Origin of the sequence: Sphingomonas sorbitolis (assembly GCF_036663875.1) — a bacterium.
GTDB lineage: Bacteria > Pseudomonadota > Alphaproteobacteria > Sphingomonadales > Sphingomonadaceae > Sphingomonas.
In genome coordinates this window covers 230,685-346,027 of record NZ_JAXOJS010000001.1, presented here as the reverse complement: position 1 = coordinate 346,027, position 115,343 = coordinate 230,685, and the positions used below count along the sequence as shown (strand labels likewise).

The window sequence follows — 115,343 nt, the reverse complement described above, 5'->3', positions numbered from 1 at the left end:
GGTCGACCCGCCATCGGGATCGGCCGCATCCGCCAGCATCCGCATGGCTGCGGCGCGCGCGAAACTCGCCTTGCCGACACCCTGCGGTCCGGCGATCAGCCATGCGTGATGCAACGACCCGCCGCGCATCGCCGCCATGAAGGCGGCCTGCGCGGCGGAGTTGCCGATGATTGGCGTCATGCCGGCAACGCCGTCGGCGCCGCGGTCATCAGCCGAAAAAGCCGGTCAGTCCTGCCCATGCACGCCCGAAGAAGCCGGCGACCGCAACGTCCTTCTCGGCGACCAGCGGCATCGTCTGCTGGAGACCGTCCGAGGTCGTCACGACGAGATCGGCGACATGCTGGCCCGCCTTGATCGGCGCCTTGATCGGCCCCTGATAGACGACCTTCGCGGTCATGGTCGGCGAGGTGCCGGCGGGCAACGTCACGGTCAGCGCCTTGGGTGCGACGAGGCCGACCGACGCGCTGTCGCCCATCTGGACGGCTGCGGTCTCAACCTTCTTGCCCTTCGCGACGATCGGCTTCGACTGCCACGCACGGAAGCCCCATTCCATGAACCGCACCGACTCTTCCGCACGCTGGCCCGCGCTCGTCAGGCCAGCGACGACCATCACCAGGCGACGGCCGTTCTGGATCGCGGAGCCGGTGAAGCCATAGCCGGCCTCCTCGGTGTGGCCGGTCTTCAGGCCATCGGCACCAGCGACGCGACCGAGGATCGGATCGCGGTTCGCCTGGGTGATGGCGCTGCCGCCCATCGTCTTGCCCCAGGTGAAGTCACGCTTCGAATAGAATTGCTTGTAAAGATCGGGATAGTTGGTGATTGTCGCCGCGGCGAGCTTGGCGAGATCGTGCGCGGTGACATAGGTGACGCCGTTGTCGGGCCAGCCGTTCGCGGTGCCGAAATGGCTGTCCTTGAGCCCCAGTTCGGCGGCCTTGCGGTTCATCCGCTCGGTGAACGCCTGCTCCGACCCCGAGATGCCCTCGGCGAGCACGATGCACGCGTCATTGCCCGACAGCGTGACGATCCCGTACAGCAGATTGGCAACGCTGACGTTCTCACCCGACGACAGGAACATCGTCGAACCCGCGGACGGACCATGCCATTTCGCCCAGGTCTCGGGACGTACCGGCATCATCTGGTCGAGCTTCAACTCGCCCTTCTTGACCATGTCGAACGCGACATAGACGGTCATCATCTTGGCGAGCGAGGCCGGCGGCATGCGGCGATCCGCATCGCGCGCGAACAGCACGGCGCCCGACGAGAGGTCCTCCATATAGGCGATCGGCGCCGCGGTCTGGAACTGCGGCGCGGCGGCGATGGACGGGTGCGCCAGCGCAATGGCGACGAGCGGTGCGACGATCAGCTTCTTCATGGGGTATTCCGTGAGCAAAAGGGCGGTCCGTGGGCAGGATGTGATGCAGGTCATAGCCGCGCCCGGCGACCGCGTCACGTATCCGTTGCGCGCAAATTCCTAGCGTTCGACAGCGTCGGCAAGCAGCCCGACCGACAGCGCGTAGAAATTCGAGCAGTTGTAATCGAGGATCACGCGGTAGTTGCTGGTCAGCAGATACGCGGTCGCCCCCTGCCCGTCCGGCTCGAGCAACGTCGCCATCACGCTGTCCGCGGGCAGGCCGCGACCCTGCGGCGAGATCCCCAGCGCACGCCATTCGGCGATCGTCCGCCAGCCGCTATGCCGCTCGAACACGCGCGGGCAGCGCGGCGAGACGAGCCGGTTACGCACCTGCGACCGGTCGAACCCCGCGGGCACGTTGACCGCGACACCCCAGGGCTGACCCGCACGCCAGCCCGCATCGACGAAATAATTGCCGATCGACGCCAGCGTGTCCGCCGGGCTGTTCCAGATATCCGCACGGCCGTCGCCATCGCCGTCGCGCGCCAGACGCAGATAGATCGACGGCAGGAATTGCGGGTTGCCGGTCGCCCCTGCCCAGCTCCCCTTCAGCTGGTCGCGCGTCACGCCGCGATCGAGCATTTTCAGCCCGGCGATGAACTCGCCCGCGAACAGCGATCGCCGCCGGCCTTCATAGGCAAGGCTGGCGAGCGAGCGGAGCAGATCGAAATTGCCGGTATAGCTACCGTAATTCGTCTCATGCCCCCAGATCGCGACCATGATCGATTCGGGCACGCCCGTCGTCTGCTCGATCCGCTGCAACCGCGAGCGCTGCGCCTGATAGGTCTGGCGACCGCGCGCGATCCGCGCCGCATCGACATGCTGCGTCCGATACGGTGCGAACGCCGGCACCGCGCTGGGGTTGGAAGCCCCCGGCTGCTGGCGATCGAGATCGATCACCCGCTGGTTGAGCGTCAGGCCGGGAAACACCGCATCCGCGGTCCGCGTGCTGACCCCCTCGGCAAGCGCCTGCTGCCGGAGCGCGATCATATAGGCCTGAAACCCGGCATCGTCCTGCGCCCGTGCCGGACTGCTGCCGGCCAGCATGGCGACGACGCCGATCACGAGATTGCGCAGCCGCACGGTTTTCGATGTCCCACCCATTCGAAGGCTCTGCCACAGACGTGCCGCGATCGGAACCTCGCATCGTCGCACCGGGCGCACGCACGACCGTACCGCCATCTTCCGTGATGCTTTGCCCTCGGTCTTTCATCACGAAGAACACGAAGCCGCTTGCCATCCGGCGAAGGCTGCGGCTAAGGGCCGTCGCAGTCGGGGAGTGGCGCAGGCTGGTAGCGCACCTGGTTTGGGACCAGGGGGTCGCAGGTTCGAATCCTGTCTCCCCGACCATCTGCCGGTGCGGTTTCGACCGCACCGGTATGGATATCGGTCTTTACACCGACACCCTCACCATTCGACACCGATCTTGCCGAAATGCTCGCCGCTCGTCTCGAACGCGAAGGCGTCCGCGAGCGTGTCGAGCGAGAAGCGACGATCGATGACCGGACGGATGCCGGTCGCGTCGAGCGCGCGGACGAACGCCTGTTGATCGGCGCGACTGCCGACGATCAGCCCTTGCAGCCGCGCCTGCTTCGCCATCAATGCCGCGGTCGGCACGTCGCCGCCACGCCCCGTCAGCACGCCGATCAGCGAAATATGTCCACCGATCCGTACCGCCGCGATCGATTGCGCCAGCGTCGCCGGTCCACCGACCTCGACCACGTGATCGACCCCGCGGCCACCGGTCCACGCGGCGACCTTGTGGCCCCAATCCTGGTTCTCGCGGTAGTTGAGCGTGAAGTCCGCACCGAGCGCCTTGGCTCGCGCCAGCTTGGCATCCGACGATGAGGTGATCGCGACGATCGCGCCCATCGCCTTGGCGATCTGCAATGCCCAGATCGAGACGCCGCCGGTGCCGAGCAGCAACACCGTGTCGCCCGCCTTCAACCCGCCGTCGACGACCAGCGCGCGCCACGCGGTGAGCCCCGCAGTCGTGATCGTCGCCGCCTCGACCGAGTCATAGCCGCGCGGCGCGAGCGTAAACGCGGTCGCGGGGAGGACGACATGCTCTTGCGCGAACCCGTCGATTCCATCGCCCGGCGTGCGGCTGAAGTCGCCGATCGTCGGCGGACCGGCCTGCCAATCGGGGAAGAAGCACGACACGACGTGATCACCGACCGCGAACTCGGTCACGCCGTCACCGACGCGCTCGACGATGCCGGCCCCGTCGGACAACGGCACACGGCCGTCCTCGCTCGGCATCTTGCCAGTGACGACGCCGAGATCGTGGAAATTGAGCGAACTGCCGTGGATCGCCACCCGGATCATGCCGGGGCCGGGATCGCCCGGATCGGCGCGCTCGTCCGACCGGAGCGTATCGAGGCCCACCGGGGACCGCAGCGTTATGACCTTCATCGCAAACTCCTCATCTGCGGATCACAACGCCCCGGTCCCCCAAACTCTCCCGTCCGGGCTTACTGCGCCTTCAGATACCGGTCGAACCATCCGACCGATCGTTTGCGGACGTCGGCGGCATTGGCGGGGGCGCGGATGCCGTGGCCTTCGTCGGGATAGATCACCAGGCTGGTCGGTACCCCCAACTCCTTCAGCGCGTGCCAATATTCGATCGACTGGGTCGGCGGCACCTCGATGTCGCGCTCCCCGACATAGATGAAGGTCGGCGTCTTCGCCTGCTTGATGAAGCTGATCGCGGACACCGCACGATAGGCCTCGGGATCGTCATAGGCGGACTTGCCGAAGAACGGGATCATCCACTGGTCGATGCCGTTGGTGCCGTAATAGCTGATCCAGTTCGACAGCCCGGCGCCCGCGACGATCGCCTTGAAGCGATTGGTCTGCGTGTTCGCCCACATCGACATGAACCCGCCATAGCTGCCTCCGGTAAGCCCGAGGCGCGCATCGTCGACCGGCGCGATCTTCTCGACCGCGTCGATCCCGGCGAGGATATCGCGCAGGTCGCCGCCGCCGAAATCGCGGCGGTTGGCGGCGGTGAACGCCTCGCCCTGGCCATAGCTGCCGCGCGGGTTGGGCATGAACACGTAATAGCCCGCGTCGAGCAGCGCCGCCGGCCCCGATCCGCTACCGACATAGCTGGGCGTATTCGCCGCCGACGGACCGCCATGGACGATCGTGACCATCGCCGCTTTCCGCGCAGGGGCGGCCGATTTGGGGGCGAGCAGCCAGCCCTGGACGTCGAGCCCGTCATTCTTCCACGTCACGCTGCGCGCGGACGCGTTCGCCGGGAGCGCATCATTGTCATGCGTGATCTGGCGGGGTTTCGCTATCGGGCCTGCGAAGATCGCCGGGCCGTGCGTGAAATCCTGCACGGCGGTGGCGACGATCCGGCCGTCCGCACTATAGGCGGCCTTGCCCTCGCCCGCCGCGAAGCTTGCCGGGCGGCTCCAGCTGACCAATGTCTTGCCGGTCGGATCGAGCGTCGCGATCTCGGCCGCGTCGCCGTGCAGGCGGACCGCGCGCAGGCCACCGCCGGTCCAGTCGAGCGAGGTCACCGTCGCCTTCGCGCCCTTGGTCCGGTTGACGGGCACGCCGCCGGCAACCGGCACGGTCCAGACATCGCCGCCGATCGAGCCGAAATCGCTCATGAGGCCACCGATATACGCGACCGTGCGGCCATCGGGCGACACGCGTGGCATGTTGAGCTGCGTCGTCGGCTTGGCGATCGTGCGGACGGTGCCGGTGTCCGCATCGACCGCGTCGAGCGTCGCCACCCACCAATTGTTGTCGCCATTGCCGGGTGCGCTCGTGACGACGAAGCCGCGCCCGTCGGGGGTCCAGTCATATTCGTAGATATAACGATCGGCCGGCGACACCGGCTTGACCGTGCCGGCCGCGAGATCGACGATCGCGAGACGTTGCTCGTCGCTAGTCTCGCCGATCTCGCCGACCTGACGCACGCCGGCCTGCGTCGCGCCGGCTTCCTTGGCCGCGCCGAAGGTCACGAGCAGCGCCAACCGCTTACCGTCGGGCGAGAAGCGCGGTGCCTGGGCGATGCCGTCGATCGCCGCGACCTGCCGTGCGCCGCTGGCATCCGCCAGCATCACCAGCGCGCGGGATTTGCCTGCCTCGCGCGCTAGGAAGGCGATCCGGCCATCGGTCGCAAAGGTCGGCGCGCCGTAGCTGCACGTCGCGCAAACATCGATCGTCTGGACGATGCCGCCGTCCGACACGCGCCGCACGACGATTGCTGCATGCGTGGGCGCGACGGGTTCGATGCTGGCGAGACGGTCCCCCTTCGGCGCGAGCGCGAGCGCACCATATTGATGCACCGGCGCCTGCGCGAACGCCGGCGTCGCGACGAGCAGCGCTGCGATGGCAAACCTGCGCATCACTTCGCGCCCGCCGTCAGACCACGATCTTCGAGCATCGGGCCGATATCCGGGTCCTTGCCGTAGAACGCCTTGAACATCGGACCGTAATCCTCGGTATGCCCCTTTGACAGGATCATGTCGCGGAAGCGCTGGCCGTTCGCGCGCGTCAGCCCGCCATGCGCCATGAACCACGCATACGCGTCGTTATCGAGCATCTGCGTCCACAGATACGCATAGTATCCCGCCGCATAGCCACCCGCCCAGATGTGCGCGAAATAGCTGGTGCGATAGCGCGGCGGCACGTCCTTCGTGTCGAGGCCCATCGAATTCAGCGCCTTGGTCTCGAACGCATCGACGTCCTGCAGCCCGGCCGAGGCTGGCAGCGAATGCCAGTCCTGATCGAGCGTCGCCGCCGCGACCAGTTCGCCCAGCTCATAGCCTTGGTTGAACTTCGCCGCGTTCTTGATCTTGGTGACGAGCGCCTGCGGCATCACCGCACCGGTGCGGTAATCCTTGGCATAGTTCGCGAAAACCTTGGGATCGAGCGCCCAATGCTCGTTGAACTGCGACGGGAACTCCACCCAGTCGCGCGCGGTGTTGGTGCCCGACACGAGCGGATAGGTCTGGTTCGCGAACAGCCCGTGCAGCGCATGGCCGAATTCGTGGAACATCGTCGTCACGTCGTCGAACGTGATCAGCGCGGGCTGGCCCGGCGCGGGCTTGGTGAAGTTGCCGACGTTATAGACGACCGGCTTGGTCTTCAGCAGCTTCGACTGGCCGACGAAGTTCGACATCCACGCGCCACCCGCCTTGTTGTCGCGCTTCCAGTAATCGAAATACATCAGGCCGAGCTCGGAGCCGTCCTTGTCGTAGACGGTGAACACGCGGATATCCGGCTGATAGGTCGGAATATCGCGGCGTTCCTTGAAGGTGACGCCGTAAAGCTGGTTCGCCGCGAAGAACACGCCGTCGGTCAGCACGCGCGAAATCTCGAAATACGGCTTCAGCTCATTCTGATCGAGGTCGTACTTGGCTTTGCGCACCTTGTCCGAATAGAAATCCCAGTCCGACGGCGCGAGCGGGAACGACGCGCCGGTCGCGTCGATCGTCTTCTGCAACTCGGCCGCCTCGCGACGCTGCTCCGCCGCGGTCGCGGGAACGAGCTGGGTCATGAACCCCTTCGCCGCCGCCGGGGTCTTCGCCATCTGGTCGTACAGCGAATAGGCGGCATAGTTCGGATAGCCGAGCAACTGCGCCTTCTGCGCGCGCAACTGCGCGATCGTCCGGATCAGCGTGCGCGTATCGTTCGCGTCGCCGCGCTGCGACCGGTTCCAGCTCTTCTCGAACAGCGCCGCTCGGGTCGCGCGATCGGAGAGCGAGGCGAGCGCGGGCTGCTGCGTCGTATTCTGGAGCGACAGCACGTACTTGCCGGGCATCCCCCGCTCCTTCGCGCCCTCCGCCGCCGCCGCGATCTCGGCATCGCTCAGCCCGGCGAGCTTGGCCTTGTCGTCGACCACGAGCGCGCCCGCCTTGGTCCCGGCAAGCAGCTTCTGCTGGAAGTCGGTCGTCGCGGTCGAGATCTGCGTGTTGAGCAGCCGCAGCTTCGCCTTGTCGGCGTCGTTCAACTGCGCGCCGGCGTGGAGGAAGTCGCTGTGGTAGATTTCGAGGACCTGCTTCTGCTCGGCATCGAGACCGAGCGAGTCCTTCTTCGCGTACAGCGCCTGGACGCGCGCGAAGAGCTTGGGATCGAGATAGATCGCATCGCTGTGCTGCGCGAGCTTGGGCGCCACCGCACTACGGACCTTGTCGAGTGCATCGTTGGTGTTCGCCTGCGACACGCCGAAGAACGCCTGGCTCGCGCGGTCGAGCGTCCGGCCCGAGCGCTCCATCGCCTCGATCGTGTTGGCGAAGGTCGGCGCCGCGGGGTTGTTCGCGATCGCCTTCATCTCGACGATCTGTTCCGCCATGCCCTGCTCGAGCGCGGGCTGGTAGTCGGTGTCCTTGATCTGGTCGAAGCGCGGCGCCTGGAACGGCAGCGTGCTGGGGACGGTCAGCGGATTGACGCGACCGCCCTGCGCCTGGGCGGCGGCGCTGACGAAGCAGCACAGAATGGCGGCGGAACGAAGCAAGGTGGAACGCGGCATCGGTGACTCTCTACGACAGGAGTGATGACGCTCTTGTTGCATGGAGCGCCAAGGCGTTACAATGTCTCATTATTGATTGTGCGGCGGCGCCCGTCGCAGCGTGATCCGTGTCATCTCGGCCGGGCGACCGAGCCGCAGCGCGAAGCCCGGCCACAAGCCGGTGCCGTTGCTGACGTACAGCGTCATGCGGTCGACGTCGTAGCGACCCGAGACGAAGCCGCCATTGGCCAGCGCGAAGATCCGATCGAAGCCGCGGATCATCCCGCCATGCGTGTGCCCCGACAATTGCAGCGCGACACCGCGCGCCGCCGCCTGCCGCGCCATCTTCGGCTGGTGATCGAGCAGCACGACGGGGGCGGACTTGGGAGCGCCGGCCAATGCGGCGCCAAGATCCGGTCCCGCCTGCCCGACCGCGGGCGCGGACAGATCGGTCACGCCGGCGATCACCAGCCGCGCATCGCCGCGCGCGAGCAGCATATGCGCGTTGGGCAGCATGCGGATGCCCATCCCCGTCAGATGCCGCATCCATGCGGCGTAATCGAAGAAATATTCGTGATTGCCGGGGATCGCGTAGACGCCGTCGGGCGCACGCAGCTCGGCGAGCGGCGCAACGTCCGCACGCCGCATCGCCACCGATCCGTCGATGAAGTCGCCGGTCACCACGATCAGATCGCCCTCCGACGCATTCGCCCGGTCGACGACCTTCCGCGCCCACGCCGCCGGAAACAGCCGGCTGATATGCAGATCGGTGAGCTGCAACAGCCGATAGCCATCGAACTGCGGCGGCAAGTCGCGGATCGCAACCTCGACATCCACCACCGGCGGCACGCGGATCGCGTTGGCGACGCCGATCGCCGCGAGCAAAGCGGCGAGTGCAGCGATCGCATAGCGCACACCGTCGGGGACGACCGTGCCGCGCTGGACGATCAGCATCACCAGCGTACCGAGATCGACGAGGATCTGCAGGAGCGCGAGCAACAGGATCGCCCCGAACGCCCAGTTGAATGCGATGACGATCGCGCGGGGGAATTCGGGTGCGAACACCGATCCTGACGAGAGCCGGCTCCACGAATGATATTGCGAGGCGAGCAGCAACAGCACCGCGACGCCGAGCTTGACCGGGATCGCCAGCGACAGCGGCCAGAGCCATCGGCCGATCACGTACAGGCACGGCAGCGAAAAGATCAGCTGAAAGATCGGATTGGTCCTTTGGCGGCGCGCCCCGTGGACCGAGGACGGCGCGCCTCGATAACGCCGGACAGCCGCCTTCGCTGCAACTTTCTGCTTACCAATCCTCCCCCGCAAGGGGGAGGTGGATCGGGTAGCGAGACAGAGGGGGAGGACACGGAACAGCGGTAAACCCTTACCGCCCCCTCCGTCTGGCAAGCGCCAGCCACCTCCCCCTAGCGGGGGAGGATGAAGACACTACCGAGAATACACCCCGATCAGCGCCCGCCGCAGCATCCGATCCTCCAGCGAGAAATACAGCGCGATTCGGTCGCCCTCGATCACCGTCGACGCGGCGAACGCGATATCGGTCGCCTCGCGGCTGAGCGCGGGCGGCGGCACCAGCATCGGCTCGATCCCGCGCCCGGTCACGTGCGTGAACGCCGGATCGAAGCTGATCCAGCCGATCCGCCAGCGCGCATCATGCGTCGCGCCGTTATAGAACATCACCGGATCCCGGTCGCCGACCTGGATGATCGGCCCGGTCGACAGATGCCAGTTATCCCAGCTGTCCTCGCGAATCCCGAACGGGTCGGGCAGGACGGTCCACGGGCCCTTCGCGGTCGGTGCGCTGGCCATGCCGATCCGAGACGCCTCGTTCGCGGCATATTCGTAGAACAGCCGCCAGTCGCCCGCCGCGGTCTGCGCCAGCGTCGCCTCCTTGATGTTACCCTCGCCCGGTGGCGCCTTGAGCACCAGGTCCTCCTTCGCCAGCGCGGTGAGCTCGCGCCCCGCCGCGAGGATCATCGAGCCCTGCGCACGCGCCGCATCGACGCCGGTATAATAGACCAGATATTCGCGACCGGTGACGAGCACGGTCGGATCCTCGCACCCGCCGAGATCGGCAGGCCCCGGTCCCGGCACTATCGCCAGCCCCGGATCCATCTGGAAATGCAGCCCGTCCCTGCTCGCCCCGCCGGCGATGATCCCGGTCGGATCATGCGCCCCAAGCGGATGCGGCACGCCGCGGATCATCACGCGGTACAGCTCGCCTTCCTTCCAGACGAACGGACTCATCAGGTCCATCCCGTCGATCGGCGACGCCGCCGAGATCGTCACGGTGTCGAGCTGCTCGACGACATAACTCAGCATCGGATCAGGCCCCCTGTGCGACGGTCAGCGACAGCGCACCGTCGATCGTCACGGTCGTACCGGTGATATAATCCGCCGCCGGCGACAGCAGGAACACGACCAGCGCAGCGACCTCGTCGGGCCGCCCCGCACGCTTCCACGGGATCGCCGCTTCCTTCGCCGCCAGTTCCTCCGGATGATCGAGCGCGGACTGGTTCATCGGCGTCAGGATCATCCCCGGCGCGACGCCGTTGACCGCGATCCCCTTCGGCGCGAGTTCGAGCGCGAGCGTCGCGGTCAGCTGCGACAGGCCACCCTTGGCCGAATCGTAATCGACCCCGCCGGGCCGCGGCGCGCGTTCGTGGATCGACGAGATGTTGACGATCCGCCCCTTCGCCGCCTTCGCCTCCAGAGCGCGCACCATCCGCCGGCAGGTCAGGAACGGCCCGTACAGATCCGATCGGATCACCCGGTCGAATTGCGCCAACTCCATATCGACCAGATTGACCCCGGTCATGTTGAGCCCCGCCGAATTCACCAGCAAGTCGACCGTGCCGAACGCCTTTTCGGCGGTGGCAAAGAGCTGTTCGACCGCCGCCTCGTCGCCGACATTGGTCTGCACTGCGATCGCGCGACCCTTACCGATCGATGCGCAGACCGCGTTCGCCGCCGCGACATCCTTGAAATAGGTGATCACGACGCGCGCACCGGCATCGCCCAACGCCTTGGCGCAGGCCGCGCCGATCCCCGATTCCCCACCCGTGACGATCGCGACCCGTTGCTCGAACATGGCTATTCCTGACGTCTGTTTTCTCACCCCGTCGCAAGCGCTCAACCGCGCCGCGGTGCAAATGAATTTGCTGTCAGGGCGACGACATGATGCCGCCCTCCGACAATCTGCAATTCAATTTGGCTTTTTCCGACGCCTGTGCTTGATGCGGCGCAGTTCGGCGGGGCGACCAAGATCCCGCTTTCCGGGAGGGTGAGAATGCGCAACCGTCTGTTCGCAAGCACGATTTCGATGCTGGCCTTGTGCGGCGCCACGGCGGCGACGGCGCAGACCTATGGCCCCTTCAACGTCGTCGCGCCTGCTGGCGGCGATAGCGTCAGGACCGCGATCGGCGGCGATCGTGCCGTCGCGATCGATGCGCAGAGTTGGACGATGTCGACCTGGCTCGAACCGAAAGCGATCCCGAACGGTACCGCTCTGGTTGCAGGATTTGGCGACGCCACGACCGGCGCGCGCCGCTATCTCGCGCTCGATCAAGGTCGCCCCAGCCTCGTCACCGAAGCCGGCGTGCTGGCCGCCAGCGCGCGCATCACGGCAGGCACATGGCATCACGTCGCCGCGACCTTCGACGGCACGCAAGCACGGCTGTTCGTCGACGGGCGGCAGGTGGCGCAGCGTCGCCTGACGGTGGCGCCGGTCGCTCCGGTCGCGACGATTGCCCCGCGGGGAGCCGGTCCGGTCTTCGTAGGCCGCGTCGCAGGCTTCGCGCTGCAGGCCGGCGCGCTCGATGCCGCCGCGGTACGCACGCAGGCGGGCACGACGCCCGACGCAGCGCTGACGCTCTATCAGAACGGCAGCCCCGACTGGCCGGTGCAGGTCCGCCAGTCGCTCGGCCAGACCGTCCAGCAGGATGCGTGGACACGCCCCGTCTCGAAGGCCCCCTTCCCGGCGCCGGTCGCTAAGCCCCTGCCGACGGGCCCGGCGATCGTCGCGGTCCGTCCCGGCGAATGGACCGTCGCCGGCTGGAAGCTGGCCGAGGCACCCAAGGTGACCGCGCCGGGCTCGACGCTCAGCCGCGCCGGGTTCGATGCCTCGCGCTGGTATGTCGCGACGGTGCCGGGCACGGTGCTGACGACCCTGGTCGACCGCGGCGTCTATGCCGACCCCGCCTACGGCCTCAACAACATGACGATCCCCGAAGGCCTAGCGCGGCAGGATTATTGGTATCGTACCGAGTTCGATGCGCCCGCCGAAACCACGGGCAAGCGTCAAATGCTGACCTTCGACGGCGTCAACTACAGCGCCGAAATCTGGCTGAACGGTGCGCCGATCGGCACGATGAAGGGCGCGTTCGTGCGTGGACAGTTCGACGTCACCGGCAAGCTGCGCCCCGGTCGCAACGCGATCGCGGTGAAGGTCTCGCCGCCGCCGCATCCCGGCATCGCGCACGAGGAGTCGCTGACCGCAGGGGTGGGCGAGAATGGCGGGATGATGATGCTCGACGGCCCGACCTTCGTCGCGACCGAGGGCTGGGACTGGATCCCCAGCATCCGCGATCGGAACACCGGCATGTGGCGCGGCGTGACGCTGACCACGAGCGGCGCGGCGACGCTCGGCGACGCGCAGGTCGTCACGACCTTGCCCAAGCCCGACAACAGCGTCGCGGAGATCGAGATCGGCGTCCCGGTCGCCAATCCCACCGACCGCGCCGTGACCGCGATCGTCCGCGCGGCGTTCGACGGCGTCTCGGTCGAGAAGCCGGTGACGCTCGCACCCGGCCAGACGACGACCGTGGTAATGAAGCCAGCCGACTTCCCGCAGCTGACGGTGCGCAATCCCAAGCTCTGGTGGCCCAACGGGTACGGCGACCCGGCGCTGCACGACCTGACTTTGACCGCAACCGTCGACGGCACGACCAGCGACACCAGGCATGTCCGCTTCGGCATCCGCCAGGTGACCTACGACATCTCGCTGATGGACCAGGACGGCGATCTCGACCGCGTCGGCATCGACCTGTCCAAGGCGCGCCAGCGTGGCGAGCGGATCGTCGACAGCACGCACACCGGCATCCGCAAGGTGTCGAACGGCTGGGCTGCAAGCCTCGTTCCCGGCGCGGAAAAATCGCCCGCGGTGACGCCGATCAAGGGCCAGGACGGGCTGTCCCCCTATCTCGTGATCCGCGTCAACGGCGTGAAGATCGCGGCGCGTGGCGGCAATATCGGCATGGACGACTTCATGAAGCGCGTCGACCGCGCACGCCTCGAGCCGTTCTTCCGCCTCCACAAGGACGCGCACCTCAACATCATCCGCAACTGGGTCGGCCAGAACACGGAGGACACTTTCTACGACCTCGCCGACGAATACGGGCTGATGATCCTCAACGATTTCTGGGAATCGACGCAGGATTACAATCTCGAGACGCAGGATCCCGCGTTGTTCATGACCAACGCGACCGACGTCGTGAAGCGCTATCGCAACCACCCGTCGATCGTCGCCTGGTTCGGCCGCAACGAGGGCGTGCCGCAGCCGATCCTCAACGAGGCGCTGGAGACGCTGATCGACAAGGAGGACGGCACGCGGCTCTATATGGGCTCGTCCAATCGCGTGAACCTGCAGAACTCCGGCCCGTATAACTGGCGCCCGCCAGTCGAGTATTTCACCGAACACGCCAAGGGCTTCTCGGTCGAGAGCGGCACGCCGTCGTTGCCGACGCTGGAGGCGTGGCAACGCGCGATCCCCGCGGCGGACCAGTGGCCGATCAGCGACAGCTGGGCGTATCATGACTGGCATCAGACCGGGAACGGCGCGGTGAAGACGTACATGGACGTGCTCGCCACGCGCTTCGGTGCTGGCACCAATCTCGCCGATTTCGAGCGCAAGGCGCAGATGATGCAGTATGAATCGTACCGCGCGATCTTCGAGGGGATGAACGCGCGGTTGTGGACCGAGCATAGCGGCCGGATACTGTGGATGACGCAACCCGCCTGGCCGTCCTCGGCGTGGCAGATCTTCTCGTCGGACTACGACACACAAGCGTCGTTCTACGGCGTCAAGAAGGCGTCGGAGCCGATCCATGTCCAGATGAACCTGCCCGACTGGAAGGTGGTACTGGTCAACAACCGGCTCGCCGACCTGCGCGGCGTCAAGGTCACCGCCAAGGTCGTCAGCCTCGACAACCGCACGCTCGCCGATCGCACCGCGACGATCGCCGCGCCGCGCGAGGCGACCACCGATGCCTTCACGCTCGATCTCGCGCCGCTGCTGCAACAGGGCATCGCACTGGTCCGGCTCGAAGCGACCGACGCTGCGGGCAAGCGGCTGTCGACCAACTTCTACTGGCAGGCGAAGGACGATGCCGCGTTCCAGGCGCTCAACACGCTGGCCGCGGTGACGCTCGGCAGCACCGCAACCACCCGGATCGACGGCGCGGAGACCGTCGCGACGGTGACGCTGACCAACGCCAGCCCGACGCCCGCGATCGAAACCAAGCTGACGGTGATGAACGCCGACGGCACGCAGGTCCTGCCGGCGTATTTCAGCGACAATTACGTCTCGCTGCTCCCCGGCGAGACCCGAAGTATCGAGATCCGCTACCCGACCGCGAAGGCACCGTCCCCCAGCGTCACCCTACGCGGCTGGAACGTCGCCGCGTCGCGCGTGGTGGCACGATGAAGGGCCTGATCCTCGCCGCAGCGTTGCTGTCGACTGTCTCGGCCACGGCTTCAGCACAGTCGCTTGCATCGCCGGACGGGCGCATCACCGTGACTTTGGGCACCAACGACCAGGACCAGCCGACCTACCGGCTCGATGTCGGCGGGCAGACGCTCTTGTCCCCGTCGACGCTCGGGCTCGAGTTCGAACATTATGCCAAGCTCGCGAACGGACTGAAGGTCGCGACCATCGATCGTCGGTCGGGCACCGATCGCTACACGCTGCCCGCGGGCAAGGTGTCGCGCGTCGACGATCGCTATAACGAGATCGTCGTCCATTATGCCGAGCCGCTCGCGACCGGCCGCAAGCTCGATATCGTTCTGCGCGCCTACGACAGCGGGATCGCATTCCGCTACGCCATCCCGCGCCAGCCGACCCTCACCTCGGTGCGGATCGCCAACGAACTGAGCCAGTTCGCCTTCCCCGCCGATTATGCCTGTCACGGTCTCAATCTCGGGAGCTTCGGCACCAGCCACGAGGGGGAATATGATCCGGTGCGCGCTTCGGCGATCCGCCCGCACAACCTCTACGAACTGCCGCTGGTCTGCGCGACCGGGAATGGCGGCCCGGCGCTGGCCTTCGCGGAAGCGGACGTAACCGACTGGCCCGCAATGTACCTGACCGGCACCGAGACCGGCGCGCTCGGCGTCGCCGCCAAGCTCGCCCGTCGCCCCGACGATCCCGATATCGCGGTGAAAGCCGAGGTCGGCGCCGGTCTGCGCTCGCCGTGGCGGGTCGTCATGGTCGGTGCGAACCCGGGTGCGCTCATCGAGAACACATTGCTCACCAGCCTCAACCCCGCGCCGGTCGGCGACTTCTCGTGGGTAAAGCCCGGCAAGACCGCCTGGGACTGGTGGTCCGGCCCGGTCCTCGCGGGCGTGCCCAACGCCGGCACCAACGACGCCACGATCAAGCGCTTCATCGATTTCGCCGCGCAGACCGCGCTGCCGTACATGATGATCGACGATGGCTGGTACGCGAACAGCGGCGACGGCGCGGCGCTGCGTCCCGGTGCCGATCCGACCAAGCCAATCGCCGCGATCGACCTGCCCGGACTGGTCACGTACGGACGCCAGCGCGGTGTCGGCCTGATCGTCTGGATCCATTGGAAGCTGCTCGACCAGGATATGGACCGGATCCTCGACCAGGTTGCGGCATGGGGCCTCAAGGGGATCAAGGTCGACTTCATGAACCGCGACGACCAGGTCATGATCGGCTTCTACCTTCGTCTCGCCGCGGCGACCGCCAGGCGCCATCTGCTGCTCGATCTGCACGGCGCGACGCATCCATGGGGCATGACGCGGACCTGGCCGAACTTCATCACCCAGGAGGGTGTGCTCGGCGCGGAATACAACAAATGGACGCGGCGGATCACCGCGCGGCACAACATCACGCTCGCCTATACGCGGATGCTCGCCGGGCCGATGGACTATACGCCGGGCGGGTATCGCAACCGCACACCCGCGACGTTCCGCATCACCGCGACCGCACCCGAGGTCCAGACGACGCGCGCCGCCGGCCTCGCCATGTACGTGGTGTATGAGAGCCCACTCGGCAGCGTCGCGGACTCGCCCGACGCGTATCGCGGCCAGCCCGGGCTCGATTTCCTCCGCGACGTGCCGGCGACCTGGGACGAGACGCGCTTCCTGGCGGGTGACATCGGCGACTATGTCGCGATTGCGCGCCGCAAGGGAAAGCGCTGGTATATCGGCGCCATGACCGATGCCGCGCGCACCGTGACGCTCCCGCTCGGCTTCCTCGGCACCGGCAGATATGTCGCGCGTCGCTGGACCGATGGCACCGCACCGACCGACTTGGTAACCGAGCGGACGACCGTAACCAAAGCAGACCGCCTGACCCTCGAACTGGCCGCGTCGGGTGGCGCCGCGGTGATCCTGGAGACCGAACGATGAAGTCCCTGCTCGTTGCCCTCTCGCTGGTTGCCATGGCCACGCCCGCCGTCGCGCAGACCGAAGACGCCAAGGCCAAGGCGGCGCGCGAAGCCGAAGACCGGCTGCACACCGACTGGGCCTGGCTCGGCCGCTATCAACAGGCCAATGCGGCGGTCTCTGCCAAGGGCGCACAGCCGCGCGTGGTGTTCATCGGCGACTCGATCACGCAAGGCTGGTTCGACATGGGCCCGGCGTTCTTTGCCGACAACAACCGCTTCGGTCGCGGCATCGGCGGGCAGACCACGCCGCAGATGGTGCTGCGCTTTCGCCAGGACGTGATCGACCTGAAGCCGGCCGTGGTACAGATCATGGCAGGCACCAACGACATCGCCGGTAATACCGGGCCGATGACGCCCGACCAGTCGAAGGCGAACATCATGACGATGGCCGAACTCGCGCGCGCGCACGGTATCCGCGTCATCCTCGCCTCGATCCCGCCGGCTGCTAACTTCCCTTGGCGTCCGGGTCTCGAAACCGCCGACAAGATCGCGGCGATGAATGCGTGGCTGAAGACCTACGCCGCGCAGACCAACTCGACCTATGCCGATTACTGGACCGCGCTGCACGACGGCAAGGCGTTGCGCGCGAGCCTGACCTATGACGGCGTCCACCCGAACAAGGCGGGGTACGCGGTGATGGGCCCGGTCGCCGAGGCCGCGATCCGCTCGGCGCTGGCAAAGCCTGCGCCAAAGGCGATCGCCCGGTGATCTTTGCGCTCGCGCTCGCCGCCGCTGCTCCGGCTGCTTCTGGCCCGGTGGTCCGTACCGACGACGGACCGGTCCGCGGTGCCGCGCTCACCGGTGGCGGCGCGGTGTTCCGTGGCATCCGGTTCGCCAAGCCGCCGGTCGGCCCGCTGCGCTGGCGTGCGCCCGAGCGCCCCGCACCCTGGACGAGTCCCGTCGACACGATCGCCGAGCACCCCGCCTGCGCGCAGCTGGTCTATGGCGACTGGAACCGCGCTGCGGCCCAGACCAGTGCCGAAGACTGCCTGTTCCTCGATGTCCGCACGCCGAAGCTGGCCGGTGCCGATACGGCTGACAAGCCCCTTCCCGTCCTCGTCTGGATCCACGGCGGTGCCAACCGCGCCGGCGCTGGCGGCGGCACGGTGGAATCGAAGATCACCGATGCCGGCATCGTGCTCGTCAGCGTCCAGTACCGCCTCGGTGCACTCGGCTTTCTATCGCACCCTGCGCTCAGCCGCGAACAAGGCGGCCATTCGGGCAACTACGCACTGATGGACCAGCAGGCCGCACTCGGCTGGGTCCAGCGCAACATCGCGCGGTTCGGTGGCGACCCACGCCGCGTCACGATCGCCGGTGAGTCCGCCGGCGCGCAGGACGTCGCGCTGCACCGCCTCGCCCCAGCCTCGCGCACGCTGTTCGCGCAGGCGATCCAGGAAAGCGGGACGGCCGGCTTCGGCGTCGCCCCGCGGAGCCTTGCACAGAACGAGCGTCTCGGCGCGCTGATCGCCACGACCGCCGGGCTACCCGCGGCGGCGACCGCGGCCCAGCTCCGCACGCTACCGGTGGACTCTATCCTCGCCGCGCAGGACGCGGTCGACGTCCCCAATCTCGACGACGACAGCTTCATCTGGTTGCAGGCGGTGGTCGATGGCCGCGTCCTGACCGATACGCCCGCGCATCTGCTCGCCACCGGCAAAGTCTCGCGCGCACCGCTGATCGCCGGCATAAACGCACGCGAACTGACGCTGCACGGCGGCCTGCCCGCGGCGGCCGCGACGATCCGCCGAGAATTCGGACCAAATGCCGATCGCGCAGCAGCGCTCTACGGGCTCCAGCCGGGCGGTAACCCGGTCACCGACCCGAGGCTCGGGGACGTCACCGTGCAGCTCGCCAACGACCTCACCTTCCGTTGCCCCACCGTCGCGCTCTCGAAAGCCCTCACGCGCGTCGGCGTCCCGGTCTGGCAATATCAGTTCGACTATGCGCCACCGGGCGGCACCGTCAGCCACGCAAGCGAGCTCGGTTACGTCTTCAACCCAGCCAAACCGGGCGAGCCGCCACTCTCCGCCTATTGGGCGAATTTCGTGAAGAACGGCGATCCCAACGGCGCCGGACTGCCGCACTGGCCGGCCTATTCGCTCGGCAAACGCGGCTATTTCGTGTTCGAACAGACCGGACCGATGGCGCGCACCGATCTTCGCGGCGCGATCTGCGGGTTACGCGACACGCCCTGATCGTCCCAGAGTTAGGACTTGATCAAGATCGCGTCGGAGGGGAGCATCCGGTCGAGGAACGGCAGGATCGCCGCGCCGACCGCCGGCGCATCGCGCGATAGCGTCGCACGGCGGATCGGTGCGGAGGCCGGGATATTGGGCGCCGCGGCGGTCAACTTGCGCGACGTTTCGGCCGCAAGACGATCGAGGATCGCATCGGGCAGGCGTCCGCCAAGCAGGATCGCGGCCGGATTGATCAGGCAGTTGATCGCGGTCAGCGCGGGCACGAGCGCGGTCGACGCCTCCTCGATCCAGGTCTCGAGATGCGGCGCGTGGGCCTCGGAGAACATCTGCGTCGGATCGAGTCCGGCGATCGACAGCCCCGCGGTTTCAAGTCGCTCGGCCAATGCCGACAGCGATACGACGTCCTGCAAGACACGCGACGGATCGTCCGCCAGCGGCAGGAAGCCGATCTCGCCGCTGCGCGCGTCGGCACCGCGATAATAGGTGCCGTCGATCACGATCCCGCCGCCGAGCCCGGCGCTGATCAGGATGTAGAAGACACTGGCGTGATCGAGGCCGCTGCCGAACTGCGCCTCGCCGATCGCGGCGGCGGCGGCGTCGTTGTCGATATGGATCGACCACGGCACGACGTCGGCGAGCAACGCCTGAAGATCGACCTCGCCCCAGCGCTCATACCCCTCGGGCCGGTGCGGCAGGACGACGCGACCGAGGTCGTCGGGCAGCGCGACACCGACGCCGAGCACGCGGTCGGCGCGGATCACGCCGCTCTGCTCGATCTCGGCAAGACCGGTCCGCACGATCGCGACGACGTCTTCGGGCATCGCGAACGCGATCTGCCGGGTGAATCGCGATCGGACCGTGCCCGCCAGATCGAGCGACACCAACGTCACATGGTCGCGGTCGATGTTGAGGCCGATCGCGAAGCAGCCATCGGGATTGATCCGCAACCGCACCGCGGGCTGGCCGCGGGCACCGGTGCGGCGACCGGCATCGACGATCAGCTCGGCGTCGAACAGCCTGGCCGTGATGTTGGCGATCGTCGGCGAGGTCAGGTTGGTCATCGCCGCGATTTCGCTGCGGGTGATGTCCGGATTGCGCCGGATCACCTGCAGCACGACGCGCTGGTTATAATCGCCCGCGCGTTCCAGGTTGGTGCCCGACAGGCTCGGCCCAAGCCGCACCGCACGCTCGTCCGCGGTAACCCCGCCTTGGACCGCCGGCTCGAAATCCGAAAAATTCAACCTCATCCCTCCGGCGATCTTGAAAGATCCCATTTTGGTATTGTCGATCGTCCCCCGTCACCGAACCCAAGTCAACATTCAAAAAATCATTTTGGTATTCTTCTGGAATGCCGTCAGCGCGTGGCGCCGCCAGCGGTGATCCAGCGGTCGATCTTCTTCTCCAGCACCGGCATAGGCAGCGCGCCGGTATCGAGCACCTGCGCATGGAAGCCGCGCGGATCGAACTTCGCACCCAGTGCCGCCTTCGCTTTCGCCTTGGTCCGCGCGATCGTCAGCTGGCCGACCTTGTACGCCAGCGCCTGCCCCGGAATCGCGATGTAGCGCTCGACCTCCGCGGTCGCGTCGGTCCGCGCCATCGGCGAATTCGCGAGCATGTATTCGATCGCCTGGTCGCGCGTCCAACCCTTGGCATGGATGCCGCTATCGACCACCAGCCGCATCGCGCGCAGCATCTCGTCGTTCAGCCCGCCCATCCGCTGATACGGATCGGTCTCGACGCCCAGTTCCTTCCACAGGCTCTCCGAATACAGCGCCCAGCCTTCGACATAAGCGGTATTCCCGCCGAACCGCATGAACGCGGGCAGCGCGGTGTTCTCCTGTGCGAGACTGATCTGGAAATGATGCCCCGGCACGCCCTCGTGCAGGAACAGCGTCTCCATCTCCCAGGTGTAGCGCGACGGCAGATCATAGGTGTTGTAATAGAAAACGCCCGGCCGCGTTCCGTCGGGCGTACCGCCCTGATACGAGCCGCCTGCCTCGGTCTTTTCCTTGAACGCCGGCACCGCGCGGATTTCGAGCTTGGTCTTGGGCACCAGCGAGAACTGCTCGGGGATCCGCTTGTAGATCTTCGTCTCGATCGCCTGATAGCCCTCGCGGAGCTTCTCGGCCGACGCAGGCGCGAACTTCGGATCGGTCCGCAGATAGGTGAAGAACTCGGGCAACGTCCCCTTGAAGCCGACCGCCCGCTTCTGCGTCTCCATGTCCTTCAGCAACCGCGCGACTTCGGACAGACCCAGCGAATGGACCGCGTCCGCGGACAGTGGCAGCGTCGTGTTCTGCTCGATCAGATACGCATACAGCTTCGCCCCGCCCGGGATCGCCGACAGCCCGACGCTGTCGCGCGCCTTGGCGCGGTATTCGTTGGCGAGGAAATCGCGCATCCGCTGTTCGGCCGGCAGGATCACGTCGCGGATCTGCGTCGCATACGCCGTCCGCCACCGCGCCTGATCCGCCGCGCCGACGCTCGCCGGGAACGTCTTGAGCGGCCCCGCGAAGGTCGAGCGCTCGACACCCTCCTTGATCAGATTGTCGAACTGGCCGATCATGTTGTCGACCACCAGCTGCGGCTGGACGATGCCGTCCTTCATCCCCTCGCGAAACAGCCTGATCGCGCGATCGAGCACCGCGGCATATTCGGCATTACGCTTCAGGTTGTTCTCGTAATCGACGAGCGTCTTGAACGGCGCGGCGCCCTGCCCCGACGCGAAATCGGGATAGAAGGTCTGGAACCCCGAGAAATGATCCATCGGCAGGTCGCGCTGGATCTTCAGCAGATCGGGCGCATAGCCGCGCAGCGTGATCCGCGTATTCGTCTCGAACACGTCATACGCGATCTGGTCGACCGCCGACAGCTTCGCGCGATCGATCCGGCCCAGCGCGGCGAGATCGGCCTCCGCCGCCGCCCGCTCGGCCGCAGTGTACGCGTCGGTGAGATAGTCGCCAAGATGATCCGCATAGCGCAGGTCGCCGCGGAAGATCGCCGACACCGGGTTGCGCTTCAGGCTCGCCTCGTCGCTCGCATAGAACAGCGCCTTGAGCCTGGTATCCTCGGCGCTGTCGCCGGCCTGCGCGGTCGGTGGCGGCAACGCCTGCCCGACCGCCGCGCTCGCGCCGGTGGTTGCAAGAAACGCAGCGAGCAGCAGCTTGATCGACACCGGCAAATTCCCCCACCGCAAACACGCGGCTATCGGCGAGGATTAGGCCGGGCGTCCAACCGCTGCAAGCAACGCTTTACCGCGGTTTGACGAACTTCAGCGTCATCCGGTCGCTCTCGCCGATCGCCGCATATTTGGCGCGGTCGACGTCCTTCAGCGCATAGCTCGGCGGCAACGTCCACACGCCGCCCGGCCAGTCCGCGCTGTCCTTCGGATTGGCGTTGACCTCGGACTTGCCCGCCAGCTTGAACCCGGCCGCGGTCGCGAAACCGATCACCGAACTCGGCTTCATATAGCCGCTCTTCTCCTCGGCAGCGACATCGCGCGTCTCGGGCAGGCGATGTTCGACGACCCCCAGCGTACCGCCCGGCTTGAGCATCTTGAACATCGCCGCGAACATCGCGCGCGCCTGATCCACGCCGCCGAAGCGCCAGTTATGGACGTTGCGGAACGTCAGCACGACATCGGCGCTGCCATCCGGCACGCCCGGCTTCCCCGCCTCGGCCGGGAACGCCGCCAGCCGAACCTTGCCATAGGTCGCGGCATTCTTGGCCTGCATCGCACGCACGCCGTTAAGGCCCTTCTCCCACGGGCCCGCCGCGTAATACGCACCCCCGCGCGCGGTCAGCGGCGCGAGAATCTCGGTATACCAGCCGCCCGACGGCCAGATCTCGACCACCGTATCGGTCGGCTTCACCCCGAAGAACGCGAGCGTCTGCGCCGGGTGGCGATAGCGGTCACGCGCGACATTGGCCGGCGTCCGCGTCGTCGCAGCCACCGCGGCGGCGATCGGCGCAGGTACGCGTTGCGCACTAGCCACGGTTGGCATGCCCGCAACGAGCAAGGCTGGGGCGGCACAAAGCATGAGACGGACAGAGCGGTTCATCGTCGACCTTTCGGAATGAGCTGACCCGAGCGTGGCCCGAATGCAGCCGATCCACAAGCCCACAGGCACAGCTCTGCTCCGTCCGCATCTGGAAAAGGACAGCAGGATTACCCATATTCCTAAAGAGGTTGAGCAAAGGACGAGGCAATGGCGGGCGGCTGGACACGTGACGGCGCGGTACAGGATCAGATCGACGACACGGTGATGGACGCCGTGCTCGCCGCGCGTGCACGCATGCCGACCGGCGAGAGCGAGCCATATTGCGCGCAGTGCGGCGACGACATCCCCGAAGGACGTCGGCTGGCCATCCCCGGCGTACGCACCTGTGTCGCCTGCCAGAGCGGCCGCGATCGCCCCGCCTCCGCCCTCTTCAACCGCCGCGGCAGCAAGGACAGCCAGCTTCGATAACGTGACGCAAGTCTTCGCCCCCCGATGCCGGGCGAGGATCAGCCCGTCTTTACTTGGCCCAGCTTGATCGTCAGGGCAGACCCATGAGCGACGTGACGCACAGCACTGCCCCACAAAATGACGCCCCCGATTTCGTCGTCATCGACGTCGAGACCGCCTGCTCGCGCGTCAGCAGCATCTGCCAGATCGGCATCGTCGGTTTCAAGAACGGCCGCGAGATCTTCGAGTACGAAACGCTTGTCGACCCGCGTGACATATTCGAGGTCTTCAACACCCGGATCCACGGCATCGCCGAGCATCACATCGTCGGCCAGCCGACCTTCGCCGACGTCCACGCGATCGTCCACGGCCATCTGTCGGGCCGCACCACCGTCGCGCACTCCTATTTCGACAAGGGCGCACTGGCTGCCGCCTGCCGCGTCCACGACCGCGCGATGATCGAGACGACCTGGCTCGACAGCGTCCGCGTCGCCAAGCGCGCCTGGCCCGATCTCGAAAGCCACCGCCTCGGGCTCCTCGCACGCTATCTCGGGATCACCCACAAGCATCACGACGCACTCAGCGACGCGCGCGCCGCCGGCTGGGTAATCGTCAAGGCGAGCGAGCATACCGGCCTGTCGCTCGACGACTGGCTAGCCCCGCCGCGCGTCGCCGGCCCCGCACCCGCGGCGGCAGCAGACGGACCGCTGAAAGGCGACCGCGTCGTGATCCTCGGCGAACCCCGCGACGGCCGGCTCGCGCACATCGCCGCCGGGCTAGGCGCGCGCGTAATGACCGGGGTCGGCAGTTCGACGACGCTACTGGTCGTCGCCGGTCGCGAGCCGTTCGGCCGCGCGACCCGGTCGAGCGTCGCCTATTCGAGGGCGCAGGCTCTCCGCACCGAGGGCTCACCAATCCGGATCATCGCCAGCGACGCGCTGAAAGCGATAGCCGCCAACCGCCGTCCCTGATCCTCCCCTATCGGCTCACGCCATCGCCATCAGGCTCGCATTGCCCCCTGCCGCGGTCGTGTTGATCGAGGTCGACACCTCCTCGACCAGCCAGTCGAGCCGGTAGCCACCCCCCGCCTGGGTCAGCACGATCGGCCCCGGCAGCGCGGCAATCGCCTGGTTGACCGAGCGAACCCGCTCCGCATCCCCCTCGATCAGCGCGCCCGCATACGGCCCAGCCGCTGCCCAATCCTCGACCCACCGCACGCGAGCGGCAACCGCCTTGGGAAGGTCCACCGTCAACGCCGCCGCATCACTGACCACGAGGTCGTTTCCGGAAGCAAGCCCCGCCGCAAGCTGCGCGACCAGACCCTCCCGCGTTGCCGGAAGTAGCAACACAGTGCCACGCGGATAAATCGCATAGACGTTGGTCTCGCCGACCGGACCGGCTAGTTCGGTCACACCGCCCAGCGGCGACGCCGTCGCACAATCCCGCACGGCCTGCGCAGCGCCAGCATCACCGCGACCCTCGAGCCACGATGCGAACTCCGTCGCTACCGGGTCGCCCGAACCGGCCGCCCCGACATCCGCCCCCGTCACCAACCGCCCGAGATACAGCGGCCCGCCCGCCTTAGGCCCGGTCCCCGACAACCCGCGCCCACCGAACGGCTGCACGCCGACCACCGCGCCGATCACGTTGCGGTTGATATACAGGTTCCCCGCCTGCACCCGCTGCGTGACGAACGCGATCGTCTCGTCGAGCCGCGTATGCAGCCCGAACGTCAGGCCATAGCCGGTCGCGTTGATCCGATCTATCAGCGTGCCCAGATCGGCACGCCGGAAGCGCACGACATGCAGCACCGGCCCAAACACCTCGCGTTCCAGATCGGCGAGATCGTCGAGCTCGATGATTGTCGGCGAGACGAACGTGCCGTGCGTCGTGTCCCCCGCCGGCGCGATCTGCTCGACCGGGCGGCCAAGCGACCGCATCCGCTCGATATGCCGCTCGATGTTCGTCTTCGCCTCGGCCGAGATCACCGGGCCGATATCGGTCGCCAGCGTATCGGTGCGGCCGATCCGCAGCTCGCGGAGCGCCCCCTTCAGCATCGCCAGCGTCCGGTCGGCGACATCCTCCTGCAAGCACAGGATGCGCAGCGCCGAACACCGCTGCCCCGCGCTGTCGAACGCCGAGGCGACCACGTCCGCGACCACCTGCTCGGCCAGCGCGGAGGAATCGACGATCATCGCATTCTGCCCGCCGGTCTCGGCGACCAGCGGGATCGGCGCCCCTGCCGGCGACACGCGCTTGGCGAGCTCGGCCTGAATGAGCCGCGCGACCTCGGTCGAACCGGTGAACATCACCCCCGACGTTTCGGTCGCCGCGACCAGCGCCGCACCGATCGCACCATCACCCGCTACCAGATGCAGCACGTCCGCGGGCACGCCCGCCTCGTGCAGGATCGCGACCCCCTGCGCGGCGATCAGCGGCGTTTCCTCGGCGGGCTTCGCCAGCACCGCATTGCCCGCGACCAGCGCCGCGGCGAGCTGCCCCGCGAAGATCGCGAGCGGGAAATTCCACGGGCTGATGCACGTCACCACCCCGAGCGGCTTCTGTCCCGCCGGGAGCAGCCGCGCCTGCTGCGCATAATAACGCAGGAAGTCGATCGCCTCGCGCACCTCGGCCACCGCATTCGCGAGCGACTTGCCCGCCTCGCGCATGACCAGCGGCAGCAACACGGGCATCCGCGCCTGCATCAGGTCCGCCGCGCGATCGAGACACGCCGCACGCTCGTCGACCGACACCGCCGCCCAGCGTGGCGCCGCCTCGGCCGCGGTCCGCGCCATTGCAAGCGCAGCATCCGGCGACAGTTCGCAAACCGAGCCGACGACGTCGCGGTGGTCCGCCGGATTGAGCACCGGCCGCGCGTCGCCCTCGGTCCCGGCCTGCACTGGTGCCAGCGCCCCACGGAACGTCTCGCTCAGCGTCGCCAGCACACCCTCGTCGCTTGCGTCGAGTCCTTCGGAATTGCGTCGCGTCCCATACAGATCGCGCGGCAAGGCGATCGCCGGATGCGGCTCGCCCGGCACCGGCATCGCGCGGACCGTCGCGACCGGGTCCGCCACCAGCTCGGCGATCTGCACCGCCGGGTCCGCGATCCGATTGACGAACGACGAATTCGCCCCGTTCTCGAGCAGCCGCCGGACCAGATACGCCAGCAGCGTCTCATGCGTCCCGACCGGCGCATAGATCCGGCACGGGCGGTTCAGCCGATTGCCGCCGACGACCTCCTCGTACAGCGGCTCGCCCATCCCGTAGAGGCACTGGAACTCGTAATCGCCGATTACGAAGTCGGGCCCGGCCATCGCGTGAATGGTGGCCAGCGTCTGCGCATTGTGCGTCGCGAATTGCGGGAACACCGCATCGCCCGCCGCCAGCAGCTTCCGCGCACACGCGATATACGCGACGTCGGTATGCACTTTCCGCGTGTAGACCGGGAAGTCGGCCAACCCGTCGACCTGCGCGCGCTTGATCTCGGCGTCCCAATACGCACCCTTGACCAGCCGCACCATGATCCGGCGATCGGCCCGCCGCGCCAGTTCGACGATCCAGTCGAGCACGAACGGACAGCGCTTGCCATACGCCTGCACCACGAAACCCAGCCCGTTCCAACCGCTCAGATCGGGGTCGGTCGCAAGGCTTTCGAGCAGGTCGAGCGACAGTTCGAGACGATCCGCCTCCTCCGCGTCGATGTTGAGACCAATGTCGTAGCGCTTCGCCAGCAGTGCGAGCGCCTTCACGTCGGGCAGCAGCTCGGCCATCACCCGGTCGGCCTGCGACCGGGCATAACGCGGATGCAGCGCCGACAGCTTGATCGAGATCCCCGGCCCGCCATAGATCCCGCGCCCAGCCGACGCCTTGCCGATCGCATGGATCGCCGCGACGTAATCGCCGTGATAGCGCCGCGCGTCCTCCGCGGTCGTCGCCGCCTCGCCAAGCATGTCGTAGCTATACTGGAAGCCCTCCGCCTCGGGGCCCTTGGCGTGCTTGAGCGCCTCGGCGATCGTCTGGCCGGCGACGAACTGCTCGCCCATCATCCGCATCGCCATCGCCACGCCGCCGCGGATGACAGGCTCGCCCGCGCGCGCGATCAGCCGGGTGAGCGCCGCGCCCAGCCCCTTGTCGTCGACGCTCCCGGTCAGCTTGCCCGTCAACGCCAACCCCCAGGTCGCCGCATTGACGAACAACGACCGCCCCTCGGCCAGATGCGACGTCCAATCGCCGCCCGCGATCTTGTCACGGATCAACGCATCACGCGTTTCCGCATCCGGAATCCGCAGCATCGCTTCGGCCAGGCACATCAGCGCGACGCCCTCCTGGCTCGACAGCGCATATTCCTGGACGATCCCCTCGACCCCGCCGCCGCGCTTTTTCGCCCGCAGCGCCGTAATCAGCGAGGTCGCGGTGCGCGTCGCATCCGCCGCGGTGGCGTCGTCGAGCGTCGCTTGATCGAGCAGCGGTGCAAGGCATTCGGCCTCGGGACGTCGATACGCGGCGGTAATCGCACGGCGCAGATCGCTCTGCGCGCGGATCGGCGGGGCGAAATCGGCAAACAATGGCAAAAGCGAAGATGTGTGCGGCATGCGGCGAGCCTCGTCTGGAACCTGACCAGACCGTAGCATGGACGCGATTGGCGATCCGCCTTATCGATGGCTTTATATCGGTCGGTTCGACCATTTTGAGAAGGCAGGAGCGGCGGAATGCCCGATAAAGTGGATCACGCCAGTGAGATCGACCAGTTCGACCGCCGCATCATCGACCTTCTGCGCGACGACGGCCGGATGTCCGTCGCCGAGCTCGCCCGCCGCGTCGGGCTCTCCAAGACACCCTGCCAGGTCCGGCTCAAACGCCTGCTCGACCAAGGCTATATCCGCGGCTTCCGCGCGGTGCTCGATCCAGTCAAGCTCGGGCTCAATCACATCGCCTTCACCGAGGTAAAGCTGTCCGACACGCGCGAGGCGGCGCTCGACGCGTTCCGCCGCGCGGTGCTCGCGATCCGCGAAGTCGAGGAATGCCACATGATCGCGAGCAGCTTCGACTATCTGCTGAAAGTCCGCACCCCCGACATCCGCCGCTACCGCGAGGTGCTCGGCGAGCGGATCTCAAGCCTGCCGCATGTCGCCAGCACCTCGACATTCGTCGCGATGGAAACCATCCGCGACGGCGCGATGTGATCCAGTTTTCAGATCCTCCCCCGCCAGGGGGAGGTGGCTGGCACTTGCCAGACGGAGGGGGAGGACACGGAGCAGCGGTTCCCTTTCCTCCCCCTCCGTCGCTTTCAGCGCCACCTCCCCCTAGCGGGGGAGGATGGAATTATCCCCGCTTGGCGGGAGCAACGACCCCATCGGTCTTCGACGCGACCAGATACCCGCCGACCACGAACACCAACGCGCCGATCGTGTTGCCGACCGTCACGATCGCGAGATTGCGGACCATTCCGGCGAGATCGATCGACGAATGCGGCACCAGCAGGCCGAGCGTCAGCGCAGTCATGTTGGCGACCGAATGCTCGAACCCGGCAGCGACGAACGCGAGCAGGATCCACGCCATCGCGATGCACTTGGCGGCATCGCCCGTCATCCGCGCCGCGGTCCAGATCGCCAGGCAGACCAGCCAGTTGCACAGGATCGCGCGTGCCAGCAGTGCGGTCGCGTCGACCGACACCTTGTGCAGCACATAGCCGTGGAACATCGCATCGGCGTTGGCGAAGATCGCGCCGCCACCGCCTGCCGCGAACACGAACGAGAGCACGACGCCGCCCATAAGATTGCCGATCCACACCACGACCGCCAGCTTGAGCGCGTCACCGATCGTGATCGTCCGTCGCGCGAGACCGAACCCGAGATACATCACATAGCCGGTGAACAGTTCCGCGCCGGCAAACACCGTCAGGATCAGCCCGAGCCCAAAGGTCGCACCCATCACCAGCGGCCGCACGCCGGGCTCGAGCCCCGACGCGGTGCTGAGCGCCAGAATCATCGCGATGCCGATATACGTGCCGGCGAGGATCGCGCCCGCGAAAAAGCCCGCGGGCGAGCGCCGCAGCGCCTCCGCCTTGGTCGCCGCGAGGGTCGCGTAGGTGTCGATCGTCGACGAATAACCAGTGCTCATGCGGGGACTTTGCTCTCGTAGCCGACGATCCCGGCGCGCACCACGCCGCGATCCGACCCCAGGTCGGCAGCAACGGGACGGACGGTCACCGGAATGGATTTATAGGAGGGGGTGAAGCTCTGCGGATCGTGATCCTCGAGCGCGATCAACGGCTGCGTCTCGGGATAATAGGAGGCGACGCAGCCATCGGGCAGCGCGTACCGCACCAGCATCAGCTTCTGCACGACCCGGTCGGGCCGCGCGAACTGGAGCGCGGTGGCGATATCGACGACATCGCCTTCCTTGTGCCCGAGCCGCGCCATGTCGCGCTCGTTCATGAACAGGATGTCGCGCCGCCCGAACACGCCCCGATAGCGATCATCGAGGCTGTAGACGGTGGTGTTGTACTGATCGTGCGCGCGTAGCGTGGTGAGCCGCAGCACGGTCGGATCGCCTGCGCCCTCGTCCTCCTCGACGCCCTTGGTGACGAGGAAGTTTGCCTTGCCGCTGTCCGTTTTCCACTCGCGCATCGCCGCGGAGTTCGGCAGGTGGAACCCACCCGGCTTGCGGATCCGCGCGTTGTAGTCGGCGAACGCGGGAAACACCGCCTCGATCTTGTCGCGGATCAGGCTGTAGTCGCCGACATACGCGTCCCAGTCGATCTCGACCGGCGCGCGGCCCTTGGCGGCGAAGGTCGCCTTGGCGATCTCGCCGACAATCCAGATCTCCGACTTCACGTTCTCGCCCGGCGGCATCAGGAACCCGCGCGAGGCGTGGACCATCGACATCGAATCCTCGACCGTCACCGACTGCTGGCCGGTCGCCTGCATATCGAGTTCTGTCCGGCCGAGACATGGCAGGACATAGGTCGCCTTCGCCATCAGCAACTGCGTGCGGTTGAGCTTCGTCGTGATGTGCACCGCCAGATCGAGATTGCGGAACCCTTCCGCACACGCTTGCGGATCGGACGAGGCGATTGCGAGATTGCCGCCGAGGCAGACGATCGCCTTGGCCTTGCCGTCACGCATCGCGGCGATGCTTTCGACCACCGAATGGCCATGGTCGCGCGGCGGCTCGAACCCGAACACATCGCGCATATTGTCGAGCAGCAAGGGCATCGGCCGCTCGGTAATGCCGACGGTGCGGTCGCCCTGGACGTTGCTGTGGCCGCGCAGAGGACAGATGCCCGCGCCCGGCTTGCCCATGTTGCCGCGCAGCAGCAGCAGATTGGCGATCTGCTGGACGTTGGTGGTGCCCGTGCGATGCTGCGTGACGCCCATCCCATAGCAGCAGATCGTCGACTTCGACTTGGAGTACGCCAGCGCGACCTCTTCGAGATCACTGCGCGAGAGCCCGCTGGAGCGCTCGATGTCCGCCCATTCGGTGGTCGCCAGATCGGCGACATAGTCGTCGAGGCCCGCGGTATGCTCGGCGATGAACGCATGATCGAGCGCGGGTTCGCCACCCGACACCTTGGCCGCCTCGTCGAGCGCGACCAGCGCCTTGGCGATCCCCTTCAGCGCCGCCGCATCGCCGCCGACCTTCACCTGGTAATAGCTGCTCGCGATCGGCGTTGCCGACATCGTCGCCATCTCGACCACCGACTGCGGCGATTCGAAGCGTTCGAGCGAGCGTTCCTTGAGCGGGTTGAAGACGATGATCTTGCCGCCGCGCTTCGAGACTTCGCGCAGTGTCGCCATCATCCGCGGATGGTTGGTGCCGGGGTTGTGGCCGATCGACAGGATCAGGTCGGCGTGATCGAAATCCTCGAGGCTGACGGTGCCCTTGCCGATGCCGATCGACTTGGGCAGCCCGACCGACGTCGCCTCGTGGCACATGTTCGAACAGTCGGGGAAATTGTTGGTGCCATACAACCGCACGAACAGCTGGAACAGGAACGCCGCCTCGTTCGAGCAGCGACCCGAGGTGTAGAACTCCGCCTGGTTGGGATCGGGCACGGCCGCCAGCCCCGCGCCGATCTCGCGCATCGCGTCCGCCCAGCTCACGACCTCATAGTGATCGGTCGCCGCATTGTAGCGGAGCGGTTCGGTGACGCGGCCCTGGTCCTCGATCCAGTGATCGCTCTGCTTCCAGATATCCGACACGCTATGCTGGGCGAAGAACTCTGCGTTGATCGTCTTCGCGGTCGACTCCCACGCGACGGCCTTGGCACCGTTCTCGCAGAATTCGAAGGACGAGGTATGCTTCGGGTCGGGCCAAGCGCAGCTCGGGCAGTCGAAGCCATCCGGCTGGTTGGACTTCAGCAGCGTCTGGCCGCCACGCACGACGATCTGTTGCGCCTTCAGCGAAACCGCGACCGCTTTCAGCGCACCCCAGCCCCCTGCCGGGCCGGTATAGTCGGCAATGCCGTCTGGACGTTTGGTCGCCATGTCGCTTCTCCCGCTGACAGTCGCGCTTCCGACAGCTAGGTCAGCGACGCATACATATCCTGCGCCCTACGAGCCTGGCCAACATGCGCTAAAGCAATAATTCCCCACTCCGTGATCGTGATATTTCGTCAGTGTTATCGCAGGTTACCCCGGCAGCCTGGCACGACGCGTCAGGCCTCGGTCATCACGCCCTGGTAAATCGGCTCTTCCATCGCCCGGCCCGCACCGATCGCGACGCAGGTCAACGCATTCTCCGCGACGATCACCGGCAGCCCGGTCGCATCCGCCAGCACCTCGTCGATCCGCGCCAGCAACGACCCGCCGCCGGTCATCACGATCCCCTGATCGCAGATGTCCGCCGCCAGTTCGGGCTCGGTCTTTTCCAACGCGGTCAGCACCGTCTCGACGATCTGGCCGATCAGGTCGCCCAGCGACCCGGCGATGTCGCCTTGCGTCACCTCGATCTCGCGCGGGACGCCGGCGCGCAGGTCGCGCCCCTTGACGCGCATGATCTCGCCGACCCCATCGTCGGGCATCCGCGCCATCCCGACCGCGAGCTTGACGCGTTCGGCGGTAGCCTCACCGATCATCAGGTTATGCTTACGGCGGATCATCGACGCGATCGCATCGTCCATCTTGTCGCCGCCGACCCGCGCCGACGTGCTGTATGCGAGCCCCCGCAACGACAAGACCGCGACCTCGGTCGTGCCGCCGCCGATATCGACGATCATCGCGCCGACCGGCTCGGTCACCGGCAACCCCGCGCCGATCGCCGCCGCCATCGGCTCCTCGATCAGGAACACTTTCCGCGCACCGGCATTGGACGCCGCCTGGCGGATCGCCCTGCGCTCGACCAGGGTCGCGCCCGACGGGATACAGATCGCGATCTCGGGATAGCGCGGCATCCGGCTATGCCCGCCATGCGCCTTGTCGATGAAGAACTTGATCATCTGCTCGGCGACGTCGAGATCGGCGATCACGCCGTCGCGCATCGGCCGGATCGTCTCGATCCCGTCGGGCGTCTTGCCCATCATCAGCTTGGCCTCGGCGCCGACCGCACGAACCTGTTTCACCCCGCCGCGCGTCTCGATCGCGACCACCGACGGCTCGTTGAGCACGATCCCCTGCCCGCGCAGATAGACGACGGTGTTCACCGTGCCGAGATCGATCGCCATGTCACTGGAAGCACGGCTGAACAGACGAGGAAGACGCATCGGCTTTGACATTCTGCAACAAGGGCGCGCGGTCATGCCGACCGTCGCCATAGAGACCATCAGCGCTGTGCGTACGCGCGATCCGCGTCAATCCGCCTGCGCCCGACCGGGCGATCCAGACGACGATTACGAAAAATGGCCCGGCAGAGGGGTTCTGCCGGGCCACGAGGATCCGTCCAGGGAGCTTCACTTCGCCTTGACGTTACTTCGGTCTAATACATACCAATTAAATAGGAATACAATTCTGCAAAGAGTACGACGAAGCGACCGTAAAATACGACCGAGTAAGTTCCCGATAAACTGCCGGCGTAGACTGTATACACAAACAGATAACGCCCCCCTTTTGATCGAGAGGCATTATCTGTTCGAGCTGCTCAGGGCGAAGTCTACCAATCTTGGCACGCCCTACGAGAACGCGCTACGACCGGTCGATCAGAACGTGTTTCCGGTCGTGTTGGTCTCGGTCGTATTGATCAGGTCGGTCGAGTTTTCGGTTGCGACGCCATCGACCGCTGAGAAGTTCGCATCCGATTCCTCGACGACCGTGTTGCTGTCGATAGCCGAAACGTTCGACGGCTCGGCAGTCTTCGAACAGGCCGCAAGACCAAGTGCCAGGACTGCAATCATGGGCACGATCGTGATTTTGTTCATGAACTGGTCTCCGTGGTGACGACGTCAGAACTGCAGTCGCATAGCGCAACATTGGCTCTGGAACCGAAAGCTACTGTCGATGATCGCCCGGCGCAATACCCTATCGTGGAGGTAGGATTTATCACCAGCTCAAGCCGGCGCGTGCATACAGATAGCGACCGTTGAACCCGAACGGCGAGTAATACGGGAAGCCGATCACCCCGGTGCTGTTGTTCGCGGGGATGGTCGCGTCGGGATACACGTCGAACAGGTTGCTGACGCCGAACCCCAACTGCGCGCCCTTGGTCGCCTGATAGCGGACTTCGATATCGGTGATGACGTGCTTGCCGCTATGGACGTCGGCGGCGGCCGTCGTGCCCGGCTGGTTGACGTCGCCGTAATAGGTCACGCGGGCAAGCGCGCCGAACTGTTCGAGCGACCAGTCGATCGATCCGGTCACCTTCTCGCCGGGGGTGCCGTCCTCCAGCGTCAGGATACGACTGCGCGCGAACAGCGTCGGCGCGGGATTGAGCGCCGACGTCGAGGTCGGCACGCGCGTGACCTTCGAATCGTTGATGTTGCCGGCGATCGTCAGGTCGAACGTCCCCACGGAGTCGGTCGGCATGCGGTAATGCGCGACCGCGTCGATGCCCTTGGTGGTCGAGGCAAGGCCGTTGAGGAAGAACCGCGCGGCGGTCGCGCCCGATCCCGCCAGAAGGTTGGCGATCTGCGTATTGACCGCGACGGACTGGGTCGGCGACGTCGATATATTCTCCGACAGGCCGATCTGGTTGCGGATGTGTATGCGATACGCATCGACGGTCAGATCGAACCGGCCGGCACGAATGACGGCACCAGCCGACAGGTTGGTCGACTTTTCCGGCTCGAGCGGAAGGCCGCCGAGCCGGCTGGCGACCGGGCTGATCGACGGAAAGGTGCCGGTCTGGATCGGATTGCCGTTCTGGATGACGGTCGCGATCGAGGTGAAATATTGCTGTTGCAGCGCCGGCGCGCGGAACCCGGTCGACGCGGTGCCGCGCAGCGCGAACCAGCGCGTGAAATCATAGCGTGCGGAAAGCTTGCCGGTCGCGGTCGAGCCGAAATCGGAATAATCCTCGCCGCGTCCGGCAAGGCCGACCAGGAACTTGTCGGTCACCTGCGCTTCGACATCGAGATAGACGCTGCCGTTGCGCCGGCTGCGCTCAATCGCGTTGGCGGGCGAGAAGCCGCCAAACCCCTGCGCGCCCGGCGCAGCGGTCGCGGCCGCCCCCGTCACCGTGCCGGCCGCGGGATAGCCATAGGAGGCGAGCTCACCCGCCTCGATCTTGAACCCCTCGCGGCGCCCTTCAAGACCGAACGCGACGTTGACGCCCTGCAACAGGTCGAACTTGCGGTCGACATCGAGCCCGACGATGTACTGGTCGTAGATCAACGCGCCGTCGGAAAAGTCCTTCGGCGTGGTGCTGCCGAACGCGTAATTCGCCGAATTGAGCGTGCGGAAGCCGATCTTGTTGCGGCCATAGCTCGCGTTCAGGTCGACGTTCCAGTCGGCGACCACACCCTTGATGCCGACCGCCGAATTGATGTCGCGTGACTTGGTGTTGATCAGCGGCAGGAAGCCATCCAGATAGCCGGCCAGCGCGGTCGTCGCATTCGCCAGGCGTGGGAACGCCGCACTGCGCGTGTCGCGGTCCTGATAGCCGAGCCAGCCATACAGCTTCCACGTCCCCGTCAGCGTCGTGCCGGCATTGGCGAAGATGCTGTATTGCTCGACCGCCGGATCACCGAACCGACCCGTCACGCGTGTTCCGGGGACGCGCGGATCGAAATCGGCGCGGTTGGTCGCCTGACGGTTCAAATACTCGCCCGACAGGGTCAGGAAGCCGTCTTCGCCGAAGCCGAGTCCCTGCCAGCCCGAGACGGTGACGGCATGTTCGCCGGTCCTGCTGCGGCTACCGCGCGCGGTGTCGATGTCGGTGTTGTAGAAGCCGTAATTGACCGTGGCGGCGCCGCCCGACCGCGCCTCGCGCAGGCGGAGGTTGATGACGCCGGCGATCGCATCGGAGCCATATTGCGCCGATGCGCCGTCGCGGAGCACTTCGATCCGGTCGAGCGCGACGGTCGGAATGGTGTTGAGATCGACCGCCGCCGAGCCGCGCCCGACCGAGCCGCCGACGTTGAGCAAGGCCGCGGTATGGCCGCGCACGCCGTTTACCAGCACGAGCGTCTGGTCGGGCGACAGGCCGCGCAGCGTCGCGGGACGGATCGCATCGGTGCCGTCGACCGCCGAGGGCCGTGGGAAGTCGATCGAGGGTGCGATCGCCGCCAGCGCCGCGCCGAGTTCGGTGGTGCCTTGGCGCTGGATCGCGGCCGAGCTCAGCACGTCGACCGGCGACGCGCTGTCGAGCCGCGACCGGCCAACCGCGCGCGTACCGGTGACGATGATGTCGTCCTGCGTGTCGGGCGCAGCCGCGACGGCAGGATCGGCCGAAGGATCGGCGGCAGTCTGGGCCGGCACGTCCTGGGCCCGAACGTCTTGGGCCGGAACGTCCTGGGCTAACGCGGCTTGCGCGCCGACGAGAGCGAAGGTCGAGGCGGCGAACGCCAACGCGGTACGGTAAGCAGTCATGTCTTGGTCCCTGATAGTGGATCGTTCTGCGACGACCTCTGCGTGTGTGGTACGAATGAGGGCGATCAACGGTCCCGACAGGTCCCGAGCGATCGCCCGATAAGCGAGAAAAAGGCCTGGCTCGCGGCGCTGGCGGCGACATCCCATTCGGGATGCCACTGCACCGCCAGCACATCGCCGCCGCACGGCCGTGCCGAGAACGCCTCGACCAAGCCGTCCGAGGTCGCCAGCGCCTCGATAGTGAGCCCGGACCCGAGCCGATCGATCCCCTGGCGGTGAACCGAGGTGACCGAGAGGCTGCGCCGTTGCGTTACCGTCGCGAGCATCCCGCCCGCCTGGAGATCGACGTCGTGGACGTGATCGAACAGCGTTTCATACGCGGTCGCGTCTTCGGTCGCCCGGTGGTGTCCCGCGTCGAGCGTATCGGTCAGCGTGCCGCCGAACAGGACGTTGAGTTCCTGCAATCCGCGGCAGATCCCGAACACCGGCCGCCCGCCCTCGATCATCCGCCCTGCGAGCTCCATCGCTACCGCATCGCGGTCGAGATCGAGCGCATCGTCCGCCGCGCCATCCGCTGCATCGGTCTTGCCATAGCGCGCGCCCGCGACGTTGGACCGCGACCCGGTTAGCAATAGCCCGTCGAGCCGCCCCGCCAGCGCGCGCGTATCCATCGCGTCCGCGACCGCGGGCACCAGCAGGACGGTCGCGCCGGCATAGCGGACCAGCGGCTCGACGAACCGCGTCGCGACCGCCTGGATCGGGCGGTCGGCGATTTCGTTGCAGCACAATACGCCGATCACGGGCTTGATCGGCCCGTCATCGCTACGGCAGCATGCAAAGCGCATCATGCGGCGTAGCCGCACATCGTCGAGCGTCGTTGTTTCCTTTGCATCGCGGTGGCCTTTCGCGATCAATATCCATCGATCGCGTCGGATATTGGAGCGCTATAAGCTTTGGCACGGCCAAAAATTCATTGTCCGCACCAAGCCGCTCGTAAGTGCTTACGAATTACCCAAATGAATTTCTATTTTCGCGGATATCCGCATAGACCGCACCCGTCTGATTCGGCAGATATCGCGATGCGTGCAGCAGACACGGCGTGGGATGGATGGGAGTATGATATGACGATGAACCGGCGCACGGCGCTTTTGACCGGGGCAGCGATCACCAGCGGTGCGCTTCTCACCGCCTGTGCAACCGTGACGCACCCAGTTGGTCGGGACCAGCCCTCGGCGTTCGTCACCGTCGTCGGGCATGGCTTCGAACGCAACGGCAAGCCGTATCGCTATGCGGGTGCGAACATCTGGTACGGCGCGTGGCTCGGCGCGGACACCGCCTATGGCAATCGTGCGCGGCTCGGGCGCGAACTCGATCGTCTGAAGGCGCTCGGCGTCCGCAACCTCCGCATCCTCGGCTCGGCCGAATTGTCGCCGCTCAAGAACTCGATCACCCCGGGATTTCGCGACCAAAGCGCGACGTACAACGAGGACCTGCTGAAGGGCCTCGACTGGACGCTCGCCGAAATGGCGAAGCGCGACATGACCGGCGTGATCTACCTGACCAACTTCTGGGAATGGTCGGGCGGGATGATGACGTATCTGTCGTGGGTCAACGGCGGCAAGTTCATCAACATGAACGACCCCGCGCACCCCTGGCCCGAGTTCGCCGACAGGAACGCCGCCTTCTATACGAACGGTCAGGCGCAGGCGATGTACCGCGATTACATCCGCGCGGTCGTCTCGCGCACCAACACCGTGACGGGCGTTGCCTATGCCGCGGATCCGACGATCATGGCATGGCAACTCGCGAACGAACCGCGCCCGGCCGGTGGCGACAAGGTCGCGGTGCCTAATCTCTCGCATTTCTATCGCTGGATCGACGAGACCGCGCGCTACATCAAGACGCTCGACCCCCATCACCTCGTCTCGACCGGCTCGGAGGGACTGAAGGGCTCGATCGAGCGCGAGGATGTCGTGCTCGCCGCCCACAAGTCGCCCTCGATCGACTACCTCACCACGCATATCTGGCCCAACAACTGGACCTGGATGGACGCAGGCAATCTCGCCGGCACTTATGACGCCGGTGCGGCGAAGGTGGCCACCTATATCGACGCGCATATCCGGCTCGCCACGACGCTCGGCAAGCCGCTGGTGATCGAGGAGTTCGGCTATCCGCGCGACGGCCAGGCCGCCTATGATCCGTTCATCACGACCGAATATAAGGACCGCTTCTACCGCCAGATCTACGCGGCGATCGAGGCCAATGCGAAGGCCGGCGGGCCGCTCGCAGGCTCGAACTTCTGGGCCTGGAACGGCGAGGCGCGGACGCCCCACGCCGACCACCGCTTCCAGCGCGGCGACCTCGGCTACATGGGCGATCCCCCGCACGAACCGCAGGGCTGGTACGGCGTGTTCGACAGCGATGCCTCGACCCAGGCCGTGATCCGCGCGCACGCCGCGGCGATGGCGGCGCTCTGATGCTCAACCGTCGCGAGACGCTCGGGATGACGGCGGCGCTTGGTCTGCTGCACGGCATGCCGGCGCTGGCAGCGGTGCCGAACCGCCGTCTGAGCAATCCGAAAGCCTCGCCCGCCGCGCGCCACCTCTACGCCTATCTGTGGAGCCAATACGGCAGGAAGACGCTGACCGGGCAACAGGAGCAGGGCTCCGGCCCGACCAACCCTAACGGCGAACTCGACTATCTCCAGCGGGTGACGGGCAAGCTCCCCGCGATCCTCGGGCTCGACTATATCGACCCGCGCGACAACGACGCGGTCAACGACCGGGCGACCGCCTGGGCGCGGTCGGGCGGGATCGTCACCCTGTGCTGGCATTGGGGCGCGCCCGACATCGGCACCGGCTACGAGAATTCGAAGAAGGATTTCGACGTCGTCGCCGCGCTGAAACCGGGGACGCCGCAGAACGTCGCGATGATGCGCCAGATGACCGAGATCGCGCGGCTGTTGAAGGTCCTGCAAGACCGCGGCGTCGCGGTGTTGTGGCGCCCGTTCCACGAATTCAGCGGCGACTGGTTCTGGTGGGGCATGCACGGCCCCGACGCGTTCAAGGCGCTCTGGGCGCTGATGCACGACCAATTTACGCGTGTTTTCGGTCTGAACAACCTGATCTGGATACTCGGCTGGGCCGGACAGAATGTCGACCCGGCTTGGTATCCGGGACGTGCGACAGTCGATGTCGCGGGCGCGGATATCTACGCCAACGACCACGGCAACCTCGCCCCGATGTTCGCGCAAGTGAAGGCGATCGTCGGCGACACGCTGCCGATCTGCCTGCACGAGAACGGCCCCGTCCCCGACCCGGCGTTGCTCGGCCCCACCGCGGACTGGCTCTGGTTCATGACCTGGCACACGCGCTGGCTGACCGGCGCCGACCAGAACACGCCCGACCAGCTACGCCGCGATTTCGCCGCGAACCGCTACGTCACCAAGGACGAACTCCCCGCATCGCTGAAGGTGAAGGCATGAAGACGATCCTCCGCCTGTTCACCGCCACACTCCTGTCGACATCGGCGATCGCCGCCCCGCCGACCGTGACACCGACGACCGCGAAAGCCGGTGCGCCCCTCCCCGTCCACATCGGCGGCCGCATCGAGCGGAGCGAAGACGGCTATAAGCGCCAATGGCCGGGCACCTATTTCGAGGCGGCGTTCCGCGGCCCGAGCGCGCTGTTCCGCATCGGCAAGGGCGACGTCATCCTCCGCGTGTCCGTCGACGGCGCGCTCTCCGCCAAGCTCGTCAAGCCGAAGCCCGCCCTCTACCGCGTCGCCGGCCTGTCGAACGGCCGCCACACGATCCGCGTCGACGTCGCCAGCGAAAGCCAAGCCGCCCCGACCGTCTTCGGCGGCTTCTACGCCGGCCCCGAAACACGCGCCCTCCCCGCACCCGCCCGCCCGCGCCAGATCGAGTTCATCGGCGACTCGCACACCGTCGGCTACGGCAACATCTCGACCAAGCGCGACTGCACGCAGGACGAAGTCTGGGCGACCACCGACACCGCCCAAGCCATGCCAGCGCTGACTGCCCGCCGCTACGGCGCCGACTATCAGGTCAACGCGATCTCGGGCCGCGGGATCGTCCGCAATTACGACGGCATGGCCGCCGACACATTACCCGTGGCATACCCCTTCACGCTGTTCGACAAGGCCAGGCGCTACGCCGACCCCGCCTGGCACCCGCGCCTGTTCGTGATCGCGCTCGGCACCAACGACTTCACCACAAAGCTCCACCCCGGCGAGCCATGGCAGACGCGCGACGCGCTCCACGCCGACTACGAACGACACTATGTCGAGTTCGTCAAACGCCTGCGCGCACGCGACCTCGACGCGCACGTCGTCCTGTGGGCGACCGACATGGCCGATGGCGAGATCGCCTCCGAAGCTGGCAAGGTCGCCGCGCGCCTCAAAGCCGAAGGCGAGCGCAACGTCGCCTTCGTCCCCGTCACCGGCCTCGCCTTCACCGGCTGCCACGCGCATCCGTCGACCGCGGACGACGCCCGGATCACGACCGCGCTGTCGACCTATATCGACGCGCATCCCGAGATCTGGGCGCAGAAATAAGCAAATGATTTGCACATTGTAGCGCTAGCCCGGTAGCAAGGATGCCAAGGTGCGGATCACGATCGCGCACCGACCGGGGAGAGTATGATGTCGGTAGGGTTTTCCACGTTCACGATCGCGCTTCTGCTGCAATCCGCAGCGACGCCGGTAGCGCAACCAGCGCCGCTATCTGCGGTCGCGCATCCCGAAATCTGGCCGACCGCCAACGCCCGCCCCTTGCGCGACCCGAAGGTCGAAGCGCGGATCGACGCGATCATGAAGCGCATGTCCGTGGAGGACAAGATCGGCCAGCTGATCCAGGTCGACATCGCCAGCATCGAGCCCTCCGACCTGCGCACCTACAAGCTTGGCTCGATCCTCAACGGCGGCAATGCCGGCCCGCACGGCAACGACCTCGCGCCGCCGGTCGAGTGGCTCAAACTCGCCGACGACTTCTACGACGCGTCGATGGCGCGCAGCGACGGCCGTCCCGCGATCCCGGTGATCTGGGGCACCGACGCGGTCCACGGCAACAACAACATTCCCGGCGCGACGCTCTTCCCGCATAATATCGGCCTCGGTGCTGCGCGCGACCGCGACCTGATGCGCGAGATCGGCCACGTCACCGCGATCGAGACCGCCGCCGCCGGCATCGACTGGACCTTCGCCCCAACGCTCGCCGTCGTCCGCGACGACCGCTGGGGCCGCACGTACGAGAGTTATTCCGAAGAGCCGCAGGTTCAGGCCGATTACGCCGGCGCGGTCATCGAAGGGGTTCAGGGCAAGGTCGGCGCCAAGGAATTCCTTGCACCCGACCACGTCATCGCGACCACCAAGCATTTCCTCGGCGATGGCGGCACCGGCGGGCGTGATCAAGGCGATGCACTCATCCCCGAAACCACGCTGCGCGATATCCACTTGGGCGGCTACCCCGCCGCGATCGAGGCCGGCACGCAGTCGGTGATGGCCAGCTTCTCGAGCTGGAACGGCGCCAAGATGCACGGCAACAAGAGCTTGCTGACCGGCGTGCTCAAAGACCGCCTTCACTTCGACGGCTTCGTGGTCGGCGACTGGAACGGCCACGGCCAGGTCGATGGCTGCTCGAACGAGAGTTGCGCCGCGGCGATCAACGCCGGGCTCGACATGTTCATGTATTCGGGCAGCGGGTGGAAGACGCTCTACGCCAACACGCTGAAGCAGGCGCAGTCGGGCGAGATCCCCGCCGCCCGCCTCGACGACGCCGTCCGCCGCATCCTGCGCGTGAAAATCCGCGCCGGCACGTTCGATCGCGGCCGCCCGTCATCGCGTGCACTCGCCGGCAAGATGAACCTCATTGGTGCCGCCGACCACCGCGCGATCGCCCGCCGCGCAGCACGCGAGTCGATGGTCCTGCTCAAGAACGAGGGCGGCCTGCTCCCGCTGAAACCCTCGGCGAACATCCTCGTCGCGGGCGGCGGTGCGGACAACATTCCGCAACAGGCCGGCGGCTGGTCACTGACCTGGCAGGGCGGCGGTACCACCAACGCCAACTTCCCCAATGCCGAGACGATCTGGTCCGGCATCAGCACCGCGGTCAAGGACGCCGGCGGGACCGCGACGCTGTCGACCGACGGCAGCTTCGCCAAGAAGCCCGACGCGGCGATCGTCGTGTTCGGCGAGCAGCCCTATGCCGAGTTCAAGGGCGACCGCCCGAACCTCGAATACAGCGCCGAGGACAAGTCCGACCTCGAACTACTGCGCAAACTGAAGGCCGCAGGCGTGCCGGTCGTGGCGGTATTCCTGTCGGGCCGCCCGCTCTGGGTGAACGCCGAACTAAACGCCTCCGATGCGTTCGTCGCGGCGTTCCTGCCGGGCAGCGAAGGCGGCGGCGTCGCCGACGTACTGTTCCGCAAGAAGGACGGCAGCGTCGCCAACGACTTCCGCGGCAAACTGAGCTTCTCCTGGCCAAAGCGCCCCGACCAGTATGTCCTGAACCGCTCCGATCCCGGCTACGACCCGCTGTTCGCGTTCGGCTATGGCCTGAGCTACGCCAAGCCGGGCAGCGTCCCCAAGCTCGACGAAACCCGCCCTGCCGGCATGGCCGCGTCGTCGAACGGCACGATCTTCGGCAAGGGCCGCGTGCCCGAGGGCTGGTCGCTCACCCTGGTCGAACAGGACCAGTCGAAGGTCCGCCTGCTCGGCGTCAACGCGACGACCGCGACCAAGCGCCTCACCGCCTCCGCGGTCGATCGCCGTCGCCAGGAGGACGCACGTGCGCTCGTCTGGGCCGGTGGCGCTGCGGACGCCCGCGTCGAGGCCTCGGGCCCGCTCGACCTCACGCGCGAGAGCAATGGCGAGCTGAGCCTCGTGGTCGACGTCCGCGTCGACCGTGCCGGCAGCGCACTCGTCGGTCTCGGTATGGTCAGCAACGACGGCAAAGCCGTGACGGTGCCGATCAGCAAGACGCTCGCGGCGGGCAAGCCCGGCGACTGGCAGCAGGTGATCGTCCCGCTGCAATGCTTTGCCAGGCGCGGCATCGATATGGCGCACGTCACCGCGCCGTTCGTGATTGCTACCGACGGCAAGCTCGGCCTCTCGATCTCCGACGTGAAGATCGACTCCGCACCCGTGCCGATGACGAAGTGCGGCGATTGAGCCGGCTCCTGCTCGGTGCGGCGGCCGTCCTGCTGACGACCGCCGCCACGCAAGCCCCGCCCGCACCGATCCGGATCGACCACGCGGGGTTCGAGACGACCGGCCCCAAGCTGGCGGTCCTGCCATCTGCGCAGACGAAACCGCTCGCCTGGACGCTCACCGACGCGCGCGGCAAGATCGTCGCGTCTGGGCAGACGATACCGGTCGGTCCCGACGCAGCCTCGGGCGAAAGCGTCCACCGGATCGACTTCGGCACGTTCCACACGCCCGGCACCGGCTATCGTTTCCACGTCGGCACGGACGCCAGCCACCCGTTCGCGATCGCCGACCGCCCGTTCGCGGCTGTGGCGACCGCGGCGATGGCCTTCTTCTACCAACAGCGCAGTGGCATCCCCATCCTGCCCGCCTTCGTCGAACGCAAAGACCTCGCCCGCCCCGCCGGCCACGCCCCCGACATCGCCACCTGCTTCGGCGGGCGCGACCAGAAGGGCGTCAAATGGCCCGGTTGCGACTACAAGATCGACGCGACCGGCGGCTGGTACGACGCGGGCGACCAAGGCAAATACGTCGTCAACGGCGGCGTCTCGACCTGGACCTTGCTCGACCTCCACGAGCGCCTGGCCGCGTTCGGTGACGCCGGCGCGTTCGCCGACGGTCGACTCGCGCTGCCCGAACGCGCCAACGGCAAGGACGACCTGCTCGACGAAGCGCGCGTCGAAGTCGCCTTCCTGCTCGCGATGCAGATTCCCGACGGCACCAAGCTGGCCATCGCGCCCGACGCAGGCGTCGCCGGCAAGGCGATCACCCGGTTCGAGACGATCGACGCGGGCGGGTTGGTTCATACCAAGATTGCCGACAAGAACTGGACGGGGATTCCGACCGCGCCGGCCGACGACCACGAGACCCGGTTTCTTTATCCGCCATCGACTGCGGCGACGCTCAACATGGTCGGGGTGGCCGCACAATGCGCGCGGATTTGGCGGACGATCGATCCGGCCTTCGCTACCAAGTGCCTCACCGCGGCGCGACGTGGCTGGGCGGCGGCACTGCGCCACCCCGCCCTCCTCACCAGTTCGGACTTCACCGGTAGCGGGGGCTATGGCGACCCGGATGTCCGCGACGAGTTCACCTTCGCCGCCGCGCAACTCTACGCGACCACCGGCGAGCCCGCGTTCCTCGATCGCCTGCACAAGGACGGCATCTTCACCGATCCCGGCACGGATATCGGCTGGGGTTCGCTCAGACTGGCCGGCGTACTGACGCTCGCCACCTTGCCCGACACGCTACCCGCGGACGACCGTGCCAAGCTCCGCACCCGGATCACCGCGCTCGCCGACGGCTTCGTCGCCGAGGGCAAGCGCAGCGGCTACGGCATCCCCTTTGGTGGCACCAAATATCCCTGGGGCTCGAGCAGTTCGATCCTCAACCGCGCGATCGTGCTCGGTGTCGCGTGGCAGATCGACCGCAAACCCGCCTATCGCGACGCGGTGGTATCGAGCCTCGACTACATCCTCGGCCGCAATCCGCTCGACCAATCCTACGTCACCGGTATCGGCACGCGCCCGATGCAGCACCCGCACCACCGCTTCTGGGCGGCCGCGGCGGACAAACGCTATCCCGCGCCACCCACCGGAGTCCTCTCCGGCGGCCCCAACTCGGCCGCCGCGAACGAGCCCGGCCCGATGAAAGGCTGCGCACCCCAAACCTGCTGGATCGACGACTATCGTGCCTTCACCGTCAACGAAGTCGCGATCAACTGGAACGCCCCGCTAGTATGGACCGCCGCCTTCCTCGACGCGACGCGAGGGCGCTAGAGCCGTTCTAGCGTCCGCGCGAGGTATCCGCGGATCGCGTCGGTCCGCTCCGGCGACGGGCTTCCAAGCACGCCGCGCATCGCGTCAGGCAGATGCGCGGCCGCGTCCTGCGCCGCGTCTCCGAACACGTATTGATCGAACCACCCCCGAACCGCCGCACGCTCGCCCTCTGGCAAGTCACGGATCGCCAGGATCGCGTGGATCAGCGCGGGGAACGGCGAGGCCGCGCCAGCTTGCCCCCACCAGTAATTGACCAGCACGTTGAACCGCCCAAGCGCCTTGACGTCATGCCACCACATCGACGGAATGAAGATCGCATCGCCCGGCTCCAGCACCGTCACCTGCATCTGCGCCCGCGCCTCGGCAAATCGCGGATACCGCTCCAGATCGGGCGCTTCGAGATCGACAAGGCTGACCGGCTGTCCGGCGATCGTGACATCGAGCGGACCGACATACAGGTTGGGCCCCTGCTCGGGCGGAAACAGGCAGAACCGCCGCCGCCCCGCCACCACGACAGCGACGTTGCTCGACACGTCGTAATGCGTCGACACCCGGCTCTCGTTTCCAATCCACACCCGCGGCACCGCATCGGGCGTGGGCAGCGGCAACACGTTCGCCTCAGCCCAGCCCGGCAGGAATTCCCCCGCCGCCGCCGCCCCGGCATAGATGGCCGGCGCGCCGGGCATCCCCTGCAACGCGATCAACTGGTCGACCAGCGTCGGGATCGGCGCCTTGGCGCGCTCGAAATTGAAGCCGCTCAGGTCGTCATTGTAGAAGAACCGCCCGCGTACGTCACTTTGCGCGACCATGACGTCGGCGGAGCGCCCGCCATCGAACGACACGATATGCTCGCCGATCGCGCGATCGGAGGCGCGGGCGGCGCGTACCGCCGGCCAGTCCGCGGCCAGCCCGCGCATGACGACCGGGCGATACCCGCGTGCGATCTCGGCTTCGAACCGTACTGCGTCGATCGCGCCGGTTTCGGCAACCGGGAGGCCAAGGATCTCACTCATCGCGTGCGTGTAATCCCTGGCCTCGTATCCCGCTACCTCAGAAGGTCATGCGTGCCGACAAGGTGTACGACCGGTCGTTCTTGAAGAAGCTGCGCGGGGCTTCGAGCCCTGCGCCGTTCAGCAGGAAGTTGGTCTTGGTCGTCTCGTCGAGCAAGTTCGACGCGGTCACGCCGAGCTTGAAATGCTCGTTCACCGTCACGAACGCCGAGGCATCGAGCTGTCCGGTCGGCAATGCGTAGACCGGCAGGAATGGGAAGCAGCAATCGCGGTTGGTCAGCAGGAACTTCGAGCGCCAGCTATACGCGACGCGGGCATAGAACGGACCCTTGTCGTAGAAGCCGGCGACGTTGACGGTATGCTTCGACAGGCCCTGGAGCGGCAGGTTGTCGTACAGACCGGCGACGTCCTGCGGCGGACGGCTGCCATCCGCGGCGCCGTTGGCAGGCACCGGGTTGGGAATCTTGCCCGCCTTCACATAGGTGTAGTTCGCCTGCAGGCCGAGGCCGCCGAGCGCACCGGGCAGGAAGTCGAAGGTCTGCTGGTACGCGATTTCCGCACCCTTGATCCGCGACTTGCCGTCGACATTGGCAGGACCGTTGACCTGGACGTCGAACGTCTGGCCGTTGTTGGTCAGCGTGCGCGTGTAGCCCAGATTGTCGACGATGATGTTCGACAGGGTCTTGTGGAACACCGTCGCGGTCAGCGAGCCGACCTTCGAGAAATACCATTCGCTGGTCAAGTCGAACTGCAACGCCTCGACCGGCCGCAGATACGGGTTCCGCGACGTCGCCGAGAACTGGTAGTTGCCCGCGGTGTTGCCCGACGACACACCGACGCCGACGAAGTTGCGCAGATCGCCGAAGTTCGGACGCGAGATCGCCTTCGATCCGGCGGCACGGAACAGCAAGGTCGGCGTGACCTGCAGCTTCACGTTGGCGCTCGGCAGCCAGAAGTTGAACTTTTGCTTGGCGACATCCGGGATCGATCCGGAGTTCGCATAGGCGAGGATCGCCGCCTGCTGGGCTGCGGGCACGGTGCAGATCGCGTTGATCGTCCCCGACGCCGGCGGCTTGTCACGCTGCGACTGGCAGAACCCGGCCAGCGTCTGGGGATACGCTCCACCGGTCGGGGTCGCCGGCAGGTTGGACGCATCGAAGATGCTGCTCTGATTCGGGAAGGTGATCGCGCCGTTGGAGCTGTCCTTGGTATTGACGAAGCGCACGCCGACGTTGCCGGTCAGGCTCATGCCGTTGCCGAAATCCTCAACGCCGAAATCGGCGCGGACATAGGCGGACTTGGTCTGCTCGCGGTTACGATAGAGTTCGCTGTTCAGGTACGCGCCATCGTTCAGCGGGCTGCCATCGCCGTTCTTGCGATCTTCGAGCGCGGTATACCCGCCGCCGCCCAGGGTCGTGATCTTGCGCAGCAGATCGGTGAAAGCGTCGTGATCGCGCAAAATGTCTTCGGAGACGAACGTCGCGCTCGGCGGCGTGTTGGTCTGACCACGGAAGAAATTGGTGAAATTGTGCAGGCTCTGCTCGTTCTGACCAAGTGCCGCATAGCTCACCGGCCCCTTTGCCGACCACGTCTCGGACAGATAGCCCCAATTGTTGTAATCCGCCGACCGCACGAGCTGCTTGCGATCCGCATACCGGCCACCGACGCGGACGTTGCGCAGGAACGCGGTGTCGCTGACGTCGAACTGCGCATCGCCGCGGAAGGCCCATTCGTGGCCATCGTTATCCTGGCGACCGTTGAAGGCGTCGCGGAAATAGATCGAGTTGGGGTTGGCGAAATAGCTGGTCGTATCGAAGCCCGGTGTGATCGACGTGATCTGCGGGATGCTGCCGCGCAGGTCGATCGCGGTCTGGCTGAACGTCGCGGTGTCGAGGATGTCGTCGCGAACCTTGACCTTCGAAGTGGCGTATTGCCCGTCGAAATTCAGGTGGAGGCGCTCGATCGGCTCGAACTTGATGTTGAGCGACTGATCCTGCGAGATCGACTTCGAGAAGAAGTGACGGTTGGATTCGGTCGTGAACACGCCGTTCGGCGAAAACTGGCTCAGCACGCCGTACCCGTTCGGGCCGTTGCCCTGCACCGCGCCGGTGCGCTTGCCGAGCGTGCCGCTCGTGAAGACGCCGTTGTCGTCGTAGGTGAAGTCCGAGCCACCGACCGGGAACACCGTGTTGGCATCGCCGTAATAGACGTTGGGCTCGACGGTGTGCTCGAGCCAGTCGTCGGTCGATTCGGCGCGGACGAACTGTGCGGTGACCAGCAGGTTGCCCGACGCGGTCTCATATTGCGCGGCGCCCGAATAGCCGATGCGTGTGCGGTCGAAATCCTGCGAGCGCGAACCGGCGCCCAGCGGTGCGTATACGACGTTGCGACCGGCCGGCAGCGGGAAGGTATCGAACAGCGTCGACTGGAACGGCGTACCCGCGTTCAGCACGCGGCCTTCGCCGGCATCCTGGACGCCGTTGCCGTTCTTGTCGTCGTTATAGCGCGGCAGCATCGACGAGATGAACACCGAGTCCGAACGGCTGTAGAGCTTCTGGTAGGTGCCGCTAGCGAGGATGCCGAACCGGCCTGCGCTGCCCAGGTCGAACTGCTTCGAGACGAGCCCGACGAACTGCGGCGCGCCGCGCTTCTCGAGATCGCCGAGGTTCATGCCCGCCGAGAGGAACAGCAGGTCCTTCTTCGAGTCGAACGGCTTGCGCGTGTTGATGTTGACGGTACCGGCGATGCCGCCCTCGACCAGATCGGCGGTGAGGTTCTTGAACACCTCGACCGAGCCGACGATTTCCGCAGGGATGTCGTTGAAGCCGATCTCGCGACCGCCGCCTGCGGCAAACGCGTCGCGGCCGTTGAACTCGCCGCGGACATAGCTGAGGCCGCGGATGACGACGCCCGAACCCTGTGCCGAGTAATGCGCCGAGTCGCTGGGGGCGGCGAAGCGGCTGATCGACACGCCGGGAACGCGCTGCAGCGCTTCGTTGACCGACCGATCGGGGAGCGCACCGATGTCTTCCGCGGTGATCGCGTCGACGACGGTGTCCGAATTACGCTTGATGTTCTGTGCGTTGGCCAGGCTCTGGCGAATGCCGGTGACGACGATCTCGCCGCGGTCGGTGTCCGGGGTCGGATTACCGGCGTCCTGCGACGCACCCGAGGTGCCGGTGGTGTTGCTAGCCGAGCCGGGGGCCGTACCCGCGGTTGCCGAGTCGAGACTGGCCGAACCCGACGTCGTGCTTGCGACGCCCGAACCGGCCGGCGCCGGCACTGCCTGCGGATCCGCTGCAGCAGGATCGGCGACCTGCGCGAGGGCTGAGGGTGCCATGACGGCAATTGCGATTACCGAAACGCTTGCGCCAATAAGACGCGACGCGCGAGCGATCGCCCGCGATGATGCAACACCAGCCATGATAAACCCCTAAGCATCCTTCAGCGCGATCGCCGCCGCTCTTCGAGCAGACGATCTAATCGCACATCTCCAGATCGACGAACGTCCTTCGTTCGCCTTACCAAGGTGTTAGGCAGCAAAATTACGGATCACAAGACGAATAAGACAATTTGAAAGACAGATGTGTCAGACGTTGCCGAGGTGTGGCCAAAGTGTAACAGGCTCGGAACGGTCCTACTGATAAGAAGCTGTCGGAAGAGACTGTGCAAACGGTGCTGGCGAGAGGATGAAGGCGGGGATGGAGACGGGCGGAACGCGGGTTGTCGTGGTCGGTGGCGGAACGGCGGGATGGATGACGGCCGCAGCGCTGGTCAGGCTGTTGCCGACAGGGTGTAGCGTCCATCTGATCGAGTCGGCAGAGATCGGCATCGTCGGCGTCGGCGAAGCGACGCTGCCCCATATCCGCGCCTTCGTGGAGCGACTGGGTCTCGACGAGGCCGACTTCATGCGGGCTACGCATGCGACCTTCAAACTGGGAATCGACTTCCGCGACTTCGGCGCGATCGGCGACAGTTATATCCACCCGTTCGGCACGTTCGGCCGACCGCTCGACGATGTCGGCTTCCACCATTACTGGCTTCGGCTCGCGGCGGAGGGACGCGCAGGGCCAATCGGCGACTATTCGGTCGCGGTCGCCGCTGCGAAGGCGCACCGCTTCGCGATTCCCGGTGGCCCGGCGGACGATCTCGCGGCGAGCTTCGGCTATGCCTATCAGTTCGATGCGACCTTGTTCGGCCCCTATCTCCGCCGCTTTGCCGAAGCGCACGGCGCACGCCGGACCGAAGCGCGGATCGTGTCGGTCGACCAGGATCCGATGAGCGGCGACGTCCGTGCGGTCCGCCTCGACAATGGGGAGACGGTCGAGGGCGACCTGTTCGTCGATTGCTCCGGCTTCCGCAGCCTGTTGCTCGGCAATGCGATGGCCGAGCCGTGGGAGGACTGGTCGCGCTGGCTGCCGTGCGACCGCGCGGTCGCGATGCCGTGCACCTCGCCCGAGGGGCCGATCGAACCCTATACGAGAGCGACCGCGAAACCGGCCGGGTGGCAGTGGCGGATCCCGCTCCAGCACCGCGTCGGCAACGGCTATGTCTATTCCAGCGCGCATATTGCGGATCAGGCCGCTGCGGATGCGCTGGTCGCGTCGGTCGAGGGCACGCCGCTCGCCGATCCCCGCTTCCTCAAATTTCGCGCCGGTCGTCGCAGCAACAGCTGGGTCGGCAACGTCGTCGCGATCGGCCTCGCCTCGGGCTTCCTCGAGCCGCTCGAATCGACCAGCATCTACCTCGCGCAGATGGCGATCACGCAGTTGATCGAACTGTTTCCGCAGCGCGCCGGATCGGAGGGTATTTCCGCGACCGACCGGACCGAGTTCAACCGGATGGTCGACATGGAATATGACCGCATCCGCGACTTCCTGATCCTGCACTACCACGCCACCACCCGCGACGATTCGGACTTCTGGAATCATGTCCGGACGATGGACGTGCCCACGACGCTCGCCGACAAGATGGAGCTGTTCCGCCGCGCCGGTCGCGTGACGCAGTATAGCGAGGGGCTGTTCCTCGAACCGAGCTGGATCGCGGTCTATCTCGGGCAAGGCATCATCCCGCAGGCTTGGGACCAGCGCGCCGATCGCCCCGGGCTCGACGGTCTCGACCGCGCGGTCGCCAGCCTGCGCGATCATGTCGCCGCCACTGCTTCGGCGATGCCCGACCATGCCGCGTTCATCGCCCGCCGCAACGCGACGATTGCCGCGTGACCAGCCGCACGCCGATCGCGAGCATTGCCGTGCTGGGTGCCGGGGTCGTCGGCCTGTCCGCGGCGATCGCGTTCGCACGCGCGCTGCCGGGGTTGGCGGTGACTCTGATCGAGACCCCGGACGATCCCACGGCGCTAACCGATCGCCTCTCGGGCACGCTGCCGTCGATCACTGCGTTTCACGATCGGATCGGCCTGCGCGAACGCGATCTGCTCGCGGCGGGCGCGACGCACCGGCTCGGCACGCGGCTGTCGGACTGGAGCGCGGACGGGGCGCCTGTCGTGCTGGCGCAGGGAGAGCGCGGCGGGGCGATCGCTCCCGGCGCATTCCACCAGCATTGGCTGAATGCACGCCGCGCGGGGAAGACAGCGGCGTTCGATGCCTTTTCGGTGGCGGCCGTGCTCGCGGGCGCCGACAAGTTCGTCCATCCGTCCGACGATCCAAACTCGCCGATCTCGGGCTTCGGCTATGCGTTGCGACTCGATCCGCCCCGCTACCGCGACCTGTTGCGCGCGCTCGCCCGGCATATCGGCATCGTCCCCGTTCCCGGCGCCTTTGCGGGTGTCGAGCGCTGCGAAGACGGGCGGGTATCGGCATTGTTGCTAGCCGATGGGCGTCGCGTGGTCGCCGATCTGTATGTTGACTGTTCCGGCCCCGCTGCTCCGTTGCGGTCGGCAATGGATACGCAGTGGGACGATTGGCGGCGCTGGCTTCCGGTCGATCGTCTGTTGCTGGGGACGGCGCCGGTGCAGACCCTGACACCGACCGACGATCTGGTCGCCGTGCCGGCCGGCTGGCGGTTCGCAAGCCGGTTGCGCGACCGCACGCTGGTCGGGCTCGCCTACGCGGCGGAGCAGACATCGGACTCCAGCGCGCGGCGGATTCTGCCGGCCGGCGACACCTTCGTACCGCTCACGCCGGGCGCCCGCCCTGAGCCATGGAAGCACAACGTCCTCGCGTTGGGCGATGCCGCGGTCGTGCTCGATCCGCTTGCCGACGCCAACCTGTACCTCGCCCATGCCGCGATCCTCCGCGCGATCGACCTGCTGCCGGGGCGCGACTGCGCGCCGACCGAGCTCGCCGAATATAATCAGCGCAGTTACCGCCAGGCCGCTCGGGTCCGCGACGTCCAGGCGGCGCATTACCTGCCGACCGGTCGCACGCGCGGTCCGTTCTGGAAGCATGCGTCCCGCCTCCCCCGCCCCGACAGCCTCGCACACACGCTCGAACACTTTGCGCATCGCGGTCGCCTGCCGTTCTACGAGGATGAAAGCTTCGACAAGGACGACTGGCACGGCTTGCTGCTCGGTCTTGGCATCATCCCCCGCATCGCCGATCCGATCGCCTCGGCCAGCCCGCCCGAAACGATCGCCGCGACGCTGAAACGGCTCGCCGAGGCAACCGCCGCGTTGCCGGCGCGCCTGCCCCCCTATCCCCTGTATCTCGCGCAACTGGAGCGTGCACGATGACCGATCCCAACCCTGGCCCCATCCGCAAAGTCGTCATCGTCGGCGGGGGGACCGCCGGCTGGATGGCCGCCGCGGCCGCCGCCCGCTATCTCGACGATGGCCAGCGCCAGGTCGTCCTGATCGAGTCCGACGCGATCGGCACGGTCGGCGTCGGCGAGGCTACGATCCCGCCGATCCTCGGCTTCAACGCGCTGCTCGGGATCGACGAACGCGACTTCCTCCGCGCGACCGGCGCCACCTTCAAGCTCGGCATCGAGTTCGTCGGCTGGGACACTGGCGACGATCGCTACATGCACGCTTTCGGCGGGCATGGCCGCGACATCCAGGGGCTCGCCTTCCACCAGCTCTGGCTGAAACTGCGCGATCGTCCCGGTATCGGCACGCTCGAGGAATATGCCCCCTCCGCGGTGGCGGCCTATCTACACAAGTTCGGCCAGCCTGGCGGCCAGCCACCGCTCGCCTACGCCTATCATTTCGACGCCGGGCTCTACGCGGCGTTCCTCCGCCGCCGTGCCGAGGCCGGTGGCGTCACCCGGATCGAAGGGCGGATCACCGGCACCGATCGCGATCCGCTGACCGGCCATGTCCGCGCCGTTCGCCTCGAAGGTGGCCAATCGGTCGACGGCGACCTGTTCATCGACTGTTCCGGCTTCCGCAGCTTGTTGCTCGGCGAGACGATGGGCGTGGCGTTCGAGGACTGGTCGCACTGGCTCCCCTGCGATCGCGCAGTCGCGGTGCCGACCGAACCGAGCACGCCGCTATTGCCCTATACGCGGGCGACCGCGCGCACCGCCGGCTGGCAATGGCGGATCCCGCTCCAGCATCGCACCGGCAATGGCCATGTCTATTCCAGCGCGCACATCTCGGATGACGAGGCGACCGCTACGTTGCTCGCCAACCTCGACTCGAAACCGACCGCCGAGCCGCGCCAGTTGCGGTTTAAGGCGGGGCGTCGGGAAAGGCTGTGGGAGGGCAACGTCGTCGCGCTTGGCCTCGCTGGAGGGTTTCTCGAGCCACTCGAATCGACCAGCATCCACCTGATCCAGACCGGTATCTCGAAGCTGTTCGCGCTGTTCCCCGACCGCGGTTTTGCCGATGTCGAACGCGACGAATACAACCGCCTGATGGGTGACGCCTATACCTCGGTCCGCGACTTCATCATCCTGCACTATCACGCCACCCGGCGCGACGATTCCGCGTTCTGGCGGCATGTCCGGACGATGCCGATCCCCGATAGCCTAACGCGCAAGCTCACGCTGTTCCGCAAAAACGCCCGCATCTTCCGCTACGACGATGAACTTTTCGGCATTTCGAGCTGGGTGCAGGTGCTGCTCGGCCAGGATGTCGTCCCGGTAGGTTATGACCCGATCGTCGATGCGCTCGACGCCGACCGCGTTGCGGACGCGGTCCGTCAGATCCGCGGGGCGACGTTGCGCACGGCGCAGGCATTGCCCGGCCATGGCGACTTCGTTGCGGCGCATGGCCGGTTTGAGGGCGTCCCGCCCATGCGGTCCCCAATTCGAACCTAACGCCCAAAACATTTCGGCCCCGAGGCGCGCCTAAGCGCCCCGGGGCCGATCAGGTTGTCGGTAACGCAGTAGCTCAGCCGTGCAGCGACCGGCGGAACGTCTCCGGCAGGAACACCAACCCGACCAAGGCCGTCACCGCGCAGGCGACGATCGGATACCAGAGCCCGTAATAGATATCCCCGGTCGCCGCGACCATCGCGAACGCCGCGGTCGGCAGGAACCCGCCGAACCAGCCATTGCCGATATGATAGGGCAGCGACATCGACGTGTAGCGGATCCGCGTCGGGAACAGCTCGACGAGCAGCGCGGCGATCGGCCCGTAGACCATCGTCACGTACAGCACGAGCAGGACGAGGATCGCGACGACCATCGGCTTGTTGATCTGCGCCGGGTTCGCTTTTTCAGGGTAGCCCACTGCGGTAAGGGCGGTCTTCACCTCGGTGCCGAACGTCTTGATCGCAGCAGCCTTCTCGGGCCCCGATACGACTGCCGGGCTGACGACCGGGATGGTCGTGCCGCCGATCTTGATCTGCGCGACGGTACCGGCGGGTGCGATCACGTTCGCGTAGGAGATACCCGCCTTCGCCAGATACGCCTTGGCGATGTCGCACGAGCTGCTGTCGAACTTGTTCTTGCCGACCGGATCGAACTGCACCGAGCACTCGTCGGGGTTGGCCACCACCGTCACCGGCGAATTGGCCTGTGCCGCATAGAGAGCGGGGTTGGCGGCCTTCGACAGCGCATGGAACAGCGGCATGTAGGTGAGTGCGGCAAGCGCGCAGCCGGTCAGGATGATGTATTTCCGCCCGATCTTGTCCGACAGCCAGCCGAAGAAGATGAACGCCGGCGTGGCGATCAACAGCGCGATCGCGATCAGAATGTTGGTGGTCGGCCCGTCGACGCGCAAATTCTTCTCGAGGAAGAACAGCGCGTAGAACTGGCTGGTGTAGAACACGACGCCCTGGCCGACGACCGCACCGAACAGCGCGATCAGCACGACCTTGAGGTTGCTCCACTGCCCGAACGCCTCGGTCAGCGGCGCCTTCGAGGTCTTTCCCTCGTCCTTCATCTTCTGGAAAACCGGGCTCTCTTCGAGCTGCATGCGGATCCAGAGCGACACGGCGAGCAATGCGATCGAGACGATGAACGGGATACGCCAGCCCCAGGCCGCGAACGCCTCTTCGCCCACCAGAGTCCGTACGCCGATGACGATCAGCAGCGCCGCGAACAGCCCGAGCGAGGCGGTGGTCTGGATGAAGCTGGTGAACAGCCCGCGCTTCTTGTCGGGGGCATGCTCTGCCACGTAGGTCGCGGCACCACCATATTCGCCGCCGAGCGCGAGGCCCTGCAACAGGCGCAATACCACCAGCGCGATCGGCGCGGCGACGCCGACCGAGGCATAGCTCGGGAGCAGGCCGACCAGGAAGGTCGACAGGCCCATGATCGCCATCGTCACGAGGAAGGTGTTCTTGCGCCCAACGACATCGCCGATCCGCCCGAACACCAGCGCGCCGAACGGCCGCACCGCGAACCCTGCTGCGAACGCCGCGAGCGCGAAGATGAACCCGGTAGTCTCGTTGACGCCCGAGAAGAACTGCGCGGTGATGATCGTCGCCAGCAGGCCGTAGAGATAGAAGTCATACCATTCGAACACCGCGCCGAGCGACGACGCGATGATGATGAGCGGCTGGCTCTGCTTCACATGCCCGAGGGGCGAAGCATTCCCTGTTGTAGTCGCCATGGCGGTATCCTCTCAGATGGAGCGATTATGTTTAGAACGAGTAGCGTGCGGCGAGTTCGCCGCGGTCGAGCTTGCCGACCTGGCCGTCGACCAACCGCCGTTCCGCGTGGCGGAACTCGACACCCAGATCGATGGCCTTGATCGGCGAGAAGAACAGGTTGGCGGACGTGCTCCACGCCGACGCACTCGCGCCGATCGGTTCGCCGCCGGTCGGATAATCGATCGACTGGACGCTGCCGATGAAGGTCGAGCGCAGCTTGTCGGTCCAGCCGAGCTTGAGCGCAGCGAAGCCAGCGGTGAGGCTGGGCGTCCGCAATTCCGCGCCCGGCACCGCCGCGAAGACGGCGTCGGGCGCAAGGTTCAGGCCGACATACCGGCCGATGCCGTCGCCGTGCGTGACCATGAAGCGGATATCGGAACGGCCCGACACGTCGAGTGGCACCTTGCCCGCGAACGACACGCCCCAGCCCGTCGCGCTCTCGTTCAGCGGTCCGGTATCGATGGTCAGCTTGCGCGCCAGACCCGCCAGCGAGAACTCGCCGAACGCGGTCTTGTAGTTCAGCCGAGCCGCGACGTCGGGCAGGCGATCGTCCGCATTCTCGACGATCGCGGCAGAGGTCAGGCCGGTCGACGCGGTTTCCGGGTTCTCGGCCGCGACCGATACCGTCAGCGTATCGCTCAACTTGCGCGTATACCGCACCTGAGCCTGCCGAACGAACACGCTACCCTCCGACGGTCCGATGAAGTCGGTCGTCTCGGGCAGCGCGCCGATATACTGGAAGGTCGTCCATTCCTGACCGAACAGCCAATTGTCGTAGGTGAAGAACGCGCGACGCAGGCCGGGGTTGTAGCCGCTGACGACGCGCTGGTTACCCTGCGATCCCGGCACGACCTGGAAATCGACTTCCAGCAGACCCTTCAGGCTGTGTCCCGCGATCGGCGTGTCGGTCGCCAGCACGATCCGCGTCTGCTTGGCGTGCGATTCCAGGCTGTTGCCCTCGTTGCGACCGCCGACCGGGATCATGCTCGGGAAATAGAAGTCGCGACCGACCGATTCCGGCGCGATGTTGCCGCCGCTGTAGCGACTGACCGATGCCCAGGTCTTGATGAAGCCGTTCAGCTTGACCGTCGTCCCCGCGACCTTGAACCCGTCGGTCGACGCTGCGGCGGGTGCTTTCGCTTCGGCAAGCGCGGTCGGCGCGGTCGGCCCGACGGGGGCCGTCGGGTGCAGGTCGTTCGGCGCGGACGCGACCGCGGTTGGTGCGGCGGTCGACGTCGCCGGAGCGGCAGGCTGCGGCGCGGCCGCAGCCGTCGCCCGCGCGGCGTTCAGTTCACCGCGCAGGTCCTGAACCGCAGCTTCCAGTGCCTTCAGCCGCGTTTCCAGCTCGACCTCGCGCGCAGTCTGCGCTTGCACCACGCCGGGTACCAGCGCGGTGCCCGCGAGCAGCGCCGTCAAGGCCAGCCGTTTCTTGAACGCCATAAATGTCATCCCCGTCTCCGCGCTTTTCCACAGGTCTTACGCGTGGAATTAGCGTGGTCATCATGGCGCATTGCGTCCCTCCGTCCACCCCTTACTTTGGTGCGGGATGATCGCCCGAACACGACCGCGTACAGCGTGGCAAAAGGAGAGCCAGATGACCGAGGCAAGCTATCCCGTCCCCGCGGAATGGGCGAAGGACGCCCTGATCGACGCCGCCGCCTATGACCGGATGTATGCCGAGGCCGCGACCGATCCCGATGCGTTCTGGGCGAAGGAGGCCAAGCGCCTCGACTGGATCGTGCCGCCGACCAAGATCAAGGATACGTCGTTCGACGAGAGCGATTTCCACATCCGCTGGTTCGAGGACGGGCAGCTCAACGTCGCCGCCAACTGCGTCGATCGCCACGCCGACGCGCGTCCCGACGCGACCGCGATCCTGTGGGAGGGCGACGACCCCGCCGACGACCGCAAGATCAGCTATGCCGAACTGCGCGACGAGGTCTCGAAGCTCGGCAATGCGCTGAAGGCGAAGGGCGTCAAGAAGGGCGACCGCGTCACCATCTATCTGCCGATGATCCCCGAGGCGGCGTTCGCGATGCTCGCCTGCGCGCGGATTGGCGCGATCCATTCGGTCGTGTTCGGCGGCTTCTCGCCCGAGAGCCTGTGCAACCGCATCCACGACTGCGACAGCCGCATCGTCATCACCGCCGACGAGGGTTTGCGCGGCGGCAAGACCGTCCCGTTGAAGGCAAACGTCGACGCCGCGCTCGACCACGGCGATCTCGCGGTCGAGACCGTCATCGTCGTCCGTCGCACCGGCGGCAAGGTGACGATGGCCGAAGGCCGCGACTGCTGGTATTCGGAGTGCGTCGAGGGCCAGTCGACCGACTGCGCACCCGAGCCGATGAACGCCGAGGACCCGCTGTTCATCCTCTACACCAGCGGCTCGACCGGCCAGCCCAAGGGCGTGCTCCACTCGACCGGCGGGTATCTGGTGTGGGCGTCGATGACGCACGAATACGTCTTCAACTACCGCCCCGGCGAGATTTTCTGGTGCGCCGCCGACGTCGGCTGGGTCACCGGCCACACCTATTCGCTGTACGGCGCGCTCGCCAATGGTGCGACGACGGTGATGTTTGAGGGCGTGCCGAACTATCCCGATCACAGCCGGTTCTGGCAGATCGTCGATAAGTACCAGGTCAACATCCTCTACACCGCACCGACCGCGCTGCGGTCGCTGATGCGCGAGGGCGACGACTGGGTCACGCGCACCAGCCGCAAGTCGCTGCGCCTGCTCGGCTCGGTCGGCGAACCGATCAATCCGGAGGCGTGGAACTGGTATCACAAGGTCGTCGGCGACGGGCGCTGCCCGATCGTCGACACCTGGTGGCAGACCGAAACCGGCGGCCACATGATCTCGCCACTGCCCGGGGCAACCGCACTCAAGCCCGGTAGTGCGACCAAACCCCTGTTCGGCGTGATGCCCGAACTGGTCGATGCCGACGGGAAGGTTTTGGAGGGCGCGGTCGAGGGCAATCTCGTCATCGCCGACAGCTGGCCCGGCCAGATGCGCACCGTGTGGAACGATCACGAGCGCTTCTTCCAGACGTATTTCTCGACCTATCCCGGCAAGTATTTCACCGGCGACGGCTGCCGCCGCGACGAGGACGGCTATTACTGGATCACCGGCCGTGTCGACGACGTCATCAACGTGAGCGGCCACCGGATGGGCACCGCCGAAGTCGAGAGCGCGCTCGTCGCGCATTCGAAGGTGGCCGAAGCCGCGGTCGTCGGCATGCCGCACGACGTGAAGGGCCAGGGCATCTACGCCTACGTCACGCTCAACGCGAACGCCGAGCCGAGCGAGGACCTGCGCAAGGAACTCGTCCAATGGGTCCGCCGCGAGATCGGCCCGATTGCGACGCCCGACATCCTCCAGTTCGCGCCGGCGCTGCCCAAGACGCGCTCGGGGAAGATCATGCGCCGCATCCTGCGGAAGATCGCGGAGAACCAGCTCGACCAGCTCGGCGACACCTCGACGCTCGCCGATCCCGCGGTGGTCGACGCGCTGATCGCCGGCCGCGAGGAGGCTATCCCCGTACCGGCATGACGCGCACGATCCTCATCGCCGACGACCATCCGCTGTTCCGCCAGGCGCTCAAACTGGCGGTCAGCCGCGCCGCGCCCGATGCGGTGGTGATCGAGGCGGGGCAGCTCTGCGAGGCGGTCGACGCGGTGCGCGGGGCGGAGCGGCTCGATTTGATCCTGCTCGACCTGCGCATGCCGGGGTCGGAAGGTTTTGCGGGTGTTGCGCTGCTCCACGCGGAACGCCCCGACACGCCGATCATGGTAATCTCCTCGGCCGACGAAGCCGAGGCGGCACCGCGTGCGAGGGCCTATGGCGCGATCGGCTTCGTCTCCAAGACCGCCGACCTGACCACGCTCGAAACCGCCGTAGCCCGAGCCCTCGCCGGCGAACGCGACACCCCAACCGAAGGCGCCCCGATCGACGCGATGGCGACACGCGTCGCCAGCCTCACCCCCACCGAACTCAAGGTCCTCCTCGGTGTCCTCGCCGGCCGTCTCAACAAGCAAGTCGCCTTCGACCTCGGCATTTCGGAAGGCACGGTGAAGGGTCACATGACCGCCATCCTGCGCAAGCTAGGCGTCCAGAACCGCACGCAAGCGGTCCTCGCGGCACGGGCAATGGACATCCACTTCGCCGACTAGCCGCGCACCGTCACTCCCCAACCGTCATCCTGACGAAGCGTGTCCGTGCCCTCAATCCTCCCCCGCCAGGGGGAGGTGGCGCCGAAGGCGACGGAGGGGGAGGAACACGCAACCGCAGTTCCCCTATCCTCCCCCTCCGTCTGGCAAGAGCCAGCCACCTCCCCCTTGCGGGGGAGGATCAAGGAACCTCACCCCCCAGCGCCGCGGCCGCAGACGCATCCTCGATAAACCGCCACAAATCCGCCGGCACCACCGGCTTAGTCAACACGACAAGCCCAACACACCGCACATCCTCTGCCACCGCACGATCCGCCGTCACCAGCGCAATCGCCGGCGCCGGCTCCATCGCCCGCAACCGTGCAACCACATCCAGTCCGTCCTCCACTTCATCCAGATGGAAGTCGACCAGCGCCACGTCAGGCTCCTCGTCCGCCGCCAGTTCCATCGCCTCGGCGATCGTCGCAGCCAGCAACGGCACACACCGCCGCGCCCGCAACGCCGCATTGAGCGCCGCCAGAATCGTCGCATCATTATCGAGACACAGCACCCGCAACCCCGGCACCAGCGCACGCGTCGCGGAGGGCGTCGGCAACGCCACGTCCAACCCCGCCGGCGCCAGCGGCACCCGCACCGCAAACGTCGTCCCCCGCCCCAGTTCCGACCGCAACTCCACCGCCACCCCGAGCAACCGCGCAGTCCGGCGGACGATCGCCAGCCCGAGCCCGACCCCGCCGCCCGCGCTCCCCTTGCTTTCCAGCCGCTCGAACTCCTCGAAGATCCGCTCGCGGTCCCCAGCCGCAATCCCCGGCCCAGCATCACGCACCTCGATCAGTACGTCATCACCTCTGCGCCGCGCCCCGATCCAGATCCGCCCATCCGCCGAATAGCGCACCGCATTCGACAGGAAATTCTGCAATATCGAGCGCAACAACGACCGATCCGTCGCCACGCTGAACGCGCCGGGATGCGCCGCCAGCACCAGCCCGCGCTCGCCCGCCAGCGGCCGGAACTGCACCGCCAGTTCCTCGATCAGCGTCCCAAGTGCAAACCGCTCGACCTTCGGCACCACGCCCCCCGCATCGAGCCGCGACACGTCAAGCAGCGCGCGCAGCAACGTGTCCGCAGACCCGATCGCGCCATCGATCGCGCGCACTAGCTCAGCCTGATGTGGCGCCCTGTCCTCGGCAAGCGCCGCGCAGAACAGCCGCGCCGCATGCAGCGGCTGCAACAAATCATGGCTCGCCGCCGCCAGGAACCGCGTCTTGTCGCGCGTCGCGGTCTCGGCAATCGCGCGCGCCTCGCCGAGCATATGGTTCGACCGCGCAAGATCCTGCGTCCGTGCCGCGACCCGCGCCTCGAGATCGGCCTGCGCCTCCTTCTCCGCCGTGATGTCGGTGAAGCTCTGGACGTACCCGCCACCCGGCATCGGCCGCCCGACCATCTTGATCCAGCGCCCAGACGGCCGCTGCCGCTCGAAACTATGCGGCGTGCCGCGCGCGAGATGCGCCACCCGCCGACCGACATGCGCCGCGATATCACCCGCGATGCCCTCGCGCTCGGCATTGTAGCGGATTAGATCGGCGATCGCGCGCCCGACCACGACATAGCCCTCGGGATAGTCGAACATCTCGACGTAACGCGGATTCCACGCGACCAGCCGCAGGTCCGCGTCGATCACGCTGACGCCCGGATCGATCGTCTCCAAGGTCGCAGACAACAGCGTGCGCGAAAACCGCAGCGAGCGCCCGCGCTGGTCGAGCAGGCGGACCACGTCGCTGACGTCGATCGCCGACCCGGCAATGCTCGACGCGACGATCTTCCGCGCCGACGGTGCGCCGATCACGCCCGCGATCAGCCGCTCGGCAGTACGTGCGGCGGGACCGTCGATAGGCGCGCGCAGATCGGGTGACGCCACACCGATCGCCTCCGCCTCGCCATCGCCGACGAACCGCGCGACCAGCATCCGCAATTCGCCGAGTGTCGTGACGTGATCGAGCGCCGCATTCCCCCGATGCCTCTCGCGCACATGCAGCCCGGCCATCAGCGCAACGTTGACGCCGAGGCTCCACACCGTGCCGTTGACCAAAGGCGAACCGATCCGCCAGCCGAGCAACGCATCGGGATCGAGCCACCCGCGCGTGAACTGCGCCAGCGCCGGGCCGACACCCTCGCCGATCGACGGCAGCAACAGGCAGTAGATCCAGACGATCACGCCGCCTACCAGCCCCGCGCGCGCGGCGGTGTGGTTGGCGAAGTTCCACCCGACGCTCGCGATCAGCGCAGGCGCGAACTGCGCGACGCCCGCGAACGCGATCAGCCCGATCGACGCGAGCGGCAGGTCCGCACCGAGGCTGCGGCCGTACACCAGCGCGACCGCGACGATCGCCGCGATGATGACGCGCCGCACGCGCAGCATCCGCCGCCCCAGCTCGCCTTCGCCCGCCTCGCCGTGCCGCCGGAGCAGCAGCGGCGCGAGCAGGTCGTTGGTCGCCATCGTCGACAGCGCGATCGTCTCGACCACCACCATCGCCGTCGCCGCCGAGAAGCCGCCGAGAAATGCGATCAGCGCGACGAGGTGATGCCCCTGCTGCAACGGCACTGCCAGCACGTAAAGATCGGGCTCGGCATCCCACGGCAACAGCGTCATCCCCGCGAGCGCCAGCGGCAGCACGAGCAGCGAGATCACCACCATGTACGCGATGAACGGGCCACGTGCCCGGGCGACCGCGTCGGGCCCGCGCGCCTCGATCACGCCGACATAGAATTGCCGTGGCAGACACAGGATCGCCAACGCCGACAGCAGCGTCCGCACCCAGAAATCGGACGTCAGCGCGCCCCAGGTGAAGCCGGACTGCAGCCGCGCTAGTGACGGTGCCAGTGTCTCAGCCGGTACGTCGACGAGCAGCATCACGGTCACCACTCCGAGGACGACGAAGCACAGCAGCTTGATCAGCGACTCCGCCGCGATGGCCGCGACCACGCCAGGGTTGCGCCCGGAGACCTCGTACCGGCGCGCGCCGAACACAATCGCGAAGACCGCGAGCAGCAACGCGACCAGCAAGCCGACCTCCGCTGAGCTGCCGACTCCGGCGATCGCGCCGAAGCTCAGCGTCACCGACCGCAACTGGAGCGCGATATACGGCACCGACGCGAGCAACGCCGTCCCCGCGACGATCGCCGCGGTGCCTCGACTGCGGCCATAGCGCGCCGAAATGAAGTCGGAGATCGAACTCGACCCCTCCTCGCGTGCCAGCCTAACCAGCCGCGCGAGAAACTTCGGCGCGAGCAGGAACACGAGCGCCGGCCCGAGATAGATGGCGAGGTAATCCCACCCCCGCGTCGCCGCAGTCCCGACCCCGCCGAAGAACGTCCAGCTGCTGCAATAGACCGCCAGCGACAACGGGTACGCGATCCGCCCTAGCCGCTGCGACAGCCCGCGCCGATCGACCACCCACGCAATCCCGAACAGCAGCGCGCCATAACCGAGAATGGCGAGGATGATCATCGGTCGGGTGATGGACGCGCTCCGGTCTGGCGCCGAAGCGCAGTGTCACGCCAGACATAGCGCCGATCCGCGCGGTCGGCGACAGCCACGCGGCGTAAACCGAGTGGTTGTCGCTCGCCTCGATCCTCCCGCCAGGAGGAGGATACGCAGGTGAGAAGCTAGAGCAGCTTGTCGAGCGTGATCGGCAGGTCGCGAACGCGTTTGCCGCAGGCATTGTAGACCGCATTGGCGACCGCCGCGGCGACGCCGGTGATGCCGATCTCGCCGATCCCGTGCGCGCCCATCGGCGTGTGCGGGTCGGCGATGTCGGTCCAGATCACATCGATCTCGGGCACGTCGAGATGCACCGGCACATGATATTCGGCGAGGCTCGGGTTCATGATCCGGCCGTTGCGCTCGTCGAACTGCGTCTCCTCCATCAGCGCCATGCCGAGCCCCATGATGATCCCGCCGCGGAACTGGCTGCGCGCCGTCTTGGGGTTGAGGATACGCCCGGTGTCGAACGAGCCCAGAAAGCGGCTGACGCGCGTCTCGCCGGTGACGCTGTTGACGCGCACCTCGCAGAACATCGCGCCATAGGAATGCATCGACCAGTGCATCATTTCGAGCGGCTGCGACGCTTCTTCAGTGACCGTCACGCTGTCCCGCTGCGCCCGACCCAGGATCGACGCATAGCTCTCGCGGCGCGTGGGATCGTCGAGCTTGGCGAGGCCCGCATCGTCGCTGCCAACCTCGTCCACCGACAGCCCGGCAAGCGGGGAGTCGTTCCCGGCAAGCTTGAGCAGCTCACTTACCAGCGCATTGTGCGCGGCGATCACCGCCGCACCAATCGCCGCGGTCTGCTGCGATCCGCCGGCGAGGATCGCGCCGGGAATGATCGAATCGCCATAGCGCACCTCGACCGCGTCCATCGGCAGCGCGAGCCGCTCGGCCGCGACCATCGCCGTGGTCGTCGCGGTGCCCATCCCCATTTCCTGCGCGGACACTTCGACGATCGCGATCGCGGTCGCGGCCCCCGTCCCCGGTGCCGACAGCGTGATCCGCGCCGCAGCACCCGGCATCCGGTAATAGGGATAGGTGGCGGTCGCGCAGCCCATCCCGATCAGCCACTCGCCGTCGCGGCGCAGGCCCGGCTCGGACGACCGCTGGTCCCAACCGAATTTCTCCGCGCCGGCACGCCAAGCCTCGACGACATGCCGCGACGAGAAGGGCAGCCCCGAAAGCGGATCGGTGTCCGGTTCGTTGCGGATGCGGAGGTCGATCGGATCGATACCGAGTTCTACCGCAAGTTCGTCGATGCCGGATTCGAGCGCGAAGGTGCCGACCGACTCGCCGGGCGCGCGCATGAACGTGTTGGCGAGCATGTTGAGCCGGACGACCTCGACCGACAGTTTCACGCTGTCCGCCGCATAACCCGATTTCGAGCCGACGATGAACGGCTCGGGCATGTCGTTGTGCGGCGTCGTCGCGGTCGTGCCCGCGTGGATCATTGCCTGGAAATGGCCATCGGCGGCAGCGCCGATCGCAACCCGCTGTTCGGTCAGCGTGCGGCCACCGACGATCCGGTAGACGCCCTCGCGACTGAGCGCGATCCTCACCGGCCGCTGCACGAGCTTGGCCGCAGCCGCGCCGAGGATCTGGTGATCCCACAAGCACTTTCCGCCAAAGCCGCCACCGACATAGGGCGACAGGACATGGACCTGGTCGGCGGCAAGATCGAACACGTCGGCGATCGTCGCGGCCTCCGCGGTGACCAGCTGGCTCGCATCGTGGATCGTCAGTCGATCACCCTCCCAGACCACCGTCGACGCGTGCGGTTCGATCGCATTGTGGTTGTGGCGCGGCGTCCGATAGACGTTATCGACCGCGTGCGGTGCCGCCTTGAGCATCGCCTCCGCATCACCGACCTCTGCCTGCAAAGCCTGTCCCATGAACGCGCCGGGTTCCGCCCCCGCGGCCTTGGCCTCGGCGAACGAGGTCAGTGCCGGTTCGGCGGCATAGTCCGCGACGATCAGCGACGCGGCATGATCCGCCTGCTCCTGCGTCTCGGCAAGGACGACCGCGATCGGCTGGCCGTTCCAGTGGATCCGGTCGTCCTGCATGATCGGCAGGTCGGCGGGGCCGGCAGCGGTCGGCGACGAGCCGAACACCGCAGGCCGGTTCATCCGTGGCGCGTTGCGATGCGTCATCACCAGCACGACGCCGGTCGCGGCCTCGGCAGCTTCCGTATCCAGCCGCGCAATCCGCCCGCGCGGGATCGTCGCATAGGCCAGCGCGGCATAGACCATCCCCGGCAGCGGCACCTCGGCGGCAAAGCGCGCCGCACCCTGCACCTTGGCCGCGCCATCGAGACGCGACACCGGCGTCCCGATCAGCCCGTGCTGGCGGCGGATCAACGGATCGGGAACGCCCCCTGGAATCCAGCTGTCGGGTGCCAGCGGCACGAGTTTCTCCATCGCGCCCTGCACCACGGCTTGCGTTGCGCCCTTGACGCTGTCGACGATGCTCATGCGCTTGCTCCTGCGAGATCGCCGAGCACGGCGACCAGCGTCCGCTTGACGAGTTCGATCTTGAAGCCGTTGTCGCGCAGGGGATGCGCGTCGGCCAGTTCGGCCAGCGCCGCCTCGCGGAACAGCGCCGCGCTCGGTACCGCACCGCGGAGGATCGCTTCCGCCTTCAGCGCGCGCCACGGCTTGTGCGCGACGCCGCCCAGCGCGATCCGCACGTTGCCTACCCGGCCATCGTCGATCCGCAACGCAGCGGCCACCGAAACCAGCGCGAACGCATAGCTCGCCCGGTCGCGAACTTTGCGGTAGGTCGAGTTGGTCGCGAACGGCATCGGCGGCACTGTGATCGCGGTGATCAGTTCGCCAGGTGCGAGCACCGTGTCGCGGTCGGGATGGTCACCGGGCAGGCGGTGAAGCTCGGCGAACGGCAGCGTGCGCGCCCCTGCGACGCCATCGATGTGCACGATCGCATCGAGCGCGGTGAGCGCGACGCACATGTCCGAAGGATGCGTCGCGACGCAGGCGGGCGAGGCGCCAAGGATCGCGTGGATTCGATTGAACCCGCCCGCCGCATCGCACCCCGACCCAGGCTGGCGCTTATTGCAGTTCGAGCCGTCGGTATCGTAGAAATAGGTGCACCGTGTGCGTTGCAGCAAATTGCCGCCGACCGTCGCCATGTTGCGGATCTGCGGTGACGCCCCCGCCAGGATCGCGCGCGTCAGCACGGGATAGCGTTCGCGTACCACCGGATGCTCGGCGAGCGCGGTGTTGCGGACCGCGGCGCCGATCGACAGCCCGCCGTCCTCGGTTTCGGCGATCTCGGCGGACAGGCCGGTGACGTCGATCACGCGATCGGGCCGGGCGATCGTCTCGCGCATCAGGTCGACCAGGTTGGTGCCGCCGCCAAGATAGGCCGTGGCCGGGTCAGCCCCGAGCGTGATCGCATCGGCAATGCCGTCGGCGCGTGCGTAGGTGAACGGCGTCATGCCACGTCCTCCGCGACACCGGTTCGATCCGCGTCGACGGTCTGCGCGATCGCATCGATGATGCCGTTATGCGCACCGCAGCGACACAGATTGCCGCTCATCCGCTCCTGGAGTTCCTCACGCGTCAGCGTGACGAAGGCGGACAGGTCGGCGGTGACGTTACTCGGCAAACCCCGCTTGGCCTCGTTCGCCATGCCGATCGCCGAACAGATCTGCCCCGGCGTGCAATAGCCGCACTGGAAGCCGTCATGATCGATGAACGCCTGCTGCAACGGATGCAGCGCGCCGTCGGTCGAGAGCCCTTCGATCGTGGTGATGCTCCGGCCGGTATATTGGACCGCCAGCGCAAGGCAGGACAGGATCCGCTCACCATCGACGAGGACGGTGCAGGCGCCGCACGCCCCCTGGTTACAGCCCTTCTTCGTACCCGTCAGATCAAGATGTTCGCGCAGGAAATCGAGCAGCGAGACACGTGGATCGGCCGGCGGTTCGGCCGTCGTGCCGTTGATAATCATCGACATCGCGATCTCCTGACTTCTGGTATTTTCTCGTTCGTGCCGGTCTATCCGAAGCCGCGTGCCACCACCATAGATTGAGGGTCGTGACGGCCGGACCCCGCCAAATAAAAAGGACCGGGGCGCATGGTCTGCACCCCGGTCCTTTTTCACTTAGTCAGCCGTCACGTTGGCAATCAGGCCAGCGTGCGGACGTTGGGTTCGCGATCCCAATAGCGCTTCGTGCCCGCGGTCGCGATGTTGCCGAGATCGACGACGCCGGCATCCGGCTCGACGCCAGCCTTGTCGAGCAACGGCTTCGACGCGGCGTTGGCCGCAACCGCCTTCAGATGCCCGAAGGCGTCCATGACCCACTGAACCGCGGCGCCTTCCTTGAGCAGCGTCTTGCATCCGTCCTCGGAGAGCACCACCGCGACCGCGTCGAAGATTTGCGACGGGCTGCCCGCGAGCTGGCCGTGCGCCTTCTTCTTGCTGCCGTCGGCTAGCTTGGCGCCACCGACCTTTGGCGCGACCAGCACGGCCTTGCCGCCTGCTGCCTCGACCGCGCTGACGACCGCATCGATCTCGGCGCCATCGGAGCCATCCGCGATCAAGATGCCGACCTGACGACCCTCGAGCGTCTCCTTCATCGACTTCTGGATCGACAGGGCGTCGCTTGGCTTCATGTCGACCGGCTCGCGGAAGGCAGGGTTAGCTGCCGGCAGGTCGATCCCGAGACCGTCGGCAACCCGCGATGCCAGTTCTTCGTTCACGTTGCGCAGGTTCGCAACGGTGCGCTCCTGGACGTGCGCGAGGCCGACCTTCGACAGTTCGAACGTGAACGCCGAGGCGATGTGCGCCTTCTCGTTGTCGGTTGCCGACACCCAGAACAGCCGCGCCTGGCTGTAATGATCGCCGAACAATTCGGCGCGCATCCGCAGCTTTTCGCCCTGCTCGTCCGCCCCGGTCGGGTTAGTCGTCGTCACGAAGCCGTTAGGCGACTCGCGCGGACCACCATCCTCGCCCACGACTGACAGGCTGTTCGGCTCGTAATTCGCCCGGCCCTTCGGCACCTTGGTCTGCATCATCCCATCGCGCTGGAAGTTCTGCGCGTCGTTGCGCGGCGCGTTGACCGGGATCTGGTGGAAGTTGGTCGTCCCGAGACGCGACTTTTGCGTATCGAGATAGCTGAACAACCGCCCCTGAAGCAGCGGATCGTTCGAGAAATCGATCCCCGGCACGATGTTGGTCGGCAGGAACGCAACCTGCTCGGTCTCCGCGAAGAAATTATCGACGTTCCGGTCGAGCACCATCCGGCCGATGATCCGGACGGGGACGTCCTCCTCGGGGATCAGCTTGGTCGAATCGAGCACGTCATAAGGCTGTGCTTCGGCGAATGCCTTGTCGAACACCTGGATGCCCAGCTCCCACTCGGGGAAGTCGCCGGTATCGATCGCTTCCCACAGGTCGCGACGATGATAGTCGTTGTCGGCGGCCTGCAACTTGAGCGTCTCGTCCCAGATCGTTGACTGGAGCCCGAGCTTGGGCTTCCAGTGGAACTTCACGAAGCTCGACTTGCCCTCGTCATTGACGAGCTGGAACGTGTGGACGCCGAAGCCCTCCATCATCCGCAGCGAGCGCGGCAGCGTGCGGTCGGACATCGCCCACATCTGCATGTGCGTCGATTCCGGGGTCAGCGACGCCCAGTCCCAGAAGGTATCATGGGCTGACCCCGCCTGCGGATAGGCGCGGTCGGCCTCCATCTTCACCGAATGGATCAGATCGGGGAACTTGATCGCATCCTGAATGAAGAACACCGGGATGTTGTTGCCCACAAGATCCCAATTGCCCTCGGTGGTGTAGAACTTCACCGCGAAGCCACGCACGTCGCGCGGGGTGTCGACCGAACCGGCACCGCCGGCGACCGTCGAGAAGCGCGTGAACAGTTCGGTCCGGGTTCCCTTCTTGAACACTGCCGCCTTGGTCAGGTCGGAGATGTCGTCGGTCGCCTCGAAGTAACCATGCGCACCCGAGCCACGCGCGTGGACGATCCGCTCGGGGATCCGCTCGTGATCGAAGTGGAAGATCTTCTCGCGCAGCACGAAATCCTCGAGCAGCGTGGGACCACGCGCGCCGGACTTAAGGCTGTTCTGGTTGTCGGAAACGGGCACGCCGTGGTTGGTCGTGAGCACGGGCACGTCGCCGCCGGCGCGCTGATGGGTTTCACCACCATTGCCGGGATTGCGCTCTGCGGGGTCGCTCATTGCAAATCCTTGTTTATCAGTCGGAGTTCTGCGTTGTTAACGAACGCTTCGCTGGCCTGGGTCCACACACGCGAAAGAATTCCTGACCTATTGCCCGCCCCGACTGGCTCACCGATCGCCGCCCGGTTGCATGGACAGGATGTCACAGTGACAGCAATGGGCATGCCGTCTACCGGTACGCGGTGTCCGCCTTGCGCCGCCTCATATTGTCCCGTCCGCTGCTGATGGGATGGCTGTGCGTGGCGGTGCTCGCGATGAAGCTGCTGGTGCCGTCGGGCTACATGATCTCCGGCGAAGGCGGCCGCGTTGCGATCATCCTGTGCTCGGGCGTCGCTCCGTCGATGGCTGCCCCGTCGATGATCGGGACGTCGACAACCGGCCCGTCGTCAACCGGCACATCGATGGCTGCGTCGCCGAACATGGTCATGGGCGATCACGTCATGTCCGGCCATGCCATGCCGGAGCACGATCCTTCCACCAGCCACGGCAAGATGGAGATGCCCTGCGCGTTCTCGGGGCTCTCGGCGCAGGCGCTCGCGAGCGTCGACGCGACGCTGCTGGTGGCGGCGATCGCGTTCGTCATGGCGATCGGCATCCGCCCCGCCCGCCGGTTGGTGCCAGCCCGCGCGTCCTATCTGCGCCCACCTCTACGCGGCCCACCGATCGCCCTCTAGACCCTCTGACCCGAGCCGCCCGTCCCGAGGGGACGCGGCTCGCCACATTTGCCGGCGCGTGCCGTCACGGTCGCGCGCCTGTCGAAGGCTCCTGCATATGTTTCGTACTCCGCCTCCATTCGGGGCAGCGATGGCCGTCGTCCTCGCCGTTCCCGCCGGCCTCGTCGCACCTCCCGCCGTCGCTCAGACAACCGCCCCTACCCCCGCCCCTACCGACACCGACACGCGCTTCACGATCGGCGAGGTCGTCGTCACCGCGCGGAGCATGGCGCGCTCGACCGAGACGATCCTCACGTCGGTCGACATCCTCGGCGGCGACATCGCGCAGCGCCAGTCGGTCGACAACACATGGGAGCTGTTCGCCCGGCTGCCCGGCGTCGTGCTGACCGATTTCAACCAGGGTACCACCTCGGGCCGCTTCTCGATCCGTGGGTTCAACGGCGAAGGTGAGATCAACGCGGTCAAGCTGATGATCGACGGCATTCCCAGCAACGACAATGCCGGCGGGATGACCGGAATCGACATGGTCTCGCCGCTCGATATCGCCGCGATCGAGCTGGTCCGCGGCACCGCCGATCCGCGCTGGGGGCTGAACGCGATCGCCGGCAGCGCCAACATCCTGACCCGGATCGGCGGAAATTACCTCGACGCGCGGCTGATCGGCGGCGCGTTCGGGACGGTCGACGGCCAGGTCTCGGCCGGGCTCGAACGCGGCGGGTTCAGTCAGAATTACCTGGTCGGATACCGCCGGACCGATGCCTATCGCGATCATGCCGATCTCGACCGCCTCAACCTGGCGGGCAAATGGTTCTATGATTTCGGGTCGACCCGCCTGGGCGCGATCGTCCGCTACTCGACCGCGACCGCCGACGAACCCGGCTATCTGACCGACGCAGACGCCTATACCGACCGCACCCGCTCCTACGCCGTGTCCGCCACCGATGGCGGAACGCGAAGGATCGGCCAATACAGCCTGCATCTCGATTCCGACCTCGCCGACACGCTTGCGTTCAGCGCCAAGGGCTATGCCAGCAGCCTCCACGACGATCGCTATGTCCGCTTTTCCACGAGCGTCCCGCAGCAGCGGCGCCTGACCGAGGAATGGCAATATGGCGCGACCGCCGCGCTGCATTATCATCCCCAGGTCGATTTCCTCCACGGACTGATGATCGAGGCGGGCGGCGACGTGCAGGTGCAGGACAACAAAAGCCTGCGCTGGCTGACCGATCGTCGCACGCTATCCAGCCAGACGCGCGATCAGGATTTCGGGCTGACCGTCTATGGCACCTATCTCCAGGCGGTGATCGAGCCGACCGACTGGCTCAAGATCACGCCCGCCTGGCGGCTCGACCGCGTCGCCGGCGATTTCACCAATCGCCTCGCGGGCACGACCGCGCCGATCAACGATTACGGCACGATCAGCCAGCCCAAGCTGAGCGTCGCGATCACGCCCGTGACCGGCGTCACCGCCTATGCCAATTACGGGCGGACGTTCCAGATCGGTGCAGGCTCGGGTGCCTATCTGGTGCCACCAAGGACCACCGACGTCGCGCCCTCGATCAACGAAGGCTATGAGGCGGGCCTGAAGCTGACCCGCGGCCGCTGGCTCGAAGCCCGCATCGCGCTGTGGCAACAGACTGCGAGCGGCGAACTGAAGCGGCGGCTGAACGATCCGTCGGGCGATGTCGACAATCTCGGCCGGACGCGCCGCCGCGGCATCGATCTGCAGCTCGACCTGAAACCGGTCCGCACCGTCACGCTCTGGGGCAGCTATTCGCACCAGACCGCGCGGATCGTCACGCCCGACCCGGCCACCCCATCACAGGCGGGGAATGCGATCGACCACGTCCCGCAGAACGTCTTTTCGGGCGGGCTCGACGTCACGCCCAACTCGAAGCTCCGGCTGTCGGCGTGGGGCAACGGCCAGTCGAGTTACGAACTCAACCCCGCCAATACCGAGGGACGCTACGGCGATTACGTCGTGCTCAACGCGGAGGTGGCGTACAAGCTGACGCCGACGATCGAGATTTCCGCACAACTGAAGAACCTTGCCAACGCGCGGTACGAATATGTCTGGTACGACGGCACGCAGCGGCTCCACGCACCGGCGGATCCAAGATCGCTGTTCGGTGCGGTCCGGTTGACGCTCTGATGACACGCCGGCCACCGCTGCGCGTGATCGTGCGGCGCATCCACCTCTGGCTGGGGCTGTCGATCGGCGCGCTGTTCGCGTTCGCCGGGCTGACCGGCAGCATCCTCGTCTTCTATCCGGAGATCGACGCGGCGCTCAGCCCGACGTTGCGCGCGATACCGAACGGTGCGCGGCCGGTATCGTGGCAATCGGTCGTCGACACGCTCCACCGCGAGCATCCGGGTCGCACCGGCGCGTGGCGGATCGAAGTCACGACGGATGGCGGCGCGATCCCGGTCCGCTATTATAAGCCCAAGGAAACCACCGGTCGCGACTTCGCGCCCCTGCTTGCCTGGATCGACCCGGTGCGGCTGACGACGATCCGCACCGGCTTCTGGGGCGATACCATCGTCACCTGGATCTACGACCTCCATTACCGGCTGCTACTGGAGAAACCCGGTGGCATCGTCATGGGGATCGCAGGAATCGTCATGCTGCTGATGATCGCCAGCGGGATCTGGGCGTGGTGGCCGCGCCCCGGCGGCTGGTGGCGCGCGCTCCGCTTCAAGCGCGACGCCGCCCCGATCCGGCGGCTGTACGACTGGCACAAGCTGATCGGCGTGGCCGGCGCGATCCTGCTGCTCGTCGTCACCGCGACCGGGGTGATGCTCGACCTCCCCGACCAGACGCGCTCCGTAATCGCCCGCGCCTCACCGCTATATCAGATGCCGCCGCTGATGGTCTTTCCGAACGGAGACCGCCTTCCCGTCGACCAGCTGGTCACTGTCGCCGAGCACCGCTTTCCAGGTGCCGCACTCGCCTGGATCGAAACCCCCGCCTCACCGACCGGCACCACGCGGATCAATCTCGCGCAGGACGGCGAGCCAAGCCGCCGCTTTCCGCGCACCAACGTCTGGCTCGATCCTTATACCGGCGCCATCCTCGCGACCCGCGACGGCCTCGCCAAGACACGCGGCGACATCGTGATGAACTGGCTCCACCCGCTGCACGGCGGCGAGGCGTTCGGGCTGGCAGGGCGCATCCTCGCCTTCATCGCCGGCATCGTGCCGATCGCGCTGTTCGTGACCGGACTATTGCGCTGGCAACGACGGCGACACCCGCAAAGGGCGATTGGCACCCGGCACGAACCCGGCTAGCACAACGCCCGAGCGGCCGGTTCGACCGGTGGCTCGCTAGATCGCGTCGGTGCCCGGAAGGGCTTGATTGGGAATGCGGTGCGGACGGTTCGCCGTCCTATGCCGCGGCTGTCCCTGCAACTGTAAGCGGCGAGCGAAGCGCACGAGCCCTTTTCGCGAGGGCAGCCACTGGGCCGAAAGGCCTGGGAAGGCGGTGCGCCGAGCCTTGACCCGCGAGCCAGGAGACCTGCCGGCGTCTGGTCGCTCTTGTCCCGGTCCAGGGGGTGACCGAGGCACGGTGAACGCCGCTTGCGTGACACTGGCTGAGCGACGACCATGTGGCGGGGGCCGCATCGGCGTCGTGCGTCGGCCGCTCATGGCGTCCGGTCGTCGCATGGCCCGGCCGTTCGCGGCAGGTCCCCGTCCTCGTCGGACGCTGCGGGGCTATTGCATGACGACTTTAACGATTGAGCGACCGACGCGAGTTTCGACACGCAAGCGCATCGGCTGGATGTTCATTGGGCTAATCGTGGCCAACATCGCAGCGTGGTGCTGGGCGTTCTCGCTGTTCCACGCTCAGCCGCTGATGCTCGGCACCGCGCTACTCGCCTGGGGACTCGGCCTGCGCCACGCGGTCGATGCGGACCACATCGCCGCGATCGACAACGTGACACGCAAGCTCATGCAGGACGGCCAGCGGCCGATCGCGGTCGGCTTTTGGTTCGCGATCGGCCATTCGGGGATCGTGCTGATCGCCGCCGTCGCGATCGCGCTCACCGCCAGCGCGCTGTCGCAGTTCGAGGCGTTCAAGCAGGTCGGCGGCGTGGTCGCGACGATGATCTCCGCGCTGTTCCTCTTCACGATCGCCGCGATGAACCTGATCATCCTGCGATCGGTCTGGCGCACCTTCGGCCATGTCCGCGGCGGCGGGACCTATGTCGAGGAGGATCTCGACCTGCTGCTCGGCAACCGCGGGCTGCTTGCGCGGCTGTTCCGGCCAATGTTCCGGCTCGTTACGCGCAGCTGGCACATGGCCCCGCTCGGCTTCCTGTTCGGGCTGGGCTTCGACACCGCCACGGAGGTCGCGATCCTGGGCCTTTCTGCGAGCCAAGCCGCCGACGGTCTCTCGATCGGCATCGTCCTCGTCCTCCCGGTGCTGTTCGCAACCGGCATGGCGCTGGTCGACACCGCGGACGGCGTCGTCATGCTCGGTGCCTATGAATGGGCGTTCGTGAAGCCGATCCGCAAGCTCTACTACAACATCACGATCACGCTGATCTCCGCGATCGTCGCGATAGCGATCGGCGGGATCGAGACGCTCGCGCTGCTTGGCGCAAAGCTCGGCCTGACGGGCGGCATCTGGGATCTGGCAGCCGCACTCGGCGAGAACTTCAACGGCCTGGGCTTCGCGATCATCGGCCTGTTCGTGCTGTGCTGGGTCCTGAGCTTCGCCATCTACCGCTGGAAGCGCTTCGACCAGATCGAGGTCGTGCACGGATAGCTGGCGGCGTGGCGGAAAGTCCTCTAACCCACCCCCGAGGCTCGGTTGCACCGAACCTCATAGATCGCGCCGGTGCCCGAAAGGGCTTGAATGGGAATGCGGTGCGGGAGGAGTCCTCCCAATGCCGCGGCTGTCCCTGCAACTGTAAGCGGTGAGCGAGACGCACACGCCCTTCACGCAAGGGCAGCCACTGGGGAAACCTGGGAAGGCGTACGTCGAGCCTCGACCCGCGAGCCAGGAGACCTGCCAGCGTTATGGTCGCTCTTGCTACGATCCAGGGGATGGTCGCGGCACGGTACTCCGTCTGAGCGACGAACGCGTGCGGCCGAAAGGTCGTGCGTGCGTGTGCTTTAGACGTCGAGGAGAATAGCAATGTCAGACCTGTCGAAGGTCCCCGTCACCATCGTCACCGGCTTCCTGGGCGCCGGCAAGACCACGCTCATCAGCCACCTGATCCGCAACGCCAACGGCCGCCGGCTCGCCGTCGTCGTCAACGAGTTCGGCACTCTGGGGATCGACGGTGACATCCTCAAGGGTTGTGCGATCCCCGATTGCCCGGCCGAAAACGTCGTCGAACTGGCCAATGGCTGCATCTGCTGCACCGTCGCCGACGACTTCATCCCGACCGTCGAGACCCTGCTCGCGCTCGACCCACGGCCCGACCACATCCTGATCGAGACGTCCGGCCTCGCGCTGCCCAAGCCATTGCTGAAGGCGTTCGACTGGCCCGCAATCCGCTCGCGCATCACCGTCGACGGCGTCATCGCGCTCGCCGATGCCGAGGCCGTCGCCGCGGGTCGCTTCGCGCCGGACGTCGCCGCGCTCGACGCCCAGCGCGCCGCCGACCCTAGCGTCGATCACGAAACGCCCCTGTCTGAGGTGTTCGAGGACCAGCTCGCCTGCGCCGATCTCGTGCTCCTGACCAAGGTCGATCTCGCCGGCCCCGAAGGCGTCGCCAAGGCGCGCGCGGTAATCGCCGCAGAGTCCGCACGGCCGCTCCCCGTCATCGACCTTACCGATGGCATCATCGATCCCCGCGTGATCCTCGGCCTCAACGCCGCTGCCGAAGACGACATCGCCAGCCGCCCCTCGCATCACGATGGCGAGGACGATCACGAGCATGACGATTTCGACAGCGTCGTCGTCGAACTGGGCGAGATCGCCGACCCCGCCGACCTGACCGCGAAGATCGAGGCGCTCGCCCGCAGCGCCGACATCCTTCGCGTGAAGGGATACGCAGCCGTCACCGGCAAGCCGATGCGCCTGCTCGTCCAGGCTGTCGGCGCGCGTGTCCGCACGCAATACGATCGCCCGTGGCGCGCAGGCGAACCCCGCCGCACGCAACTCGTGGTCATCGCCGAGCACGACCGCATCGACGAGGCCCGCATCAAGGCCGCGCTGGACGCCTGAGCCGCAATGCACGTCGTCTTCCGCGAGACCCACGGACTGGAGGAAAGCGCGGTCCCGCAGGACCTCGCCCAATCGCCTGCGGACCTCGTCGTCCTGTCCTTCTCCGATGGCGACCTCGGCGCGTTCGCCGCGGGCTGGAGACGTGCGGACGCCGCCGGAAGCCGATTGCCCTCGCTGCGCCTCGCCAACCTGACCGCGCTCCAGCACCCGCTGTCGGTCGATACCTATGTCGAGCAGACATTGGCCGGCGCGAAAGGCATCCTGATCCGGCTGATCGGCGGACGATCCTACTGGAGCTATGGCCTGCAACAGGTCGAAAACCTTTCGCGGGAAAAGGGCATCGCGCTCGCCGTTCTCGCTGCGGACGGCCGCATCGACACACGCCTCGACGCCGCCTCGACGATCCCGCTGTCGACGCTCCGCCGCCTGACCCACCTCTGCGACACCGGCGGTGCGGTTGCGGCGCAAGCAGCGCTGGCCCAGTTCGCGCTGGCCGCCGGCTGCTATGCCGGCCCCGTCACCGGCGTCCGCGCGATCGCCGATGTCGGCGGCTGGCAACCGCACGACGGCGTGACATGCCCGGCCGCGTTCGCCCTGAACGCAACACGCCCCCGCATCCTGATCGTCTTCTACCGCTCCTATTTGACCGCCGCAGACCTCCACCCGATCGAAGCCCTGCACGCTGAACTGACCGCGCGAGGCTTCGACGTCGTCGGCCTCTTCGCGCCGTCCTTGAAAGGCCCAGACGCAGCCGGTTGGCTATCTCGCTGGGTCGCAGCCCTGAAGCCCGCTGCGATCGTCAACGCCACCGCGTTCTCCGCTCGCGGCGCGACCGACACCACACCGCTCGACGGCGCGGACGTTCCCGTCTTCCAGATCGCGCTGGCCACCTCCGACCGCGCAGCCTGGGCCGGCGCCACCCGCGGCCTGTCGCCCGCCGACCTCGCCATGCACGTCGTGCTTCCCGAAGTGGACGGCCGCCTCTTCGCCGGCGTCGCCAGCTTCAAGGAATGCGCGGCGAGGGACGGCGACCTCGAATACACCCGCCGCGAACACCGCGCTGACCCAGCACGCATCACCGCCATCGCCGCGCGGATCGAAGCCTGGACGAACCTCGCCAGCAAACCCGTCGCCGACCACCGCATCGCGATCGTCCTATCGACCTATCCCGGCAAGACGTACCAGATAGCGCACGCCGTCGGCCTCGACGCGCTCGCCTCCACGCAAGCGATCCTCGCCGACCTCACCGAAGCCGGCTACGCGATCACGCCCGACGCAGCCGATCTGGCTACCTCGCGCGTTCACTGGCCGCTCGCCAAGTACCGCAAAGCCCTCACGGATCTCCCCGATGCCCTCCGCAAGGACCTCCGGGAAACTTGGGGCGATCCAACGGAAGATTTCGCTTTCACCGCGATCGACCACGGCGGCGCGCTTGTCGCCCTCCAGCCCGAACGCGGTCGCTCCGAGCAACGCGCCGAGGAGTATCACGACCTCTCGCGCTGCCCCTGCCACGCCTATGTCGCCTTCTACCTGTGGCTCCGCACGCGCGGCACCGATGCGCTGGTCCATGTCGGCGCGCACGGCACACTCGAATGGCTCCCCGGCAAGTCGGTCGCGCTGTCCGACGCCTGCTGGCCCGAAGCGCTCACCGGAGCGATGCCCGTCATCTACCCGTTCATCGTCAACGACCCCGGCGAAGCAGCCCAAGCCAAGCGTCGCATCGGTGCGGTGACACTCGGCCACGTCCCGCCGCCGCTCGAACGAACCCGTACCGGCGCAGGTCTCGGCCGCCTCGAAGCCTTGCTCGACGAATTCTCCAACGCGGACGGCCTTGATCCCGCACGCCGCGACCGCCTGCAACGTGACATCCGCGACGAAGCCACCGCCACCGGCCTCGCCGCAACGCTGGGCCTCGACGACGCGCAATCCCAGTCGGAAGCGATCACCCGCATCGACACGTTCGTGTGCGACGTGAAGGAAAGCCAGTACGGCGACGGCCTCCATATCTACGGCCGCGGCGAGCACGGCGACGCCGAACGCGCCGGATTGCTGTCGGCTCTCCAGGGCAAACGCGTCGCACCCGGCCCCTCCGGCTCCCCGTGGCGAGGCCGCGCCGACGTCCTCCCGACCGGCCGCAATCTCTACACCACCGATCCCAGAGCAGTCCCCTCGCGCGCCGCCCACACCCAAGGCGTCAAACTCGCCAACGAGTTAGTCCGCCGTCATTTGCAGGACCACGGCGACTACCCCCGCAACCTCGTCGTCGATCTCTGGGCTTCCGCGACGATGCGGACAGCCGGCGAGGAGTTCGCGATGGCGCTTCACCTGCTCGGCGCAGAGCCCGTCTGGGACCCGCAGTCCGACCGCGTCACGGGCGTCGAGATCCTGCCGCTGGCGAACTTCGATCGCCCCCGCATCGACGTCACCTTGCGCGTATCCGGCCTTTTCCGCGACGCCTTCCCGACGCTCTGCACGATGTTCGGCCAAGCCGTCCGCGCGCTTACCGCACGCGACGAACCGCAAGACTGGAATCCCTTCGTCGGCAAGGCGGTCAGCGCTCGCGTCTACGGCCCCGAACCCGGCCGCTACGGCCTGAGCATGGGCGACGCCGCCGAAACCTACACGCCAGCAGCGCGAATCGAAGCTGGCAACGCGTGGCTATCTGCCTCCAGCCACGCGCTCGACGACGGCGTCGACAGCTTCGACCCGACCGGCATTCGCGACCGCGTCGCTGCCGCCGATGCCTTCGTCCACGTCCAGGACCTGCCCGAAACCGACCTCCTTCTCGCCGCGGACTATGCCGCGCACGAAGCCGGCTTCGCCGCCGCGCAATCGGTCGCCGGAGGGAGCGCCACGCTCTACCATCTCGACGCCCGCGACCAGAACCAGGCCAAGGCCCGCCCACTCAAGGAAGAGATCGCCCGCGTCGTCCATGCCCGCGCCGCCAACCCTGCATGGGTCGACGGCATGATGCGCCACGGCTTCCGCGGCGGTGCCGAGATCGCCGCCACGCTCGATCACCTCGGCGCCTTCGCGCATCTGGCCAGCGCGGTCCGCCCAGAACTGATCGACCTCTATTACGACGCGACGCTAGGCCGCGACGACGTCCACGCCTTCCTCGCCGAAGCCAACCCCGGCGCACTCGCGGCGATGCAGGCCCGTTTCGCGGCGCTCCATGCCGCGGACCTCTGGCCGACCCGCCGCAACTCGATCCTCGCGCGCCTGGATTTGCCGTCGTGAGCGCATTCGAGGTCAAAGGCTGGTGCCCCGATGCCTGGCGCCCGATGATGGCTGGCGACGGTCTGTTGGTACGCGTTCGCCCTCCGCTCGGTCGCCTGACGCGCGTTCAGGTGCTCGGCCTGTGCAAAGCGGCAACGGAGCACGGCAACAGCCAGATCGACGCCACCACCCGCGCCAACCTCCAGATCCGCGGCGTGCGCGAGGACAGTTGGCGCCCGCTGATCGACGCGCTTCTCGATCTCGGCCTGATCGATCCCGATCCGACCCATGAAACCCGTGCCAACATCCTCGTCGCACCCGACTGGCACGCAGGCGACGACACCTACCGCATCGCCGAAGAATTGCGCGCTCGCTTGTCCGAACTGCCCGACCTCCCCGGCAAAGTCGGTTTCTCGATCGACGCAGGCGCTGCGCCGATGCTGCAAGACGCGCCCGCGGACTTCCGCATAGAACGCGCCGCGTCCGGCCAACTGATCCTTCGCGCCGACGGTCGCGATCTCGGTGCGCAGCTGTCTTCCAGGACCGAAGTCGACCAGCTGATCGCGCTGGCCCACTGGTTCGTCGAGAGCGGCGGCGCGGTGAGCGGTCGCATGGCACGACACGACGCGCCGCTTCCGGACTGGGCCGTTGGCAGAATACCCCCTGCGGCATCGGCGTACAGGCTCCAGCCCGGCGGGCACCCGTTCGGCATCGCGCTCGGCCTGCCATTCGGTCGGGTCGCAGCAACCGCGTTGAGCCGCTTCGTCGAAGCCGAAACCGTGATTGAAGCGATCCGCCTGGCTCCTTGGCACATGGCGATCTGCGAGACGGATGTGCCGCTCGCGGGGTATCCCGACCCGGCCGACTTCATCACCGATCCATCCGCGCCGATCCTCCGCGTGGATGCCTGCGTTGGCGCGCCGGCGTGTCCGCAGGCCAGCGTCCAAACCCGTGACCTCGCTTATCGGCTCGCCCCTCATATCGCCGGTCGGCTCCACGTCTCCGGATGCGCCAAGGGATGCGCGCGCGCCGCTCTGGCCGACGTGACGCTGACCGGGCGCGACGGTCGCTACGACCTCGCCTTCGACGCGCGTGCCGGCGCGCCACCCTCTTGCGCGGGCCTCGACGCCGCGCAGATCCTCGCTCATTTTGGAGCCGCCTGAATGCCGTACGCCTATGAAACCGACGGCGCGGCGATCTACCGCCAATCCTTCGCGATGATCCGCGCCGAAGCCGACCTCGCCCGCTTCTCGCCCGAGGAAGAACCGGTCGCCGTCCGCATGATCCACGCCGCCGGACTGGTCGGCCTCGCCCAGCACCTCCGCTTCTCGCCGACATTCGCAGTCGAGGCTCGGCGCGCGCTGCAGGCCGGCGCGCCAATCCTCTGCGACGCACGCATGGTCACCGAGGGCATCACCCGCGCCAGATTGCCTGCCGATAACCGCATCGTCTGCACGCTCCACGCCCCCGAAACGCCTGAGCTCGCCCGGACGATGGGCAACACGCGATCGGCCGCCGCCCTCGAACTCTGGCGCCCGCATCTCGCCGGTGCGGTCGTGGCGATCGGCAATGCGCCCACCGCCTTGTTCCACCTGCTCAACATGCTCGAGGACCCCGATTGTCCGCGCCCGGCGGCGATAATCGGCTGCCCTGTCGGCTTCGTCGGCGCGGTCGAATCGAAGGCGGCGCTTTGGACCGACCAGCCAGTCCCCTGCGTCGTCGTCGAAGGCCGGATGGGCGGCAGCGCGATAACCGTCGCGGCGATCAACGCGCTAGCGAGCGGTACCGAGTGATACCCGGCACGATCCACGGCGTAGGCCTAGGCCCTGGCGCGCAGGACCTGATGAGCGTCCGCTCGGATCGCCTTGTTCGCGGCGCGCGTCATGTCGCCTATTTCCGCAAGGCAGGTCGGGCCGGGCAGGCGCGGAAGATCGTCGACGGGATGCTTCGCGCCGACGTGATCGAGTTCCCGATGGAATACCCGGTCACTACCGAGATTCCGGTCTCCGATCCGCGCTACAACGACTGCTTGTCGGTATTCTACGAGGGCTGCATCGAACATTTGGCCTCGCTGGCCCGCAACGGCGAGGATATCGTCGTGCTCTGCGAAGGCGACCCGTTCTTCTACGGCTCGTTCATGCACCTCTACACACGCCTCCAGACGATCGCGCCGGTGCAGGTCGTGCCCGGCATCACCGGCATGTCCGGCGCCTGGACTGCGAGCGGCGCGCCGATCACGTGGGGCGACGATGTGCTGACGGTCCTGATGGGCACGCTCCCCGAGGAGGATCTGGTCCGCCGCATCCGCGATACCGACGCGCTGGTGGTGATGAAGATCGGTCGCCACCTCGACAAACTCCGCCGTGCCGTCACCGCTGCGGGGCGCGAAACCGAGGCATGGCTGGTGGAATACGCCGCAATGGCCGATCAGCGCGTCACGCGGCTCTGTGAAGCGGACGCGATCACGCCCTATTTCTCGATCCTGTTAATCCACGGCCAGGGGCGTCGCCCATGACCGGGTGGCTCACCATCGCAGGCCTCGGACCGGGCGATCCGAACCTGGTGACGCCCGAGGTCACCGCCGCGCTGGCCGAAGCGACCGATGTGATCGGCTACATTCCGTATGTCGCTCGCATCGCGCCCCGTGATGGCCTGACGCTCCATCCGACCGACAACCGCGTCGAACTCGATCGCGCCACGCATGCGCTCCAACTGACGGCACAAGGCCACCGCGTCGTTGTCGTCTCCTCGGGCGACCCCGGTGTGTTTGCGATGGCGGCCGCGGTCTTCGAAGCGCTAGAAGCAGGCCCGCAGGCATGGCGCGAACTCGACCTCCGCGTGCTCCCCGGCATCACCGCGATGCTTGCCGCGAGCGCGCGTGCCGGTGCGCCGCTCGGCCATGATTTCTGCGCGATCAACCTATCGGACAATCTGAAACCCTGGCCGCTGATCGAACGCCGCGTGCGTCTCGCTGCCGAGGCCGACTTCGCGATCGCCTTCTACAACCCGCGATCGAAGGCTCGCCCCGACGCACTGGTCCGCATCTTCGAGATCCTCCGCGAGACCTGTGGCGACGACCGCCCGGTCCTGTTTGCCCGCGCCGTCTCCACGCCTGAGGAGACCCTCCGCATCGTCCCGCTCCCCGAAGCCCGCGCGGAGATGGCCGACATGCGGACGATGGTCATCATCGGCTCCAGCCTGACGCGGATCATCGACTGTGCGGCCGGGCCGATCCTCTATACGCCGCGGTCGGCGCCATGATCGAGCCAGCGCAGCACATCTTCCGCGGCATACGCTTCCAACCGCGCAGGCAGGACGGGACGATCGATCATGATCACCGGCAGCCCGAGCGCACGCGCCGCGCCCAGCTTGGCCTGCGCGCCCGACCCGCCGGCATTCTTGCAGACCACGACCTCGATCCCGTGCGTTGCCATCAAGCGCCGGTCGCCCTCGACATCGAACGGTCCGCGATCGACCACCAGATGATGCCGCGGCAACCCCGGCGGACGATCGGGCGTATCGACGAATCGCAGCAGATAGTCATGCTGAGGCTGCACCGCGAATGCGTCGACATGCATCCGCCCGAGCGCCAGCATGACCCGTCGCGCGGGGCCGACCAGGGCCGCGACCGCAGCTTCGATATCGGCCACGCACGTCCATCGATCGCCCATAACGGGGGCCCAAGCCGACCGCGTCAAGGCGATGTGGGCAACGCCCGCGCATGCCGCAGCAACGACGGCATTCGCGCTCATCCGCGCCGCGAACGGGTGCGTCGCGTCGACCAGATGCGTGACGCGGTGATCGCGCAGATACGTGACCAGCCCCTCGACGCCGCCGAAGCCACCGACGCGTACCGCGATCGGCTGCGCCTTCGGACTTGCCACACGCCCGGCATAGCTCAGCACCGCCGCATCCCCGCGCGCCGCCAGCAAGCCCGCAAGCGCACTGGCCTCGGTTGTGCCTCCGAGCACCAGGATGTTCGACATGGCTGACACTCCCTGGCTGACGATCGTCGGCATTGGCGAAGACGGTGCGGCCGGCCTGTCCGCCTTGGCGAAGGCGGCGCTGGCGAATGCCGAGATGGTGACGGGCGCGACCCGGCATCTGGCGCTCCTCCCCGAGCTTACGGGCGAGGTCGTGCCGTGGCCAGTCCCGTTCGACTTGGGCATTCCCCGCCTGCTCGATCGCCGCGGCCGAAATACCGTCATGCTGGTCTCCGGCGATCCGTTCTGGTTCGGCGCAGGCACGTCCGTCACCCGCCATCTCGCGTCGACCGAGTGGATCGCGTACTCCGTGCCCTCGACCTTCGCCCTCGCCGCGGCACGCCTCGGCTGGCCGCTCGACGACACCGCCTGCCTCGGGCTACACGCAGCGCCGCTCGCACGCCTGCGTCGATACATTGCCCCTACCCGCCGTGCCCTCGTTCTGGTCCGCGACGGCGAAGCGGTTGCCGCACTGGCGCGGTATCTGACCGAACTCGGCTTCGGCGGGTCGCGATTGCATGTCCTCGAAGCGCTCGGTGGCCCCCGTGAAAGGATCCGCGATATGGTTGCCGCTGCCACCAAATTCGAAGACATCGCACACCCGGTGGCAGTCGGCATCGCCTTCGCAGGAACCGGCGCAGTTCTCCCGCGGACGTCCGGCCTGCCCGATGCGTGGTTCGAGCATGACGGCCAGATCACCAAGCGCCCGATCCGCGCGCTGACGCTGTCCGCGCTCGCGCCGAAGGCGGGCGAAACGCTGTGGGATATCGGCGCAGGCTCCGGCTCGATCGGCATCGAATGGCTGCTGGCCCATCCATCAATGCACGCAATCGCGTTCGAAGCCGATCCAGTTCGCGCCGGTCGCATCCAAGGCAACGCCGCGGCCCTCGGTGTCGATCGCCTGCGGGTGGTCGAAGGCCGCGCGCCCGACGTCTGCGAAGGTCAGCCCCCACCGGACGCAATCTTCATCGGTGGTGGACTGTCGGACGCGCTGCTCGAACGGCTCTGGTCCGAGCGCGCGTCCGGTACCCGTCTAGTCGCGAACGCCGTCACGCTCGAGTCCGAAGCGCTCCTCACCCGCTGGCACGCCACAAAGGGTGGCAGCCTCCTGCGCGTCGACCTGTCCGAGACCGTCCCGCTCGGCACGCGGCGGGGCTGGCGGGCGAGCTATCCGGTCGTGCAGTGGAGTGTCGTGCTGTGATCGTCGCCGGCTTCGGATTTCGCCGCGGCGCAGACGTCGCCGCGCTGCGTGCCGCGCTTGCTAGTGCGCAGGCGGGGCACCCTCCGGTCACGGCGCTGGCGGCGCCGGACGACAAACTCGCATTGGTCGCGGAGCTTGCCGCGGCGATGGCCCTGCCCGCGATCGCGGTATCGGCCGACGCGCTGCAAGGACAGCAGACACCGACCCGGTCGATCGCCAGCCTGTCCGCGCGCGCGACCGGCAGCGTCGCCGAAGCCTGCGCGCTCGCCGCCGCCGGCTCCGGCGCGCGGTTGCTCGTCACCCGCCACATCTCCCCCGACCGGATGGCGACCTGCGCCATTGCTCAAGGACCTGCCACATGACCGTCCACTTCATCGGCGCAGGCCCCGGCGCGCCCGACCTGCTCACGCTGCGAGGACGCGACCGGATCGCAGGATCGCCCGTCTGCCTCTACGCCGGGTCGCTGATCCCAGCGGCGATGCTCGATCACTGCCCGCCCGGCGCGCGGATCGTCAACACGGCACCCTTGTCGCTCAACGACATCATCGCCGAGATCCAAAGCGCGCACGATGCTGGCCACGACATCGCGCGGCTTCATTCGGGCGACCTGTCGATCTGGTCGGCGATGGGCGAGCAGCTCCGCCGCCTGCGTGCGCTCGACATCCCGTTCACGATTACGCCGGGCGTGCCCGCCTTCGCCGCCGCCGCCGCCGCGCTGGAGGTCGAACTGACGCTGCCCGAACTCGCGCAGTCGGTGGTGCTGACGCGTACGCCCGGTCGTGCCAGCACGATGCCGCCCGCCGAGACGCTGACCGCGTTCGCCGCGACCGGTGCGACGCTCGCGATCCATCTGTCGGTGCATAATCTCGCGCAGGTCGTGGCGGACCTGACGCCGCATTACGGTCCCGAGTGCCCGATCGCGATCGTCTGGCGCGCGAGCTGGCCCGACCAGCAGATCGCGCGCGGCACGCTGGCGACGATTGCGGATGCGATTGCAGGCAAACCCGAACGCACCGCGCTGATCCTCGTCGGGCAAGCACTCGCCGCGCAGGACTTCGCCGAAAGCAGCCTCTACGCAGCAGGCTATGACCGCCGCTTCCGCCCGCAATCGGCGGACTCGAAGTTCGCAGGACACGACATATGACACCGGATATGACCCCGGGCCTCCTCATCGCCGCGCCCGCCTCGGGCACCGGCAAGACCACCGTCATGCTCGGCCTCCTTCGCGCGCTTCGCGACGATGGCCTCGTGGTGCAGCCGTTCAAGAGCGGCCCCGACTATATCGACCCTGCCTTTCACCGCGCCGCCAGTGGTCGCGCCTCGTTCAACCTCGACAGCTGGTCGATGGCGGCGGCGATGCTCGACACGCTCGCCGCCAAGGCGGACGACGCCGACTTCGCGCTTGCGGAAGGCTCGATGGGGCTGTTCGACGGCGTCGCGAAGCCCGGCGCGACGGGCAATGGCGCCAGTGCCGACATCGCGCGGCGGATGGGCTGGCCGGTGGTGCTGGTGATCGACGTCTCGGGCCAGGCACAGTCCGCCGCCGCCACCGCGCTCGGCTTCAGCCGCTACGACCCGAGCGTCCCGATCGCCGGCGTCATCCTCAACCGCGTCGCCAGCCCGCGTCACGAACGGCTCGCGCGTAGCGGGATGGAGGCGGTCGGCATCCGCGTGCTCGGGTCGCTGCCACGGCGCGGCGACCTGAAGCTGCCCGAACGCCACCTGGGACTGGTGCAAGCCGCCGAGCACCCCGATCTCGACGCCCGCATCGACGAGTATGCGACGTTCCTGCGCGCGCATGTCGACATTCCTGCGCTCCGCGACGCCGCCTCGGCCGTCGCGCGTCCGGTCAATGCTCATACCTGGATCCGACCGCCCGCCCAGCGGATCGCACTCGCGCAGGACGCAGCGTTTTCATTCACGTATGCGCATGTTCTCGAAGGCTGGCGCAAAGCCGGCGTCGAGATCCTGCCGTTCTCGCCGCTCGCCGACGAAGCCCCGGCCGCACACGCCGATCTGGTCTGGCTTCCCGGCGGCTATCCCGAACTCCACGCCGGCAAGCTCGCCGCCGCCGCAACGTTCCGCGCAGGTCTGGCCGAGCACGCGCGCACACGCCCCGTCCACGGCGAGTGCGGCGGCTATATGGCGCTCGGCGAAGGCCTGATCGATGCCGACGGCACGCGTCACCGGATGGCGGGACTGCTCGGCCTTGTGACCAGTTACGCCCAGCGGAAAATGCATCTCGGCTATCGTCGCGCGACGCTCTACGCGTCGATGGGTGGCTTCACCGCTGACACAGCGCTGACCGGGCACGAGTTTCATTATTCGACGATCATCGACCAGCCCGACGCGCCGCTCGCGCACGTCACCGATGCCGAGGGCAACGTGGTACCCGAGACCGGCTCGTATCGCGGGCACGTCAGCGGCAGCTTCTTCCACATGATCGCCGCCGCGTCATGACCGGGTTCGTCTCGTTCGTCGGCTCGGGGCCGGGCGATCCCGAACTGCTGACGCTGAAGGCCGTCGCGCGGTTGCAGGCGGCGGACGCCGTGCTGTTCGACGACCTGTCCTCGGCCGTGCTCGGTCATGCGCGCGCCGGCGCCGATCTCGTCGCGGTCGGCAAGCGTGCTGGGCGCCCGTCGCCTAGCCAGGCGCACGTCTCGCAACTGCTGGTCGAATACGCGCAGTCCGGTCTACGCGTCGTCCGCCTCAAGTCGGGCGACGCGGGCATCTTCGGCCGCCTCGAAGAGGAGATCGTCGCACTGAGGGCGGCGGGTATCGCGTTCGAGATCATCCCCGGCGTCAGCGCCGCAAGCGCCGCCGCGGCCGCCGCGAATATTCCGCTGACCCGGCGCCTAAGTGCGCGCCGCGTCCAGTTTCTGACCGGTCACGACGTCACCGGCGACCTGCCCGAACAGCGCAACATGGCCGCGCTCGCCGATCCTGACGCGACCACGGTCGTGTTCATGCCCAAGCGCACCTTCCCCGCGCTGGCGGCGTCACTGATCGCGCATGGCCTGTCGCCCGACACGCCCGCGCTGATCGCCGAGAATGTCGGCCACCCCGATCAGACGCTGACCCGTTCGACGATCGCCGAGCTTGCCGCCCGGTTGCAGGACGGCTTCTCCGGCAAGCCCGCCCTGATCCTCTACGGTCCGCTGATGGAGGCGGAATGATCGACCTCCAGCTGATCGGCATCGGTACCGGCAATCCCGATCACCTCACGCGCGCCGCGATCAAGGCGATGAATGCCGCCGACCTGATCCTCCTGCCCCGCAAGGGCGACGCCAAGTCCGACCTGATCGACCTTCGCCGCACCATCTGTGCCGACGTGCTGACCGGCTCCACGCGCGTCGTCGAATTCGACCTTCCCGTACGCGATGCCGACGCGCCCTATCGCGAGGCCGTCGACCGATGGCACGACGCGATCGCCGAGGCTTGGGCCGAGCAGATCGCACGGCATCTTCCGAACGGCGGTCGTCTCGCGCTGCTCGTCTGGGGCGATCCCTCGCTCTACGACAGCACGCTGAGGATCGCCGACCGCCTGCGTGCCGACGGACTGCCGATGACGGTGACGGTCGTCCCCGGCATTACCAGCCTCCAGGCGCTAACCGCCGCGCATACGATCCCGCTCAACGATCTCGCCGCGCCGGTGCTCATCACCACCGGCCGCCGCCTGCGCGAGAGCGGCTGGCCGGACGCGGTCGATACGCTCGCGGTCATGCTCGACGGCCATTGTACGTTCGAGACGCTGAGCCCGGCCGGCGTCTCGATCTGGTGGGGCGCCTATCTCGGCATGCCGCACGAAGCGCTCGTCGCCGGCCCCCTCGCGGATGTCGCCGCGCGCATCGTCGGCGAGCGCGCGAGACTGCGTGCTGCTCATGGATGGATCATGGACATCTATCTCCTGCGCCGGACGCCGGTCCGCGGATGACCGCCGACACACCGCCGGTGTTCAAGGCCGACTTCGCCGCGCAGTTCGACATGCTGCTTCGCTGGCGGCGCGACGTCCGCCATTTCCTGCCGACGCCGATCACCGACGCCGACCTCCGCGCCTTGCTTGAAACCGCTGCGCTGGCGCCGTCTGTCGGCAATGCGCAGCCATGGCGCTTCGTACGCGTCCGCTCGCCAAGTATCCGCGCGCACCTAGCCGATCACGTCGATACCGCGAACGCCGTCGCCGCCGAAGCGCAGCTCGACCTCGATCGCCGTGCGCACTATCGCTCGTTGAAGCTCCATGGCCTTCGTGAAGCGCCGGAGGTCGTTGCCGTCTTCTCGGACGAGGCGCCGCTCGCCGGCCACGGCCTGGGCCGGACGACGATGCACGACACGCTGCGCTATTCGACGGTGATGGCGATCCACACCCTCTGGTTGGCCGCAAGGCTGCGCGGGATCGGCCTCGGCTGGGTTTCGATCCTCGATCCGGCCGCCGTCGCCACGATGCTCGACGTCCCGCGCGACTGGACGCTGATCGCAGTCCTCTGCCTCGGCTATCCCGAGCATCCCTCGACCATACCCGAACTCGAACGCCGCGACTGGCAGCACCGCGAACCCGTAGCCGATCGGATCATCGAACGCTGACCCAGCGCCCGATGATCCGCTTTCGTCAGGTCAGAACGCGACCTTGAACTGCCCGCCGATGATCCGCGGTTCGTTGATCATGCCGGTCAGATTGTTGAAGTCGATCGCCGAAATGCTGCGATATTGGTTGGTGATGTTGCGGACGAACGCGCCGACCTCATACCCCTGCGGCGATTTATAGCCGACCTTGAGACCGCCTTCGAGCGACGACTTGCCGGTGAACTCGACGGCTTCGTACAGGAAGAAGTTGACGCGGCTGCGGTAAACCCAGTCGGTATAGGCATAGACCTCGCCGCCATTGCCGAGCGGAACGCCGTAGCGCGCGGTCCAGTTGGCGATCCAGCGTGGCGCCTGGGGAAGGTCGTTGCCGTCGATGATCGCGAACCCGTTCACGATCGGGTCGAGTACGGTGCAGGTCGCGCAGACCCCGACGCCGATGTTCCGATCGCGAATTTCGGTGAAGTTGTAGCTTCCGCTCGCAGTCAGCGTCAGTTCGGGGAGCGGACGTGCCTCGAACTCGCCCTCGACGCCGTAGCCAATTGCCTTGTTCGCACTGATCAGCCGTGCCGAGTTGCTGCTGCCGCCGACCGCGGTGATCTGCAGGTCCTTGGTGCTGTACCAATAGGCGTCGAGCGAGAAGTTCACTTTCCGGTCGAGCAGCGTACCCTTGAAGCCGCTCTCGCCCGAGAAGGTGGTCTGCTTGGGCGCGGTGCTCTGGACGCTGCCGAATGTCACGCGGTCCTGGATTGCCGGGCCCTGATAGCCGGTCGCGAGCCGCGAATAGACGTTGATCGCGGGCGTCAGTTCATAGGTCGCGCTAGCATCCCAGGTGACGTTCGATCCACGCACGACCGCACGCGCCGGCAACGTGTCGCTGATCCCGCTGCCCGGAATCGGTGCGGTGACGAGGTCGTTGCGATAATCGTGCGAATAGCGGACGCCTGCGCGCAGCGTCAGCAACTCGGTCGGCTTGGCCTCGATCGACGCGAACACGCCGTAATTCTCGTTGCGATTGTCGTGGAAGATATCCTGCGTCAGGTCGGTCACGCGCGATCCGCTACCGCCGAACGCATAGTCGTACTGGTGATAGCGCAGCGTCTGGTGGAAATAATACAGCCCGCCCTGGAGGCGGATGCCGTTCATGTCCTCGCTGGCATACCGAAGCTCTTGGCTGAACTCCTTCGGCTTTGTCAGGCCACCGGTGTTCGACGGGAACAGCCCGACGCCGATCGCACCGATCGTCCCGCCGAGGAACGTGTAGTTGTTGCCGCCGTCGACGTCGCCGGTGCTCTCGACCTTGGCCTGCTCGTAGCCGGTGACCGAGTAGAAGGTGCCGATGCCGTCGAGATGATAGTCGAGCCGGAGGTTGGTGCCCCACTGCGTCAGGCTCTGACTGGTATAGCCGTCGAGCGTGGCGTGCTTAGGGTCGAACCCAGTGTTGAAGTCGTTCGTGCCCGGCTTGAACAATCCGGCGCGGAAGATGCGCGGCGATCCGGTGAGGTCGCGAACATGGACGTTCAGCAACGCGTTGAAGTCGCTGCTGGTATAGCCAAGCTGGAAGCGGCCGGCGACGTCGCGATAGCCCTCGAGCTTGCGGTCGGCGTTGCCCGTCGTGGAGTCGTTCTTAACCCAATCGTCGCGCGACTGGATGATACCCGAGGCGCGGAACGCGAACCCGTTGCCGATCGGCAGATTGAGCGCAGCCTCGCCGTTGATCGTGTTGTAGGTCGCCCAGGATCCAGTCGTATAGCCCGAGACCTTGTCGGGGTTCGGCTTGGCGGAATCGATCTTCACCACGCCGGCCGGCGTGTTGCGCCCGAACAGCGTGCCCTGCGGCCCGCGCAGCACTTCGACGCTTTGCAGATCGAAGACGGGGAACGACTTCAACATCGGGTTCTCGAGTGCGACGTCGTCGTACACGACAGAGACCGGCTGCGCGGCGTTGGGATCGAAATCGGTGTTGCCGAGGCCGCGGATATAGAAGCGCGGGAACGTGCGGCCGAACGACGATTCGACCTGGAGGCTCGGCGTGCGGCCAGCGAGGAAGCGGATGTCGAGACCGCTCGAATTGAGCACGTCGAGCTTTTCGCCGCTGATCGCGGTGACCGCGAGCGGCACGTCCTTCGACGATTCCTGACGGCGTGTCGCGGTGACGACGATCTCGCCAAGTCCCTGATCGCCGGCCGGATCGCTGGCAGTCTGGCCAGTTGGCGCTTGTTGCTGCGCGACGGCTGGCGCGGCGAAGACGAGGAGTGGCGCGCTGGCGGCCAACAACCGGGCGATGGCAGACGTACGAACGGGCAAGCGAATCATGGATGGTCCCCCCTTGGGCTTCGAACATCCTCCGGCGTCGATCCGTGTGACCCGGATCCGTCCCCGATCGGTAACACCGCTGTAACGTGCTGCAATAGGCGCGATCGGGCACGATGCATTTTTGCCGGGCACCGCGACATCTTTGCCCCAGTCGGCGCTGCCGACGCGGTGATGGTCAACGTCGGCGCTGCCGACGCGGTGACGGTCATCGCCGCGGAGGTCGGGTATACAGCGTTCGCATGGCCGCCTCCATCTTCGCGCGGTCGACTTGCAAGACGACGGTCTGCGCGCGTTCGCCAAGGTGGGGCCGGTACGCATCGTGCCACGACAGCGTATCGCCGTATCCGGCGGTCTGGCTCGTGTCGAAATCGATGTAGAGCGTCTCGGCGCGCGTGACGATGGCTGGCTCCAGCCAGGCCATCGCCGCAATCTCGTCCCACATCGGAAACCCCGGTTCGAGCCCGGTCTGAAGTGCGTCGGTGAGCGGGGTATGCGCCGGTTTCACACTGTCCAGAAAGCCGCGCGTCCACTGCGTCCCCGTGGACGGATCAATCGGCACCATCGTCACCTTCGGCCACGCCCCGTGCGCCATGATCCGCGCCGCTTCGGGATCCCAACGGATGTTGAATTCGCGGCGCGGCGTGTTGACGAACTCACGCGCAAATTCCGCAGCCGCCGGCGTGTCGAGCGTCTGCTTCGGATTGAGACTGCCCCCCATGTAGACCAGTTCCTTCACGTTCGCAGCAAAGCCCGGATCGAGGCTCTGCGCGATCGCGATGTTGGTCATCGGTCCCGTCGCGAACAGCGTGATCTGGTGCGGATGCGCGCGCACCATCCGGACGAGAAACGCGGCGGCGATTTCACCCGTCGGCTTGGTCACCGGATCGCCGATCGGCAAGCTCGGCACGATTGCGGGCGACGGCGTACCGGGGGACGACTGGCTCTTTGCGCCGGATGCAGGCTCGGTCCACGGTCCTTTGAATTCGAGCCGACCATATTGCCCCTCCCACCGCCTGGTCGCTTCCTGCGTGTTGAGGAGCGGAAAGGTCGCGCCCGGCACCACCGGCACATCGGTACGCCCGAGGATCTCGACCGTTCGTAAGGCATAGGCGGTCGCGGTATCGCGCCAAACCGAGCCACTGGTCGTGGTGATCCCCAGCACGGCGACATCGGGCGCCTGGAGCAGCAGCGCGGGGGCACCGTTCAGTCCCACCACGTCGTCGTCGATCAGGACAAGACGCTTGGCCGGCATATCCTTAGCCACGCCCGCGATGGGAAAGGCCAGCGCCATGAGCGACGCGAGACAAGAGGCCGAAACTGTTCGCATGGGCACGCTACACTCTTCTCTGCGGATGGTGTCTACGGATGATCGGCGTGAACATCCCCTGCCCGCATCGCAGCCGTCAATTGCAAAGCGGCAGCTCCCCTTTTCAGTCGCTATCGAGGGTGCACGATCAAGGCATGGGCGACATGTGCGTCGGCGGCCTCTTGAATTCGTTTCGATGCCCGTCCAACTCTCCGCCACGAATATTCAGCGAAGGTCGTTCCGTACCATGACTCCAGACACCGCTTCCATCGAACCCCAGACGACGACGCCCCACACTCATGCCTTCGAGGCGGATGTCGCGCGGCTGCTGCACATGATGGTGCACTCGGTCTATTCGGATAAGACCGTGTTCCTGCGCGAGCTGATCTCGAATGCTGCCGACGCGTGCGAGAAGCTGCGCTACGAGGCGTTGAGCGCGCCCGAACTGCTCGGCGACGAGACCCGCACGCAGATCGCGATCACGCTCGATCCCGAAGCGCGCACGCTCACGATCGAGGACAACGGCATCGGCATGACCGCCGACGACATGGGCGAGGCGCTCGGCACGATCGCGCGCTCGGGCACCAAGGCGTTCATGGACCGCATCGCCGCCAGCTCGGGCAGCGAAGGCGCACAGCTGATCGGCCAGTTCGGCGTCGGCTTCTATTCTGCGTTCATGGTCGCCGAAAAGGTCGACGTCGTCTCGCGTCGCGCTGGCGCCGACACTGCCTCGGTCTGGTCGTCGGACGGCCTCGGGACCTACACGATCACACCCGTCGACACCGCCGAAGCGCCTTCGCGTGGCACCCGCGTCGTGCTCCATCTGCTCGAGGACGCGACGTCGTTCACCGAGCGCTACACCGTCGAGCGGCTGATCAAGGACCAGTCGGGGCATGTCCCGGTCCCGATCACGCTGCGCGAAAAGCCCGATGCCGAACCGGTCGATATCGCAGATGGCGCCGCCTTGTGGACCAAGCCCAAGTCCGAGATCAGCACCGAAGACTATGCCGATTTCTATCGCAGCGTGTCCGGCCAGTTCGACGAGCCGGCGCTGACGCTCCACTATCGCGCGGAAGGGATGCACGAATATTCGGTGCTCGCCTTCGTGCCGGGCGCCAAGCCGTTCGACCTGTTCGATCCCGACCGCAACGGCCGGATGAAGCTGTACGTCAAGCGTGTCTTCATCACGGACGATGCTGAGGTCCTGCCGCGCTATCTGCGCTTCATGCGCGGGCTGGTGGACTCGTCCGACCTGCCGCTCAACGTCTCGCGCGAGATGATTCAGGAAAGCCCGATGCTCGCCGCGATCCGCAAGGGCGTGACCGGCCGCGTGCTGAGCGAACTCGACAAGCTCGCGACACGCGATGCCGACGCGTATGCGAAGATCTGGGAGAATTTCGGCGCGGTCCTGAAGGAAGGACTGTACGAGGATTTCGAACGCCGCGAGGCTCTGCTCAAGCTCGCGCGCTTCAAGACCACGACGTCCGGCGGCGCATGGCGTTCGGTCGCCGACTATGTCGGCGCGATGAAGGAGAACCAGACCGCGATCTATTATGCGGTCGGCACCGATCTCGACCGCCTCGAAGCCTCGCCGCAGCTCGAAGGGTTCCGCGCGCGGGGGATCGAAGTGTTGCTGCTGCCGGACTCGGTCGACGGGTTCTGGGTGACGGCGGGCATCGATTCCGACGGCAAGCCATTCAAGTCGGTCACGCAGGGCGCCGCTGATCTCGGGCTGATCCCGCTGGTCGATGGCGCGGAGGCCCCCACCGCCGATGCCACGCCCGAAGTCGCGGACTTCATCGCGTTCGTGAAGACCACGCTCGGCGACGCGGTATCCGAGGTTCGCGCGTCCGAACGGCTTACCGACAGCGCGGTCTGCCTGGTCGCGGCGGATAGCGGGATGGACCGCCAGCTCGAACGCATCCTGGCGGCCAGCGGTCAGGCGATGCCGGCCGCCAAGCCGGTGCTGGAGATCAACCCGCGCTCGGCGTTGATCGCCAAGCTGGCAGCGCTCGGCGAGGACGAGACGGCTCTGCGCGAGGATGCCGCACACCTGCTGTTCGACGAAGCGCAGATCGCCGATGGCGAGCGGCCGCTCGATGCGCGGGCGTTTTCGGCGCGGCTGAGCCGGCTGTTCACGCGGGCGCTCGGGTAACCGGTTTGCGTTCTCCCCACCCTGTGAGGTGGGGAGAAGGCCGGCCTCACATCCGGACCACGCGCGTCCCGATCCGTTCCGCTTCGGCCGGGTCATGCGTCACCATCAGGATCGGCAGCTTCAGCACGTCGCGGACGTGTTCGATCGCAACGAGGACTTCCTCGCGTCGCGCGCGATCCAGCGAGGACAGCGGTTCGTCGAGGAGCAGAAAGCGCGGGTGGCTAAGCAACGCGCGACCGATCGCGACGCGCTGCGCTTCGCCGCCCGACAAGGTGCGCGGCCAGCGATCCAGAAGGTGACCGATGCCGAGAAATGCGATTTGCTGCTCGAACGCGTCATGATCGCGGCCGGCGCCGTAGAGGAGGTTCTCCCGAACGCGCATGTGCGGGAAGAGGCGTGCGTCCTGAAATACATAGCCGGCGCGGCGACGTTCGGGGGGGACGTCGATGCCGTTCCCGAACAGCGTTTCGCCGTCGACCGCGATGCGGCCGCGGTCGGGGCGGAGCAACCCGGCGATCATGTTGAGCACGCTCGACTTGCCGATGCCGGACGGACCGAACAGCACCGTCGCGCCTTCCCCTGCGTCCAGCGTCAGCGCAACCTGTGCGTCGCCGAGACGCTTCTCGATATCGATCTCAAAGGACATGAAGGCCTCGCCCTGCGCGGCGTGTCAGCAGTTCGGACGCGATCAAAGCAATCAGCGACAACCCCACCGATACACACGATAATCGCCAGACCAACGCATCGGCACCGGGCTGCTGGAGCGCCGAATAGATCGCGAGCGGCAGCGTCTGTGTTTCGCCGGGCACATTGGAGACAAACGTGATCGTTGCCCCGAACTCGCCGATCGATCGCGCAAAGCCGAGCACCGCACCCGCCAATACGCCCGGCACGCTGAGCGGCAGCGTGAGCGTCCAGAATACGCGCCACGGCCCCGCCCCCAGTGTCCGCGCGGCATTTTCAAGTCGCCTATCCACCGCCTCGATCGAGATGCGCATCGCGCGCACCATCAGCGGCAACGCCATCACGCCCGCCGCAATTGCCGCGCCGGTCCAGCGGAATAACACCGTGACGCCGAACCAGTCCTGCAGCCAGGCGCCGATCGGGCCATTGGGACCAAATGCGAGCAGCAGCAACCAACCGGTCACGACCGGCGGCACCACCAGCGGCAAATGGATCGCCGCGTCGACCACGACTTTACCCGGAAAGCGGACCCGTGCGAGCAGCCACGCCAGCGCGAACGCAACCGGCAGGGTAACCGCCATCGCCACGCCGCCGACCTTCAACGACAGCGCGACGATCTCCCATTCGGCTGCATCAAGCATCTAGCGCGCGGAGAATCCGTAGCGAACGAAGATCGCCTTGCCCGCGGGCGAGACGAGGAAGCGGCGGAAGCCCTCTGCCTCCGGGTTCGTCGACGTCTTCAGCCGCGCGATCGGATAGGTGATCGCGGGATGCGTTGCGTCAGGGAAGACGCCAGCGATACGAACCTTGGCCGATGCCTTGGCATCGGTTGCGTAGACGATCGCGAGCGGCGCCAAGCCGCGCTCGACCAGTGCCAGCGTCGCGCGGACATTCTCCGCACGCACCACCTTCGGCAAAACCTGCGCCCAAACGCCGAGCTTTTCCAGCGACGCCTGCCCGTAATTGCCGGCCGGGACTGCGGTATCTGCCATCGCCAATGGCCCGGCCGTGAGGACGCGAACAAGGGCTGCGGGCGGGCGCACCGGGATACGGACCTTGCTGCCCGCCGGCGCCGCCACGACGAGGCGGTTCCCGAGGAACGTCACGCGGGTACTGGCGACGATTAGATTCTTCGTAGCGAGCGCGTTCATCCAGTCCTCGTCCGCCGACACGAACAGATCCGCGGACGCGCCGGCCTCGACCTGCCGTGCGAGCGCCGACGACGCCGCGAACGAGATTGTCGGCTTCACATGCCCGCTCCTCGCCCATGCGTCGGCAGCGGCGGTAAGCGACTCCTGTAGCGAGGCGGCAGCAAGCACCAGCGGCGGGCGCTGCTGTGCCTGGGCACCCGTCGCGCCAAGGGCGACCGTCATCACCAGCGCCGACGTCAGATACCGCATGCTGCTTGCCCCCTCGAACTTTGCGCATACCGATATATAGCGCGGGACCATAACGCTAGCCGGTTCGGTATGTTGCGCGCTTAGTTCGCCGTGACGCGTCCGGTCCGCGCGAGCTTGCCCCAGCCGACCAGCGGCCCCCGCAGAGCCTGCGCGATCGCCTTCAGCACGACGTAGTACATCACCTGACGGTAGCCGATCCGCTGCGGGATCAGCAACCAGAGCAACCGCCAGCGTTCCTTACGCTCAAGCGCAAACGCGATCGTCGCGGCGAGCAGGTCGATCGCGGTGAAGATCAGCCAATAGGCCAGCATCGTATAGACGTCGTGGCTGGTCTGTTCCCAGCCATGCGCCTGCACCGCGAGATAGGTCGAGGCGAAGCTGACCAGCAGCGCGAGGTCGATGATCGGCGAGATCGAGGCGAGCACGATCTGGAACACGATCGCCTGCGGCAATCCGACCCAGCCGAGCCCGCGCGGATGCGAACTGCCGATCGCCGAGCGGTGCTTGTAGAGGCACTGCAACGTCCCGAACGCCCAGCGGAAGCGCTGTTTGGCGAGCGCGCGCATCGTCTCGGGCGCCTCGGTCCAGGCGATCGCGAACTGGTCGTACTGCACCTTCCAACCATGGCGCTGGATCGCGATCGTGAGGTCCTGGTCCTCAGCGAGCGTGTCGTCGGGATAGCCGCCGACGCTGCGAATCGCCTCGAGCCGCCACGCGCCGACCGCGCCCGGCACGACCGTCATCGCGTTCAGCCGGGCGAGCGCGCGGCGTTCGAGGTTCTGCGCGGTGATGTATTCGAGCGCCTGCCATTTGGTGATCAGGTTGACGCGGTTGCCGACCTTCGCATTGCCCGCGACCGCACCGAGCTTCGGATCGTCGAACCAACGGGCCAGACGCGCGATGGTCATCGGTTCGAACTGCGTATCGGCGTCGAGCGCAATCACGATCTCGCCACGTGCCAGTTCGAGCCCGCGGTTGAGCGCGCGCGCTTTCCCTCCATTCTCCAGCGTCAGCAGGCGCACGCGGTCGTCGCTTGCGAACGCCTCGGACACGACGCGGCTGGTGCCGTCGCTCGAACCGTCGTCGATCACGATCACCTCGATGGCAACCTCTGCAGAGGCGAGCACGCCTTGTACGGCGCGAACGATCACGCGCTCCTCGTTGAACGCCGGGATCATCACGGTGACGAACCGCGACGGATCGATCGCCGGGAACACCGTCTTCAACTCGCGCCGCGCCTGGATGAGGGCGAGCGCCGACAGCGCCAAGGCGCGGATGATACCTATCGTGATCGCGATGCCGAAAATCCAGCGCAGCGCTACGACGATACCGCCAAGCGTGCTGAACAGCGCCAGATCGGCGACGGCGGCGACGCGGTCGCTCGACGAGATCACCGGCATCGACTGGTTGCGCGAAAGCCCGGCGAGCGTGGAGACGGGGACGAAGCTGTAGCCCATCGCGCGCAGCCGCTCGATAATCACCGGCAGCGCTGCGACGGTCTCCGCGCGGTTGCCGCCGGCGTCGTGGAGCAGGATGACGTTGCCGCTGCGTTCCGGATTGCCGGCCTCGACGCCGGCAATGGTCCGGTCGATGATCGCCTGCACGCCGGGGCGCTTCCAATCGTCGGGATCGACGTGGAGGCCGACCGAGATATAGCCGCGCTGCTGCGCTTCGAGCGCGGGGAGGATTTCGTCCGCGGTGCTCGGCTCGGCATCGCCGAAATAGGGCGCGCGGAACAGGCGCAATGACCGCCCGGTGAACGCTTGGAACAGCCGCTGCGTCGCGTTCAGCTCGTACTTCACCTGCCGCTGCGAGACGTTGGCGAGGTTGGGATGCGTATAGGTGTGGCTGCCGATCTCATGACCTTCATCGACCATGCGTTCGAGCAGCGGCCGCTCAGTCAGCGCGTTCTCGCCGATCACGAAGAACGTCGCCGGGGCATGCTCGCGCTTGAGCACGTCGAGGATCTGCGGCGTCCATTCGGGATCGGGGCCGTCGTCGAAGGTCAGCGCGAGTTGTTTCGGACGATAGCCGGTCCGCACCACGACATAGGGCGACGGCATCCGCGTGAAGACGACATCGGCGAGTGTGCCGTCCTTGGCCGGGACCGCGTCGCGGATGCCGGTGACGGGCTCGGCGGCGATCTTGAGGATCTCGCCGCTGCCCTCGATATCGACGTTGGTGCCGGCGGGCATCGCGTCGATCGCATCGGGGATCGGCAGTTTGCGATGTTCGCGACCCCAGATGGACCAGAGTCCGGGGTCCTCCGAGCCCAGACGCCAGAGCGCGACGCTGCCGAGGCCCGCCTTTTGCAGGAACGCGATCTGGTTGTAGGCCGACGCCGCATCGAGCAGCCAGACCTGATGCTGCACGCCGCCTTCGGAATAAGCGAAGCTGCTGTTGCCGCTCGCCTTGTCGAAGGTCGGCATCGTGCCCGAGTCCGCCGCGTTCTGCCACGCTTCCTCGACATCGAGTGCATCGCCGTTGCCCGCATCGGCGCCCGCGTGCCAGTCATACGCGTACGAGCCGATCGCGACGACCAGCTTCGACGGGGGGATACCGCGCGCTGCGTCGGCGACCATGCGCGCGAACCAGCGCTGCGAGGCGATCGGGCCGGGCGCGCCGCTGGTCTCGTGCTCGTCATACGCCATCAGGAAGACTTTGTCGGTCACCTTGGCGTAGGCGGGCAGGTTCCAGTCGGGGTTGCCGACCGGCGCAGCGATCGCGACCACCCAGCCGCGGGTAGCGAACCGCGCTCGCGTCTCGGCGAGGAACGTGCGGTAGTTGGGCTGCGCCGATGCGGGCAAATCCTCGAAATCGTAGAACACGCCGCCGGCATGGTTCGCGCTCAGGAACGGCACGAGTTTGTCTAGGAACGCCGCGCGTGCCTTCGGATCGGCGAACAGTGCGGCGCTGCCGGCGCCGTCCCAGTTCCCGTCGACCGCGTTCTGCACCATCGGCAGGATCACCGGGCGATGGACCGCCTTGTTGAGGATGTCGCGCCCGGCCTGGTCGCGGAACACGGTGATGTGGTGATCCTTGCCGGTGATCGAGACCCAGCCGGGGATCAGCCAGTCGAGTTGTTCGACGTGCCGCGCGAGGCTGGCGGTGCTCGCCTCGTCCCACGGCGCGTGGAAGGCGATCGCGAGTGCGGGGTTGGCGCCGTTGCCGATACCGGGCTTGGCGGCGCTCGTCCCGAAGAGCTGCTTGGCGTAGTAATTGAGGTCGCGGCGGGTCTCGCGAAGGATACCGCCCCGCGGCGCGGGCAGCTTGTGGAGTGCGGGGTGCTCGGGCTCGATCGGCAGCAGCGGCGCGGTCGGCACCGCGCCGATCGAGACGGCGAACACCGCGATCGACAGCAGCAGCAGCGCGATGAACGCCGCGACGCCGAAGGTGAACCGCCGCCGACGACGGCCGCTTGCATCATAGAATACGGGATTGAGCGACATGGTGCGAGTATCAACCGGCCGAAGGAAAACGGCAACTCGCCGCAATAATTCGCTACAATGCCGTTTGCGTGAGCGCTGCTGAAAAATGCGTCACGCATAGTTTAGGTAACGACGCGGTTACTACTGCATCCCCTCCCGCAAGCGGGAGGGGACCGAGGGGTGGGCACCCGGCTCGAACACACGCCGCGCTTGACGATAGCGCGAGCCCACCCCCACCCCCTCCCGCTTACGGGAGAGGGGAAGAAATCAGCGGAACTTGCCGCTGAGCGAGACGCCGATGATCCGCGGCTCGTTGAACACCGCCGCCATGTAGTTCTCGATCACGCCCTTAAGGTTCTTCTCGCCAGTGATGTTGCGCGCGAATACCGCCAACTCATACGCATCGTCCGGCGCCGCGTAGCCGATCTTCAGGCCACCCTCGAAGTTGCCGTTCGCGGTGAACTCCTTGGTCTTGTACAGCACGAACTGCGTGTAGCCCTGGATGTTGAAGTCGCCCGCGATGAACGCGCGACCGCCATTGCCCAGCGGCTGGTCGTAGCGCGCGGTGAGGTCGACGTTGTATTCCGGCGCATTCGGCAGCGGCTCGCCGTCGATCTTGACCAGAAACGTCGTCCCGAACGCGCCGGGAACTGCGCGGGGCACGCGCGACGGCGTGCAGACCACGACGTTGTTGAGCGCGCACACCTGCACCTCGGTCGTCTTGTCGCGGATCGCGCTGTGCAACAGGCTCAGGCCCGCCCCCAGGGTAAGGTTCGGGACCGGCTTCCAGTTCGCCTCGGCCTCCATGCCGTAGGCCCCGGCCTTGTTGCCGTTGAACAGGATGCCGTTGCCGTTCACATCGTTGCCATTGAGCTGGATGTCGTTGACGCGGTAGCCGAACACCGTAGCGTTGAGGCTCAGCGTGTTGTCGAGCAGACGCGTCTTGATCCCCGTCTCCCACGACAGGATCGTCTCCGAGTTCGCGGTCGAGAAGTCGGAGTTGAACACCGCCGAACGACCCTGAATCGTCGGTCCGCGGAAGCCCTGAGCTACGCGCGAATACAAGCTAATGTCGGGGTTCGCCTGATACAGGATGCTCGCATCCCAGCTTGGCTTGGTCGACTTCAGCGTGACGTCGCGACGGAAGCCTGCCGGGTACTGGTTGACGCCCGCCGCATTCTGCACGGTCTTGAGAAGCTGCGTACGCTTCTTGTCCTCGGTGACGCGGCCGCCGAGCGTGACCGTCAGCTTGTCCATCAACTCGTAGCTGACCTGGCCGAACCCGGACCACGACGTGTTCACATCGTGCAGGCGCACCCAGTTGTTGGGGTTCGGTCGCGTGCCGTTCACGTCCGGCGCGGTCAGGAAGAACGTCCGCTGGTAGAAATCGGTGATGTCGCGGTTATCGAAATACAGCCCACCGAACTGCCAGTTGAACCGGCCGCCGGGCTTGCCGGCGATCCGCAATTCCTGCGACCATTGGTCGAGATCGCGGATCTGCCCCTGCGACTCGCCAAAGCCGTTCGCGCGCCCGCCGACCGGGAAGTTCACCGCTGCACCACCATCGGTATCGCCGCGGCTGAAACCCGAGGTCGTCTCGTATGCGGTGATCGAGGTCAGCGTGGCCGGGCCGAAGTCGTAGGATGCGCGCGCCGAGCCGCCATAGGTGTTGTAGCTCTGCGGATTGTCGTTGCCCTCGTCGAGCGACACGGTGTTGCGAGGCTCGGCCGAGACGTCGTTCGAGCCCTTCTTGAGCGCACCGCGGTGGAACAGCGTCGAGGTGCCGTCATACCAGCGCGCGTGGCCCGACAGGTCGAGCGTGAAGCGCTCGCCGGGGGTCAGCATCAGCTGGACGCGGACGTTGCGGTCGTCGAAGCCGCCCATCGCGTCCTTGCGCGGGGTTCCCGTGCTGTCCGCGCTGAAGCCGGCGAACCGGTTGTCGACATAATTCTCACGGTGCTGGATCAGCGTCGAGAGACGAATCGCCAGCAGGTCCTTGATCAGCGGGCCACCGACACCGGCGTCGAGGCTGACGCTGTTGTACGAGCCGACCGAGGCCGAGGCGCGGCTCTCGAAATCGTTGGTCGGCTTGTTGGTGTCGAACTTGATGATGCCCGCAGTGGTATTGCGCCCGAACAGCGAGCCTTGCGGACCGCGCAGCACTTCGACCTGGCGGACGTCGTAGACCGGATTCGACTTCAGCACGACATGCTCGAGGATCACGTCGTCCTGGATGATCGTGACCGGCTGCGATGCGCCGAGGTAGAAATCGATGTTGCCGAGGCCGCGGATGTAGAAGCGCGGGAAGATGCGGCCGGTCGTCGATTCGACGTACAGACCGGGGACGCGACCCGACAGCGCGAGCAGCGTGTCGTCGCCGCCAGCGGTATAGGCGCGCAGTGCGTCACCCGATGCGACGCCGACCGAGAGCGGCACCTTCTGGAGGTTCTCGGAGCGACGCTCCGCGGTGACGACGATATCGCCGAGCCCTTCCTCGGGAGCAGCCTGCTCCTGGACCGGCGCTGCCTGCGCGAACGCGGCCGAGCCAGCCACAACCGAACCAAACGCGACGCTAAGCATCAGCGCCGACTTAACGACCGAAATCTTCAAGATGATATTCCCCAATCGTGCGACGCCGTCCCTGACGACAAGCCGCACATCCCAAAATACAACGTCGTTGATCGTCCTCGACCGCCCTCCCCGGACGGCACGACGACGCCTCGCGACGCTCACTCCCCAGGTCGGCGGTTAGGCGGGGATTGTGTTAGGATGATGACAGTTGGTTGCGGCGCTTTGGGGCTGGCGCCGGTCTGCAACACGGTGCGATATTTTTGCCGATGGCAGGGAGCGGGAACGCCATGCTAGCTTCGCCCTATGGGCTTGGTGATGCGATTTTGGCTGACCATTCGGCGTTCGGGTTGGTTCGAGCCCAGTGCGACCGGCGGCCTCTTCCCGTTCCCTTTCGCCTGGCAGGCCTGGGCGATTATGGCGGCGTTTATCGCGGCGATCGCGGCGAGCGTCGTACTGCACGGCGAAGCGGCCTGGCTGACCCGGATTATCCTGTGCGTCGGCTACATCGCGTTTGGAATCGCGACGTACGAGTGACGGCGACGGGCAGATATTGAGAGAGCGGCTTGGGCGTAAACGATACCTACCCCCGTCGTGCCAGCGAACGCTGGTATCTCCCGGTTCGAGCCGGACGCGCCCCCCGGAGATACCCCAGCGTTCGCTGGGGTGACGGCGGTTGGCGATGGGAGAACAAGAGCGGACTGTCGTTCGAACGCGGCCTCAGTCGCGCCGCGGCGAAAGCCGCGCCGTCGAACGACACGACCGAGTACGAGCTCGGCCGGTCGCCGTCCGGCTAGACGCTTATCCTCGTCCAAGCAAAGCTTGGCCTCAGGCGTCGTCGCCCATCCGGAGCGCCGCGATAAACGCTTCCTGCGGGATGCTGACAGACCCGTATTCGCGCATCTTCAGCTTGCCCTTCTTCTGCTTCTCCAGAAGCTTCTTCTTGCGGCTCGCGTCGCCGCCATAGCATTTGGCGGTCACGTCCTTGCGCATCGCGCTGATCGTCTCGCGCGCGATCACCTTGCCGCCGATCGCCGCCTGGATCGGGATCTTGAACAGGTGGCGAGGGATCAGTTCCTTCAGCCGCTCGACCATCCCGCGGCCGCGCACTTCAGCGGTGCCGCGGTGGACGATCATGCTCAGCGCGTCGACCGGCTCCTCGTTGACCAGGATACCCATCTTCACAAGGTCGCCCTCGCGGTAGCCGATCTGGTGATAATCGAAGCTCGCATAGCCCTTCGACATCGACTTCAACCGATCGTAGAAATCGAACACGACCTCGTTCAGCGGCAGCTCGTAGGTCGCCTGCGCGCGACCGCCGACATAGGTCAGGTTCTTCTGGATGCCGCGGCGGTCCTGACAGAGCTTCAGAACGCTGCCGAGATACTCGTCGGGGACGTAGATCGTCGCCTCGATCCACGGCTCGCTGATCGTCGCGATCTTGTTCGGCTCGGGCATGTCGGCAGGGTTGTGCAGCTCGATATGCGTCGTACCGGACGGATCGGGGTGGGTCAGCTCGATCTCATAGACGACGGACGGCGCGGTGGTGATCAGGTCCAGATCATATTCGCGCGTCAGCCGCTCCTGGATGATCTCCAGATGCAGCAGCCCGAGGAACCCGCAGCGGAAGCCGAAGCCCAGTGCGGCCGACGTCTCCATCTCGAACGAGAAGCTCGCATCGTTGAGCCGCAGCTTCGAGATGCTCTCGCGCAGCTTCTCGAACTCGGCGGCATCGACCGGGAACATCCCGCAGAACACGACCGGCTGGACTTCCTTGAAGCCCGCGAGGGCCTCCAATGCAGGCCGCTTCGCATCGGTGATCGTGTCGCCGACGCGCGTTTGCGCGACCTCTTTGATCTGCGCGGTGATGAAGCCCATCTCGCCCGTGCCGAGCTCGGTCAGCTGCTCGATCTTCGGACGGAAACAGCCGACCCGGTCGACCAGGTGCATCGTCCCCGTCTGCATGAACTTGATCTGCTGGCCCTTCTTCAGGACCCCGTCGATCACGCGCACGAGGATGACGACACCGAGATACGGGTCGTACCAGCTGTCGACGAGCATCGCCTTCAGCGGCGCCTCCGGGTCGCCGCTGGGCGGCGGGATCTTGGTGACGATCGCCTCGAGGATCTCGACGATGCCGATCCCCGACTTCGCCGACGCGAGCACCGCCTCGGATGCATCGATGCCGATCACGTCCTCGATCTCCTTGCGCACCTTCTCAGGCTCCGCGGCAGGCAGATCGATCTTGTTGATCACCGGCACGATCTCGTGGTCGTGCTCGATCGACTGGTAGACGTTGGCGAGCGTCTGCGCCTCGACGCCCTGTGCGGCATCGACCACCAGCAGCGCGCCCTCGCATGCGGCGAGGCTGCGGCTCACTTCATAGGCGAAATCGACATGGCCCGGCGTGTCCATCAGGTTGAGGACGTAGTCGAGACCGTCCTTGGCGTGATACGCAAGCCGCACTGTCTGCGCCTTGATCGTGATCCCGCGCTCCTTCTCGATGTCCATGTTGTCGAGCACCTGCTCGGACATTTCGCGCGCGGTGAGGCCGCCAGTTTCCTGGATCAGCCGATCGGCGAGCGTCGACTTGCCGTGGTCGATATGGGCGATGATGGAAAAATTGCGGATGCGGTCGAGCGGAGTCATGCCGCGCTCCTAGCAGTGCCGTTCCGTGTGCGATAGATCGCACCAACACTCGACAGGGAGCAGCTGATATTTGTCTTGCCCGGACTTGCTGTCGCGGCTAGGGGGCTCACCGGCAATGTTGTCGGGGCGTGGCGCAGTCTGGTAGCGCACTGGTCTCGGGGTCCAGGGGTCGTAGGTTCGAATCCTATCGCCCCGACCATTGCCGATTTTTCGGGGCAAGTGCCCCCTTCCCCGAGCTGAATTTCCGATCGACGTGTCGCACGCCCCCTAGGGGCCCCGTGGTCGGACATCCGCGTCGATCTCGATCCATGCGCCGAACCGTATCGACCCTCCCCCGCCAAGGGGAGGATCGTAGGAAGGGCATCGTCGGCGGGCTCAGGCGATTTTTTCGAGCGGCGCGTCGGGACGGTTCGCATGTGCACGGAAGCGCGCGGCGGTGGCTTGCGTGTAGGGCTTGGCCATTACCGTCGACACAGTCACCGAGTCCGCCGTGGCATGGTCCGGCGTGAGGGTGAGCAGCGTGAACCCCTTGCCGTCCTGGTCGCAGAAGCGGACTTCGCCCTTGTTGGCGTCGGCAATGAGCGTGCCGATACCGGGTAGCAGCGAGCCATAGGACGGGCTGGTGATCGCGGTGCAGCCGAATTCTGCGGCGACCAGCTTGCCCGACGCGTTGTGCAGGTCGTTCGCCCACGCCGCGTGGCTGTCGCCCGAGAGCACGATCGGCCGCGACTTCGCGCGCTGGAACGCCGCATACAGCCGCTCGCGGGCGGGCGGATACCCGTCCCAGCTGTCGAACCCGAACGGCAGGCCGGCACGATACGAGGCGATGCTCGCGGTCAGCCGCTCGCGCCAGATCGCGGGCAGCTTCGCCATCGTCTCGGCGAACTTTACCGGCCCGAGCTGGCGCTCCATGTCGGGGCCCGCGACCTTCGCCATCACCACCTGGTTGCCGAGCACCTGCCACGGCTTGCCCGCCGCGACCGAGGTCGCCATCGTCTTCTCGACCCAGGCCAATTGCGCCGGTCCGAGCAGTTCGCGATCGGTGCGCGCGCGCTCGGCGAGCATCGGTGCATATTCGGCGGGTGTGATCTCCTCGCCCTTCGACACGACCTGATGGCTGCGCGCGAGCAGCCGCGTCTCGACCATCACCAGCGTCGCGAGATCGCCGAAGTCGAAGCTGCGGTTGATCGCGGCCCAGGGCTGGCCGGGCTTGGGATCGCGGATCGGCATCCACTCGAAGTACGCCTGCATCGCCGCCGCCTTCCGCGCGTCCCAGTCGCCTTCGGTCTTCGGATCGTGATTCTCGGCACCGTGCATCCAGTCGTCGTTGGCGACCTCGTGATCGTCCCACACGCAGATGAAGGCGGCGCGGGCGTGGGCGGCCTGCATGTCGACGTCTCGCTTCACCTGCGCGTGGCGCATACGATAATCGGCGAGGCTGACGATCTCGTGGCGTGGCTCGACCAGGCGGCCGATCTTCTTGGCGATGTCTGCGCCATAGCCGTCGACGCCATATTCGTAGATGTAGTCGCCAAGGTGGAGCACCGCGTCGAGCCGATCGAGCTTGGCGATCGCGTCATAGGCGTTGAACAGCCCGCCCGCGTAGAGCTGGCACGAGACGACGGCCATCACGACATCGGCGACCTTGCCCTTCGGCAGCGTGCGGAACCGGCCGACCGGCGAGCGCGTGCCGTCGGCGGCGTCGAACCAGTAGCGATACTCGCGGCCCGGCTGGAGCCCGGTTGCGTCTACCTTGACGGTGAAATCGCGTGCCGCACGCGCCTTGACGGTGCCCGAACGGAGCGACTTGCCGCCCTCGGTCTCCGCAACGTGCCACGTCAGTGCGATGTCGCGGGCTTGCGTCGCCTCGGCCGGAGTCGCACGCGTCCAGAGGATCGCGCCGTCGATCGCGGGATCACCGCTCGCGACACCGTGATCGAAGCGTACCTTCACTGCGCCCGCCGCCCGCGATGCGACTGCGGGCAGCACAAGCGTGGCACCGGAGCCGGCGAGTTTGAGGGCGTTCTTCAAGGCATCGCGGCGGTTGATCGTCATCGGCTCAAGCTTTCGTGTCGGGTGTTGGCCGCCTGCTACCTCTGATCGAAGACACCCCGGTGGCAGCGATGTGACACGCGCGTTACGCAATAGTCATCTTGCTTTCATCATTGCGACGTCGAAACGTCACGCGCCGCCCCTAGTGCCTCCCCAACGACACGGGGGACTTAATGACACGCATCTTCACGCGGCTCGCAGTTGCGACGCTCGCCACGACCTGCTCGACCGCCGCGCTCGCGCAGGCGTCGGCACAGGCGGCCGCAGGGGCCGACGTCCAAGCCAGCACGCCAAACGACGAGATCGTGGTCACCGCGCAGAAGCGCGAACAGCGGATCGCCGACGTGCCCGTCACCGTCACCGCGGTCACCGGCGCGAAGATGGCGTCGATCGGCGTCAATTCGCTGAGCGAGGTCGCTGCCTATATTCCCGGCCTGCAGATCCAGGAGCAGAGCGCGAACAACCCCGGCTTCGTGATCCGCGGCATCACCTCGGACAACGGATCGTCGCAGCAGGGCGCCCGCGTCACGCTCTATTACAACGGCATCGACATCAGCCGGTCGCGCGGCGCGTATCAGGACCTGTACGATCTGGAGCGGATCGAGGTCGTGAAGGGCCCGCAGGCGACCTTGTTCGGCACCGCCGCCGCGGTCGGCGCGATCAGCGTCATCTCGGCAAAACCGCAGCCCGGCGTGTCGGGCGCGATCAACGGCTCGTACGGCAATTTCAACCGCACGCAGGTGTCGGGCTTCCTCAACGCCGGCAACGACGTGCTCGCCGGGCGGATCGCCTTCGCCTACAAATACCGCGACGGCTATGTCCGCAACATTGCCGGCGACGCGAACGTGCCGAACCAGAACCAGGGTGGCGTCGACCAGGACGATCTGAACGGCCAGGACCAGCGCGGCATCCGCGGATCGCTGCGCTATCGCCCTAGCGACAGCATCACCGCCGATCTCGTCCTGACCTATGATGGCCAGCGCAACCCCGGCACCGCGTTCAAGAGCCGCGCGCATGCCCCGACCGGCGGCCAGACCGGCGACTATGGCTATGCCGAACTGTCGGGCTCGCCGTACAGCGCGGCGGTGCTCGGCGCCCGGAAACTCGGGCTCGATCGCAACGTCTACGACGCCAATTTGACGATCACCGCGGAGCTGTCGCCGGGGATCACCTTCACCACCGTCAACGGCTATCGCCGGTTCGATGCGCTGGAGGTCTTCGACGCGGACGGTGGCCCCGCCGCGTATCTGGAGTTCGCCGAGGACGCGAAGGGCGACCAATGGAGCCATGAAAGCCGCTTCGCCTTCGAAGGGCCGAAGTATCGCGCCTCGGTCGGCTGGAATGCGTTTTTCGAGAACGGCTTCCAGCGCGTTCCGTTCGCGACCGAAGAGGGCACGTATCTCGCCTGCTCGGTTGCCGCGGCGTATCAGCCGATCCGGACCGCGCTCAACCGCGCGGGCATTCCGACCGAGACCGGCTGCGTCGCCGCCAACGGCACGATCCCAGCCACCCGCGCGACGTCGATCCTGACCGGCGGACGTGCCACCGCAATACCTTACGCGGCAGAGTTCACGAACTTTGGCAGGAACAACACCTATTCGGTGTTCGCCGACGCGACGTATATACCGGTGCCCGCGCTCGAGCTGACCGCCGGCGCCCGCATTCTGATCGAGGATCGCCAGTCGGGGTATTCCTCGGTCCAGCCGAACTCGGTGATCCTCGCATCGCTCGGTATCCAGTCGAGCCTGCTCGGCACGGCGAACACCAACGGCAGCAAGTTCGTCGCCGAGAGGAGCTTCACCGCGATCCTGCCGCGCTTCAACGCGCTGCTGAAGCTCAACAGCGCGGTCAATCTGTACGGCACGATCAGCAAGGGCCGGCGCTCGCCGGTGGTCCAGCTTGCCGCACAGCGCACCGCGCTCGGCGTCGGTCCCAATCTCCAGATCATTCCGGAAGAGAAGGTCTGGAATTACGAAGGCGGCATCAAGGGAAGCGTCGGACCGTTCAGCGGCGCCGCCTCGGTGTTCTACCAGACCTATGACGGCTTCCAGTTCTCGGTGACGAGCAACGGCGTGACGACGGTCCGTAGCGCGGACTCGGCCAACAGCGTCGGTGTCGAGCTCGAAGGCAATCTGAAGCTCGCGTCGTATCTCTCTGCCTTCGCGACGTTTGCGTATATTGATGGCGGGATCGGCGACGACGTCGCGAACGGCCCCTATGCCGGCAACCAGTTCCGCCTTCAGCCCAAGACGACGGCGTCGGGCGGCCTGATCCTGCGCGCGCCAGTGGGCGGCGTGACCGTCTACGCGACCCCCAGCGTGACCTACAAATCGAAGGTCTTCTTCGAGCTGCCGAACACCGAGGCGGTCAGCCAGAGGGGCTATACGCTGGTCAACCTCCGCGCCGGGCTGGAGTTCGCGCAGGGGCGCTACAGCGTCGGCGGCTTCGTCCGGAACGCGACCAACAAGCGCTACCTGATCGACGCGGGCAACACCGGCGGGGGCTTCGGCATCCCGACCTACATCGCCGGCGAGCCACGCTTCTACGGCGTCGAGCTGGGCGCGAAATTCTAACTCTCACGCATCGTTACACACCACGCAACCATCCCCGGGGGGACCAAGCATGACGTTCGAGACCATCTATACCGACGGCGATATCGATACCAATCCGACCGCGAACCCGCATCTCAACGACCTGATCGAGGTGCGCTATTCGCGGCGCCAGACCTTGATGGGCGGTATGTCGGCGACGGCCGCCGCGGTGTTCGGCGGCATGTTGCTGACCGGGTGCGACGACGACAATAACGGCGGCTCGGACCCTGTCACGGTGACCGCGACCGCCGGGGGCAGTTCGACCGCCGGCCGCGTCGCGACGCTGACCGGTGCCGCGATCGGCCAGGTCGACAGCGTGAGCTGGACGCAGACGGCTGGACCGACGGTAACGCTGGCAGGCGCGACGACGACGGTTGCGACGTTCGTCGTGCCGGGTGCCACCGCAGGCACGGTGCTGAGCTTCCTGTTCACCGCCGTTTCGGCAAGCGGATCGGTCACCGCGACGACCAGCGTGACGGTCGGCGCGGCCTCGCTCGGCTTCACGGCAGTGGCGAAGAGCCTTGCGGATGTCGTTGCAGTGCCATCGGGATATGCGGTGACGGTGTTGTATCGGCTCGGGGATCCGATCGGCAGCGGCGTCGGCGCCTATGCCAATGACGGCACCGATGCGACCTTCTCGAAGCGCGCGGGCGATCACCATGACGGCATGAGCTATTTCGGGATGTCCGCCACGGGTACGCCGGATGCGAACGGCAACACGCGTGGCCTGCTCGTGCTCAACCATGAGAACATCACGCAGGCCTATCTGCATCCGAACGGCCCGACCAATAGCGGCGGCGTCCGTCCCGAAGCCGAGGCGCTGAAGGAGATGGAGTGCCACGGCGTATCGGTGATCGAGATCAACCGCGCCGCCGCCTGGAGCTACACGACCGCGTCGTCGTTCAACCGCCGGATCACGCCGCTGACGCCGATGAGCTTTTCGGGGCCGGTGCGCGGCGCCGACAGCCTCAAGACGCGCTATTCGCCCGACGCCACCGCTGGCCGCGGCACGATCAACAATTGTGCCAACGGTACAATGCCTTGGCACACGTATTTGACGAACGAAGAGAACTGGGTTGGCTATTTCAAGCGTGAAGTCGGCGATGCCGCGCGCCGTGCGGCGACCGGCGCGGTTGGTGTGAAGGCCAACACGTCGCTGACGCGATATGGCAAGTCCGAGAGCAATACCGGCGGCAATTACGGGTGGTCGACAGTGGCCCCGGCGGACACGACCAGCACGTTGTATTCGCGGTGGAACATCACCGCGCAGGCCGGTGCGCCCGCCGACGGCTCGGGCGATTTCCGAAACGAGATCTTCCAGTACGGCTGGGTGGTCGAGATCGATCCGTTCGATGCTACCTCGACGCCGCGCAAGCGGACTGCGCTGGGTCGCATGAACCACGAGGGCTGCCAGATCGGCCGGACGATCGCGGGCGTGAAGCCGGCCTTCTACATGGGCGACGATGCGCAGAACGAATATATCTACAAGTTCGTGTCCGCTACGCCGTGGTCTGCGGTGGATGCGAGCGCGGCGAACCGCTTGGCGATCGGCGACAAGTATCTAGATACTGGAACGCTTTACGTCGCCAAGTTCGCAGCGGACGGCAGCGGACAATGGATGCCTTTGGTATTTGGTCAGGGACCCCTCACCTCCGCCAATGCGGCCTATTCGTTTGCAAGCCAGGTCGATGTGCTGATCAACACGCGTCTCGCTGCCGATGCGCTGGGTGCGACGCGGATGGATCGGCCGGAGTGGACTGCGGTCAATCCCGCGACCGGCGAGATGTATTGCACGCTCACCAACAACTCGTCGCGGACCGTGGCGACGGCGGATGCGTCGAACCCGCGGGCCTATGTCGATCCGAAGACTACCGGCGGGCAGACCACGGGTAACGCCAATGGGCACATCATCCGCCTGCGCGAGACGGGGGATACGTCCGAGGCGCTGACATTCGCCTGGGACATCTATGCGTTCGGCGCGGGCTCCGATCTGGATGCTACCAACGTCAACCTGTCGGGGCTCGATGCGACGAACGACTTCTCATCGCCGGACGGCCTGTGGTTCGGCCTGCCAAGCAACGCCTCGGGGACGATCGCACCGGTGATGTGGATCGAGACGGATGACGGCGCGTACACCGACGTCACCAACTGCATGCTGCTCGCGTCGGTGCCGGGGATCGTCAACGACGGTGGCATGCGGACGGTGACCAACACGATCGGCGCGGCTACCGGCTCGGTGACAACGCGCGTCGGCAAGGCACCGGGGGCGGCGCTACGCCGCTTCCTGGTGGGGCCGAAAGAGTGCGAGATCACCGGCATCCACTCGACGCCCGATGGCCGCTCGCTGTTCGTCAACATCCAGCACCCGGGTGAGAATGGCGTGCCGACCAACATCACCAGCAGCTGGCCGGCTAACCAGGCCGGTGCGGTGACGACGCCATCGCGGCCGCGGTCGGCGACGATAGTGATCACGAAGAACGATGGCGGTGTTGTGGGGCTTTAAGCTTCGCGGCGGACTCTTTGAAATCCTCCCCCGCAAGGGGGAGGTGGCACCGAAGGTGACGGAGGGGGAGGATACGGAACCTACGTTGTCCTCCCCTCCCCCTCCGTCTGGCAAGTGCCAGCCATCTCCCCCTGGCGGGGGAGGATCGCAGGAATCCTCCAAGGTATGATGCGCCCCGCCCCGGCGGAGGCCGGGGTCCAATTGGGAGACGTCGCTGATTGGCGCTGCGCGTCGTTACCTCGACCTTGCCAGTTGGGCCCCGGCCTTCGCCGGGGTGGTCAGTGTCCCGGGGTGCTATCGGTTTCAATTGGTTGGCGCTCGTTCCTCACGAGCAACCACAGGTGTCAGACCGACCCAGCCAGTATCCGCGCGAGCGCCTCCTGCTCTATCTTCTCCAATTCATCCCGCGTCTGGACGATCGCCTCGCGTTGCGCGTCGAGCAGGTCGATACGCTGGCGACAGCGCTCCGCCAGCGCGCGCATCTGCTCCACATGCTGCGGGTCGGCGTCGTACAAGTCGAGGAATTCCTCGATGTCGCGCAGCGTGAAACCCAACCGCTTGCCGCGCAGGATCAGCTGCATCCGCGCCACTTCGCGCCGCGTGTAGACTCGCGTGGTGCCGATCCGGCAGGGCTCGATCAGCCCCTTGTCCTCGTAGAACCTGAGCGTCCGCGCGCTCACGCCAAGCATGCGCGAGACTTCCTGTATGCCGGTAAGATCGTCCTGTCGGTCGTTCACGAATCCACTCCCCTCGCCTCCGACGCCGCCGCCTTTGCGGTCTCTTCAGCGACAAGTTCCTTTTTGGATAGCTTGCCGATCAGCGTCTTGGGGAGACTGTCGCGGATTTCGACCTCGCGGGGAAGCTCGATCTTGCTGATCTTGTCGCGAAGAAAATCGCGCAGTTCGAGCGGGGTAGCGACCGCACCTTCGGCCAATACGACGAACGCTTTCGGCGCCTGGCCGCGATATTTGTCGGGCACGCCGATCACCACCGCTTCGAGCACGGAGGGGTGTTCGTACAGCGCCTCCTCGATCACGCGCGGATAGACGTTGTAGCCGCCAGCGAGGATCAGGTCCTTGATCCGGTCGACGATGAACAGATAGCCGTCCGCGTCGAGATGCCCGACGTCGCCGGTACGCAGCGCGCCATCCGCGAACAGGTCCGCAGTGGCGGCGGGCTTGTGCCAATAGCCCTGCGTGATCTGGGGCCCGCGTGCGCAAATCTCGCCATTCTCGCCGATCGGCAGCAGCCGCGTCGGGTCCTCGCGGTCGCGGATCTCGATCGTCGTGCCGGGAAAGGGCAGCCCCGCGGAGCCGGGCTTGTTGAGGCCATCGATCGGATTGCACGTAATGATCGGCGAAGCCTCCGACAGGCCATAGCCCTCGCACAGCTTCGCGCCGGTCGCTGCCTCGAACGCGATCCGCACCTCCGCCGGCAGCGGCGCACCACCCGAGATGCAGGCGTGGATCGAGGACAGGTCGATCGTCTGCGTTTCGGCGGCGGTGGTGATCGCGGCATAGATCGTTGGGACCGCGGGGAAATAGCTTGGCCTAGTGCGTGCAATCGTCTTTAGCAGCTGACCGAGTTCGAAGCGCGGCATAAGGATCATTTCTGCGCCCGCGCGGATCGAATAGGTCAGCACTGTCGTCAGCGCAAAGACGTGAAACAGCGGCAGCGCGCCGAGCACCCGGTCCTGATGGGGCTGCTCGCCGCC

The 115,343-nt window shown here is 66.6% G+C and carries 78 protein-coding genes, 2 tRNA genes and 2 riboswitches (2 of these 82 cut by a window edge); of the genes, 40 read left to right on the top strand and 40 right to left on the bottom strand.

All coding sequences use genetic code 11. The features are described from left to right. The 3 genes from U1763_RS01360 to U1763_RS01350 all read right to left on the bottom strand — a co-directional run. On the bottom strand, positions 1–180 hold the 5' end (the start) of the coding sequence (locus tag U1763_RS01360; protein WP_332753784.1) for a DNA polymerase III delta subunit-related protein. 798 nt of this gene lie to the left of the window's left edge; 180 of the gene's 978 nt are visible here — the first part of the coding sequence; its start codon is at positions 178–180; its stop codon lies beyond the left edge, outside the window. A 28-nt stretch (positions 181–208) separates the two neighbouring features. Next, positions 209–1,372, bottom strand: coding sequence for a D-alanyl-D-alanine carboxypeptidase family protein (locus U1763_RS01355; protein ID WP_332753783.1), 1,164 nt, complete (start codon positions 1,370–1,372; stop codon positions 209–211). Between the two features lie 99 nt (positions 1,373–1,471). Next, complete coding sequence (locus U1763_RS01350) at positions 1,472–2,515, bottom strand: lytic murein transglycosylase (RefSeq protein ID WP_332753782.1); 1,044 nt, start codon at positions 2,513–2,515, stop codon at positions 1,472–1,474. A gap of 169 nt (positions 2,516–2,684) precedes the next feature. Here U1763_RS01350 and U1763_RS01345 point away from each other — a divergent pair. Beyond that, a tRNA-Pro gene (locus U1763_RS01345) sits at positions 2,685–2,761 on the top strand. A 57-nt stretch (positions 2,762–2,818) separates the two neighbouring features. Here U1763_RS01345 and U1763_RS01340 read toward each other — a convergent pair. The 6 genes from U1763_RS01340 to U1763_RS01315 all read right to left on the bottom strand — a co-directional run bounded on the left by U1763_RS01340 (position 2,819) and on the right by U1763_RS01315 (position 10,992). Further along, entirely contained in the window at positions 2,819–3,826 is a 1,008-nt protein-coding gene (locus U1763_RS01340) for a zinc-dependent alcohol dehydrogenase family protein (protein WP_332753781.1), read from the bottom strand. Positions 3,827–3,885: 59 nt separating this feature from the next. Next, positions 3,886–5,778, bottom strand: coding sequence for a S9 family peptidase (locus tag U1763_RS01335; RefSeq protein ID WP_332753780.1), 1,893 nt, complete (start codon positions 5,776–5,778; stop codon positions 3,886–3,888). Further along, positions 5,778–7,904: a M3 family metallopeptidase gene (locus U1763_RS01330; protein WP_332753779.1), complete on the bottom strand. Its 2,127-nt coding sequence runs from the start codon at positions 7,902–7,904 to the stop codon at positions 5,778–5,780. The genes U1763_RS01335 and U1763_RS01330 overlap by 1 nt, the downstream gene beginning before the upstream one ends. 69 nt (positions 7,905–7,973) lie before the next feature. Further along, positions 7,974–9,065 (bottom strand): metallophosphoesterase, encoded by a 1,092-nt coding sequence (locus U1763_RS01325; protein WP_332753778.1) that lies wholly within the window; start codon positions 9,063–9,065, stop codon positions 7,974–7,976. 264 nt (positions 9,066–9,329) lie between these two features. Then, a complete protein-coding gene (locus U1763_RS01320; RefSeq protein ID WP_332753777.1) occupies positions 9,330–10,223 on the bottom strand; it encodes a glycoside hydrolase family protein in 894 nt (297 codons plus the stop codon). 4 nt (positions 10,224–10,227) lie between these two features. Continuing rightward, a complete protein-coding gene (locus U1763_RS01315) occupies positions 10,228–10,992 on the bottom strand; it encodes an SDR family NAD(P)-dependent oxidoreductase (protein ID WP_132896391.1) in 765 nt (254 codons plus the stop codon). A gap of 198 nt (positions 10,993–11,190) precedes the next feature. Here U1763_RS01315 and U1763_RS01310 point away from each other — a divergent pair, with 198 nt between their 5' ends. From U1763_RS01310 to U1763_RS01295, 4 genes are read left to right on the top strand one after another with little or no spacing between them, the layout of a single operon-like run. After that, the gene (locus U1763_RS01310; RefSeq protein WP_332753776.1) at positions 11,191–14,604 is read left to right on the top strand and encodes a glycosyl hydrolase 2 galactose-binding domain-containing protein; all 3,414 of its coding nucleotides are present in this window, start codon (positions 11,191–11,193) and stop codon (positions 14,602–14,604) included. Then, positions 14,601–16,556: a glycoside hydrolase family 97 protein gene (locus tag U1763_RS01305; protein WP_332753775.1), complete on the top strand. Its 1,956-nt coding sequence runs from the start codon at positions 14,601–14,603 to the stop codon at positions 16,554–16,556. Before U1763_RS01310 ends, U1763_RS01305 begins: the two co-directional genes overlap by 4 nt. Further along, positions 16,553–17,302, top strand: a complete 750-nt coding sequence (locus U1763_RS01300) for an SGNH/GDSL hydrolase family protein (protein ID WP_332753774.1) — start codon at positions 16,553–16,555, stop codon at positions 17,300–17,302. The genes U1763_RS01305 and U1763_RS01300 overlap by 4 nt, the downstream gene beginning before the upstream one ends. Beyond that, on the top strand, positions 17,299–18,792 hold the full coding sequence (locus U1763_RS01295) for a carboxylesterase/lipase family protein (RefSeq protein WP_332753773.1): 1,494 nt from the start codon (positions 17,299–17,301) through the stop codon (positions 18,790–18,792). Before U1763_RS01300 ends, U1763_RS01295 begins: the two co-directional genes overlap by 4 nt. An 11-nt stretch (positions 18,793–18,803) precedes the next feature. Here the strand turns inward: U1763_RS01295 and U1763_RS01290 are convergent, their stop codons facing one another. The 3 genes from U1763_RS01290 to U1763_RS01280 all read right to left on the bottom strand — a co-directional run bounded on the left by U1763_RS01290 (position 18,804) and on the right by U1763_RS01280 (position 22,856). Then, complete coding sequence (locus U1763_RS01290; RefSeq protein ID WP_332753772.1) at positions 18,804–20,042, bottom strand: ROK family transcriptional regulator; 1,239 nt, start codon at positions 20,040–20,042, stop codon at positions 18,804–18,806. Between the two features lie 107 nt (positions 20,043–20,149). Next, complete coding sequence (locus U1763_RS01285; RefSeq protein ID WP_443026878.1) at positions 20,150–21,964, bottom strand: DUF885 domain-containing protein; 1,815 nt, start codon at positions 21,962–21,964, stop codon at positions 20,150–20,152. An 82-nt stretch (positions 21,965–22,046) separates the two neighbouring features. After that, positions 22,047–22,856, bottom strand: coding sequence for a class I SAM-dependent methyltransferase (locus U1763_RS01280; protein ID WP_435368344.1), 810 nt, complete (start codon positions 22,854–22,856; stop codon positions 22,047–22,049). Positions 22,857–23,003: 147 nt separating this feature from the next. Here U1763_RS01280 and U1763_RS01275 point away from each other — a divergent pair, with 147 nt between their 5' ends. Both U1763_RS01275 and U1763_RS01270 read left to right on the top strand, forming a co-directional pair. Continuing rightward, positions 23,004–23,264 carry a DksA/TraR family C4-type zinc finger protein gene (locus tag U1763_RS01275; protein ID WP_132734158.1) on the top strand — a complete coding sequence of 87 codons (261 nt, stop codon included), beginning with the start codon at positions 23,004–23,006 and terminating at the stop codon, positions 23,262–23,264. 83 nt (positions 23,265–23,347) lie between these two features. After that, on the top strand, positions 23,348–24,214 hold the full coding sequence (locus tag U1763_RS01270; RefSeq protein ID WP_332753769.1) for an exonuclease domain-containing protein: 867 nt from the start codon (positions 23,348–23,350) through the stop codon (positions 24,212–24,214). A 15-nt stretch (positions 24,215–24,229) separates the two neighbouring features. On the opposite strand, the gene putA is transcribed toward U1763_RS01270, so the two are convergent. Next, positions 24,230–27,835, bottom strand: a complete 3,606-nt coding sequence (gene putA, locus U1763_RS01265) for a trifunctional transcriptional regulator/proline dehydrogenase/L-glutamate gamma-semialdehyde dehydrogenase (RefSeq protein ID WP_332753768.1) — start codon at positions 27,833–27,835, stop codon at positions 24,230–24,232. Between the two features lie 117 nt (positions 27,836–27,952). Here putA and U1763_RS01260 point away from each other — a divergent pair, with 117 nt between their 5' ends. Next, complete coding sequence (locus U1763_RS01260; RefSeq protein ID WP_332753767.1) at positions 27,953–28,426, top strand: Lrp/AsnC family transcriptional regulator; 474 nt, start codon at positions 27,953–27,955, stop codon at positions 28,424–28,426. 139 nt (positions 28,427–28,565) lie between these two features. Here U1763_RS01260 and U1763_RS01255 read toward each other — a convergent pair whose 3' ends face one another. The 6 genes from U1763_RS01255 to U1763_RS01230 all read right to left on the bottom strand — a co-directional run bounded on the left by U1763_RS01255 (position 28,566) and on the right by U1763_RS01230 (position 37,053). After that, positions 28,566–29,363, bottom strand: a complete 798-nt coding sequence (locus U1763_RS01255) for a formate/nitrite transporter family protein (protein ID WP_332753766.1) — start codon at positions 29,361–29,363, stop codon at positions 28,566–28,568. Continuing rightward, the gene (locus tag U1763_RS01250; protein ID WP_332753765.1) at positions 29,360–31,732 is read right to left on the bottom strand and encodes an FdhF/YdeP family oxidoreductase; all 2,373 of its coding nucleotides are present in this window, start codon (positions 31,730–31,732) and stop codon (positions 29,360–29,362) included. Before U1763_RS01250 ends, U1763_RS01255 begins: the two co-directional genes overlap by 4 nt. A gap of 170 nt (positions 31,733–31,902) precedes the next feature. After that, entirely contained in the window at positions 31,903–32,946 is a 1,044-nt protein-coding gene (locus U1763_RS01245; RefSeq protein ID WP_207894045.1) for a rod shape-determining protein, read from the bottom strand. 432 nt (positions 32,947–33,378) lie between these two features. Next, positions 33,379–33,597, bottom strand: a complete 219-nt coding sequence (locus tag U1763_RS01240; RefSeq protein WP_332753764.1) for a hypothetical protein — start codon at positions 33,595–33,597, stop codon at positions 33,379–33,381. A gap of 121 nt (positions 33,598–33,718) precedes the next feature. Continuing rightward, positions 33,719–36,205: a TonB-dependent receptor plug domain-containing protein gene (locus tag U1763_RS01235; RefSeq protein ID WP_332753763.1), complete on the bottom strand. Its 2,487-nt coding sequence runs from the start codon at positions 36,203–36,205 to the stop codon at positions 33,719–33,721. 65 nt (positions 36,206–36,270) lie between these two features. After that, the gene (locus U1763_RS01230; RefSeq protein WP_443026877.1) at positions 36,271–37,053 is read right to left on the bottom strand and encodes a gamma-glutamyl-gamma-aminobutyrate hydrolase family protein; all 783 of its coding nucleotides are present in this window, start codon (positions 37,051–37,053) and stop codon (positions 36,271–36,273) included. 279 nt (positions 37,054–37,332) lie between these two features. Here U1763_RS01230 and U1763_RS01225 point away from each other — a divergent pair, with 279 nt between their 5' ends. From U1763_RS01225 to U1763_RS01205, 5 genes are all read left to right on the top strand, one after another. Beyond that, on the top strand, positions 37,333–38,682 hold the full coding sequence (locus U1763_RS01225) for a glycoside hydrolase 5 family protein (RefSeq protein WP_332753761.1): 1,350 nt from the start codon (positions 37,333–37,335) through the stop codon (positions 38,680–38,682). Then, a complete protein-coding gene (locus U1763_RS01220; protein ID WP_332753760.1) occupies positions 38,682–39,689 on the top strand; it encodes a glycosyl hydrolase in 1,008 nt (335 codons plus the stop codon). Before U1763_RS01225 ends, U1763_RS01220 begins: the two co-directional genes overlap by 1 nt. Further along, positions 39,686–40,780, top strand: a complete 1,095-nt coding sequence (locus U1763_RS01215; protein WP_332753759.1) for an SGNH/GDSL hydrolase family protein — start codon at positions 39,686–39,688, stop codon at positions 40,778–40,780. The genes U1763_RS01220 and U1763_RS01215 overlap by 4 nt, the downstream gene beginning before the upstream one ends. A gap of 87 nt (positions 40,781–40,867) precedes the next feature. Next, positions 40,868–43,393 (top strand): glycoside hydrolase family 3 protein, encoded by a 2,526-nt coding sequence (locus U1763_RS01210; protein WP_332753758.1) that lies wholly within the window; start codon positions 40,868–40,870, stop codon positions 43,391–43,393. Beyond that, entirely contained in the window at positions 43,390–45,207 is a 1,818-nt protein-coding gene (locus U1763_RS01205) for a glycoside hydrolase family 9 protein (RefSeq protein ID WP_332753757.1), read from the top strand. The genes U1763_RS01210 and U1763_RS01205 overlap by 4 nt, the downstream gene beginning before the upstream one ends. Here U1763_RS01205 and U1763_RS01200 read toward each other — a convergent pair. Together U1763_RS01200 and U1763_RS01195 are read right to left on the bottom strand one after the other, a co-directional pair. Continuing rightward, on the bottom strand, positions 45,204–46,220 hold the full coding sequence (locus tag U1763_RS01200; protein ID WP_332753756.1) for a cupin-like domain-containing protein: 1,017 nt from the start codon (positions 46,218–46,220) through the stop codon (positions 45,204–45,206). The two genes, U1763_RS01205 and U1763_RS01200, sit on opposite strands and share 4 nt — an antisense overlap. 37 nt (positions 46,221–46,257) lie before the next feature. Further along, positions 46,258–49,557 (bottom strand): TonB-dependent receptor, encoded by a 3,300-nt coding sequence (locus U1763_RS01195; RefSeq protein WP_332753755.1) that lies wholly within the window; start codon positions 49,555–49,557, stop codon positions 46,258–46,260. Between the two features lie 349 nt (positions 49,558–49,906). Between U1763_RS01195 and U1763_RS01190 the strand changes: the two genes are divergently transcribed. The 3 genes from U1763_RS01190 to U1763_RS01180 are packed head-to-tail and all read left to right on the top strand — an operon-like array spanning position 49,907 to position 54,437. After that, complete coding sequence (locus U1763_RS01190; protein WP_332753754.1) at positions 49,907–51,439, top strand: tryptophan halogenase family protein; 1,533 nt, start codon at positions 49,907–49,909, stop codon at positions 51,437–51,439. Beyond that, complete coding sequence (locus tag U1763_RS01185; protein ID WP_332753753.1) at positions 51,436–52,908, top strand: tryptophan 7-halogenase; 1,473 nt, start codon at positions 51,436–51,438, stop codon at positions 52,906–52,908. Before U1763_RS01190 ends, U1763_RS01185 begins: the two co-directional genes overlap by 4 nt. After that, positions 52,905–54,437, top strand: a complete 1,533-nt coding sequence (locus tag U1763_RS01180; protein WP_332753752.1) for a tryptophan halogenase family protein — start codon at positions 52,905–52,907, stop codon at positions 54,435–54,437. The genes U1763_RS01185 and U1763_RS01180 overlap by 4 nt, the downstream gene beginning before the upstream one ends. A 73-nt stretch (positions 54,438–54,510) precedes the next feature. Here U1763_RS01180 and U1763_RS01175 read toward each other — a convergent pair whose 3' ends face one another. Continuing rightward, positions 54,511–56,178, bottom strand: a complete 1,668-nt coding sequence (locus U1763_RS01175; RefSeq protein WP_332753751.1) for an MFS transporter — start codon at positions 56,176–56,178, stop codon at positions 54,511–54,513. A gap of 31 nt (positions 56,179–56,209) precedes the next feature. Then, entirely contained in the window at positions 56,210–57,658 is a 1,449-nt protein-coding gene (locus U1763_RS01170) for a DcaP family trimeric outer membrane transporter (RefSeq protein WP_332753750.1), read from the bottom strand. Positions 57,659–57,812: 154 nt separating this feature from the next. Between U1763_RS01170 and acs the strand changes: the two genes are divergently transcribed. Together acs and U1763_RS01160 are read left to right on the top strand one after the other, a co-directional pair. Beyond that, positions 57,813–59,768, top strand: coding sequence for an acetate--CoA ligase (gene acs, locus U1763_RS01165; protein ID WP_332753749.1), 1,956 nt, complete (start codon positions 57,813–57,815; stop codon positions 59,766–59,768). Continuing rightward, entirely contained in the window at positions 59,765–60,388 is a 624-nt protein-coding gene (locus U1763_RS01160; protein WP_332753748.1) for a response regulator transcription factor, read from the top strand. The genes acs and U1763_RS01160 overlap by 4 nt, the downstream gene beginning before the upstream one ends. Positions 60,389–60,566: 178 nt before the next feature. Here the strand turns inward: U1763_RS01160 and U1763_RS01155 are convergent, their stop codons facing one another. The 5 genes from U1763_RS01155 to U1763_RS01135 form a co-directional block, all read right to left on the bottom strand. Further along, positions 60,567–63,893, bottom strand: a complete 3,327-nt coding sequence (locus U1763_RS01155) for a hybrid sensor histidine kinase/response regulator (protein ID WP_332753747.1) — start codon at positions 63,891–63,893, stop codon at positions 60,567–60,569. Between the two features lie 158 nt (positions 63,894–64,051). Beyond that, complete coding sequence (locus tag U1763_RS01150; protein WP_332753746.1) at positions 64,052–66,403, bottom strand: xanthine dehydrogenase family protein molybdopterin-binding subunit; 2,352 nt, start codon at positions 66,401–66,403, stop codon at positions 64,052–64,054. Further along, the gene (locus tag U1763_RS01145; protein ID WP_332753745.1) at positions 66,400–67,386 is read right to left on the bottom strand and encodes an FAD binding domain-containing protein; all 987 of its coding nucleotides are present in this window, start codon (positions 67,384–67,386) and stop codon (positions 66,400–66,402) included. The genes U1763_RS01150 and U1763_RS01145 overlap by 4 nt, the downstream gene beginning before the upstream one ends. Continuing rightward, entirely contained in the window at positions 67,383–67,907 is a 525-nt protein-coding gene (locus U1763_RS01140) for a 2Fe-2S iron-sulfur cluster-binding protein (RefSeq protein ID WP_332753744.1), read from the bottom strand. Before U1763_RS01140 ends, U1763_RS01145 begins: the two co-directional genes overlap by 4 nt. Positions 67,908–68,077: 170 nt before the next feature. After that, the gene (locus U1763_RS01135) at positions 68,078–70,144 is read right to left on the bottom strand and encodes a catalase (protein ID WP_332753743.1); all 2,067 of its coding nucleotides are present in this window, start codon (positions 70,142–70,144) and stop codon (positions 68,078–68,080) included. A gap of 182 nt (positions 70,145–70,326) precedes the next feature. Here U1763_RS01135 and U1763_RS01130 point away from each other — a divergent pair, with 182 nt between their 5' ends. The 10 genes from U1763_RS01130 (at position 70,327) to cobJ (ending at position 83,476) form a co-directional block, all read left to right on the top strand. Beyond that, positions 70,327–70,818 (top strand): hypothetical protein, encoded by a 492-nt coding sequence (locus U1763_RS01130; RefSeq protein ID WP_332753742.1) that lies wholly within the window; start codon positions 70,327–70,329, stop codon positions 70,816–70,818. A gap of 130 nt (positions 70,819–70,948) precedes the next feature. Next, a complete protein-coding gene (locus tag U1763_RS01125; protein WP_332753741.1) occupies positions 70,949–72,970 on the top strand; it encodes a TonB-dependent receptor in 2,022 nt (673 codons plus the stop codon). Beyond that, the gene (locus U1763_RS01120; protein WP_332753740.1) at positions 72,970–74,106 is read left to right on the top strand and encodes a PepSY-associated TM helix domain-containing protein; all 1,137 of its coding nucleotides are present in this window, start codon (positions 72,970–72,972) and stop codon (positions 74,104–74,106) included. Before U1763_RS01125 ends, U1763_RS01120 begins: the two co-directional genes overlap by 1 nt. A 30-nt stretch (positions 74,107–74,136) precedes the next feature. Beyond that, positions 74,137–74,354: riboswitch (cobalamin riboswitch) on the top strand. A gap of 182 nt (positions 74,355–74,536) precedes the next feature. Then, positions 74,537–75,586: a HoxN/HupN/NixA family nickel/cobalt transporter gene (locus U1763_RS01115; protein ID WP_443026866.1), complete on the top strand. Its 1,050-nt coding sequence runs from the start codon at positions 74,537–74,539 to the stop codon at positions 75,584–75,586. A gap of 53 nt (positions 75,587–75,639) precedes the next feature. Next, positions 75,640–75,851, top strand: a riboswitch (cobalamin riboswitch). A 107-nt stretch (positions 75,852–75,958) separates the two neighbouring features. Then, positions 75,959–76,996 carry a cobalamin biosynthesis protein CobW gene (gene cobW, locus U1763_RS01110; protein WP_332753739.1) on the top strand — a complete coding sequence of 346 codons (1,038 nt, stop codon included), beginning with the start codon at positions 75,959–75,961 and terminating at the stop codon, positions 76,994–76,996. Between the two features lie 6 nt (positions 76,997–77,002). Then, positions 77,003–80,236, top strand: a complete 3,234-nt coding sequence (cobN, locus tag U1763_RS01105) for a cobaltochelatase subunit CobN (RefSeq protein WP_332753738.1) — start codon at positions 77,003–77,005, stop codon at positions 80,234–80,236. Beyond that, a complete protein-coding gene (gene cobG, locus U1763_RS01100) occupies positions 80,233–81,378 on the top strand; it encodes a precorrin-3B synthase (protein WP_332753737.1) in 1,146 nt (381 codons plus the stop codon). Before cobN ends, cobG begins: the two co-directional genes overlap by 4 nt. Continuing rightward, positions 81,379–82,008: a precorrin-8X methylmutase gene (locus U1763_RS01095; RefSeq protein ID WP_332753736.1), complete on the top strand. Its 630-nt coding sequence runs from the start codon at positions 81,379–81,381 to the stop codon at positions 82,006–82,008. It begins immediately after the preceding gene. Next, positions 82,008–82,730, top strand: a complete 723-nt coding sequence (gene cobI, locus U1763_RS01090) for a precorrin-2 C(20)-methyltransferase (RefSeq protein WP_332754387.1) — start codon at positions 82,008–82,010, stop codon at positions 82,728–82,730. Before U1763_RS01095 ends, cobI begins: the two co-directional genes overlap by 1 nt. Next, positions 82,727–83,476, top strand: coding sequence for a precorrin-3B C(17)-methyltransferase (gene cobJ / locus U1763_RS01085; protein WP_332753735.1), 750 nt, complete (start codon positions 82,727–82,729; stop codon positions 83,474–83,476). The genes cobI and cobJ overlap by 4 nt, the downstream gene beginning before the upstream one ends. Here cobJ and U1763_RS01080 read toward each other — a convergent pair. Further along, positions 83,452–84,201 (bottom strand): cobalt-precorrin-6A reductase, encoded by a 750-nt coding sequence (locus tag U1763_RS01080; protein ID WP_332753734.1) that lies wholly within the window; start codon positions 84,199–84,201, stop codon positions 83,452–83,454. The two genes, cobJ and U1763_RS01080, sit on opposite strands and share 25 nt — an antisense overlap. Between U1763_RS01080 and cbiE the strand changes: the two genes are divergently transcribed. The 7 genes from cbiE to bluB are packed head-to-tail and all read left to right on the top strand — an operon-like array spanning position 84,191 to position 89,980. Next, positions 84,191–85,399, top strand: coding sequence for a precorrin-6y C5,15-methyltransferase (decarboxylating) subunit CbiE (gene cbiE, locus U1763_RS01075; RefSeq protein WP_332753733.1), 1,209 nt, complete (start codon positions 84,191–84,193; stop codon positions 85,397–85,399). The genes U1763_RS01080 and cbiE overlap by 11 nt on opposite strands. Then, positions 85,396–85,761 carry a cobalamin biosynthesis protein gene (locus tag U1763_RS01070; RefSeq protein WP_332753732.1) on the top strand — a complete coding sequence of 122 codons (366 nt, stop codon included), beginning with the start codon at positions 85,396–85,398 and terminating at the stop codon, positions 85,759–85,761. Before cbiE ends, U1763_RS01070 begins: the two co-directional genes overlap by 4 nt. Further along, complete coding sequence (cobM, locus tag U1763_RS01065) at positions 85,758–86,543, top strand: precorrin-4 C(11)-methyltransferase (protein WP_332753731.1); 786 nt, start codon at positions 85,758–85,760, stop codon at positions 86,541–86,543. Before U1763_RS01070 ends, cobM begins: the two co-directional genes overlap by 4 nt. Before the next feature lie 8 nt (positions 86,544–86,551). After that, positions 86,552–87,859, top strand: coding sequence for a cobyrinic acid a,c-diamide synthase CobB (locus U1763_RS01060; protein ID WP_332753730.1), 1,308 nt, complete (start codon positions 86,552–86,554; stop codon positions 87,857–87,859). Further along, the gene (gene cobA, locus U1763_RS01055; protein WP_332753729.1) at positions 87,856–88,575 is read left to right on the top strand and encodes a uroporphyrinogen-III C-methyltransferase; all 720 of its coding nucleotides are present in this window, start codon (positions 87,856–87,858) and stop codon (positions 88,573–88,575) included. The genes U1763_RS01060 and cobA overlap by 4 nt, the downstream gene beginning before the upstream one ends. Beyond that, complete coding sequence (gene cobF, locus U1763_RS01050) at positions 88,572–89,333, top strand: precorrin-6A synthase (deacetylating) (RefSeq protein WP_332753728.1); 762 nt, start codon at positions 88,572–88,574, stop codon at positions 89,331–89,333. The genes cobA and cobF overlap by 4 nt, the downstream gene beginning before the upstream one ends. Beyond that, positions 89,330–89,980, top strand: a complete 651-nt coding sequence (gene bluB, locus U1763_RS01045) for a 5,6-dimethylbenzimidazole synthase (protein WP_332753727.1) — start codon at positions 89,330–89,332, stop codon at positions 89,978–89,980. Before cobF ends, bluB begins: the two co-directional genes overlap by 4 nt. A gap of 30 nt (positions 89,981–90,010) precedes the next feature. On the opposite strand, the gene U1763_RS01040 is transcribed toward bluB, so the two are convergent. Together U1763_RS01040 and U1763_RS01035 are read right to left on the bottom strand one after the other, a co-directional pair. Beyond that, positions 90,011–92,293 (bottom strand): TonB-dependent receptor, encoded by a 2,283-nt coding sequence (locus U1763_RS01040; RefSeq protein ID WP_332753726.1) that lies wholly within the window; start codon positions 92,291–92,293, stop codon positions 90,011–90,013. A gap of 205 nt (positions 92,294–92,498) precedes the next feature. Continuing rightward, on the bottom strand, positions 92,499–93,557 hold the full coding sequence (locus U1763_RS01035; protein WP_332753725.1) for a nucleoside hydrolase: 1,059 nt from the start codon (positions 93,555–93,557) through the stop codon (positions 92,499–92,501). A 289-nt stretch (positions 93,558–93,846) separates the two neighbouring features. On the opposite strand from U1763_RS01035, the gene htpG reads away from it, so the two are divergent. Next, a complete protein-coding gene (htpG, locus tag U1763_RS01030; protein ID WP_332753724.1) occupies positions 93,847–95,754 on the top strand; it encodes a molecular chaperone HtpG in 1,908 nt (635 codons plus the stop codon). A gap of 46 nt (positions 95,755–95,800) precedes the next feature. On the opposite strand, the gene U1763_RS01025 is transcribed toward htpG, so the two are convergent. From U1763_RS01025 to U1763_RS01005, 5 genes are all read right to left on the bottom strand, one after another. Then, complete coding sequence (locus U1763_RS01025) at positions 95,801–96,400, bottom strand: ATP-binding cassette domain-containing protein (protein WP_332753723.1); 600 nt, start codon at positions 96,398–96,400, stop codon at positions 95,801–95,803. Then, positions 96,390–97,079: a molybdate ABC transporter permease subunit gene (gene modB, locus U1763_RS01020; RefSeq protein WP_332753722.1), complete on the bottom strand. Its 690-nt coding sequence runs from the start codon at positions 97,077–97,079 to the stop codon at positions 96,390–96,392. The genes U1763_RS01025 and modB overlap by 11 nt, the downstream gene beginning before the upstream one ends. Further along, positions 97,080–97,838, bottom strand: coding sequence for a molybdate ABC transporter substrate-binding protein (gene modA / locus U1763_RS01015; RefSeq protein ID WP_332753721.1), 759 nt, complete (start codon positions 97,836–97,838; stop codon positions 97,080–97,082). An 80-nt stretch (positions 97,839–97,918) separates the two neighbouring features. Continuing rightward, entirely contained in the window at positions 97,919–101,287 is a 3,369-nt protein-coding gene (locus U1763_RS01010) for a polysaccharide deacetylase family protein (RefSeq protein WP_332753720.1), read from the bottom strand. A gap of 246 nt (positions 101,288–101,533) precedes the next feature. After that, positions 101,534–103,846 (bottom strand): TonB-dependent receptor, encoded by a 2,313-nt coding sequence (locus tag U1763_RS01005; RefSeq protein WP_332754386.1) that lies wholly within the window; start codon positions 103,844–103,846, stop codon positions 101,534–101,536. Positions 103,847–104,140: 294 nt separating this feature from the next. Between U1763_RS01005 and U1763_RS01000 the strand changes: the two genes are divergently transcribed. Next, positions 104,141–104,371, top strand: coding sequence for a hypothetical protein (locus U1763_RS01000; protein WP_332753719.1), 231 nt, complete (start codon positions 104,141–104,143; stop codon positions 104,369–104,371). A gap of 291 nt (positions 104,372–104,662) precedes the next feature. Here the strand turns inward: U1763_RS01000 and lepA are convergent, their stop codons facing one another. Next, entirely contained in the window at positions 104,663–106,483 is a 1,821-nt protein-coding gene (lepA, locus tag U1763_RS00995) for a translation elongation factor 4 (protein WP_056049136.1), read from the bottom strand. Between the two features lie 122 nt (positions 106,484–106,605). Between lepA and U1763_RS00990 the strand changes: the two genes are divergently transcribed. Next, a tRNA-Pro gene (locus U1763_RS00990) sits at positions 106,606–106,682 on the top strand. 176 nt (positions 106,683–106,858) lie between these two features. Here the strand turns inward: U1763_RS00990 and U1763_RS00985 are convergent. Then, positions 106,859–108,538 (bottom strand): alkaline phosphatase D family protein, encoded by a 1,680-nt coding sequence (locus tag U1763_RS00985; protein ID WP_332753718.1) that lies wholly within the window; start codon positions 108,536–108,538, stop codon positions 106,859–106,861. A 170-nt stretch (positions 108,539–108,708) separates the two neighbouring features. Here U1763_RS00985 and U1763_RS00980 point away from each other — a divergent pair, with 170 nt between their 5' ends. After that, entirely contained in the window at positions 108,709–111,108 is a 2,400-nt protein-coding gene (locus U1763_RS00980) for a TonB-dependent receptor (RefSeq protein WP_332753717.1), read from the top strand. A 49-nt stretch (positions 111,109–111,157) separates the two neighbouring features. Continuing rightward, entirely contained in the window at positions 111,158–113,629 is a 2,472-nt protein-coding gene (locus U1763_RS00975) for a PhoX family protein (protein WP_332753716.1), read from the top strand. Positions 113,630–113,973: 344 nt separating this feature from the next. Here U1763_RS00975 and U1763_RS00970 read toward each other — a convergent pair whose 3' ends face one another. Next, positions 113,974–114,366, bottom strand: coding sequence for a MerR family transcriptional regulator (locus U1763_RS00970; protein ID WP_332753715.1), 393 nt, complete (start codon positions 114,364–114,366; stop codon positions 113,974–113,976). Next, on the bottom strand, positions 114,363–115,343 hold the 3' portion of the coding sequence (locus U1763_RS00965) for a long-chain-fatty-acid--CoA ligase (protein ID WP_332753714.1). It continues 705 nt past the right edge of the window; the window shows 981 of its 1,686 coding nt (coding positions 706–1,686); its start codon lies beyond the right edge, outside the window; its stop codon occupies positions 114,363–114,365. Before U1763_RS00965 ends, U1763_RS00970 begins: the two co-directional genes overlap by 4 nt.

Bases quoted from the DNA above. Each gene is read 5' to 3' on its own strand.
- U1763_RS01010 (WP_332753720.1), bottom strand. From the start codon at position 101,287: ATGTCGCTCAATCCCGTATTCTATGATGCAAGCGGCCGTCGTCGGCGG.
- U1763_RS01195 (WP_332753755.1), bottom strand. From the start codon at position 49,557: ATGGCACCCTCAGCCCTCGCGCAGGTCGCCGATCCTGCTGCAGCGGAT.
- modA (WP_332753721.1), bottom strand. From the start codon at position 97,838: ATGCGGTATCTGACGTCGGCGCTGGTGATGACGGTCGCCCTTGGCGCG.
- U1763_RS01230 (WP_443026877.1), bottom strand. From the start codon at position 37,053: ATGATGCGCTTTGCATGCTGCCGTAGCGATGACGGGCCGATCAAGCCC.
- U1763_RS01270 (WP_332753769.1), top strand. From the start codon at position 23,348: ATGAGCGACGTGACGCACAGCACTGCCCCACAAAATGACGCCCCCGAT.
- U1763_RS01255 (WP_332753766.1), bottom strand. From the start codon at position 29,363: ATGAGCACTGGTTATTCGTCGACGATCGACACCTACGCGACCCTCGCG.
- U1763_RS01170 (WP_332753750.1), bottom strand. From the start codon at position 57,658: ATGGCGTTCAAGAAACGGCTGGCCTTGACGGCGCTGCTCGCGGGCACC.
- acs (WP_332753749.1), top strand. From the start codon at position 57,813: ATGACCGAGGCAAGCTATCCCGTCCCCGCGGAATGGGCGAAGGACGCC.
- U1763_RS01080 (WP_332753734.1), bottom strand. From the start codon at position 84,201: ATGTCGAACATCCTGGTGCTCGGAGGCACAACCGAGGCCAGTGCGCTT.
- U1763_RS01305 (WP_332753775.1), top strand. From the start codon at position 14,601: ATGAAGGGCCTGATCCTCGCCGCAGCGTTGCTGTCGACTGTCTCGGCC.
- U1763_RS01260 (WP_332753767.1), top strand. From the start codon at position 27,953: ATGCCCGATAAAGTGGATCACGCCAGTGAGATCGACCAGTTCGACCGC.
- U1763_RS01275 (WP_132734158.1), top strand. From the start codon at position 23,004: ATGGCGGGCGGCTGGACACGTGACGGCGCGGTACAGGATCAGATCGAC.
- U1763_RS01060 (WP_332753730.1), top strand. From the start codon at position 86,552: ATGACCCCGGGCCTCCTCATCGCCGCGCCCGCCTCGGGCACCGGCAAG.
- cobA (WP_332753729.1), top strand. From the start codon at position 87,856: ATGACCGGGTTCGTCTCGTTCGTCGGCTCGGGGCCGGGCGATCCCGAA.
- U1763_RS01000 (WP_332753719.1), top strand. From the start codon at position 104,141: ATGGGCTTGGTGATGCGATTTTGGCTGACCATTCGGCGTTCGGGTTGG.
- U1763_RS01315 (WP_132896391.1), bottom strand. From the start codon at position 10,992: ATGTTCGAGCAACGGGTCGCGATCGTCACGGGTGGGGAATCGGGGATC.
- U1763_RS01180 (WP_332753752.1), top strand. From the start codon at position 52,905: ATGACCGATCCCAACCCTGGCCCCATCCGCAAAGTCGTCATCGTCGGC.
- U1763_RS01310 (WP_332753776.1), top strand. From the start codon at position 11,191: ATGCGCAACCGTCTGTTCGCAAGCACGATTTCGATGCTGGCCTTGTGC.
- putA (WP_332753768.1), bottom strand. From the start codon at position 27,835: ATGCCGCACACATCTTCGCTTTTGCCATTGTTTGCCGATTTCGCCCCG.
- modB (WP_332753722.1), bottom strand. From the start codon at position 97,079: ATGCTTGATGCAGCCGAATGGGAGATCGTCGCGCTGTCGTTGAAGGTC.
- U1763_RS01350 (WP_332753782.1), bottom strand. From the start codon at position 2,515: ATGGGTGGGACATCGAAAACCGTGCGGCTGCGCAATCTCGTGATCGGC.
- U1763_RS01095 (WP_332753736.1), top strand. From the start codon at position 81,379: ATGCCGTACGCCTATGAAACCGACGGCGCGGCGATCTACCGCCAATCC.
- U1763_RS00985 (WP_332753718.1), bottom strand. From the start codon at position 108,538: ATGACGATCAACCGCCGCGATGCCTTGAAGAACGCCCTCAAACTCGCC.
- U1763_RS01025 (WP_332753723.1), bottom strand. From the start codon at position 96,400: ATGTCCTTTGAGATCGATATCGAGAAGCGTCTCGGCGACGCACAGGTT.
- U1763_RS01290 (WP_332753772.1), bottom strand. From the start codon at position 20,042: ATGAGGTTGAATTTTTCGGATTTCGAGCCGGCGGTCCAAGGCGGGGTT.
- U1763_RS01335 (WP_332753780.1), bottom strand. From the start codon at position 5,778: ATGCGCAGGTTTGCCATCGCAGCGCTGCTCGTCGCGACGCCGGCGTTC.
- U1763_RS01330 (WP_332753779.1), bottom strand. From the start codon at position 7,904: ATGCCGCGTTCCACCTTGCTTCGTTCCGCCGCCATTCTGTGCTGCTTC.
- U1763_RS01220 (WP_332753760.1), top strand. From the start codon at position 38,682: ATGCTCAACCGTCGCGAGACGCTCGGGATGACGGCGGCGCTTGGTCTG.
- U1763_RS01235 (WP_332753763.1), bottom strand. From the start codon at position 36,205: ATGACTGCTTACCGTACCGCGTTGGCGTTCGCCGCCTCGACCTTCGCT.
- U1763_RS01115 (WP_443026866.1), top strand. From the start codon at position 74,537: ATGACGACTTTAACGATTGAGCGACCGACGCGAGTTTCGACACGCAAG.
- U1763_RS01215 (WP_332753759.1), top strand. From the start codon at position 39,686: ATGAAGACGATCCTCCGCCTGTTCACCGCCACACTCCTGTCGACATCG.
- cobM (WP_332753731.1), top strand. From the start codon at position 85,758: ATGACCGTCCACTTCATCGGCGCAGGCCCCGGCGCGCCCGACCTGCTC.
- U1763_RS01175 (WP_332753751.1), bottom strand. From the start codon at position 56,178: ATGGCGACTACAACAGGGAATGCTTCGCCCCTCGGGCATGTGAAGCAG.
- U1763_RS01225 (WP_332753761.1), top strand. From the start codon at position 37,333: ATGAACCGGCGCACGGCGCTTTTGACCGGGGCAGCGATCACCAGCGGT.
- cobW (WP_332753739.1), top strand. From the start codon at position 75,959: ATGTCAGACCTGTCGAAGGTCCCCGTCACCATCGTCACCGGCTTCCTG.
- U1763_RS01250 (WP_332753765.1), bottom strand. From the start codon at position 31,732: ATGGCGACCAAACGTCCAGACGGCATTGCCGACTATACCGGCCCGGCA.
- U1763_RS01355 (WP_332753783.1), bottom strand. From the start codon at position 1,372: ATGAAGAAGCTGATCGTCGCACCGCTCGTCGCCATTGCGCTGGCGCAC.
- U1763_RS01300 (WP_332753774.1), top strand. From the start codon at position 16,553: ATGAAGTCCCTGCTCGTTGCCCTCTCGCTGGTTGCCATGGCCACGCCC.
- U1763_RS01145 (WP_332753745.1), bottom strand. From the start codon at position 67,386: ATGACGCCGTTCACCTACGCACGCGCCGACGGCATTGCCGATGCGATC.
- htpG (WP_332753724.1), top strand. From the start codon at position 93,847: ATGACTCCAGACACCGCTTCCATCGAACCCCAGACGACGACGCCCCAC.
- U1763_RS01040 (WP_332753726.1), bottom strand. From the start codon at position 92,293: ATGATTCGCTTGCCCGTTCGTACGTCTGCCATCGCCCGGTTGTTGGCC.
- U1763_RS01160 (WP_332753748.1), top strand. From the start codon at position 59,765: ATGACGCGCACGATCCTCATCGCCGACGACCATCCGCTGTTCCGCCAG.
- cbiE (WP_332753733.1), top strand. From the start codon at position 84,191: ATGTTCGACATGGCTGACACTCCCTGGCTGACGATCGTCGGCATTGGC.
- U1763_RS01140 (WP_332753744.1), bottom strand. From the start codon at position 67,907: ATGTCGATGATTATCAACGGCACGACGGCCGAACCGCCGGCCGATCCA.
- cobN (WP_332753738.1), top strand. From the start codon at position 77,003: ATGCACGTCGTCTTCCGCGAGACCCACGGACTGGAGGAAAGCGCGGTC.
- U1763_RS01320 (WP_332753777.1), bottom strand. From the start codon at position 10,223: ATGCTGAGTTATGTCGTCGAGCAGCTCGACACCGTGACGATCTCGGCG.
- U1763_RS01150 (WP_332753746.1), bottom strand. From the start codon at position 66,403: ATGAGCATCGTCGACAGCGTCAAGGGCGCAACGCAAGCCGTGGTGCAG.
- U1763_RS01125 (WP_332753741.1), top strand. From the start codon at position 70,949: ATGGCCGTCGTCCTCGCCGTTCCCGCCGGCCTCGTCGCACCTCCCGCC.
- U1763_RS01280 (WP_435368344.1), bottom strand. From the start codon at position 22,856: ATGAACCGCTCTGTCCGTCTCATGCTTTGTGCCGCCCCAGCCTTGCTC.
- U1763_RS01340 (WP_332753781.1), bottom strand. From the start codon at position 3,826: ATGAAGGTCATAACGCTGCGGTCCCCGGTGGGCCTCGATACGCTCCGG.
- U1763_RS01240 (WP_332753764.1), bottom strand. From the start codon at position 33,597: ATGAACAAAATCACGATCGTGCCCATGATTGCAGTCCTGGCACTTGGT.
- cobJ (WP_332753735.1), top strand. From the start codon at position 82,727: ATGACCGGGTGGCTCACCATCGCAGGCCTCGGACCGGGCGATCCGAAC.
- U1763_RS01120 (WP_332753740.1), top strand. From the start codon at position 72,970: ATGACACGCCGGCCACCGCTGCGCGTGATCGTGCGGCGCATCCACCTC.
- bluB (WP_332753727.1), top strand. From the start codon at position 89,330: ATGACCGCCGACACACCGCCGGTGTTCAAGGCCGACTTCGCCGCGCAG.
- U1763_RS00975 (WP_332753716.1), top strand. From the start codon at position 111,158: ATGACGTTCGAGACCATCTATACCGACGGCGATATCGATACCAATCCG.
- U1763_RS01155 (WP_332753747.1), bottom strand. From the start codon at position 63,893: ATGATCATCCTCGCCATTCTCGGTTATGGCGCGCTGCTGTTCGGGATT.
- cobF (WP_332753728.1), top strand. From the start codon at position 88,572: ATGATCGACCTCCAGCTGATCGGCATCGGTACCGGCAATCCCGATCAC.
- U1763_RS00980 (WP_332753717.1), top strand. From the start codon at position 108,709: ATGACACGCATCTTCACGCGGCTCGCAGTTGCGACGCTCGCCACGACC.
- U1763_RS01200 (WP_332753756.1), bottom strand. From the start codon at position 46,220: ATGAGTGAGATCCTTGGCCTCCCGGTTGCCGAAACCGGCGCGATCGAC.
- U1763_RS01245 (WP_207894045.1), bottom strand. From the start codon at position 32,946: ATGCGTCTTCCTCGTCTGTTCAGCCGTGCTTCCAGTGACATGGCGATC.
- U1763_RS01190 (WP_332753754.1), top strand. From the start codon at position 49,907: ATGAAGGCGGGGATGGAGACGGGCGGAACGCGGGTTGTCGTGGTCGGT.
- U1763_RS01210 (WP_332753758.1), top strand. From the start codon at position 40,868: ATGTCGGTAGGGTTTTCCACGTTCACGATCGCGCTTCTGCTGCAATCC.
- U1763_RS01135 (WP_332753743.1), bottom strand. From the start codon at position 70,144: ATGAGCGACCCCGCAGAGCGCAATCCCGGCAATGGTGGTGAAACCCAT.
- lepA (WP_056049136.1), bottom strand. From the start codon at position 106,483: ATGACTCCGCTCGACCGCATCCGCAATTTTTCCATCATCGCCCATATC.
- U1763_RS01005 (WP_332754386.1), bottom strand. From the start codon at position 103,846: ATGCTTAGCGTCGCGTTTGGTTCGGTTGTGGCTGGCTCGGCCGCGTTC.